102 protein-coding genes (2 of these 102 running past the window's edge) are annotated in these 115,343 nt (G+C 61.5%); 64 read left to right on the forward strand and 38 right to left on the reverse strand.

Translation table 11 applies throughout. The annotated features are described in order from the left end of the window. Positions 1-5, reverse strand: the start of a protein-coding gene (locus M1E02_RS11705) for a cupin domain-containing protein (protein ID WP_479374437.1). It extends 343 nt beyond the left edge of the window; 5 of the gene's 348 nt are visible here — the first part of the coding sequence; the start codon lies at positions 3-5; its stop codon lies beyond the left edge, outside the window. Positions 6-234: 229 nt separating this feature from the next. On the opposite strand from M1E02_RS11705, the gene M1E02_RS11710 reads away from it, so the two are divergent. The 10 genes from M1E02_RS11710 to M1E02_RS11755 all read left to right on the forward strand — a co-directional run bounded on the left by M1E02_RS11710 (position 235) and on the right by M1E02_RS11755 (position 10,161). Further along, positions 235-930, forward strand: a complete 696-nt coding sequence (locus tag M1E02_RS11710; RefSeq protein WP_479374438.1) for a haloacid dehalogenase type II — start codon at positions 235-237, stop codon at positions 928-930. Between the two features lie 17 nt (positions 931-947). Then, a complete protein-coding gene (locus M1E02_RS11715) occupies positions 948-1,433 on the forward strand; it encodes a RidA family protein (RefSeq protein ID WP_479374439.1) in 486 nt (161 codons plus the stop codon). 131 nt (positions 1,434-1,564) lie between these two features. After that, a complete protein-coding gene (locus M1E02_RS11720; protein ID WP_479374440.1) occupies positions 1,565-2,671 on the forward strand; it encodes an alanine racemase in 1,107 nt (368 codons plus the stop codon). Between the two features lie 37 nt (positions 2,672-2,708). Then, a complete protein-coding gene (locus tag M1E02_RS11725) occupies positions 2,709-3,443 on the forward strand; it encodes an SDR family NAD(P)-dependent oxidoreductase (RefSeq protein ID WP_479374441.1) in 735 nt (244 codons plus the stop codon). Positions 3,444-3,478: 35 nt separating this feature from the next. Next, complete coding sequence (locus M1E02_RS11730) at positions 3,479-4,885, forward strand: NAD(P)/FAD-dependent oxidoreductase (protein ID WP_479374442.1); 1,407 nt, start codon at positions 3,479-3,481, stop codon at positions 4,883-4,885. A 43-nt stretch (positions 4,886-4,928) separates the two neighbouring features. Beyond that, positions 4,929-5,855 (forward strand): ABC transporter substrate-binding protein, encoded by a 927-nt coding sequence (locus M1E02_RS11735; protein WP_479374443.1) that lies wholly within the window; start codon positions 4,929-4,931, stop codon positions 5,853-5,855. Positions 5,856-5,920: 65 nt separating this feature from the next. After that, positions 5,921-7,054 carry an FAD-dependent oxidoreductase gene (locus M1E02_RS11740; protein ID WP_479374444.1) on the forward strand — a complete coding sequence of 378 codons (1,134 nt, stop codon included), beginning with the start codon at positions 5,921-5,923 and terminating at the stop codon, positions 7,052-7,054. 45 nt (positions 7,055-7,099) lie between these two features. Further along, complete coding sequence (locus M1E02_RS11745; RefSeq protein ID WP_479374445.1) at positions 7,100-7,807, forward strand: GntR family transcriptional regulator; 708 nt, start codon at positions 7,100-7,102, stop codon at positions 7,805-7,807. Between the two features lie 43 nt (positions 7,808-7,850). Next, complete coding sequence (locus M1E02_RS11750; protein ID WP_479374446.1) at positions 7,851-8,516, forward strand: GntR family transcriptional regulator; 666 nt, start codon at positions 7,851-7,853, stop codon at positions 8,514-8,516. A 208-nt stretch (positions 8,517-8,724) separates the two neighbouring features. After that, entirely contained in the window at positions 8,725-10,161 is a 1,437-nt protein-coding gene (locus tag M1E02_RS11755) for an MFS transporter (RefSeq protein WP_479374447.1), read from the forward strand. Here M1E02_RS11755 and M1E02_RS11760 read toward each other — a convergent pair. Both M1E02_RS11760 and M1E02_RS11765 read right to left on the reverse strand, forming a co-directional pair. After that, entirely contained in the window at positions 10,059-10,412 is a 354-nt protein-coding gene (locus tag M1E02_RS11760) for a TraR/DksA family transcriptional regulator (RefSeq protein ID WP_479374448.1), read from the reverse strand. The two genes, M1E02_RS11755 and M1E02_RS11760, sit on opposite strands and share 103 nt — an antisense overlap. A gap of 39 nt (positions 10,413-10,451) precedes the next feature. Then, positions 10,452-11,132 (reverse strand): GTP cyclohydrolase II, encoded by a 681-nt coding sequence (locus M1E02_RS11765; protein ID WP_479374449.1) that lies wholly within the window; start codon positions 11,130-11,132, stop codon positions 10,452-10,454. Positions 11,133-11,307: 175 nt separating this feature from the next. On the opposite strand from M1E02_RS11765, the gene M1E02_RS11770 reads away from it, so the two are divergent. Genes M1E02_RS11770 through M1E02_RS11785 form a run of 4 tightly spaced genes read left to right on the forward strand, consistent with a single transcriptional unit; the run spans position 11,308 to position 14,423 of the window. Continuing rightward, complete coding sequence (locus M1E02_RS11770) at positions 11,308-11,799, forward strand: MarR family winged helix-turn-helix transcriptional regulator (protein ID WP_479374450.1); 492 nt, start codon at positions 11,308-11,310, stop codon at positions 11,797-11,799. A 48-nt stretch (positions 11,800-11,847) separates the two neighbouring features. Further along, positions 11,848-12,450, forward strand: a complete 603-nt coding sequence (locus M1E02_RS11775; RefSeq protein WP_479374451.1) for a helix-turn-helix domain-containing protein — start codon at positions 11,848-11,850, stop codon at positions 12,448-12,450. Beyond that, on the forward strand, positions 12,443-13,165 hold the full coding sequence (locus tag M1E02_RS11780; protein ID WP_479374452.1) for a B3/B4 domain-containing protein: 723 nt from the start codon (positions 12,443-12,445) through the stop codon (positions 13,163-13,165). The genes M1E02_RS11775 and M1E02_RS11780 overlap by 8 nt, the downstream gene beginning before the upstream one ends. A 31-nt stretch (positions 13,166-13,196) precedes the next feature. After that, the gene (locus tag M1E02_RS11785) at positions 13,197-14,423 is read left to right on the forward strand and encodes a trans-sulfuration enzyme family protein (RefSeq protein WP_479374453.1); all 1,227 of its coding nucleotides are present in this window, start codon (positions 13,197-13,199) and stop codon (positions 14,421-14,423) included. Here the strand turns inward: M1E02_RS11785 and M1E02_RS11790 are convergent. Beyond that, positions 14,420-15,637, reverse strand: coding sequence for an MFS transporter (locus M1E02_RS11790; protein ID WP_479374454.1), 1,218 nt, complete (start codon positions 15,635-15,637; stop codon positions 14,420-14,422). The genes M1E02_RS11785 and M1E02_RS11790 overlap by 4 nt on opposite strands. A 29-nt stretch (positions 15,638-15,666) precedes the next feature. Beyond that, positions 15,667-16,623, reverse strand: a complete 957-nt coding sequence (locus M1E02_RS11795) for a dihydrodipicolinate synthase family protein (protein ID WP_479374455.1) — start codon at positions 16,621-16,623, stop codon at positions 15,667-15,669. A gap of 57 nt (positions 16,624-16,680) precedes the next feature. On the opposite strand from M1E02_RS11795, the gene pdxR reads away from it, so the two are divergent. Beyond that, a complete protein-coding gene (gene pdxR / locus M1E02_RS11800) occupies positions 16,681-18,075 on the forward strand; it encodes a MocR-like pyridoxine biosynthesis transcription factor PdxR (RefSeq protein WP_479374456.1) in 1,395 nt (464 codons plus the stop codon). 48 nt (positions 18,076-18,123) lie between these two features. Here pdxR and M1E02_RS11805 read toward each other — a convergent pair whose 3' ends face one another. Then, positions 18,124-18,363 (reverse strand): hypothetical protein, encoded by a 240-nt coding sequence (locus M1E02_RS11805; protein WP_479374457.1) that lies wholly within the window; start codon positions 18,361-18,363, stop codon positions 18,124-18,126. A gap of 268 nt (positions 18,364-18,631) precedes the next feature. Here M1E02_RS11805 and M1E02_RS11810 point away from each other — a divergent pair, with 268 nt between their 5' ends. The 11 genes from M1E02_RS11810 to M1E02_RS11860 all read left to right on the forward strand — a co-directional run bounded on the left by M1E02_RS11810 (position 18,632) and on the right by M1E02_RS11860 (position 28,309). Further along, the gene (locus M1E02_RS11810; protein WP_479374458.1) at positions 18,632-19,306 is read left to right on the forward strand and encodes a haloacid dehalogenase type II; all 675 of its coding nucleotides are present in this window, start codon (positions 18,632-18,634) and stop codon (positions 19,304-19,306) included. A gap of 91 nt (positions 19,307-19,397) precedes the next feature. Then, positions 19,398-20,447 carry a phosphotransferase gene (locus tag M1E02_RS11815; RefSeq protein ID WP_479374459.1) on the forward strand — a complete coding sequence of 350 codons (1,050 nt, stop codon included), beginning with the start codon at positions 19,398-19,400 and terminating at the stop codon, positions 20,445-20,447. Positions 20,448-20,476: 29 nt separating this feature from the next. Next, positions 20,477-21,838 (forward strand): aspartate aminotransferase family protein, encoded by a 1,362-nt coding sequence (locus M1E02_RS11820; RefSeq protein ID WP_479374460.1) that lies wholly within the window; start codon positions 20,477-20,479, stop codon positions 21,836-21,838. Positions 21,839-21,918: 80 nt separating this feature from the next. Then, on the forward strand, positions 21,919-22,845 hold the full coding sequence (locus M1E02_RS11825) for an ABC transporter substrate-binding protein (RefSeq protein WP_479374461.1): 927 nt from the start codon (positions 21,919-21,921) through the stop codon (positions 22,843-22,845). Between the two features lie 116 nt (positions 22,846-22,961). Further along, a complete protein-coding gene (locus M1E02_RS11830) occupies positions 22,962-24,113 on the forward strand; it encodes an ROK family protein (RefSeq protein ID WP_479374462.1) in 1,152 nt (383 codons plus the stop codon). Positions 24,114-24,156: 43 nt separating this feature from the next. After that, entirely contained in the window at positions 24,157-24,963 is an 807-nt protein-coding gene (locus tag M1E02_RS11835) for a hypothetical protein (protein WP_479374463.1), read from the forward strand. Further along, entirely contained in the window at positions 24,960-25,346 is a 387-nt protein-coding gene (locus M1E02_RS11840) for a VOC family protein (RefSeq protein ID WP_479374464.1), read from the forward strand. Before M1E02_RS11835 ends, M1E02_RS11840 begins: the two co-directional genes overlap by 4 nt. An 81-nt stretch (positions 25,347-25,427) precedes the next feature. Next, positions 25,428-26,219, forward strand: a complete 792-nt coding sequence (locus tag M1E02_RS11845; protein ID WP_479374465.1) for a PIG-L deacetylase family protein — start codon at positions 25,428-25,430, stop codon at positions 26,217-26,219. Positions 26,220-26,290: 71 nt separating this feature from the next. Then, a complete protein-coding gene (locus M1E02_RS11850) occupies positions 26,291-26,962 on the forward strand; it encodes a FadR/GntR family transcriptional regulator (protein ID WP_479374466.1) in 672 nt (223 codons plus the stop codon). A gap of 44 nt (positions 26,963-27,006) precedes the next feature. Then, a complete protein-coding gene (locus M1E02_RS11855; protein ID WP_479374467.1) occupies positions 27,007-27,735 on the forward strand; it encodes a FadR/GntR family transcriptional regulator in 729 nt (242 codons plus the stop codon). Positions 27,736-27,991: 256 nt separating this feature from the next. Beyond that, positions 27,992-28,309, forward strand: coding sequence for a hypothetical protein (locus M1E02_RS11860; RefSeq protein WP_479374468.1), 318 nt, complete (start codon positions 27,992-27,994; stop codon positions 28,307-28,309). Here the strand turns inward: M1E02_RS11860 and M1E02_RS11865 are convergent. The 4 genes from M1E02_RS11865 to M1E02_RS11880 form a co-directional block, all read right to left on the reverse strand. Next, a complete protein-coding gene (locus M1E02_RS11865) occupies positions 28,306-30,642 on the reverse strand; it encodes a beta-glucosidase (protein WP_479374469.1) in 2,337 nt (778 codons plus the stop codon). The two genes, M1E02_RS11860 and M1E02_RS11865, sit on opposite strands and share 4 nt — an antisense overlap. Before the next feature lie 29 nt (positions 30,643-30,671). Next, positions 30,672-31,577 (reverse strand): carbohydrate ABC transporter permease, encoded by a 906-nt coding sequence (locus tag M1E02_RS11870; protein WP_479374470.1) that lies wholly within the window; start codon positions 31,575-31,577, stop codon positions 30,672-30,674. Next, positions 31,577-32,536, reverse strand: a complete 960-nt coding sequence (locus M1E02_RS11875; protein ID WP_479374471.1) for a carbohydrate ABC transporter permease — start codon at positions 32,534-32,536, stop codon at positions 31,577-31,579. Before M1E02_RS11875 ends, M1E02_RS11870 begins: the two co-directional genes overlap by 1 nt. Positions 32,537-32,603: 67 nt before the next feature. After that, the gene (locus tag M1E02_RS11880; protein WP_479374472.1) at positions 32,604-33,875 is read right to left on the reverse strand and encodes an ABC transporter substrate-binding protein; all 1,272 of its coding nucleotides are present in this window, start codon (positions 33,873-33,875) and stop codon (positions 32,604-32,606) included. A 204-nt stretch (positions 33,876-34,079) separates the two neighbouring features. On the opposite strand from M1E02_RS11880, the gene M1E02_RS11885 reads away from it, so the two are divergent. Together M1E02_RS11885 and M1E02_RS11890 are read left to right on the forward strand one after the other, a co-directional pair. After that, entirely contained in the window at positions 34,080-35,081 is a 1,002-nt protein-coding gene (locus tag M1E02_RS11885; RefSeq protein WP_479374473.1) for a LacI family DNA-binding transcriptional regulator, read from the forward strand. Positions 35,082-35,282: 201 nt separating this feature from the next. Further along, positions 35,283-37,586, forward strand: a complete 2,304-nt coding sequence (locus tag M1E02_RS11890) for a SulP family inorganic anion transporter (RefSeq protein WP_479374474.1) — start codon at positions 35,283-35,285, stop codon at positions 37,584-37,586. Between the two features lie 4 nt (positions 37,587-37,590). Here the strand turns inward: M1E02_RS11890 and M1E02_RS11895 are convergent, their stop codons facing one another. Further along, positions 37,591-38,604 carry a LacI family DNA-binding transcriptional regulator gene (locus tag M1E02_RS11895; protein WP_479374475.1) on the reverse strand — a complete coding sequence of 338 codons (1,014 nt, stop codon included), beginning with the start codon at positions 38,602-38,604 and terminating at the stop codon, positions 37,591-37,593. A 96-nt stretch (positions 38,605-38,700) separates the two neighbouring features. Here M1E02_RS11895 and M1E02_RS11900 point away from each other — a divergent pair, with 96 nt between their 5' ends. From M1E02_RS11900 to M1E02_RS11910, 3 genes are read left to right on the forward strand one after another with little or no spacing between them, the layout of a single operon-like run. Further along, entirely contained in the window at positions 38,701-39,684 is a 984-nt protein-coding gene (locus M1E02_RS11900; protein WP_479374476.1) for an ABC transporter permease, read from the forward strand. A 14-nt stretch (positions 39,685-39,698) separates the two neighbouring features. Next, a complete protein-coding gene (locus M1E02_RS11905) occupies positions 39,699-40,658 on the forward strand; it encodes a carbohydrate ABC transporter permease (RefSeq protein ID WP_479374477.1) in 960 nt (319 codons plus the stop codon). A gap of 58 nt (positions 40,659-40,716) precedes the next feature. Further along, positions 40,717-42,363 carry an extracellular solute-binding protein gene (locus M1E02_RS11910; RefSeq protein WP_479374478.1) on the forward strand — a complete coding sequence of 549 codons (1,647 nt, stop codon included), beginning with the start codon at positions 40,717-40,719 and terminating at the stop codon, positions 42,361-42,363. A 55-nt stretch (positions 42,364-42,418) separates the two neighbouring features. Here M1E02_RS11910 and M1E02_RS11915 read toward each other — a convergent pair whose 3' ends face one another. From M1E02_RS11915 to M1E02_RS11945, 7 genes are all read right to left on the reverse strand, one after another. Continuing rightward, complete coding sequence (locus M1E02_RS11915; RefSeq protein ID WP_479374479.1) at positions 42,419-45,148, reverse strand: hypothetical protein; 2,730 nt, start codon at positions 45,146-45,148, stop codon at positions 42,419-42,421. Continuing rightward, positions 45,145-46,542 carry an SWIM zinc finger family protein gene (locus M1E02_RS11920; RefSeq protein WP_479374480.1) on the reverse strand — a complete coding sequence of 466 codons (1,398 nt, stop codon included), beginning with the start codon at positions 46,540-46,542 and terminating at the stop codon, positions 45,145-45,147. Before M1E02_RS11920 ends, M1E02_RS11915 begins: the two co-directional genes overlap by 4 nt. A 154-nt stretch (positions 46,543-46,696) precedes the next feature. Next, on the reverse strand, positions 46,697-47,716 hold the full coding sequence (locus M1E02_RS11925; RefSeq protein WP_479374481.1) for an acetylxylan esterase: 1,020 nt from the start codon (positions 47,714-47,716) through the stop codon (positions 46,697-46,699). Positions 47,717-47,788: 72 nt separating this feature from the next. Continuing rightward, positions 47,789-49,390 (reverse strand): alpha-N-arabinofuranosidase, encoded by a 1,602-nt coding sequence (locus tag M1E02_RS11930; protein ID WP_479374482.1) that lies wholly within the window; start codon positions 49,388-49,390, stop codon positions 47,789-47,791. 36 nt (positions 49,391-49,426) lie between these two features. Next, on the reverse strand, positions 49,427-51,460 hold the full coding sequence (locus M1E02_RS11935) for an aldo/keto reductase (RefSeq protein ID WP_479374483.1): 2,034 nt from the start codon (positions 51,458-51,460) through the stop codon (positions 49,427-49,429). A 40-nt stretch (positions 51,461-51,500) separates the two neighbouring features. After that, positions 51,501-53,678 (reverse strand): alpha-xylosidase, encoded by a 2,178-nt coding sequence (gene yicI, locus M1E02_RS11940; protein WP_479374484.1) that lies wholly within the window; start codon positions 53,676-53,678, stop codon positions 51,501-51,503. 9 nt (positions 53,679-53,687) lie between these two features. Continuing rightward, a complete protein-coding gene (locus tag M1E02_RS11945) occupies positions 53,688-55,748 on the reverse strand; it encodes a beta-galactosidase (protein ID WP_479374485.1) in 2,061 nt (686 codons plus the stop codon). A gap of 155 nt (positions 55,749-55,903) precedes the next feature. On the opposite strand from M1E02_RS11945, the gene M1E02_RS11950 reads away from it, so the two are divergent. Then, complete coding sequence (locus tag M1E02_RS11950; RefSeq protein WP_479374486.1) at positions 55,904-56,905, forward strand: LacI family DNA-binding transcriptional regulator; 1,002 nt, start codon at positions 55,904-55,906, stop codon at positions 56,903-56,905. A gap of 26 nt (positions 56,906-56,931) precedes the next feature. On the opposite strand, the gene M1E02_RS11955 is transcribed toward M1E02_RS11950, so the two are convergent. Genes M1E02_RS11955 through M1E02_RS11965 form a run of 3 tightly spaced genes read right to left on the reverse strand, consistent with a single transcriptional unit; the run spans position 56,932 to position 60,575 of the window. Further along, positions 56,932-57,870: a carbohydrate ABC transporter permease gene (locus tag M1E02_RS11955; RefSeq protein ID WP_479374487.1), complete on the reverse strand. Its 939-nt coding sequence runs from the start codon at positions 57,868-57,870 to the stop codon at positions 56,932-56,934. Then, positions 57,867-58,889, reverse strand: a complete 1,023-nt coding sequence (locus M1E02_RS11960) for an ABC transporter permease (RefSeq protein WP_479374488.1) — start codon at positions 58,887-58,889, stop codon at positions 57,867-57,869. The genes M1E02_RS11955 and M1E02_RS11960 overlap by 4 nt, the downstream gene beginning before the upstream one ends. 9 nt (positions 58,890-58,898) lie before the next feature. After that, on the reverse strand, positions 58,899-60,575 hold the full coding sequence (locus tag M1E02_RS11965) for an extracellular solute-binding protein (RefSeq protein ID WP_479374489.1): 1,677 nt from the start codon (positions 60,573-60,575) through the stop codon (positions 58,899-58,901). 277 nt (positions 60,576-60,852) lie between these two features. Here M1E02_RS11965 and M1E02_RS11970 point away from each other — a divergent pair, with 277 nt between their 5' ends. After that, positions 60,853-63,657 (forward strand): glycoside hydrolase family 3 C-terminal domain-containing protein, encoded by a 2,805-nt coding sequence (locus tag M1E02_RS11970; protein WP_479374490.1) that lies wholly within the window; start codon positions 60,853-60,855, stop codon positions 63,655-63,657. 36 nt (positions 63,658-63,693) lie between these two features. Here the strand turns inward: M1E02_RS11970 and M1E02_RS11975 are convergent, their stop codons facing one another. Beyond that, a complete protein-coding gene (locus M1E02_RS11975; RefSeq protein WP_479374491.1) occupies positions 63,694-64,119 on the reverse strand; it encodes a hypothetical protein in 426 nt (141 codons plus the stop codon). Between the two features lie 301 nt (positions 64,120-64,420). After that, entirely contained in the window at positions 64,421-65,353 is a 933-nt protein-coding gene (locus M1E02_RS11980) for a LysR family transcriptional regulator (RefSeq protein WP_479374492.1), read from the reverse strand. Positions 65,354-65,514: 161 nt separating this feature from the next. Between M1E02_RS11980 and M1E02_RS11985 the strand changes: the two genes are divergently transcribed. Both M1E02_RS11985 and M1E02_RS11990 read left to right on the forward strand, forming a co-directional pair. Further along, the gene (locus tag M1E02_RS11985) at positions 65,515-66,816 is read left to right on the forward strand and encodes an aromatic ring-hydroxylating oxygenase subunit alpha (protein WP_479374493.1); all 1,302 of its coding nucleotides are present in this window, start codon (positions 65,515-65,517) and stop codon (positions 66,814-66,816) included. Then, on the forward strand, positions 66,813-68,228 hold the full coding sequence (locus M1E02_RS11990) for a ferredoxin reductase (protein WP_479374494.1): 1,416 nt from the start codon (positions 66,813-66,815) through the stop codon (positions 68,226-68,228). Before M1E02_RS11985 ends, M1E02_RS11990 begins: the two co-directional genes overlap by 4 nt. Positions 68,229-68,302: 74 nt before the next feature. On the opposite strand, the gene M1E02_RS11995 is transcribed toward M1E02_RS11990, so the two are convergent. Beyond that, positions 68,303-68,560: a hypothetical protein gene (locus tag M1E02_RS11995; RefSeq protein WP_479374495.1), complete on the reverse strand. Its 258-nt coding sequence runs from the start codon at positions 68,558-68,560 to the stop codon at positions 68,303-68,305. Between the two features lie 332 nt (positions 68,561-68,892). Between M1E02_RS11995 and M1E02_RS12000 the strand changes: the two genes are divergently transcribed. The 8 genes from M1E02_RS12000 to M1E02_RS12035 all read left to right on the forward strand — a co-directional run bounded on the left by M1E02_RS12000 (position 68,893) and on the right by M1E02_RS12035 (position 76,781). Continuing rightward, positions 68,893-69,333: a pyridoxamine 5'-phosphate oxidase family protein gene (locus M1E02_RS12000; RefSeq protein ID WP_479374496.1), complete on the forward strand. Its 441-nt coding sequence runs from the start codon at positions 68,893-68,895 to the stop codon at positions 69,331-69,333. Between the two features lie 355 nt (positions 69,334-69,688). Further along, positions 69,689-70,612, forward strand: a complete 924-nt coding sequence (locus M1E02_RS12005) for a carbohydrate ABC transporter permease (RefSeq protein WP_479374497.1) — start codon at positions 69,689-69,691, stop codon at positions 70,610-70,612. A 61-nt stretch (positions 70,613-70,673) separates the two neighbouring features. Continuing rightward, positions 70,674-71,528 (forward strand): carbohydrate ABC transporter permease, encoded by an 855-nt coding sequence (locus tag M1E02_RS12010; protein ID WP_479378141.1) that lies wholly within the window; start codon positions 70,674-70,676, stop codon positions 71,526-71,528. A 39-nt stretch (positions 71,529-71,567) separates the two neighbouring features. After that, positions 71,568-72,869 carry an ABC transporter substrate-binding protein gene (locus M1E02_RS12015; protein WP_479374498.1) on the forward strand — a complete coding sequence of 434 codons (1,302 nt, stop codon included), beginning with the start codon at positions 71,568-71,570 and terminating at the stop codon, positions 72,867-72,869. Between the two features lie 3 nt (positions 72,870-72,872). Continuing rightward, the gene (locus M1E02_RS12020; RefSeq protein WP_479374499.1) at positions 72,873-73,985 is read left to right on the forward strand and encodes a Gfo/Idh/MocA family protein; all 1,113 of its coding nucleotides are present in this window, start codon (positions 72,873-72,875) and stop codon (positions 73,983-73,985) included. Next, the gene (locus M1E02_RS12025; protein WP_479374500.1) at positions 73,982-74,923 is read left to right on the forward strand and encodes a DUF6807 domain-containing protein; all 942 of its coding nucleotides are present in this window, start codon (positions 73,982-73,984) and stop codon (positions 74,921-74,923) included. Before M1E02_RS12020 ends, M1E02_RS12025 begins: the two co-directional genes overlap by 4 nt. Next, positions 74,920-75,657: a cupin domain-containing protein gene (locus M1E02_RS12030; RefSeq protein ID WP_479374501.1), complete on the forward strand. Its 738-nt coding sequence runs from the start codon at positions 74,920-74,922 to the stop codon at positions 75,655-75,657. Before M1E02_RS12025 ends, M1E02_RS12030 begins: the two co-directional genes overlap by 4 nt. Positions 75,658-75,752: 95 nt before the next feature. After that, positions 75,753-76,781 carry a LacI family DNA-binding transcriptional regulator gene (locus M1E02_RS12035; RefSeq protein WP_479374502.1) on the forward strand — a complete coding sequence of 343 codons (1,029 nt, stop codon included), beginning with the start codon at positions 75,753-75,755 and terminating at the stop codon, positions 76,779-76,781. 216 nt (positions 76,782-76,997) lie between these two features. Here M1E02_RS12035 and M1E02_RS12040 read toward each other — a convergent pair whose 3' ends face one another. Together M1E02_RS12040 and M1E02_RS12045 are read right to left on the reverse strand one after the other, a co-directional pair. After that, positions 76,998-81,239, reverse strand: a complete 4,242-nt coding sequence (locus M1E02_RS12040) for a CBM96 family carbohydrate-binding protein (protein WP_479374503.1) — start codon at positions 81,237-81,239, stop codon at positions 76,998-77,000. 438 nt (positions 81,240-81,677) lie between these two features. Then, positions 81,678-82,715: a LacI family DNA-binding transcriptional regulator gene (locus M1E02_RS12045; protein WP_479374504.1), complete on the reverse strand. Its 1,038-nt coding sequence runs from the start codon at positions 82,713-82,715 to the stop codon at positions 81,678-81,680. A 136-nt stretch (positions 82,716-82,851) separates the two neighbouring features. Between M1E02_RS12045 and M1E02_RS12050 the strand changes: the two genes are divergently transcribed. Continuing rightward, on the forward strand, positions 82,852-83,880 hold the full coding sequence (locus tag M1E02_RS12050; protein WP_479374505.1) for a LacI family DNA-binding transcriptional regulator: 1,029 nt from the start codon (positions 82,852-82,854) through the stop codon (positions 83,878-83,880). A gap of 93 nt (positions 83,881-83,973) precedes the next feature. On the opposite strand, the gene M1E02_RS12055 is transcribed toward M1E02_RS12050, so the two are convergent. The 3 genes from M1E02_RS12055 to M1E02_RS12065 form a co-directional block, all read right to left on the reverse strand. Further along, on the reverse strand, positions 83,974-85,512 hold the full coding sequence (locus tag M1E02_RS12055; RefSeq protein ID WP_479374506.1) for an APC family permease: 1,539 nt from the start codon (positions 85,510-85,512) through the stop codon (positions 83,974-83,976). A gap of 251 nt (positions 85,513-85,763) precedes the next feature. Then, a complete protein-coding gene (locus M1E02_RS12060; protein ID WP_479374507.1) occupies positions 85,764-87,260 on the reverse strand; it encodes an aldehyde dehydrogenase family protein in 1,497 nt (498 codons plus the stop codon). Positions 87,261-87,301: 41 nt separating this feature from the next. Continuing rightward, positions 87,302-87,772, reverse strand: a complete 471-nt coding sequence (locus M1E02_RS12065; RefSeq protein ID WP_479374508.1) for a hypothetical protein — start codon at positions 87,770-87,772, stop codon at positions 87,302-87,304. A gap of 118 nt (positions 87,773-87,890) precedes the next feature. On the opposite strand from M1E02_RS12065, the gene M1E02_RS12070 reads away from it, so the two are divergent. Beyond that, positions 87,891-89,891 carry a primary-amine oxidase gene (locus M1E02_RS12070; protein ID WP_479374509.1) on the forward strand — a complete coding sequence of 667 codons (2,001 nt, stop codon included), beginning with the start codon at positions 87,891-87,893 and terminating at the stop codon, positions 89,889-89,891. Between the two features lie 95 nt (positions 89,892-89,986). After that, positions 89,987-90,616 (forward strand): TetR/AcrR family transcriptional regulator, encoded by a 630-nt coding sequence (locus tag M1E02_RS12075; RefSeq protein WP_479374510.1) that lies wholly within the window; start codon positions 89,987-89,989, stop codon positions 90,614-90,616. 103 nt (positions 90,617-90,719) lie between these two features. On the opposite strand, the gene M1E02_RS12080 is transcribed toward M1E02_RS12075, so the two are convergent. The 4 genes from M1E02_RS12080 to M1E02_RS12095 all read right to left on the reverse strand — a co-directional run bounded on the left by M1E02_RS12080 (position 90,720) and on the right by M1E02_RS12095 (position 94,352). Next, positions 90,720-91,997: a flavin-containing monooxygenase gene (locus tag M1E02_RS12080; RefSeq protein ID WP_479374511.1), complete on the reverse strand. Its 1,278-nt coding sequence runs from the start codon at positions 91,995-91,997 to the stop codon at positions 90,720-90,722. A 105-nt stretch (positions 91,998-92,102) separates the two neighbouring features. Next, positions 92,103-93,269, reverse strand: a complete 1,167-nt coding sequence (locus M1E02_RS12085; protein WP_479374512.1) for a M20 family metallopeptidase — start codon at positions 93,267-93,269, stop codon at positions 92,103-92,105. Then, the gene (locus M1E02_RS12090; protein ID WP_479374513.1) at positions 93,259-93,930 is read right to left on the reverse strand and encodes a DUF1028 domain-containing protein; all 672 of its coding nucleotides are present in this window, start codon (positions 93,928-93,930) and stop codon (positions 93,259-93,261) included. Before M1E02_RS12090 ends, M1E02_RS12085 begins: the two co-directional genes overlap by 11 nt. Continuing rightward, positions 93,927-94,352 (reverse strand): RidA family protein, encoded by a 426-nt coding sequence (locus tag M1E02_RS12095; RefSeq protein WP_479374514.1) that lies wholly within the window; start codon positions 94,350-94,352, stop codon positions 93,927-93,929. Before M1E02_RS12095 ends, M1E02_RS12090 begins: the two co-directional genes overlap by 4 nt. A gap of 144 nt (positions 94,353-94,496) precedes the next feature. On the opposite strand from M1E02_RS12095, the gene M1E02_RS12100 reads away from it, so the two are divergent. From M1E02_RS12100 to M1E02_RS12120, 5 genes are all read left to right on the forward strand, one after another. Beyond that, positions 94,497-95,417, forward strand: a complete 921-nt coding sequence (locus M1E02_RS12100) for a LysR substrate-binding domain-containing protein (protein WP_479374515.1) — start codon at positions 94,497-94,499, stop codon at positions 95,415-95,417. A 361-nt stretch (positions 95,418-95,778) separates the two neighbouring features. After that, positions 95,779-96,522, forward strand: a complete 744-nt coding sequence (locus tag M1E02_RS12105; protein ID WP_479374516.1) for an NAD(P)-dependent oxidoreductase — start codon at positions 95,779-95,781, stop codon at positions 96,520-96,522. A gap of 105 nt (positions 96,523-96,627) precedes the next feature. Further along, positions 96,628-97,125: a MarR family winged helix-turn-helix transcriptional regulator gene (locus M1E02_RS12110; protein WP_479374517.1), complete on the forward strand. Its 498-nt coding sequence runs from the start codon at positions 96,628-96,630 to the stop codon at positions 97,123-97,125. 156 nt (positions 97,126-97,281) lie between these two features. Continuing rightward, entirely contained in the window at positions 97,282-97,647 is a 366-nt protein-coding gene (locus tag M1E02_RS12115; protein WP_479374518.1) for a DoxX family protein, read from the forward strand. A 109-nt stretch (positions 97,648-97,756) separates the two neighbouring features. Beyond that, a complete protein-coding gene (locus tag M1E02_RS12120) occupies positions 97,757-98,806 on the forward strand; it encodes an LLM class flavin-dependent oxidoreductase (protein WP_479374519.1) in 1,050 nt (349 codons plus the stop codon). 44 nt (positions 98,807-98,850) lie between these two features. Here the strand turns inward: M1E02_RS12120 and M1E02_RS12125 are convergent, their stop codons facing one another. Then, positions 98,851-99,870, reverse strand: a complete 1,020-nt coding sequence (locus M1E02_RS12125) for a LacI family DNA-binding transcriptional regulator (RefSeq protein WP_479374520.1) — start codon at positions 99,868-99,870, stop codon at positions 98,851-98,853. A 235-nt stretch (positions 99,871-100,105) separates the two neighbouring features. Between M1E02_RS12125 and M1E02_RS12130 the strand changes: the two genes are divergently transcribed. The 7 genes from M1E02_RS12130 to M1E02_RS12160 all read left to right on the forward strand — a co-directional run bounded on the left by M1E02_RS12130 (position 100,106) and on the right by M1E02_RS12160 (position 107,340). After that, positions 100,106-101,179 carry an ABC transporter substrate-binding protein gene (locus tag M1E02_RS12130; RefSeq protein WP_479374521.1) on the forward strand — a complete coding sequence of 358 codons (1,074 nt, stop codon included), beginning with the start codon at positions 100,106-100,108 and terminating at the stop codon, positions 101,177-101,179. Next, a complete protein-coding gene (locus M1E02_RS12135) occupies positions 101,176-102,039 on the forward strand; it encodes an ABC transporter permease (RefSeq protein WP_479374522.1) in 864 nt (287 codons plus the stop codon). Before M1E02_RS12130 ends, M1E02_RS12135 begins: the two co-directional genes overlap by 4 nt. Next, entirely contained in the window at positions 102,036-102,848 is an 813-nt protein-coding gene (locus tag M1E02_RS12140; RefSeq protein ID WP_479374523.1) for an ABC transporter ATP-binding protein, read from the forward strand. The genes M1E02_RS12135 and M1E02_RS12140 overlap by 4 nt, the downstream gene beginning before the upstream one ends. Beyond that, positions 102,845-103,657, forward strand: a complete 813-nt coding sequence (locus M1E02_RS12145) for an ABC transporter permease (RefSeq protein ID WP_479374524.1) — start codon at positions 102,845-102,847, stop codon at positions 103,655-103,657. The genes M1E02_RS12140 and M1E02_RS12145 overlap by 4 nt, the downstream gene beginning before the upstream one ends. Further along, positions 103,657-104,712, forward strand: coding sequence for an amidohydrolase family protein (locus M1E02_RS12150; RefSeq protein WP_479374525.1), 1,056 nt, complete (start codon positions 103,657-103,659; stop codon positions 104,710-104,712). The genes M1E02_RS12145 and M1E02_RS12150 overlap by 1 nt, the downstream gene beginning before the upstream one ends. Positions 104,713-105,411: 699 nt before the next feature. Further along, the gene (locus M1E02_RS12155) at positions 105,412-106,554 is read left to right on the forward strand and encodes a MalY/PatB family protein (protein WP_479374526.1); all 1,143 of its coding nucleotides are present in this window, start codon (positions 105,412-105,414) and stop codon (positions 106,552-106,554) included. A 33-nt stretch (positions 106,555-106,587) separates the two neighbouring features. After that, positions 106,588-107,340, forward strand: coding sequence for a helix-turn-helix transcriptional regulator (locus M1E02_RS12160; RefSeq protein ID WP_479374527.1), 753 nt, complete (start codon positions 106,588-106,590; stop codon positions 107,338-107,340). A gap of 197 nt (positions 107,341-107,537) precedes the next feature. On the opposite strand, the gene M1E02_RS12165 is transcribed toward M1E02_RS12160, so the two are convergent. After that, positions 107,538-108,056 carry a hypothetical protein gene (locus M1E02_RS12165; RefSeq protein ID WP_479374528.1) on the reverse strand — a complete coding sequence of 173 codons (519 nt, stop codon included), beginning with the start codon at positions 108,054-108,056 and terminating at the stop codon, positions 107,538-107,540. 97 nt (positions 108,057-108,153) lie between these two features. Between M1E02_RS12165 and M1E02_RS12170 the strand changes: the two genes are divergently transcribed. Then, positions 108,154-109,053, forward strand: coding sequence for a hypothetical protein (locus M1E02_RS12170; RefSeq protein WP_479374529.1), 900 nt, complete (start codon positions 108,154-108,156; stop codon positions 109,051-109,053). Here the strand turns inward: M1E02_RS12170 and M1E02_RS12175 are convergent. Further along, on the reverse strand, positions 109,013-109,831 hold the full coding sequence (locus tag M1E02_RS12175; RefSeq protein ID WP_479374530.1) for a hypothetical protein: 819 nt from the start codon (positions 109,829-109,831) through the stop codon (positions 109,013-109,015). The two genes, M1E02_RS12170 and M1E02_RS12175, sit on opposite strands and share 41 nt — an antisense overlap. A 1,023-nt stretch (positions 109,832-110,854) precedes the next feature. On the opposite strand from M1E02_RS12175, the gene M1E02_RS12180 reads away from it, so the two are divergent. The 4 genes from M1E02_RS12180 to M1E02_RS12195 all read left to right on the forward strand — a co-directional run bounded on the left by M1E02_RS12180 (position 110,855) and on the right by M1E02_RS12195 (position 113,616). Then, complete coding sequence (locus M1E02_RS12180) at positions 110,855-111,850, forward strand: trypsin-like serine peptidase (RefSeq protein ID WP_479374531.1); 996 nt, start codon at positions 110,855-110,857, stop codon at positions 111,848-111,850. 730 nt (positions 111,851-112,580) lie between these two features. Then, entirely contained in the window at positions 112,581-112,889 is a 309-nt protein-coding gene (locus M1E02_RS12185; protein WP_479378142.1) for a hypothetical protein, read from the forward strand. Further along, positions 112,883-113,140, forward strand: a complete 258-nt coding sequence (locus tag M1E02_RS12190) for a hypothetical protein (protein ID WP_479374532.1) — start codon at positions 112,883-112,885, stop codon at positions 113,138-113,140. Before M1E02_RS12185 ends, M1E02_RS12190 begins: the two co-directional genes overlap by 7 nt. A 17-nt stretch (positions 113,141-113,157) precedes the next feature. Then, complete coding sequence (locus M1E02_RS12195) at positions 113,158-113,616, forward strand: hypothetical protein (RefSeq protein ID WP_479374533.1); 459 nt, start codon at positions 113,158-113,160, stop codon at positions 113,614-113,616. Positions 113,617-113,714: 98 nt separating this feature from the next. Here the strand turns inward: M1E02_RS12195 and M1E02_RS12200 are convergent, their stop codons facing one another. Next, positions 113,715-114,311: an N-acetyltransferase family protein gene (locus tag M1E02_RS12200; RefSeq protein WP_479374534.1), complete on the reverse strand. Its 597-nt coding sequence runs from the start codon at positions 114,309-114,311 to the stop codon at positions 113,715-113,717. Between the two features lie 317 nt (positions 114,312-114,628). Further along, complete coding sequence (locus tag M1E02_RS12205; protein ID WP_479374535.1) at positions 114,629-115,255, reverse strand: TetR/AcrR family transcriptional regulator; 627 nt, start codon at positions 115,253-115,255, stop codon at positions 114,629-114,631. Positions 115,256-115,284: 29 nt separating this feature from the next. Here M1E02_RS12205 and M1E02_RS12210 point away from each other — a divergent pair, with 29 nt between their 5' ends. Continuing rightward, positions 115,285-115,343: the beginning of a dihydrofolate reductase family protein gene (locus tag M1E02_RS12210; RefSeq protein ID WP_479374536.1), read on the forward strand. Its footprint extends 580 nt past the window's final position; the window shows 59 of its 639 coding nt (coding positions 1-59); the start codon lies at positions 115,285-115,287; its stop codon lies beyond the right edge, outside the window.

The following is a 115,343-nucleotide window of genomic DNA, read 5'->3' on the forward strand; positions in this document are numbered from 1 at the left end:
CGCATGGTTTTCCTTCCAGTGGTTGTGAATTGTTGACAATCCTACCCTATTGGATCAGTACGCGTCTATCCCATTTCTGGCGATGAGGGTCTCAAGCCTGTGGGTTTTACCCACAGGACCCCTCAAGGCCACAAATCGTTGACACCTCTCAACATCAGGCGTATTGTCGACAATCGACGCACCACCCTAAAAGTCTCGTCGACAATCGACGACCATCTTCACCGAAGGAAACTAATGGCATTTGAATTCGAGACCAAGCCCAAATTCGTTACGTTCGACATGAACGGAACGCTGATCAAGTTCGCTATCAGCGATGCCCTGCGCGAGGTCTTGGGCGACCGGCTGCCGGCCGAGCTTGCCGATGAGTACCTGCAGGCCTGCAAGGCATACCGCATTGACGAGTGCATGGGCGAATACAAGCCGTTCCGCCAGATCGTCGCCAACTCCATGGAACGCGCCTCAAACAGGCTCGGCATTGAGTACCGTGAAGCTGATGCCCAGGCCGTCTACGAGACTGTGACCACCTGGGGCCCGTACCCGGGTGTCACCGAGGCACTGAACCGCCTGGCCGAGGAAATCCCGCTGGTCATCATCACCAACAGCGACACCGCTGACGCTGCGCTCCTCGCAGCGAACCTCAAGGCCCCCTTCGCACACATCATCAGCGCCGAGGAGATGGGCATGTACAAGCCGCGGCTCGGTGCGTTTGAGTACATGTTCGACAAGCTCAGCGTGACACCGGATGAGATCGTCCACGTCTCCGCAAGCCCGATGTACGACCTCCGCAGCGCCGCCATCCTGGGCATCAAGAACAAGGTGTACGTGGACCGCGGCTTCGAGCAGGACGAGCACTGGCTCGGCTACGAGCGGATCACCGACATCGCCGAACTCCCCGTCCTCTTCGGCCTGCCGCGTCCCGCTGCCTCCTAAGGGAGATCCGGTTACAGATGAGTCTGCCACTATCTCAAACCGTAAAGGGCGCTTCGGCTTTGGACCGGCTCGGGGCCCTCGGCCTGGAGCTACCGGTCCTTGCTGATAACGCGTACTACGTGGACCACCGGGCGGTGGATTCCAGCATCCATATCTCGGGCCAGCTGCCGTTCAAGGATGGCGTGCTGCTGGGTCAAGGGACTGTGGGCCGGGACGTGGACCTGGAGTCTGCGCGGGAGCTCGCCCGCCATTGCGCGCTCAATTGCCTCGCTGCCGCTGTGCAGGCGGTGGGCGACCTGGACCGGGTTCGCATCGTGCAGATGCTGGTCTTCGTGGCCAGCACTCCGGACTTCGGACTGCAGTCGCGGGTGGCCAACGCAGCGAGTGAACTGCTCATCGAGGTGTTGGGCGAGAACGGACGGCATGCACGCACCGCGATCGGTGTCGCCGGGCTGCCGCTGAACACGCCGGTAGAGATCCAGATGATCTGCACGGCAGTTTAGTAACAGGCACGACGGCGGCAACGTGCGGCGATGTTGTTCGGGACCCGCTGCAGCGGGTCCCGAACAATCAGCATCCGAGGAAGCCAGCACCGCGGTCCTCGATTCATAAACAGAATTACAAGGAGTACAGCGTGAACCGCATTCAATCAGCACTCGAGGCTCTCCTCGAGCGGATCGACACCCCCTCACCGATCGTGCTGGCCGACGTGATGCAGGAGAACATCGACCGCATGCAGGCCTTCGGCGACGCCCAGAACCTCGACGTCAGGCCACACGTCAAGACGCACAAGTGCGTCGAAATCGGCCGGCGCCAGATCAAGGCCGGGGCGGTCGGAATCACCGCAGGCAACGTCGGTGAGGCCGATGTCTTCGCCGCCGCCGGGTTCGAGGACATCTTCATCGCCTACCCGGTCTGGACAGCCGGAACGAAAGGGCCACGCATCCGCAAACTCGCCGAAACCACCCGGCTGCGGGTCGGCGCCGACAACGTCGCGGCAATCAATGCCCTCGCCGACGCGATGGAGGACGAACCTGGACTGCTGCAGGTGGTCATTGAGGTTGACTGCGGTGCCCGTCGTTCCGGCGCTGCTCCCGAGGCCGCAGGTGACCTCGCCCTGGCCGCACGCAATCGCGGCCTGGTTCCAGTGGGTGTGTTCACCTATCCGGGCCACGGCAGCGCCGGTCCGGACGCCCGCAAGCGCGCCGCTGAGGACCAGGATGCCGCGCTAATTACTGCCGTGCGCAGCCTCACCGCAGCCGGGATCACCCCCGAGGTGGTCAGCGCCGGTTCCACACCCACCGTGGAATTCGCCACCAACAGCGTCATCACCGAAATCCGTCCCGGCGAGTACGTGTTCAACGACCTCAACAACACCAGGCTCGGGGCCTGCACCGAGGACCAGATCGCACTGTTCGTCGCCGGCACCGTGGTCAGCGACTGGGTCCCGGATCAGGTCATCCTCGACATCGGCACCAAAGCCCTCGGCCGGGAAGGCAACCCCGAGATCGGCTACGGCAGCATTGCCGGCACGAACGCCGTCCTGTCCAAGCTCAACGAATACCACGGCTTCCTCCCCTTGCCCGGCAGAGACTTCCGCCCCGGCATCGGGACAGTGCTTCCAGTGGTGCCCAACCACGTCTGCCCCATCGTCGTGAACTTCGAGGAATACATCGTCACCGACAGCACCGGCACAACGCTGGAACGGTGGCCGGTCGACGCCCGCGGATTCCTCAACTGACCACCCCGAACTAAACACCACGAAGGAAATGTCTGACATGAGACTTGATAAGACCACCGCCCTGGTCACCGGCGCCAACAGCGGAATCGGGGATGCAGTTTGTTCCCAATTCCGCAACGAAGGCGCCCGCCTGCTGCTGACCGGCCGCAGGGAGCAGCTGGACAACGCGCAGCCCAAGGATGTGTATGTCCCCGGAGACCTCAATGACGAGGCATTCGTCGAAAGCCTCGCACGTCAGGCCGCCGAATCCTTCGGGACCGTGGACGTCGTCGTCCTTAACCACGGCCTGCAGGTCAGCGGCCCGCTCACTGAGATGGCGTACGAGGACGCGAAGAACGTCCTCCACAGCAACCTGCTGAGCTCGTTCCTGGTGATGAAGCACTTCGCGCCGCTGATGCCCGCTACGGGAGGCTCGTTCGTCCTCGTCAGTTCCCGGTTGGGCATGGTCGGCAAGCCAGATGAAGTTCTGTACTCCGCGGCCAAGGGCGGCCTGATCATGTTGGCGAAGGGCGCCGCAATCGAATGGGCCTCACGCAACATCCGTGTGAACGTCGTCGCACCGGGTCTGACCGCGACCCCGATCATCGAAGCATCGTTCCAGCGCAGGGAGGACCCCGAGGCCTACCGCGCCCAGCGCGAGGGCCAGATCCCGCTCCAGCGCCTGGCCACCCCCGAAGAAATCGCCGACGCCATCCTCTTCATGGCATCCAAGGAATCGTCCTACATCACCGGAGCGGTCCTGCCCGTCGACGGCGGATACACCGCCGCCTGAACACCACAACCGCTCCCACACTCAAAGGACAAGTCATGACAAACCTCGCAGCAACACCCCGAAACGGAGAACTCGGCTTTTGGATGGCCGGGCTCGCCGACAGCAGGCCAACCTACCCCCGCTTCACCGGTCAGGATTCCGTAGACCTGGCAATTGTCGGTGGCGGCTACACCGGTCTGTGGGCTGCGTACTTCGCCAAGAAACTCGAACCCTCACTGAAGGTCGCGGTATTCGAGGCAGAACAGATCGGCTACGGGGCCTCCGGACGAAACGGCGGCTGGCTCTCAGCAATGCCCCCAGGAAACCGGGCCACCTTCGCTCGCGCCTCGGGCGGCGGGATCGACGCAAGCCGGGCGTTGCAGCAGGAGTTTGTCGCCGGCGTTGATGCCGTCCTGGATATTCTCAAGGCAGAGGGCATCGACGCCGATCAGAACAAGGGCGGCGCGCTCGTAGCTGCCCACACCAGGGCGGGGTTGGGCCGGCTGGTAGCCAGGCGTGACGCCGACTGGAAGTACGGGCTGAGCGAAGACGATGTCTACCTGCTGGACCGGGAGGAGTTCCAGAGCAAGATCAACGTCTCCACTGTCCACGGCGGGCTCTTCTACAAGCATTGCGCGCGGATGAATCCGGCGAAACTTGTCTACGGTCTCGCTGAGACCCTGACCTCCATGGGGGTGAGCATCTACGAAGGCAGCCGGGTAGGGAGCGTCGAGAACAAGACCCTCACTGTGAACAACGGGCGGGTGACCGCGGCCAAAACGTTCATCTGCACCGAAGGGTATTCCGGAGAACTGCTTGGCAGCAGGTCCCTGATACCGATCAATTCCTCAATGATCGTCACCAAGCCGCTCTCGGAGGAGGCCTGGCAGCAGATTGGCTGGGACGGGCTGCAGTGCCTCAGCGACTCCGCGCACACCTTCATCTACTCGCAGCGGACAGCGGACGGCCGTATCACCATGGGCGGCCGGGGCATGCCCTACCGCTTTGGCTCCGGCACAGGAGGTGATGGTTCAACACCACAGTCCACGATTGACCTGATCTCTACCAAGCTCCGCTCCTTCTTCCCTGGTATCCAATTCGAAGTGGACCATGCCTGGTCCGGAGTCCTCGGCGTTACCCGTGACTGGAACGGCGGTGTGCACTGGGACAAGGCATCCGCAATCGGATCATCCACCGGCTACGCAGGACACGGCGTCACCGCGGCCTACGTCGGCGGCAGAACCCTCGCGGAACTGGCCTTCGAAAAGGAATCAGAAAGGACCGCTCTCCCGTGGGTCGGCTACCGAGCACGTAAATGGGAACCCGAACCCATCCGCTGGCTCGGCGTCCACGGCATGTACCGGCTCTTCGGCCTTGCCGATCAATGGGAAGAACGCCGGGACTCCACCAAAACCTCACTCCTGGCAAAATTCGGCAGCAGACTCGCCGGACTGCACGAATAACCATCGCACCACCCTTCACCCCCAACCCCTTAGAAGGAACACCATGAAGACCACAAACAAGATCCAGACGGCGGCCGCGGGGCTTGCTGTCCTGCTGGCCCTGACTGCCTGTGGCGGCGCGGCCACCGGGACTCCGGCCACGGACCTGTCCAAGACCCAGAACACCCGTGACATCTCAGAAGGCGTCCAGCCCGACGCCGCCGCTGTCACACTGCTGCCCGAGTCCTTCAAAACCAAAGGCGAAATCACCGTCGCAATGGACCTCAGCTCCCCGCCCATGACCTTCCTCGCCGAAGACAACCAAACCCCCATCGGCCTCAACCCCGACCTCGCCCGCCTCGTCGCCAAAAAACTCGGCCTGAAACTAAAGTTCGAAAACACCGCCTTCGACACCATCATTCCCGGCATCGACGGCGGCCGCTACGACTTCACAGCCACCACCATGTCCGCCACCGAAGAACGCCTCAAGGTCCTGGACATGATCAACTACCTCAAAGGCGGCTCCGCCGTAGCAGTAGCCAAGGACAACCCCCTCAAACTCACCAACGAGACCCTCTGCGGCAAGAACATCGGCGTCACCAAAGGCTCCACCCAGCAACTCAAGCACCTGCCCAACGTCTCCAAATGGACCTGCGAGGAAAAGGGCCAGCCCGCCATCAACGGCATCACACTGCCCAACGTCCAGGAAGCCCTCACCCAACTCGACTCCAAGCGCATCGACGGCGTCTTCTACGACGCCAGCGCCCTGGCCTGGGCCAACGAACAACAGCCCAACCACTTCCACATCCTCGAACCCAGGATGGACACCCGCACCAACACCAACGTCGCCATGGGCCTCAAAAAAGGATCACCCCTGACCCCGGCCCTGCAAAAAGCCATCCAGTCCGTCCTCGAAACCCCCAAATACAAGAAAGCCCTCGAGTACTGGGGCCTCAGCGAATCAGCCATCACCGAAGCAACGATCCGCTAACAGCCGCCCATTCACTAAACAACTACCGAAAGAAGCAAACCCGACATGGAACAGGTGCTCTAAACATGGACGGAAAACTGGCAGTCATCGGACTGGGCAGCATCGGAAGCATGGCACTCTGGCAGGCCTCCCGCCTGTCCGACTCCGTCGTCGGGTTCGAAGCCCAGGTACCCGCTCACGGCCGTAGCGCCGTGGGCGGGGACACCCGGCTCTTTCGCATGATCTACCGTGGACTGCCTGACCTCTACCCCATCCTGGAGCGTTCGCGGGATCTTTGGGCTGAACTGGAAGCAGAAACAGGACAGGACATCCTGATCCGCTGCGGCGGCCTGTCCATAGGGGTCAAAGACGGCCCCTACCTCTCGGCCCTGCTGGAAACCACAACGGCCAACGGCGCGGAACACGAAGTGCTCAGCCGCCAGGAGATGGCCGAACGCTACCCGCAGCACAACCTCGGCCCTGACGACATCGCCGTCTACGATCCGAACGCAGGGGTCCTGCGCACCGACCGCGCAGTCATCGCTGCCGTCGCTGCTGCGGAGGCCAACGGCGCAACGATCCACACCAACACCCCGATCGACAGCATCACCGAAACCGCGGACGGCGTCGTCATCACCTCGGGTGATAAGTCCTGGACCTTCGAGAAGGTCATCGTCTCCTCCGGTGGCTGGTCCCAGCGCCTCATGCCTGATTATCTAAAGGCGCACACGGAAACGCGCAGGGTCATCCTGACCTGGTTCGTTGCCCGGGACGAAGCCGAGTTCGGCCCGGAAAGGTTCCCTACTTTCAGCCGGATCTCCGGGGACCGCGCAATGTACGGGGCACCCGCCGTCGACGGGGTCACAGTCAAAGCCACCTTGGACGGCCGCGGCAGCCCAACCCCTCTAGCTGACGCAGTACCGAGGGAACTGACCTCCGCAGAAATCACGGAGACCACAGAAACGATCTCCGAATTCCTGCCTGGTCTTAACCCGACGATCGTCCGCTCCGATGCCTTCCCGGAGCTCTACACCGAGGACCGGAACCCGCTGCTGGGCTGGTTCAGCGAGTCAAGCAGAATTTACGGCGCCACAGGTTTCTCCGGCGGAGGGTTCAAAAATGCCACCGGCTACGGCCACATTGCCGCCTACGAAGCCCTTGGCAAGGGGACCGTCGATGGTCTGGATTTCGTCAGGCCCGAACGCTTCAAAACGAGCTAGACCAACCTGCAGCCACAACGAGCTGCACTATGAAGAAAGCGTGAGATGAGTGGGATGTCAGTGGTGGCACCAGAAGAACTGTTTGCCCTGGAGGAAAAGCCCACAGCACAGCTGATCGCTGATCATCTGCGTGAACAAATCGTCCAGGGATCCATCCGCTCCGGGCAACAGATCAATGAATACGTCCTGGCGAGCCAGCTGAACATGTCCAGAAGCCCGGTCAGGGAAGCAGTACAGCGCTTGTGCCAGGAAGGGATCCTCGTCTATCGGCGCAATCACGGAGTGTTCGTCTCCCAAATTGAGAGGCATGACCTGAGAGAGATCTACAAGGTTCGTGAGTCCGTCGAATCCGCTGCGGCCGGCAGGCTGTTGGATGGCAGCCCCCGGCACATCAAAGCCACCCGTGACGCACTCCAGGAGATTGTGGGTGAGATGGCCAGGCAGGTGACCACTTCCCACCAGCCGACAATGGCACGCCTTGAGCTCCAGTTCCACTCTGCCCTCGTTGCCGGCGCGGGGAATTCCCGTTTCATCCGTATCTACAAGACTCTGGCGGCAGAATCCAGAATGTGCAGCCTCGACCTGGATTGCTCTCATGCACGAATGGAGGTGTTGTTGGACGAACACCAGAACATCGTGGATCTACTCAAGGCACGCGACAGGGAAGGTCTCCTCAAGGCCATCAGGCGGCATATGCAGACAGCCATCGATGAACTTGCCCCAACTCAGCAGCCTGGAGAGCCTAACCCTTAGGTTGAGGCCAAAGCGGTATAATCGACAATCGACAAGAGGGGGAATGATGGACGGCAAGTTCAAGTGGCAGGAACAGCGGACGACCACGCCGGACGGCGTGTACCGCGTGCTGCGTACAGCCATCCTGGACGGAAGTGTGCCTCCGGGGGAACAGCTGCGCGAGACACACATTGCGGCCGATCTCGGAATCAGTCGATCCCCGCTGCGTGAGGCGCTAACCAAGCTGGAGGAGGAAGGGCTGGTCGTGAAGATCCCCTTCCGGGGATCTTTCGTTGTAGAGGTGAGTGCCCGCGACGTCGCCGAGATCGCAGCAATCCGTTTACTCGTGGAGCCTTACGCTGCCGAACTCTCGGCTCCAACTTTGCGCGGCGCTGAACAGCTTCGGCTGAAGCAAACCATCGAGGAACTTTACCGCGCCACGGACACGCACGATATCCCGGCCAGCGTTGACGCTCACCTCCGCTTCCACAGGCTTTTCTACGAATTCTCGGGAAACTCAGCCCTGCAGGCTCTTTGGAACGGTTGGGAAAACAAGCTGCGTCTCTACTTTGCCGTCGATCACCCTACTTACAGCGATCTCCATGAAATCGCCGTTGAACACGAGAGGCTGGCTGCGCTTGCCTTGGACGGCGATTTCGATGCCTTCCGCCAGGAGATGGGCGGCCAGTTCCGCAACGCGCTCAGCGCTGAAAGTCCACAGCAAACGTAGCCTGGCGTCCGGCGTCGAGAGCGCTCGGCTTCTTCGTAAACTCCACAGGGGTGTCTTCCATCTGGAAGGCACCCCTTGTCATATACCGCCATATCGCCGTTATTGCGAATCATTCTTGATAAGCTTGGAGCACACCCCACCCCCTGCACTAAGGATCCGTCATGTTCTCCGCCCTCCCAGCAGGCAGCAACAGATGAGGCCGACGGCGGTGCGAAAGTTGCGCCTCAAACGCACCCGGCGCCCTGTAAGAGTTGAGCCTGCGCCGCAGCTACTGCTGGCCAGCCCGCTTATCTTCAACATCGGCTTCTTTGCTGTTGTTCCGTTTCTCGCGGTCGCTATGCGGAACGACTTCGGCATGGGCGCGATGGCCATTGGAATCGTCCTGGGTGCGCGCACGTTCGCCCAGCAGGGCATGTTCCTTTTCGGCGGGGTGATCGCGGACCGGTGGGGAGCGCGGCAGTCGATGATCGCCGGCTGCCTGGTGCGGATTACCGGATTCCTGACGCTGGCCTGGGCCTCAGACTTCCCGTTGTTTTTGATCGGTGCCGTGGTTACGGGCATTGGCGGGGCCCTGTTTACACCCGCCCTTCAAAGCCTCGTGGCGGCTGCCTCCCAGGGCGGCGCGACTCGGAAGGCGGAAGCCGGGGAAGGTGGAACAAAAGAGGACACCGCTCGCAACAGCAAGGGCAAGCAGCACAACAGATCATCGCTTTTTGCCTTGGTGGTGGTATTCGGGGAGATAGGCACGGTTGTGGGCCCACTGCTTGGATCCCTGCTGCTCCATACCGGCTTTGATACCGCCCTCCTGGCAGGGTCCGCCGTCTTCGCGGTCATGGCGCTGGTCTTTTGGCTGTTCATCCCCAAACCCCAAATCCAGGAACCCAAAACCTCAACCGCATTGGCCGGCCATCCACAGACGTCCGGCCTGTGGTCCTGCCTCAGGGAGAAAAGGTTCATCGGATTCGCTGCGTTTTACAGTGTCAATCTCCTGGCGGCCAACCAACTCTACTTCGGCCTTCCCGTAGAACTGGAACGCAGCGGCGCCGGTGTCCAGGCCCTGGCGATCGTCTTTGCCTACGCGTCAGTCCTGACGATCACTCTTCAATGGCCCGTTGCGCGGCTGATGCGCAAAGCCGGACCCAAAACAGCGCTCCCCCTCGGCTTTGCCCTCCAGTCCACGGGCTTCGCTTCCGTCGCTGCGTTGGCGATCATCCCACCGCCAGCCGATTTGCCGATGCTGCCCGCCCTCGTGCTGGTGACAGGCCTCGCCCTCGGCAACATGTGCGTGACGCCCATAGCGATGGGACTGGTACTCGAGTTTTCCGCCGGACGTCCCACCGGGGCCTACTACGGGCTGCTCGCCAGCGCGGGAGGGCTCGCCGTCGTCATCGGAAACACCGCTCTGGCCCCACTGTACGAACTCGCCTACACGCCCTCAATCACGGCAGCCGCTCCGTGGCTCCTTCTGTCCCTGCTCGGAGCGATAACGGCAACGTTCATCCGCAAATTCGTTCCCAAATTGCCCTCCCCCGCCGCAATGACTCAGGACCTTCCGGATGCATGCCCGATGCAGAACGGCGTCCAAGGCCTGGCTTCAAGACGGCCCTCCGGAATGTCAGCACCACACACTGCACAGAGTCCATAACTGCCATCAGCAATCCGGGCAAGAGCTGCCTCGATCTGCTCCAATCCGGTCCGGCTTTGCTCCAAGAGTGCAGTGGCCTGGGAGAGCTCGAAAGCGATGGTGCTGCCTTCGGGATCATGCTCGTCGTCGACATTGGAGTTCTGCCGGGCGGCATTCACCGAACCGATGTCCCGGCGGAGTGCCTTTAGGAGGGCATGTTTTTGGTCCCGTTCTTCCTCGAGAAGGGCCCGGAAACGTGCCACATCGACCATGCCCGCAGGCTACCCCGTGCTTGTTCCAGGCTCAAGGGTTCAGGCGGAGCCAGAAAGATCGATCGTGTGGGCGGTATGGTCCCGCTTTGCGGCCAGGTACCGGTGGTTGGCCTCGGAAAGGTGCACTCCAGTTGGAACCTGTTCCGCCACGTCGATCCCGAGGGCTACCAACTGTGCCACCTTGTCCGGGTTGTTGGTCAGTAAGCGGACTGTACCTGCGCCGAGGGCGGTCAGGATTTGGGCTGCCGCGGTGTAGTCCCGTTCATCTTCACCGTGGCCGAGGGCCAGGTTGGCTTCATAAGTATCCAGGCCTGCATCCTGCAACGCATAGGCGTCCAGTTTGGAGTACAAGCCTATGCCGCGGCCTTCCTGGCGGAGATAGAGAAGGAACCCGCCGACGGCTGAGATCTGTTCCACAGCTTCGCGAAGCTGTGGTCCGCAGTCACAGCGCTCGGATCCGAAGACGTCACCCGTCAGACACTCGCTGTGCAGCCGGACGAGCGGCGCTTGCTCTCGCGGCAGATCGTGCAGCAATGCCTGCTCCCACTCGCCCAGGGCAAGCAGCAGGTGCTCCTTACCGTCCACCAATCCATGGAAGGTCAGTACCTCCGCTTCCGCAGAGGAGCCGTCGGGAAAGCGCAGTGGGACACTGACCTGACTCCGGACCGTCGCCGCGCAAAGAGTTGCGCCAGTGCCGCGTGCTTCGATGTTCTCAGTCATCTCGGATCCTAATCTGGAACAGGAACAGCCGCCCTGACATCGGTAAGAAAGGTCAGGACCGGAAGTCGGGTTTACTTCAAGGTTGAAGCAACCATACTTTTATTCAGTTCACAATGCAAGTGATTTCTCGGAAATTAAGGTTCAAGCGTGAACCTTCTTCAGCTATGCTGGAGCCGTGAATACTTCTGATGACCCCCGCTGGCTGGACAGCGAGGAGCGGCAGACCTGGCTCGCTCTTATTGGTGTGATGATGCGGGTACCGCCGCTCCTCGATGTCCAACTGCAGCGCGATGCCGGGGTCGGCCATTTTGAGTACATGGTTCTCGCCGGACTCTCGGAGGCTCCAGATCGGACCCTGAAGATGAGTGACCTGGCCGGATTCGCTGAATCCGGACTCCCCCGCCTCTCACAGGTTATTGCCCGACTTGAAAAGCGCGGCTGGGTGCGCCGCTCCCCCGACCCCACCGACGGCCGCGCCACCCTGGCCACCCTCACCGAGGACGGCTGGGAGATGATTCAGAATTCCGCCCCCAACCATGTAGAGGCTGTCCGGCGCCTTGTGCTTGATCCCCTCACCAAAAAGCAGTCGCGACAGCTGGGTGAGATCTGCCAACGCATCATGCGGGGTATTGACCCGGACGACCGATGCCTCCGAGGCGACAACTGACACGACCATCATATTGAAGATGCACTATTAGTGCACTATGCTGCATTTATGAATGAAAGCATAGCCTCTCTGGCGTCTGCCATCGGCGCGCGGGTCAAACAGGAACGTCAGGCCCGCCGCTGGACCCTTGATCAGTTGGCCGAAGCCGCCGGGGTCAGCCGCCGCATGATCATCAATGTGGAACAGGCAACAATGAACCCCAGCGTGGGCACGTTGCTGCGAATCAGCGATGCCCTCGGAGTGGGCCTCCCTGATCTGGTGCAGTCCCCCGAACCCAAGGCCGTCAAGGTGATCCGCAAAGGTGAGGGGGCGGTTCTTTGGAGCAGCGAATCCGGCGGCCGCGGCGTGCTGGTGGCCGGGACAGAACCTCCCGAAGTTGTGGAACTTTGGGATTGGATCCTCGGACCGGGCGACAAGCACGCCAGCGAAGCCCACACCCCCGGCACCAAAGAGCTCCTGCAGGTTCAGGAAGGAACTGTTGAGGTGAGCGTCGCGGACCAAACGGTCGCCCTCGACGTCGGCGATTCCATAACCTTCCCCGGGGACGCGGCCCACTCATACGCCAACAACAGCACTGAACCGGCGAGGTTCTCGCTCGCAGTCTTCGAGCGTGGCGTGGGTTCACCGCATCGGGAGGCCGGAAATGCGTAACGCCGAAGCCCTCCGGGAAATCCTCGCGGCAGCGCACGTGGAGCCCGCCGTATTCGGGCTTCGGCCCGACTACCGTGCCCTGTTGATCGCCGTCGACGGACTCGTGCCAGGACCCAGCGACGACGCCAGCAATGCCTTATTGGAGCAGGCAGAAGAAGCGGCCAAAGCGGCACTCGCCGAGCAGAAAGTGGAACACCTCCCGCACGTTGCTGCATGGCGGGCGGCGTACCAAGCCTTTGGCGCGAAGCCAAACCGAACCCGCAACAGCCTTGAAGCGCTGGTCCGCCGCGCTGACGCCGGGCTCCCCCGGGTGAACAGGCTCACGGACCTCTACAACGCTGTCTCGGTGCTGCACCAGGTTCCTCTCGGCGGCGAAGACCTCGCACACTACATCGGGGCGCCTCGGCTTATCCGCGCAACGGGTCAGGAACCGTTCGACACCGTGGCAAGCGGATCGCCACTGATTGAATACCCCGATCAAGGTGAGGTGGTCTGGTGTGATGACGACGGCGTGACCTGCCGCCGCTGGAACTGGCGCCAAGGCCGGCGCACTCAACTCCGGGACGAGACCACCACAGCCCTGTTCATCCTCGACGCTCTCGAGCCATTGACCACCGAAGCCCTCCTCGCCGCGGGTGAAGACCTGACAAAACACATCGTCCGTCTTGGTCCCGACGTCGTCACCGCCCAGCGCCTCGTTGGGGCCGCTCAGTGAAGCACACGACTTTCCAAAGGAAACCACAGCAATGAAGCGAACCCCTGACAAGCACAACCCGGCCTCCGTCCATGACTCCACCTGGGCAGTCCACGGAGGAAACAGCATCGACAAGGGCACAGGCGCGCTCCGCACCCCCTTGACCATGGCAAATTCCTACGTTTTGCCCGATGACCCGTCGGATATGGACTGGTCAAGTGTTGACGAAGGACTGGTCTACACGCGAAACGCCGGCGCCAACCAGGTGGCTCTTGAGACCAAGCTCGCCGCCATGGAGGGCGCTGAGGCTGCCGCCACCTTCGCAACCGGTGTGGCCGCACTGCACGGGGTCTTCTTCACCCTGCTGAAATCCGGCGATCACGTTGTGGTCTCCAACGTGACGTACGAAGCGGTGTACCGCCTGTTTGGCGAACTTCTTCCGGAAAAATACGGCATCCAGGCGACGTTCGTGGACGCCGATGATCTCGAGGCAGTTCGGGCTGCAGTGCGCCCCAACACAAAACTGATCCATGCCGAAACCATTGCAAACCCGACAACCAAGGTGGCCAACGTCGCAGCGCTGGCAGGCATCGCCAAAAACGCCGGCGTACTGCTGACCATCGACGCTACGTTCACGCCGGCACCCTTCTACCGCGCTCTTGACGACGGGGCCGATCTTGTCATCCACTCGCTGACCAAATACATCAACGGCCACGGCGACGCTATGGGCGGCGTGGTGATCGGACGACGCGAACTGGTCCAGCACATACGGCACGACGCCATTGTCGACGCCGGTGGCGTGATTTCCCCGTTCAACGCATGGATGATCATGCGCGGCTCCGTCACCTTGCCGCTGCGCCTCAAGCAGCAGTTCTCAAGCGCTGAAGAGGTGGCAGCTTTTCTTGAATCCGACGCCCGGATTGCCTACGTTCTCTACCCCGGCTTGGCCTCCCACCCACAGCACGAACTCGCCGGCAAACAGTTCGGTGGCCGCGGATACGGCGGTGTGCTTGCGTTCGCCGTCGAAGGGGACTCAAAAACCCAAAACCGCTTCGTGAAGAACCTGCAGGTCATCACCTCCGCTGTGTCCCTTGGACACGATGAAACGCTCATCGTGCACGTGGGCCCGGATGCCCGCGGAGGATCGGAAAATTACCCGGCCTCTTTCCACAAGTACGGTCACCTGCGTCTTTCGATCGGCCTCGAGGACCCGGAAGACATCATTGACGACATCCTGAGTGCCCTGGACAAAACGCTCGGGGAAAAAATAGGGCTCTAAGCCCGATTCCTGTAGCGGTCAAGGACCGAAACGGTTACCGCCACAATGATGAGTCCGGATCCCAGGAACAAGGGAAGCTGGGCAGAAGATGCGACCACTGCCCCTGCCACAGCAGTGCCGGCCGAGCCGGCCGTAATCTTCAAGGCACCCACCCAGACAAATACCTGACCCCGCGCCTCAGCAGGTGCGTACTCACTGCGGGCTGCCAAGGTTGCGGCGAAGAAGCAGGAGTTGAGCAGCCCGGCGAAAGCGTAGGCAACGATGGCCGCAGGGAATACTCCGGCGAGAGCTGCCCCGCAAAGAGCAGCACCCACGGCAGCACCGAGCCAGGTCATCAGCGGGTCCGCATCGGCTCTCATGGGCCGGATCATGACGCCCGCGGATCCGATCAGTCCGCCCAGACCATACGCAGCCGTCAATATCCCGGCTGCAGCCGGTTCAACACGGAGCTCCCCCGTGGAGGCGACGGCGGTGATGGGCAGCGCTGCGACAGACAGGGCGACGACGACAGTCAGGTAGAGCGTGCGGCGCAAGGGACCGCTTCCCACCATCATCAGCAGTGTCCGGCCCGGCCGGGGAACGTCCGAGGGAGCAGCTGCAGGTGGTGAATAAGGCAGGAGTCTGACTAGGGCGGCCGCGACAACTGTCGAGCCGGCAAGGATCAGTGCCGCCATGGCAGGATCTGCCCATGCGGAGACAGCCGCCACGAGCGCGGGGCCGATGGTGCCGCCGATACCGTACGTGGCAACGTCCCACCCTTGGGCCCTGCGCTGGCTGGTTCTGTCACTGCCTGCGATGGCCGCCAGCCGGCTACTGATGCCACCCGTTAAGAGAGGACCGACCAGCCCGGAGGCCAGGAGCAGTAAGCCCGGCACGATGGGCGGCGTCAACGGATACAGCAGGACGGCAGCAGCCAGGGTCAGGCCATGCGCAATGCAGGCCAAGGCGATCACCGTTCGACCATCACGGGCAGTGTCCAGACGCCTCGCAATGAGGGGGCCAAAGAGGTGCGGGGCGGTAATGCACGCAGCAAGGATTCCGGCCAACCACCCGGGCGCTCCGCTGGTGGTCACAAGAAGGACGACGGCGACGACGGCACCGCCGTCTGCACTGCGGGCCAGCGTGGCCGCAAGAACGTAACGTGCAAGACCTCCAGGAACCGTGGACTTTCCCAAATCCATGTCGGTCCGGTCTTTTCGGCCAATAAGGCTCACGGTGCCCTCCTCCACATCACGGTCACCGGTTATACCTCCAGCCCGCTTGTACGGATGGCCTGCACAACCTTTTCCCGGCCCTCGCCGTCCAGCCCACGCAACGGGAGCGGCAGCGCTGATGATGGCACCAGCCCCAGCTCTTCAGCCAAGGCCGCAGTGACCCGGAGGCTGCCGTAGGTTCGGAACAACTGCCACACCGGCTCAAGCGCTGCCGACGCTTTCAGAGCCAGATCGCGGCGGCCTGCCAGTGCGTGGTCCCCGATGGCCTTGGCCTGCTGCGGAAGCACCCCTGCAATTACCGAATACCAAACGTTGCAACCGGCCAGAAGCGCCTCGGCCGCTACCCAGTCCCCACTGATCCCCACGGATGTCTCCGGCGGCAGCCCGGAGCGCAACTTGCCGACCCGGAAAGGAACTTCTTCGGCGGCAGGTGGTGGGATCTTTATCGCCGCTATTCCCGGGATCCTGGCGATACGGGCGTGAAGATCGTCAGAGAAGGTGAACCCCGTTGTACCAGGGTTGTCATAGACCACGACCGGAAGGGCTGATTCAGCCGCAACTTCCTCATACAGGCCAAATACTTCTGCCTCGGTGAGTCGCTGGTAGGAGACGGGAGCCAGCAGCAAGGCAAACGCGCCTGCAGTCTGCGCATCCCCTGCCAACGCGAGCACGTCCCGGGTACGGATTGCACCTATACCGGCAAGGACAGGAATGCCGTCAGCGGCATCCACGCACGCCTCCAGGACGGCCCGCCGTTCATCACGGGACAGGTAGGCATAGTTCCCGGTCGAACCAAGGACACCCAGGGAGTCCACTCCGGCCTGGGCTGCGCGGGAAACCAGCATGGCAACGGCATTGAGGTCGACATCTTCGCCCTTCATGGGCGTGAGGGGGAATGCACTGAGGCCGTTGAACACGGAGTCCTTCTTTCGTGTGGCTGTGCAGGCAGAGGCCAGAGCGCAGCGTGGGGTAGTTACGGATTTCATGCTGCCAAAGGCCTTGGTCCTACACTAGGTCCAAGAATCACTATCTTTGGAGGTCCAATGAGTGAAGCCGAAATCCCCATCGAACTGGACAGGGACAGCACCCTTTCGTTGGCCGCACAACTGGCAGGCCAGCTGCGGACAGCCATCCTCACCGGACTCCTCCAGCCCGAACACACCCTTCCTGCCACCCGCAGGATGGCCTCAGATTTGGGCATTTCACGTGGTGTGGTGGTCCGGGCTTTCGAGCAACTGTCCGGGGAAGGGTTCCTCGAGAGCAGCGGAGCGGGCGGGACCAGGGTGGTTGTGCGCCCGGACATACAGCGCCCTCCCAAAAAGGAACAGCAGCCCGACAGCAGCCCGGACACGGCTGACGTGATAGATCTGACTCCCGGGCGGCCATCCGGGTCACCGTTCAGGAATCGCGAATGGCGCAACGCCTGGAAATTGGCATTATCCGAACAAGGAAACACGCACCTGCCGCCCGCACTTGGCACCTTGGCACTCAGGAAAGCTGTCGCAGGACATCTGGGGGTATCGCGCGGACTCGCCGTCGAACCTGACGATGTCATCATCACGGCCGGAACCAGTGACGCGCTGCACCTGATTGTGTCCATGCTTCGCACCCGAGGAGACCGGCCCCGCGTCCTGCTTGAGGATCCCGGCTACCCCAGAGCCCGTCGCGTCATGGGAGCCGCCGGCGCCCAGCTGCTGACCGTACCGGTGGACGAGGACGGCCTGCGGGCTTCACAACTGGCCGCACTAAAGGAAATTCCGGACGCGGTTCTCATCACGCCCAGCCACCAGTATCCGCTGGGGGGCAGAATGGCCGTCCAGGATCGGCTGGGGCTCCTGAACTGGGCCGACCAACACAATGTGCTCGTTCTCGAGGATGACTACGACAGCGAGTTCCGCCACAACAGAATGCCCCTTCCTGCCATTGCATCGCTGCCAACAACTGCTGAGGTGGTACTCCTGGGCACGTTCTCAAAGAACCTGAGCCCATGGTTGCGTTGCGGCTATCTGGTGGTTCGCGGCGAAGCGGGCCGGGAGCTCAAAGCCCTACGCGAGGCCATGGATACGCCGGTGGCAGGAGTGCTGCAATCAGCTCTGGCGAACTACATCCAAGAAGGCGGGCTTTCACGCCACATCACACGTGCCCGCCGCGAGTACTCGCACCGCCGTGCCCTGCTCATTGAGCGCCTCGGCCAACGCAAAAACCTGGAGCTCGGCGCCCTTGACGGAGGGCTCCATGCCGTCATCCGTTTCCCGGAACCCCAAGCTGCAGTTGTGGCTGCGAAAGCTCTGGAGCAGGGAATCCGGGTGGTGCCCCTGGCTGACTACTACGCAGAACGGCCACCAATGAACGGCCTTGTCATAGGGTACGGTGCCGTCACCGACCTCCAGCTGTCCCAAGCACTCAATGTCCTGTGCAGCCTTCTCGACGCGAGTTGAAGGAAACGCACCGGATGCAACTCGGCCGAAGCTGGGAACTTCTGCGTCCTAGGACGTTAGGTGGAGTGCGGGTTCGAGTCCCATTCCCCGGGTTCCGCCAGCCGCCTCTGTGAATGCCCACGAGGCAGGGGTGCCACTCACCGCGGGCATTACCTCTCCCCTGATGATGAACCTCGCTTCAGTCGAATCACCGACGGCGGACCACCATCCAGTCTTCGGGCAGTGGTGACCAGTGCGTGATGGCTCGTCGAGTACGAGAGTCGAAGCGGCCGGGCGACGTTTCTTCATGACATTCCTTCATTGAGAGGGCCGAAATACACCGGCCTCGGTTGGTAATGCACATCCTTCATATTAGCCGATTGTCAACAATCAACGATAGGCCTGCGTGGCGATTCTTTTGCATCAAGTCCTGCAGGCCTGCAGAGCGGGAAGATTTTTGTTGACAACTGACATTTTCTTATTTAGATTCAGAGTGAATCAAATGATCCTCGGCCCCTGTGGAAGCAGGAGGCCTGACGACGACCGATACTCTCCAAACTCAATGAACGGACGATAAATGCCAGACATGAATTCCCGGACGAAGTACATCTCCTTCGATATCTACGGGACGTTGATCAACTGGAATACTGATTCCACTACCCTCCGGCTTCTCGCAGGCCGTCTGCCTGAAGAGCAGTGGCCCGCTTTCAAGAAGGTTTTCCGCGGGTACCGGTTCGACGAGGTCTGCGGCGACTACAAGCCCTACGAGCAGATCCTTCAGGATTCCTTTGACCGGGTATGCAAGTTTTTTGGCATCGGCCCGACCCCTGGCGCGGGCGCAGAGTTCACTGACGCCGTACGCAACTTTGGTGCTCACGATGACGTGCCCGCTCCGCTGAAGCTCATGGGCGACAACTACAAGCTCGTGGCCCTCTCCAACGCCGACGACAGCTTCCTGGAGATCAGCATTCCCAAGCTCGGCGCAGACTTCCACGCCGTGTTGACTGCTGAGCAGGCCCAGGCCTACAAGCCGCGTTACCAGGCCTTCGAGTACATGCTCGACACCCTGAACGCCAAGCCGGAGGACTTCCTGCACATCGCCTCGCACACCCGCTACGACATGCACCCGATGCACGACATGGGCTTCCGTAACCTCTGGGTGCTGGACCGTGGCTATGACCCGATTACCGGGGGCTACGACTACAACGCCGTTAAGTCCCTGGACGAGATCAACAAGCACCTCGGTCTCTAACTTTTCCTTCGACAATTGAAAGTGTGAGATGAGTCCCTCTTCTGACCCCGCCGGTGTTCATACCGTCCCGGCCCAAGCTATAAGGGACGGCGTGAGTACGGACGCCAAATTTATCGACGCCGTCGCATCAGAGAGCGGTCTCCTGGTGAAGCATACTCAGCTCGCTGAGTCCGCTGTCTTGGAGCTCCTTAAACAGTCCTACGGCCTGAAGGGGGCGCTTGTCCGCATACCCACCGAGAAGGATGAGACTTTCCGCCTCCAAAATGGACAAGATAGCTATCTGGTAAAGGTGTCACCACCGGATGAAGACCCGGTGATCGTCCACCTTCAGACCTCCTGCATGGAGTATCTGGAACGGATTGCCCCTGAACTTCCGGTCCAGCGCCTAATCAGGAGCCGTGATGGAGACCCACAAGCCCTCATCCCGACGTCTGTTGGACCCTTTGACCGGGTACTTCGGGTGATGCGCTTCATGCCTGGAGATTTGCTGGCTAATCATGCGGCATCAGCTGGTCAACTGAAATTGGTGGGTTCAAGCCTTGCCCGTTTGGGCCTTGCTTTGCAGGACTTCGATCATCCCCGTGCCGACCGTATGCTCCTGTGGGACCTCAAGCACTTTCACCGGATGCGCCCGCTTCTTGACTACTTTGATGATGAGCAAAAAAGCTGCCTGGCCGAAGACATCTTCGATCAGTTCGACGAGAAAGTGGTTCCGCTTCTGGACACCCTTACGTCTCAGGTTGTCCACGGGGATTTCAGTCCGTTCAATGTCATTGTCAACCCTGACAGGCACGAGTACGTGACCGGGATCATCGACTTTGGCGACGTTGTGCGAACCCCCGTGATCTTCGACATCAGCGTCACCATGGCCAACCTCCTGGGAACAAACCCGGCCAACCCATGGGAACTGGCACTTCCCGTCGTGGATGGCTACCGGAGCATTCGTCCGTTGCCGGACCATGAGCTGGAGGCCCTTATAGTCTCAGCCCAGGCCCGGCTCCTCCTGCGGGCACTAATAACACAGTGGCGCGCAAACCAACTGCCTCAAAGGCGCGATTATCTGCTCTCCCACTCAAAGCCGGACTGGGACAGGCTCGCCGCAGCAGCCGCTGCCCCTGCACCAAAATTCTTCACACCGTGAACCAGACTCACTAGCCATCAAGGAAAACCATGAGCAATACTCCCCCAACCATCCGCAAGCCTTCCAGGGCTATGATCAATGGCTTTGATCCCAACCGCCTAGATGAGCTTCCGGATCAGATGCAGAAGAACATTCGACGCCGGGACCACAGCCTCGGACCCGGTTACCGGCTCTTCTACGACACCCCCATCGAAATCGTCCGCGGCAAGGGCGTCACATTGTTTGACCGCGACGGAAACGACTACCTCGACGTATACAACAACGTCCCCTCGGTCGGTCACGCCCACCCGAAGGTCGTCGCCGCCGTCCACGAACAGATGCAGATGCTGAACACCAACACCCGCTATGTCCAGGAATCCATCCTCGACTACTCCGAACAGCTCCTCTCCACGTTCCCCGCCGAACTTGGCCACGTCATGTTCACCTGCACCGGGTCCGAAGCCAACGATCTCGCCATGCGCGTGGCAAAATATGCCACCGGAAATCAGGGCATCATCGTCACCTCCGGCGCCTACCACGGCCTGACAACCGAAGTAGCATCCTTCTCCCCGTCACTAGGCGCTGGTGTGCCCCTGGGCGCGAACGTACGGGTCATCGACGCCCCCGACGCTCTCCGAAACTCATCCGATCAAGAATCCCTGGAAGACCACCTCCGGAACCAGGTTGGCGCCGCCATAGCCGACCTTCACCGCCACGGCATCGGACTGGCAGCCTTCATCGCCGACAGCATCTTCTCCTCAGACGGCATATTCGCGGGCCCGGCAGGATTCCTCCGCCCCATCATCGAAGAAGTACACGCCGCCGGGGGCCTCTACATCGCCGATGAAGTCCAACCAGGCTTCGGCCGCACCGGAGCCGAATGGTGGGGCTTCCAACGCCACGGAATCGTCCCCGACATCGTCACCATCGGTAAACCCATGGGTAACGGCATTCCAGTCGCCGCCGCCATCTTCAAACCGGAACTGCTTGTCGAATTCGGCAAAAATATCCGCTACTTCAACACCTTCGGCGGAAACTCGGTAGCCATCGCCGCCGGCCAAGCCGTCCTGGACGTCATCCGCGAGGAATCACTCATTGAAAACGCCCACAAAGTCGGCGAAAAAATCATCAGCGGCCTAAAAGACCTCACCCAAGCCCTGGACCAGGTCGCAGAAGTCCGCGGAAGCGGCTTCTTCATCGGCGTCGACCTCGTCACCGACCGAACCACCGTCACACCCAACGGCGACGCCGCCGCCAGCATCGTGAACGCCCTCCGGGACGAAAGGATCCTCATCTCCGCCTGCGGCGCCCAAGGCAACGTCCTGAAACTCCGCCCCCCAATGCCCTTCTCCAGCACCGACGCCGACCGCCTCCTCGAAGGAATGGGCCGCGCCTTCAAGGCACTCCGCTAACCCAAACAGGGCCCGGGGAGTCTCACTAAACAACTCATTCAGCGGATCACTTCAGCTGACACCATTTGAAGGGAAGAACCATGAAAACCATCAACAAAGCCCAGACGGCGGCCGCGGGGCTTGCTGTCCTGCTGGCCCTGACTGCCTGTGGCGGCGCGGCCACCGGGACTCCGGCCACGGACCTGTCCAAGACCCAGAACACCCGTGACATCTCAGAAGGCGTCCAGCCCGACGCCGCCGCTGTCGCACTGCTGCCCGAGTCCTTCAAAACCAAAGGCGAAATCACCGTCGCAATGGACCTCAGCTCCCCGCCCATGACCTTCCTCGCCGAAGACAACCAAACCCCCATCGGCCTCAACCCCGACCTCGCCCGCCTCGTCGCCAAAAAACTCGGCCTGAAACTAAAGTTCGAAAACACCGCCTTCGACACCATCATTCCCGGCATCGACGGCGGCCGCTACGACTTCACAGCCACCACCATGTCCGCCACCGAAGAACGCCTCAAGGTCCTGGACATGATCAACTACCTCAAAGGCGGCTCCGCCGTAGCAGTAGCCAAGGACAACCCCCTCAAACTCACCAACGAGACCCTCTGCGGCAAGAACATCGGCGTCACCAAAGGCTCCACCCAGCAACTCAAGCACCTCCCCAACGTCTCCAAATGGACCTGCGAAGAAAAGGGCCAACCCGCCATCAACGGCATCACACTGCCCAACGTCCAAGAAGCCCTCACCCAACTCGACTCCAAGCGCATCGACGGCGTCTTCTACGACGCCAGCGCCCTGGCCTGGGCCAACGAACAACAGCCCAACCACTTCCACATCCTCGAACCCAGGATGGACACCCGCACCAACACCAACGTCGCCATGGGCCTCAAAAAAGGATCACCCCTGACCCCCGCCCTGCAAAAAGCCATCCAGTCCGTCCTCGAAACCCCCGAATACAAGAAAGCCCTCGAATACTGGGGCCTCAGCGAATCAGCCATCACCGAAGCCGCAATCCGCTAACAGCCGCCCGTCCCGGCACCTTGCCGCGTTGCCGGGGCGGGCTACCCCTTTGGCCGGACACCTCGCACGGAATCGCTGTGCCAGTGGCCGGCCTGAAAACTGATTAAGGTTGGGCTATGAGTAGCAACCCCACGACACGTGACTTCAATAAAGCTTCGATCCTTGCCGCCGTCCTTTCAGAGGCGCCTTTGACACGAAGCAGATTGACCGAGTTGACGCGTTTAAGCCAGCCGACTGTGTCGCGGAAGGTGGATGAGCTTCTTTTTGACGGTTTTGTCGTTGAACAGGGAATGGATGCAGTTGTGCGCCGCGGTCGGCGCTCCACTTATCTGGATGTACCCGGCACAGCTGGCCACGTTGTCGGAATCTCCTTCGGGGCGCAAACCACGTGCGTCTTGGTAACGGACCTGAGGGGTCGTGAGGTTAGACACACAATTATTCCCAGCCCTGAAGGTGGAGACGTTGAGACCACCGCAGATCGGCTCGTGAACTTGATTGTGGAGACAACTGATTCCGCAGAGGGTCCATTACGCCAGATCGTTGCCGCGCTGCCCGGCCGTGTCGCGAATGGCACTAGGTTGTCGGCGACAGCAGAATCTACGAAAACGTTCACAGGTTCTCTTCTCCAGAAGATCATTGAAGACCAGCTGAAGGCTCCCGTGATCCTTGAGAGCGATGCCAGCGCATCCCTCCGGGTAATCCTGAGGGATGATGCGAGCATAGGGAATGCTGCTTTGTTCATGCTTAGTACGGTGCTGAGCTTCGCTGGTTGTACTGATCATGAAATCACCCAGGGACGGACCCCAGCTTTTGGTGATCTGGGTGGTGTTCTTTTCTCAGGCGTTGGCAACGAGACTCTCGATGGGCTGTTGAGCTCAAAGGGTCTCCTCCGATTCGCCAAGGCGCGGGGACTGGACTTGGAGGACATTGAAGAGCTCTGGTCCGAGCCGCAGGAAGTCGCGTCACGCACGGAAGTGGTGGACGCCTTCACGACAGCGATCGTCACCGCTGTCGGTGCAGTTGCAGTTACGCTGGACCCCGAGTCCGTGTATTTTGTGGGGCGCTTGAGCCCCCTCGTGGACGAGGTCCTACCCGAGGCGCGCAGGCGGCTGGCGCAAAACCTCCCCATCGTCCCGGAGATCAGGGTCGTGTACCAAGTCATCGGCCTATCGGTGGCCTGGGGAGCGGCGTATGCCGGACTCGCCCTGGCCCAGTCCCGGCTCCGGGAACTGATGTTCGAGACCCGCGGCGTAGACGAAAGCCTGTAGACCTCTGCCCGACGGATTCGGGCCGCGATAAACTGGATTGATCATGACCGGTGCCCAGTTCCGTCTTCTGGCGTGGTTCGTCATCCTAGCCACCCTCCTCTCGGCATGCGTTCCCGCGGTCAAGCTCGACGAGGCTGCCACCGATCGTCCGAGCCAGACCGCCTCGGCACCGGCGGCCGCCGTTGATAATGTCCCGCCACCTTCCCCCACCCCGCCGCCGGTTCCCACCCCGCCGCCCGTCCCCCAGCCGTTCGCCCTCAACCTCTATCAGGAGGGCGACTACGTGCCGCAGTACACCTTTGAGTGGTGCGTGGCGGCGAGCATCCAGATGATGCACAACCTCATCGACGACACAGGGGCCAGCACCTGGGCCGACAGCGTTCAGCAGGGCGAGCTGTGGGAGATGGCCAGGGCGCGGTCGTCAAATTCGTTCAACGGTGCCAACCCATTAGGTTGGGCGCAGGTTCTGAATGAAGTAGGGATGGGGCCGTACACAGTCGTCAGCATCGCTGACTACCAGGAAGCGCTGCTGACCGCTGCGCGCGCCGTCGTGGAGACGGACAGGCCGGTCGGACTGGTCCTGTGGCGTGGTCGACACGTGTCCGTGATGAGCGGCTTCGAGTCACTCGGCGATCCGGGCCAGTTCCCGGAGTTCTCCGTCACTGGCATCCGGGTCCAGGATCCGCTCTACCCGTACGGCGGCGATCCGTGGGGACCCTCCCCTGCGCCCAACTCACTGCTGAGCCCCGAGCAGCTGGCGACGCAATTCGTGGTCCGCGAGCCCCGACGCTGGAGCAGCAATCTACCCACCGGCTACATGCTGGTGCTGCCAGTCGGGCAGTCGTCATGACGGTCAGTTTCAACCACACCATCGTTTATGCGACGGACAAGCGCAGGTCGGCGGAGTTCCTGGCCAACGTGCTCGGTCTCCCGACGCCCCAAGCGATGTGGTCCTTTCTGACAGTACCCCTCGAGCATGGCGTGGCCCTCGATTTCGCGACGGCGGACCGGCCCATCTCCCCGCAGCACTACGCCTTCCTGGTCACCGAGGAGGACTTCGACGGAATCTTCGCCAGGATTCAGGCCCAGGGCATCCCCTACTGGGCGGACCCGGCACGGTCCCGTCCAGAGCAGATCAACCATAACGACGGCGGACGGGGGGTCTACTTCGTGGACCCCGACGGTCATTTCCTCGAAGCGATCACTCGTCCGTACGGATCGGGCGCCGCATAGATTCCCTGCCTCCCTTCGTTCCTCAAACCGCCATCGCCGATGGACTGTTGTTCCGGGTCATAGGGGTTTAGCCTCTCTCGTATGGATGAACCACATTCACTGGCGGTTGTGGTTGCGCATCCTGACGATGATGCCTACGGTTGCGCAGGCTCAATTGCCTTGCACGAGAACGACCCGGGTTTCCGGTTCTGCCTGGTTCTTGCCACTGACGGTGGGGCCGGGCAGATTGCCGAGGGCGTCCCGACTACACCACAGGAATTGGGTGCATGGCGGCGGAGGGAAAGCGTCAATGCCTGGCGGGCCCACGGCACAATCCCGGACCGTCACGAATGGTTGGATTACTCGGACGGCCATCTGGCGGAAGTCCCGTTTGACGAGCTCGTCGGGAGGATTCTGTCCATCCTCCTCCAGGAACGCCCGCAAGTAGTTGTCACTTTTGGTCCCGATGGGATCACCGGACACCGGGACCATATCGCCGTCGGCAGGGCCACGGATGAAGCCTTTACGCAGGCGCGACGGGTGCCGGGCCCAGGTCTGAAGCGACTCGTCCATGGGGCGTTGCGGGCGTCAACCTTCGAACGTTGGAACCAGACGCGACAACAACAGGGCATGGAGCCTTGGGACCCTGCTCGCGAGTATCACCTGCGCCCGGTGCCTGACGAATGGATCGACATTGACGTGGACACGAGCGAGGTAGCGGACCGGATAGTGGCAGGACTGTTGGAGCACAAGTCCCAGCGCCATGTCATCGTCGATCCCGGGGTGAACGAGCGACGGTGGGCCAGAATCGTATCCAGGGAATCCTCAGTTATAGCCTGGCCCGTCAGGCCGCCAGACAGCCCGTTGTTGACAGACTTGTTTGAAGGGCTGTGAGCGGTCGTCCCGCTGGATACGCTGCGAGTGGACCACATCAGACGTCGGATGAATCCGGCTAAGATGTTCCCATGGCTGTGACTGATGAGGCGATCGACAAAATCAAGGAAATGCTGCTGCGGGGCGAGCTTAAAGCCGGCGACCGTCTGCCACCGGAGAAGGAACTCAGTGACCGCCTCGGTTTGTCGCGCAGTTCCCTCCGGGAAGCGGTCAAGGCCCTCGAACTCATTCGCGTTCTGGATGTCCGGCGTGGTGACGGTACCTACGTCACCAGCCTTGATGCCAAGCTTCTGAATGAGGCTGTGGCTTTCGTCGTTGAACTCCATCAGGACAAATCCATCCTGGAGCTCTTCGAGGTCCGACGTATCCTTGAGCCCGCCACTGCCTTCATCGCTGCCAGCAAGATGAGCGACGCCGAACTGCTGGAGCTTCGCGCCACGATGGACGGCATTGACGAGCATACGGACGTGAAGGAACTTGTGGCCCATGACCTCGAGTTTCATCGCATGATCAGCAGGGCAGCCGGCAATGCGTATCTGGAGAGCCTGCTGGACGCCCTCTCCGGCAGCACGGTGCGCGCCCGCATTTGGCGCGGACTGACGCAGGACGGTGCCGTGGCGCATACCCTTGCAGAACACAAGGCAATCGCCGACGCCTTGGCACGCGGGGATGCCGAACTGGTCCGTGCCCTTGTCACGGTCCACATCAGCGGTGTCGAGAGTTGGCTGAGACAGGCACTGTAAGGTGCCACTCGTAAGGTCGCAGCCGCTGCTCCTAGAATGAATGTATGTCTTCCGAAACGCGGGCCGGGGTTCCCTCGATCTCCCAAACCGATGTTGTTGTCCAAGGCATCAAAGAGATGATCACCAGCGGGAAGCTGGGCCCGGGCTCGCGGCTTCCAATTGAGAAGGACTTAGCCGCCGCTCTGACCGTCTCGCGTGGCTCCTTGCGCGAAGGGGTCCGGGCACTGGCAAACATGGGTATTTTGGAAACGCGACAAGGCGACGGGACCTACGTGACCTCGCTCTCGGCGGACAGGCTGCTGGCACCCATGGAGTTCATGATCGACCTTCAGGATGCAGCTGGGGTGGCTCATGTCCAAAACGTCCGCCGGATTCTTGAATCGGAGGCCGCGGCGCTGGCAGCTTCGCGGATGAGCGAGTCTGACTTGGACGCGGCTGAGGCCATTCTGGATACTGCCGGCCACTTGATCGCTGCAGGCAGCGAACCTGACCACGAGGCCATCCTTGAGTCGGACCTTGAATTCCACCGTCTGATCGCCAAAGCCTCTGGAAATCCGGCGCTCGAAGCCCTCATTGAGGCCATGGCCAGCCGCACTGTCAGAGGGCGGCTCTGGAGGGCCATCGCAGTGCAGGGAGCCGTGGATCGCACTCATGCCGAGCACTTGGCCATTTTGGCAGCCCTCCGGGCAGGCAGCACAGAGGGTGCACGGATTCGGATGGCCAACCATCTGTTGGGAGTGCAGGAATTCCTGGAGGCTCAGGCGCAGCTATAGCCTGGTTTCCCCGAAAGGGTATACAGCCCGGGCCAGCACGGGTATTTTCGATGCAGGTCCCTGCGCGCAAGCATTTTTCCGCAGCGGAACCACTCCCGGCGTTGTGCACCGCCCGGAGGTAGCTGCTGTAGCCTCACGGCGGCCGATCGTGCACCGCGAGGAAAGAGCCCCATATGGCCACCTCCCATTTTCAGCAATTCCTTCACCACGCTAACTCCCCTGCCCCCGCCACAGATGTCCCGCTGGGGGCCTGATCATGTCCCTCGGATCGCCCGGCTTCCGCAGTGACGGCGCCGGCCAGCCGCCCCGCGTGCTGCCAGTGATGTGCTTCAACTGCGGCACCGACCGCCGTCTAAGCATCACATCGGTTGTTCATTTACCGGATCATCCTGCCGATGTGGTCCTGGTTTCCTACACCTGCAGCCGATGCGGACGCTTCGACGAACACCTTGCGGGACTTGCCGACGTGTCCATGGTCCTGTCCAGCACCGATCAAACAGGGGAAGTACTGATTTTCGGCGGCCACTACATGCACTGTGGACAACCAATGAAAAAAGCCAGCTTGGGTAGCTAGCTGATCGAGGCGCCGATTGACCACGGAGTGCGCAGTGCGCGCTCCGTCAGCAGTCGCCGCTCGCCGACAATGGTCACCTCCGCCGTCACGGCGGCCGCGGTGGCCGACGGGCCTGCGATCAGCCGCAGCGGACCGGGGTCTACTCCGAGCGCCCCGTCTTCGCCCGTCACCGCGAGTCGGGCAGCGTCTAAGTAAAAGGTAACCGTCCGCGATTCGCCGGACCCGAGCGGGACCCGGGCGTACCCGATGAGTTGTACGGCCGGGCGGACCACCGGCGCTGAGGGGAAGGCCGCGTAGAGCTGGACCACCTCAACGGTGCTGGCGCCGTGGTTGCTGATTGTCACGGCCACGTCCATCGAGCCCTCAGTGCCGAGGTCCGCGGCAGCCGTGATTGTTTCGTAGACGATCGTGCCCCGAGTGAGCCCGAATCCGAACGGGTACATCGGTGCATTGTCCAAAGCCGTTATCCCGGGATTCGAGAGCCCTAGCGCCGGTTGTAAGTACGTCCTCGAGGCGGAGGGATAGCGCGGGATCTGCACGGGCAAGCGCCCTGTTGGCGGCACGCGCCCGGAGAGCACTCCCGCAACTGCCGCGGCGCCGTCGGCTCCTGGGAAAAACGCCTGAACGATTACGCGCGCCTGCTCGTAGGCGCCCAGGGCATACGGGCGGCCAGACAACACGACCAGGATGGTCGGCACACCCGTGTCGAGGACGGCGGTGACGAGCGCGTCTTGTCCCCCAGGCAACCGAAGGTCCGGGGCGTCACAGCCTTCACCTGAGGTACCGTCACCAAACAGCCCGGCAATGTCGCCGACCACCACCACCGCCACGTCGCTCTTACGGGCGAGGTCAACGGCTGCGGCGACGGACGAGGCGGAGGCAGCGGAAGCGGCGGTGGCGCCGGCGTCAGCGGAGTGGATTTCCGCTCCGGCCTCGAACCCCACGCGGTCCGCTCCGAACTCTTCGCGGATAGCGGTTAACACGGTCGGAATCTTGATCCCGAGGTCGTGCCCCGGGTGTTTTGAAAGCACATGGTTGGGGAACGCGTAGCATCCGACCAGGCTGCGAAATTGATCCGCGGCCGGGCCGAGGACCGCGATTCTCCCCGAATGGAGAAGCGCCAGCGCATCCTCATCGCGCAGCAGCACTACCGACTCCTCCGCAATGCGCGACGAGATCTCTCGATTGCGGCTGCTGTCCAGATCGACGCTTTCGGCATTCACCGGAACAAGCGGCCCATCATCGAACAGTCCCACCTCAAACTTGTGCCGGAGGTGGCGCTGCACAGAGCGGTCCAGGTCACTCTCCTCCACGATGCCCGCACGGATCAAACGGGGCAACTCACCGTATCCCGCTGTCTGCGGAAGTTCGACGTCGACTCCTGCCTGCAGTGCCAGCCGGCCCGCATCAGCGGTATCGACCGCTACCTGATGCATCGCGGAAAGGAACGGCACGGCCCAATAATCGGCGACGACGGTGCCCTCGAAACCCCATCGCTCGCGCAGCAACGTCGTCAGCAGGTGGCGGTTCGAACTGCTGGGCACCCCGTCGATATCTGTATAGGACGTCATGACACTGCGGGCGCCTCCGTGCCTCAATGCGGCCTCAAATGGGGGCAGGACTGTGTCTGCCAGCTCCCGCGCACCCATGCTGACGGGCCCGTGGTTGCGGGCATCCCGGGATGCCGCATACCCGGCGAAGTGCTTTAACGTCGAGATGATCCCCGTGCTCTCCAGCCCCGCGACATACGCGGTGCCGAGCTGCGAAACGAGGTAGGGGTCTTCGCCGAGGGTCTCTTCAACGCGGCCCCAGCGGTAGTCCTTTACAACATCGACGACGGGGGCGAGTCCCTGGTGGATGCCGAGTGCGCGCATGTCTGAGCCGATCGCTTCCGCCATCTCGCGGACAAGTTCCTCGTTGAACGTCGCCGCCCAGGCAAGTGGCGTGGGGAACGCGGTGGCGCCGTAGGCCGCAAGTCCGGTGAGGCACTCCTCGTGCACGATGGCCGGGATCCCAAGCCGGTTTGAGGCGACGACGCGCTCCTGCAGCTCGCGCAGGCGGCGCACTCCCTCGGCGACGGTAACGGGTTCCGTGCCGAACACACGAGTGAGCTGGCCGAGCCCACCCTCGAAAGGATCGGTGGCGGCCCTGGGCCTATCGTCCAGTTTTGGCGCGAAGTCGTCAGCCGAGTCGGTCAGCCAGACGGATCCGAGTTGAGCCGCTTTCTCTTCAAGGGTGAGCTCTGCCGTGAGCAGGCGGGCGCGTTCCCCAGGAGGGAGCGACTGGTCCCGCCAGTCCTTGCCCGGGGTGCCGGTTGGACTGGTCTTGGACATTGTGGGCGATGTGAAAGTCTGGTGCAGCATCAGCCCTTGAACGCCCCGTCCATGATTCCCGACACCATGCGCCGGCCGACGAAAAAGAACACGACCAGCAACGGCAGGGTAGCCAGGAACGATCCGCCCATGGCCAGAGCCACGTCGATGGTGCGGTTGGCCTGGAGTTGCTTGAGTGCGATCTGCACAGTGAACAGCTCCGGGGATTTCAGGACGATGAAGGGCCACATGAAGTCGTTCCATACCGAGGTGAACGTGATCAGGCCGAGCACGAATGCCGCCGGACGCACCACCGGGAATGCGATCCCCCAGAACAGTTGCCAGGAGTTGGCACCGTCGAGGCGGGCGGACTGGATGAGCTCGTCGCTGACGGTGGTGGCCATATGTTGACGCATCCAGAAAATGCCGAAAGCGCTGGCCAGTCCAGGCACGATAATTGCTTGGAGCGTGTCCACCCAGCCAAGCCCGGACACGATCAGATACTGCGGAATCACACTGAGCTGCGCAGGTACGGTCATCGTGAGCAGGACAATGAGGAACAGCAGATTCCGGCCGGGGAACTGCAACTTGGCGAATGCGAAGCCCGCCATTGCACACATGATCGCGGATACGACGGCGATCGTGAGCGAGACGAATACGCTGTTGACCAGCGAGGCGAAGAACGGGACAGTGTCGAACACCTTCCCGGCGATGTCGAAGAACTGCGTGCCCGGATACAGCCGCGGCGGGACCGAGGTCACGGCGGTGGCCCCCGCCGACGCGATGACGAACATGTAGTACAGCGGGAACACCGACACCACAACGGATAGCGTCAGGAACAGGTACACGGGCCAGCCGATTCCACCGGCCGTGGCGCGGCGCTTGGGAACACGGACCGGCTTTGGTCCGCCTTTGGCCGGCGCCTCAGGGATAACCTGATCGATCACATCAGCCATCAGCTGGCCTTTCTCGTACGTGTGGACAGGAAGAAGTTGAGGAGCGATACGAGAACAACGATCACGAAGAGGACGACGCCGATCGCGGACCCGTAACCGAACTTGAACAGGCCGAAGCCCTGTTCATAGAGAAAAAGGGCCAGCGTCTGGCACTGTCTGCCGGCGCCGCAAGTGAGGCCCGACTCGGGAGATACGAGAAGCGGCTCAGTGAAGATTTGAAGTCCGCCGATGGTGGACATGATGACCGTGAAGACGATGATGGGGCGCAGCGACGGGATGGTCAGGTGCCAGAACTGTTGCCAGCTCGATGCGCCGTCAACGGAGGCCGCCTCGAACATTTCCCGGGGCATCGACTGAAGCCCGGCCAGGTAGAGCAGCGTGTTGTAGCCGAACCAGCGCCACATGACCATTGCCGAGATGAGGATCCAGGAGCCGTAGTTGGTGGCGAGGAAGTTCACCGACGGGAGCCCGAACAGCCCTAGGACCCAGTTGATAAGGCCGAAGTTCCTGTCAAAGATCTGCGCGAATACGATCGCCGTCGCTGCGACCGAGGTGATGTACGGAACCAGCAGAGCCATGCGAAAGAAGTTTGCCCACCGCAGACGAGCGTGGTTGAGCAGGTGCGCGAGAAAGAGCGCGAGGATCAGCTGCGGGATGGTCGAAATCAGGAAGATCCCGAACGTGTTGAGGAGCGCATTCCAGAATCGTCCGTCGGCGAAGAGCTGCTCAAAGTTCGCGAGGCCGACGAAGGTCTGCTTGCCAATGGGATTCCAGTCGAACAGCGAGACGTAGAAGGTGAAGACGAGTGGAAAAAGTCCGAAGACGATAAAGATGATGAAGAACGGCGCAACGTATGCGTAGGGAGCGATCCGCTCGGAGAGCGAGTTGCGGATCCGCGTGGCTTTCTGAACCCGGGTTTTGCGCTGTTTGTGCGGGTGAGTGGCTGTCGCGGTTGACACGGTGGTACCTCCGTCGAAAGGGCGGCCCGGCGCTGTCCCCGCCGGGCCGCTCGGGTGGGTGGGACGGTCAGCCGCCGATTGCCTGCTTGGCCGTGTCGAGGGCGGTCGTCCAGGCCTTATCCGAGGTGACGCCTCCGGTTTCCAGCTGGACGAGGGTATTAAGGAGAGCGCCGTTGATTGGAGTCGTGTCAGGGCCGTTGTAGAACGACGGGAACTGCTGCACAGACGTGGCCATTACCTTGCCGATCTTGGAGTCACCGAAGAACGGGTCCGTGTAGTCGAGGACCGCTTGGCTTTCGACGGCGGAGGCCGCGGCAGGGAAGGTGCCAGACTGCGCGAAGTGGTCCGCCTGCCCCTCGGCCGACATCATTGTTTTGATGTACTGCCAGGCTGCCTCGGGGTGCTCGGCGCGCGCCGGGATGGCAATGACGCTGCCACCCCAGTTGCCTCCAATGCCTGGAACGCTGGCGATGCGCCACTTCCCGGCTGTGTCGGGGGCGTCTGTCTTGATGCCCGAGAGAATCCACGACGGTGCGATGGTTACGGCGAAGGCACCGTTCGCGCGGCCTGGAGCCCAGCCCGAGGACCATGCAGCGATACCCGCGCTGATGCCGGCGTCATGGGTTTTCACAGCGAGGTCGAATGCGTTTTTCACCTGAGGGTTCGTGTCGTAGACGAGGTCGCCTTCGGGTGAGTAGTACTTCTCGCTGACCTGGTTGACGGTCGAGAAGAAGACGCTGGTTTCGATGTTGTCCACGAACGGCTTTCCGGTGGCCGCCGTGTACTTTTCACCCATTGCGATGAAAGAGGGCCAGTCCTTCCACATGGCAGCGACCTCATCAGGCTCTGTCGGCAGACCGGCCTGCTCGAAGAGGTCGGCCCGGTAAGCGAAGCCCAGTCCTCCCACGTCCGTCGGAATGCCGATAACCGAGCCGTCCGTCGCCGTCGCCGCATCAGCCGCCCAGCCGAGGTAGTCATCGGCGACGTCGTCACCGCCGAGCGTGCGGAGGTCGAGGAAGTTGGAGCTGTTCTCGACGAACTTGGGCAAGTCATCATTCTGGATCATGACCAGGTCGGGGACCTTCCCCCCTGCCAACGCCGCCGTGAGGGCGGTCGCGGTCTCGGTGGTGCTGCCCACCTCGGTCAGCTTGACCTTCGCCTCGGGCATTTTCTTGATGTAATCGTTGACGCTGTCCTTCGCATTGATCCCGGTGAAGGACCAGAAGGAGACCTCGGCGTTCGGACCCGCCGATGTGCCACTCCCGCCGGACGCGCATCCGGTCAAAGCGACGGCAAGTGCTGCTGCTGTGGCGACTATCGCCGTCAAGCCTTTTTTCACGACAATTCCTCTTCTTTGGGGATTGCAAGGGATCCCGGAGCTTCAGCTTCCGGCTGAGAGAACGATCTCTGGGCATCAGAGTAGCTGGCTCATGGAGGTCAGGCAAGACTTGATCATCAACCTTTTTCTATTGGGAGGGATCGATCTCTATACTGGGAGACAAGAAAGTCCCGCCATGTCGAAAAATCCCCAGAAGGACGCACAATGCCAAGACCCACGCTGGTGGACGTTGCACGAATTGCCGGCGTTTCCCGCGCAACCGCTGCTCGCGTGCTCGCTGGCGAGACGAAGGTTGACGTCAAGATGTCGGCTGCAGTGGAGCGCGCCGCCAAGGAGCTGGGCTATGAGACCAACAGCGCTGCTCGTGTGCTGCGTGGCGGACGGGCGGGGGCCATTGCGCTCATCGTCGCCTTTAACGAGCTGGACAGCCTGACGGGTACGTTCTTCACTTCCGTGCTCAAGGGTGCCGGGAAGGGCCTTTACGCCGGCGAGGTCCAACCCGTCCTGTTGCCGGCGGACAACGATGACGGAGACCGCATTCCGCGGTTTCTGCGCTCAGGCGCCGTAGACGGTGCCATCATCATCCTTCAGCACGAGATCACACATCTCGCGCAGGCGCTGGTGGACTCCCCCGTGCCGATCGCCTGGGTTGGGCGCCCCCGCGTCGAGCTCGCTCCAGATGCGATCGTCATCGACTCTGATAACTATGGAGGCGGAAGGCTCGCTGCGCGGGCACTGGCCGACGCCGGTCGCCGTCGGCTTGGCATTATCGCCGGGCCAGCCGATATGGAGCCGGCACGTGAGCGCATCAGGGGTTGGCGCGATGAGCTCACCGAGCTCGGCATCGACCACGGCCCGATGGTGCATGGCGACTTCACCCTTGTGAGCGGTTCAGCCGCGATGGCGCGCCTCCTCAAGCGCTACCCGGACCTCGATGGCGTCTTCGCCTCTTCCGACCTGATGGCGAGCGGAGCCATCCGGGTCCTCCAGGCCGCGGGCAGACGAGTCCCGTCCGACGTCGCCGTGATCGGCTTCGACGACGTCGCCATCGCAACCACCATGGATCCAACACTCACAACAGTCCGGCAGCCGCTGGAGGATATGGGGCGCGTCGCCGCAGAGACCATCCTCGCAGTCCTGCAAAGGCGCGACGTCGACAGGCAGCCCCTTCTCACTACCACCCTCGTCCAGCGGGAGTCGGCATGAACAAGGACAGTCCTCCATTACCTTCCATCTGGGTGGCCGGACGAGATCGTCTAACGCACAGCACCCCTTAAAGGTTCCTATTGGTCCCCACATGACGGCCCTTGCTCACAAATCTTGTCATACGTGTCACATCTTCTTGTCACTCCCCGTGACAGGTTTTCTAGGCTGGAGGAGTCATCATTCGCGAGCCAAGGAAACCCAATGCCACATTCATCAGATTCCGCAGCCGTCCCCAACGACGCCCACAGTCCGCCCGGAAAAAAGGCAACCACACAAGGTAAGGCCAGCCTTCTCAGCAATCTCGGGGCCGACCTCCCCGCATCCCTTGTAGTCTTCCTCGTCGCCCTCCCTCTCTCGCTCGGTATTGCCGCTGCTTCCGGAGCACCGATCATGGCGGGCCTCATCGCAGCAGCCGTCGGAGGACTCGTCGCGGGCAGCCTGGGTGGCTCCCCGCTGCAGGTAAGCGGCCCGGCAGCGGGCCTCACCGTCGTCGTTGCCGGTCTGGTTAACGAGTTCGGCTGGCAGGTGACATGCGCGATCACCGCTGGTGCGGGCGTCGTGCAGCTGTTGCTGGGCATCAGCCGGGTTGGGCGGGCCGCACTCGCAGTATCGCCCGTGGTGGTCAAGGCCATGCTCGCCGGCATTGGCATCACGATCATCCTGCAGCAGATGCACGTGCTGCTCGGCGGCCAGGCTGCTGGTTCCGCCGTCGAAAACCTGACAGGCCTGCCAGCAGCCATCATCAACGTGGAGCTGCATTCTGCACTGCTCGGTTTGGCGGTTGTCGGCGTCCTCCTCGCTTGGAAGTACCTGCCGGCCGCCGTGCGCAGGATCCCCGGACCTCTGGCTGCCGTCGTCGTGGTCACTGTTCTGTCCGTGGCAGTGGCGCCCAACGTCGAGCGCATCAGCTTCAATGGCTCGCTGTTCGACGCAGTTGCCTTGCCCAGCTTGCCTGACGGCAACTGGCGTGCCGCGGCCATGGCAGTCATTACCGTGGCCCTGATCGCGAGCATCGAATCACTGCTGTCCGCAGTTGCCGTGGACAAGATGCATGCCGGCGCGCGCACCAACCTTAACCGAGAGCTTGTGGGCCAAGGTTCCGCCAACGTGGTTTCCGGCATGCTCGGCGGCCTCCCGGTTACCGGTGTGATTGTCCGCAGCGCCACCAACGTCGAAGCCGGCGCCAAGAGCCGGGTATCAGCCATCCTGCACGGCGTCTGGGTCCTCGTGTTCTCTGCCCTGTTCGCCGGTCTCATCCAGCTCATTCCGCTGTCAGTGCTGGCGGGCCTGTTGCTGGTCATCGGTGCGAAGCTCATCAAGGTCGCCGATATCAAAACAAGCCTTCGCACCGGTGACCTTCTCGTCTACGTGGTCACCCTGGCTTGCGTCGTCGTACTCAATCTGCTCGAAGGCGTCATCATCGGACTGGCACTCGCAGCTCTCTGCGTGCTGTGGCGCGTGCTCCGGGCCCAGATCCATGCACACACACCCTCAGGTGACTCCCAGCCGTGGCGTGTCACCATCGCAGGGTCCTGCAGCTTCTTCGCACTGCCGCGCCTGAATCGCGTGCTTCATTCCGTGCCCGCAAGCGAGGACGTCGTAGTGGAGCTCAATGCCGACTACCTTGACCATGCCTTCCGCGAGGCCCTGGTTGCCTGGCAGACGCAGCACCGGAATACCGGAGCCTCCGTAACCCTCGAGGAGCACGGCACCACCGCTTTCAGCGATGCCGCGGACAACACCCCCCAGCGGCAGGACCCACGGGAGTTCCCTCTGCCGCCACGGACTTCCTGGCAGCCGAAACGCCCGGGCGCCGCTCATCAGGACGGTCACGACGACGGCGCGCCCCTGCCGCTGCGCTCAATCCTCCTGGGAATCGATAAGTACCATCGGCGGCACGCGGACAAGGTGCGCCCGCTGGTGCAGGACCTCACTGAAGGTCAAAACCCGGACACACTGTTCGTGGCCTGCGTGGACTCGAGGGTCAATCCGAACCTCATCACCAGCAGCGGCCCCGGAGACCTTTTGACCCTCCGGAATATCGGGAACGTTGTGTGCAGTGATGGACGGGATGCCTCGATTGATTCGGCGCTGTCATTTGCTGTCAAAGGCTTGTCCGTTGACTCGATCGTAGTCTGCGGGCACTCCAACTGCGGCGCAATGAAGGCAGTTGTTGCTGATGCGGAGGGTGCCTCCAATGCCGCTTTGGGTGCCGGGTTTGATGCTTGGCTGGAGCACGCACGGCCGAGCTATCGTGAGCTCCTTGACGGTCACCCCGTGGCGGTGGCTGCTGCGGCGGAGGGTTACAGCCGCCTCGACCAGCTCAGCATGGTGAACGTCGCGGTCCAGCTCCGGAAGCTGGAAGTGCACCCCGTAACCGGTCCCGCCATGGCATCGGGTGACGTGCAGGCCACGGGTCTGTTCTATGACATCCCTACGGCCCGCGTAATCTTGGTGACTCCTGAGGGCATCGAGCAACTGGATCCAAGCATGACGCTTCGCTAGGCCCCTACCTGAGGTGCCAGTTCCCGGTTGACGCTCGGGCAACGACCACTGGCACGGGCGATGAGACACGGACCACCTCGGGTTCTTTGCCCGCTATGCGATCGGACAATACCGCGACGGCTGCACGCCCGAGTTCGTAAAGGGGCGTGGAGACGCAGCTGAGCGCCGGCGCGGCATAGGCGGCCGGCCAAGAGTCGTGGATCGCGACGACGGCGACGCCCTGCGGCACACCGACTCCCAGCCTGGCGGCTTCCGCCAGTGCGCCCAAGCCTGCGTTGACGTTGGCAACCACTACTGCGTCCGGCGGTTCATCGGAGCTCAGAAGCTGCCCCATTGCTTCCCGGCCGTTCTCAGGGTTGTATCCCAGCCGCGTGATCCACTGTTCCCGCAGGGGCAATCCGGACGCCGCGAGTGCCACGCGGAAGCCCGCTTCGCGGCGGCGGGCACTGGACGATGCCTCGATTCCGCCGATCAGCGCAATGCGCTTCCGTCCGCGCTCCACCAGATGATCGACGGCGGCGTTCGCGGCCGCCGCGTCGTCGATAAGTACCGCGCTCGCGCCTGCAAGCTCGTCGTGGACGATGACTACGGGCGCTGCAGCCCTGGCCAGCGATAGCAGGTCCTGGGGGTCAGTACCGTCGCGGGGCTGGAGGATCACACCGTCAACGCGACCCTCGGCCAAGAGGCGGTCGGCGAGGGCCAGGCCCGTCGCAGTGTCGTCGCCGCGGCCCAGGAGTACCGTCAGCCCCCGCGCCGCTGCCTCAGCGTCCGCACCTCGTGTGAGCTCTGCGAACAGCGCGTTGGTAACATCCGGGACAATCAGCGCGATGACGTCGGTCCGTGAGCGGCGAAGGGATCTCCCGGCGTGATTGGGCCGGTAAGCGAGCTCGTCGGCCGCTTCGCGGACCCGCAGGCGCGTGGCCTCACTCAACCTCGCGGCGGGATCACCCGAAAGCGCACGAGATGCGACCGACACGGAGACGCCTGCACGTCCTGCAACATCACTCAAGCTCACCACGAGTCCCAATATAAACGATCTTGCGTGAACAAACGATTGCGCTATAGTTGGCCAGAAGAAGTGGGATAACGATATCCTCACGCAAGGGAGCGATTGATGTCGACGAAGATGACAGCCGTGCTCGATCGGAGCGGGGTGGCCCCCCCGGGCACGAACGAGGCCAGCAAGGCGAGCCGAGGCCGCCGACGTTTACGCAGTGTGCGTCGGCATTGGCAGCTCTATTTGCTGCTCATCCTCCCGGTGGCGCACTTCGTGATCTTCAGCTACGTCCCGATGGCAAACAACGTGATTGCGTTCAAGGACTACAACGTCGTCGCCGGAATATGGGGCAGCCCCTGGGTTGGGTTCGAGCACTTCGAGCGGTTCTTCGCCAACCCTGTCGCTTGGGACCTTATCCGCAACACGCTGATGCTGAGCTTGTACGGCTTCCTCGCCGGATTTCCCATCCCGGTCATCCTGGCCTTAGCCCTCAACGAAGTGCGGCTGCGCTTCTTCAAGCGGACTGTCCAACTGGTCACCTATGCGCCTTACTTTCTCTCGACGGTGATCGTCGTCTCGATGCTTATCCTGATCTTCTCGCCGAGGATCGGGTTCATGGCCGATTTCCTCGGCTTCTTCGGCCAGTCCACCAATCTCCTAGCCAACCCCGACTCCTTCCGGCATGTCTACGTCTGGAGCGACATCTGGCAGACCGCCGGCTACTCGGCGATTATCTTCATGGCCGCCCTGGCAGGAATCGACACGAGCCTCTATGAGGCTGCCCGCCTCGACGGAGCAAACCGCCTGCAGAAGATCTGGCACATCGATCTGCCGGGGATCGCACCGACGATCGTGGTGGTGATGATCCTGAGTGTCGGCGGCATCATGGCCATCGGCTTCGAGAAAGCGTTCCTGCTCCAGAACCCGCTGAATCTCACCCAATCGGAGATTATTGCGACCTACACCTACAAGATCGGCCTACTCAGCGCCGATTTCAGCCTCGCGACGGCGATCGGGCTATTCAACTCCGTCATCAACCTCATCCTGCTCCTCGCCGTCAATACCGCCTCCAAGCGCGTGACCGGCAACGGACTGTGGTGAAAGGAGAGCATCCAATGACCTTCCGGACCATGACCAGGCCCGACTTCGGAGCCGAACCAGAAACAAAGCGCAGGAAGTCCCGCCGCCCTGCCACCCCGATCCGTGACACCGGTGTAGACCGGGTTTTCATGGCAGGCGTCTACATCCTCCTGACGACTTTTCTGCTCATCGTCCTCGTCCCCCTGATCAACATTCTTGCCAGCTCTTTCTCAAGTCCCGCGGCGGTGTCGAGCGGACAGGTGTTCCTGTGGCCGGTCGACTTCACGCTTCGCGGATACGAAGCTGTGCTGAGCAACTCCACCATCGTCACCGGTTTCCGAAACTCGATTCTCTATGTCGTGGCCGGGACCCTGATCAGCCTCGCCTTGACTGTCATGATCGCCTACCCGCTCTCACGCTCAGGTTTGGTAGGCGGGCGGGCATTGATCGGCGGCGTCCTGTTCACGATGGTCTTCAGCGGGGGGCTGATCCCGACCTACATGGTGGTGAGGTCGTTCGGGATGCTGGATACCCCGTGGGCAATGATCATCCCAGGAGCCATCGGGGCCTGGCAGGTGCTGATCGCGATGACCTTCTTCCGCTCGTCGATTCCAGCGGAGCTGTACGAGGCAGCCCAGCTCGACGGCGCCGGTGATCTGCGGTTCCTGTGGTCAGTGGTGCTGCCTCTGTCGAAACCGCTGCTGGCGGTTATCGCCCTGATGTACGGCATCGGGCAGTGGAACCAGTACTTCAGCGCACTGATCTACCTCCGAAACGAGGACCTCTATCCACTGCAGCTGGTGCTGCGGAACATTCTGGTCCTCAACAACAACGCCGGAGGGAGCAACCTCGCGGACCAGCTGGAGGCCCAGCAGTTGGCCGATCTTATGAAGTTCTCGCTCATCGTCGTCTCCACCGTGCCTGTCATGCTCGTCTACCCGTTTGTGGCGCGGCACTTCACCAAGGGCGTGATGATCGGCTCGGTCAAGGGCTGATCCGTGCGCTCACTATTTCCCCTCACCTCAGCTCAACCTCAATGAAAGGCAGTCAAAGATGACCAGCAGATTCGCCCGGGCGGCGGTCGGAGCGGCAGTGGCCGTATCGGCCGTTGCGCTCTCAGCATGTACGGCGGGACCGGCTACCACTCCAGATGAAGTGATCACCATCTTCGCCCCCCAAGGCAAGGACGGGGACCTGGATGACAACGCGTTCACGAAAGTGCTCGAAGAGAAGTTCGACGTCGACCTCCAGTTCGAGACGACCACCTACGACGGAGCCGGCGCCGCCGAGAAACGCCAGGTTTCACTCGCGAGCGGCGACTACCCCGACGCCTACATGCTGGTTCCTTGGGTGGACCAGTTCACCAACGAGGAGCTGGTGAAGCTCGGCAAGCAGGGTGTGCTCCTGCCGCTCGATAAGCTGATCGGCGAAGACACCCCCAACATCACCGCCGCATTCGCGAAAGAACCCGACTTTAAGAAGATGGCAACATCCACGGACGGGACTATCTGGGGGCTTCCGGTGTGGAACGACTGCTTCCACTGCTCCTATCCTGCCAAGCTGTGGATGAATTCCGCCTGGCTGCAGAAAGTTGACCTTAAGCAGCCCACCACGCCTGAAGAACTGCGCACCGTGCTGGAGGCGTTCAAGAGCAAGGACCCCAACGGAAACGGCAAGCCAGACGAGATCCCCCTCTCCGGGATGGTCGGCAGCTCAGTCCTCCCGTACCTGATGAACCCCTTCGTCTACACGGCGACCCCGTCCGGGAACACGGCCGGGGCCAACCCGACCTCACTCGGGGCCGTCGACGGCAAGGTTGTCCTGCAGCCCACCCGCGACGAATGGCGGGCAGGGATATCCTATGTAACCTCCCTGTATAAGGACGGCTTGATTGACGAGGCCGCCTTCACCCAGAACGGCGAGGCCCTCAACGGCAAGGGCAACAGCGCTGACGGCGTAGTCCTTGGGTCGGTGACCACGATGCACCCTGGCTTCGTCAGAGCCGATAACACGGACGGCCGCTATACACAGTACGACGCAGTCCCGCCGCTGACGGGACCGAACGGCGACGGCACTTTCTTTGGTGGTGGCGCCCCCAGCGCAAGCGGCGCGTCCTTCGTTATCACCAATCGCTCGAGTGAGGCAAAGCAGCAGAAGCTCATGCAGATCATGGATTTCATCTTTTCCTATGAGGGTCACATGCAGGGCGAGTACGGTGTCGAGGGCGTCAATTGGGTCAAGCCCGAAGCGGGCGACGTGGCCCTGGAAGATACCCTCCAGCCGCTGTTCAAAACCCTCAGGCCGCCCAAGGGCGAAGGTGTGAACAATTCCTGGGGCGCCATCGCGCAGTTCTTCAGTGATGCGGAATTCCGGGAGCGGCAGGTCTACTCCACGAAGCTCTACGAGCCCGCAGGCTATGAGCGCCGCCTGTTCGAGGCCACCAAGCTCTACGAGGGCCACGAGTCTGACGAGGCGTTTCCGTACTGGGACGTCACGTTGACCGGCGATACCGCGAGGGAGCTGGGGACGATCCAGACCAACGTGGAGAGCTTCATCGGGCGGGCGGGCGCGGAGTTCGTCACCGGCGTCCGAGATATAAACAACGATCAGCACTGGGCCGAGTTCCAGAAAAACCTCACCGATCTTGGCGCCGAGCGCTACACCGAGATTTACCAGGAAGCTTGGAAGACGTCCAAGTAGTCTCACCCCCGAATCAACGCATGCGGGCCGTCCACGAGTGGGCGGCCCGTCTGCGTCACTCCACAGGGAGCCCCATCCGCAACGCGAGCTGCTTCGCTTCGAGGGAGGTCTTGGTGGCCGACTTTGAGGCAGCCAGTGCAACCACTGCAGCGGAGAACTCTGCCGGAATGCCCGCTGCGGTCCTATGTTCAGAGGGAATGAAGTCCCAGAGTTCCGAACAGGTGGCCAGGACATCCAGTGTTCCTGGCGGAATCTTTTGCTGGCCTGAGCACGCCACCACCATGCTTGTGAGTGATGGCCAAACACAATCCAGATGGCCTTCGTATGCCACCAGCGTCAGGCTCCGCACCAGCCTGGCGAGCGAATGAGCGCCAGTCTCGACGCACTCCCGGGCCGCCGCGGCCAGGTGTTCCCCTGAAAGTTGGCGCCTGGCGGCCAGCTCCAGCAGCGTTTCGACAGCGCGGTTCCGGCCGTCTTCATGGCGGGAAGAGAGCGCGGCTATGAACCAGCTGTGAGTCAATTGCCCGAGTTTCCCGGCCGTTGCCCCTGCCAGGCCTCCTTCCCCAAAAGAGACCAGGCCGCCATGTACTGAACCCCGATCCAACCATATGGCGCCGAGGTCCGGCCAGAACGGCACAACTGCCGAAGCACCGTGCCCAAGCCAACTGATAAGGTACCCGCGCCCTGCCCGCGTCCAAATGTCTGCTGAAAGCAGCTCAGGTGGGATCGACGGAAACCGGTCCAAGGACACAGGCAGGGTCAGTGGAGCGTCCACAGGCGGGGGCTTAAAACCTCCACCATGGACCCACTCGAGAAGAATTCGGCCGGCCAGCCGCTCCGGTACATCTGAGCCGTCCAGCGGCAGGACGTTCAGCTCAGGCACATCGGCTGACAGTTCCGCATCCAAGGGTCCCAGCCGCAGGAGTGCTTGGAACAGGTCAGCTTCCCCGTAGGCCCAGCCTTCCCGTTCAAAAAGGCGCAGCAGTGACACAAGCCTGCCCAGTTCCAGCCGGAAGTTGTCGAAGCTTGGTGTGGCCAGGGAATACGGCACTGTCCCTGCCTGGACGGCCAGCTCGCTTTGGCGAAACGTGTGGATAGCGGCCAAAGGACTGTAAGCCCGAAAAGGGTCGTCCCAATCGATGGGACGGGACAGCGATGTCCGGAGCAATCCGACCAAATTCCGGTGAGCGCTCAGGTTGTGCTCTCCTGCCGCCCAGGCGGCCAGCACAACGTTAGGGCTTGACCAAGCCCAGCTCTCCAAGCTCGGTGGCGGTGGGGCTGTCTCGGCGGGAATTGGCTGATAGCCAAGACGATAGTTTCTCCGGTACCACTCGCGCACGTTTCCAGGAACCTGGTAGACGGTACGCAGGAAGCGATCCAGATACTGCTCTTCTGCGATGGTATGTTCCCGCTGTCCGCTCCAATGAGGCAGCGCCTTCCTGGGATCGGCTTCCAATGCCACATACCGGGGGATTTCCGGAGGTTGCCTTACCCCGGTTCCCCATAGTGAGGCTGAAGCAGCTGAAGGGTTTGAGCTTCCGGCAAGAGGAATGTCCAGCATCGATTCCGCGATGGACCGGATCTTAAGGTCCGTCGATGCCGCCGCCGCCTCCCAGCAGGCGGTCAGGACGGAGGCGTCATATGTCTCCGCCGTCGCCACGGATTTTAGTCGTTGGACCAAAAGTTCCTGCGGCTTTTTCTCGGTCCTGCCGAACACTGCGCCGCTAAGGGCCTGAAGGTCGGCGCCGTCCAGAGGTGCTTGAAGCAGAAGCTCGAAAGCCGGGAAGGAAAGGAATCCGGCGGCTGCGGCGACGGTTGAAAGCAGGAGCGGGATGTTGGCTGCCACGTGCTCAGGACTGGGCGGACAGGACTTCAGGATCTCCGCCAGCACTCTCTGGCTCGGGAGTCCGTCGTCCCGTGCGAGGGCGGTGCGGAGCTTGCCAAAGACGTCGTCCCTGCTGAACGTTCCCCTGTCGAGGGAGCCGCGGACTGCGGCACCAACGGTCCACTCCTCCCGGGCGCCCTTTTTGGTCAGAGGAGCCAAAGCGTCCGGCACGTCAAAGCACCGCAGGAAGGTTTCCGGGGCGGTCACGTCCTGGTCCCACAACTCCAGCAACGATTTCTGCATCTTCGGAAAGAGAACCGCGCTTCCGTCGGGGCCGATGCGGAACTCCACTCCGGACCACCCGGAGTACACGAACCCCGCCGCTACCTCATCGTTCCAGACCTCGTGGGTCATGCCAGCCACGAGCTCCCGATAGTAAAACGCCCAAAGCCGCGGATAGGCGTCGAAAACCGCTGGGTCCATACCAAAATGCAGAATGAGCGGCAGGCAGTGGCGGATGACGCTGACGGAGGTGTCTTGTCCGGCTTTTGCGTTCCTGTTGATCGCCGCGCTGACGAACCTCCGGCACCACTCCTCCCCTTTTGCGACAAGAACGTCCAGTATCGTCAAGGTCTGGGTGGTCCTGTTTGACGCCATCCCTGGCCATGGCAGCGCCTTGGCGGCGATGCCAGGTGGGTCAATGGCGAGGATGACCAAGGCGCGTACGTAGTGGCGGATCAGCATCTCGTCGCTGGTGACACCGGCACTGTACAACCGCCAGTCCAGGTCTCTGGTCAGGATGGTCCGGCCGCCCTTGGCTAGCCATTTCGTCGCCTCGGCGAGCTCATCCGGCGGGGGCGCTCTCATGTAGTCGAGAAGGGCTCCCCGGTCCTCCGCTGCAACGAACCGGCGCACCTCCTGCACCAGCCGCGGGTCGCCCCGGTCCTCAGGCTTGATCATCCCTTCATATTTTCGTCATCACGGGCGTCACGCTCCAGTAGCTGCACTGCGAGGGCATGCTTGCACGGGCCCCTGGCACCGCCATATTCATACCACCAGGCACAGGTGCACTGGTGGCTTTCATCCCTCGCCGTGACCCGGTACATAAAAGTTCCACCCCCGGCAGGAACATCCCAGCCGTCCTCTATCCGGGATACCCCTCCCCGGGCCACGATGCCGCGCGCTGCCTGCAACCGAGGATTGTCCTTGACGATCCGCTCCTGATCCAGCGGCAGCTCCCGGTGGAAGTAGGCATCTTCCAGTAAATCGAAACCCACCTTCCCGGATGCCCCTAACCAGGCCAGCCCCTGCCTCACTTGCTGGGCCGGTAGGCCGGTCCGTGCGCCGAGCGCCTCAACCGAAATGACCGCCTGCCATTCAAGGAAGTCCAGAACGGTCATTCCGGCGTCCTTCACGTCGAGGGCGGCAAGCGCTGACAGTATCCCTCCTTCGCCCGAGAAGCCCCTGCCGGCCGCAGGCGAAAGCAGCAGTGTGAAGTCGGCCCCCGGTAGTCTGAAAGCCCAGGCGCTGGCTCCATTCTCGTGCCGGAAGATGTCCAGCCGGGTAGCAAATCTGGCCACCCGTCTGGCCCCCGCGAGCCGCCCGGTGCCCGCCAGCGTGACTGTTGAGGCCTTCGGCGTAGCCACCTCACGCAATCCCCGGACCGATGGCAGCAGGAAGACCGTGCGCCCGGGCTGGGCGGACGGGAGTGAACCCAGGAACTGGCTGATCAGGGAGCCGGACAGGGTTGCCAGATGCGTCATTCCGGCAGCGATCCCCGGTGTCTCAGCGAAACCACGGATCCACCGGTCCGGAAGCTCCACTTTCCGCTCCACATGGCTTTCCGCAGGGGTGGAGACCACCAACTGCTCCCGGCCGACTTGTAGATGGAGCAGTTCGTTTCTGTGCAGGTTGGCGAGCGCGGAGCGCAAAGGGGCGTTGATGTCTACGTTGGTGGTCCCGAAACCGATCTCGCCGCCGTCGAGACCGCTGCCCAGCAGGTCCAGCCGCGCATGGACCCCGTTACATGCCGAAAAGGACTCACAGCGCAGGCGGTCTCCGCTTGCAGTCATGACTGGATCCAACACGTCGCTGAGCCGGAACGCGGCATCGTAGTAGCGTGAGGCCGCCACGTCCGCGACAGCCAACAAGGCGCAGGAAACTACCTCGGGCCTCGCAGCAAATCCCTGGAAGAAGCTCGGGTTCTCCACGAGTCCCAAGGGTGTGGCGCCTAAAGCGGACTCAAGCACGAGTTGCTTGCCGTCGCCTGATTCCTCCAGCAGGGATTGTCCCCGGTAACCGCTCACAGATGGTCCTGAGCCGCCGTGTTTCCGGCTGCCATACTTGGTTGCCACCGTGTCGGTTCCATCGTGTGTCCCCCAGCTCAAATCAGTGAATGTGGGAAACACTACGCGTACTGCAACCACACTGAATAGAGCGCAGAACCCTAAAACGGGCTCTGGATTGGCAATTTAGAAAAATGTATAAAGCGTTAAGGCAAAAATCTGGTCAGCCCAGGACCTTCCGCAGGAATTGCAGCTGCCTGATCCAGTGATGTTCCTGACCGCCCTCATGGTTGTTGAACCGGTAGATCTCGATCTCCTTCGCCGCCCCGGTGCCCGCCGACGCAGCAGTGCCCGAGCCATACGCGTTAAAGCTGGCAAACACGGTGGACGGGGGGCAGATATCGTCCATCTGGGCTACTGAGTAGAGTGCCGGAGCCGTGGCCGCCCGGGCGAGGTTTACACCATCGAAGTAGTTGAGCACGGCGAGCATGGGTTCGTACCGGTCCCGGTGCCGGCCCAGGAAAGCCGCGATCTCCGGGTAGGGGCCGCGCGGCGTGATGTCGATGGCGCGTGGAAAGTCCTGCAGGAAGGGGACGTCCGCCAGTGCGGCGATGACGCCGTCGAGCCTTCCGGCAGCCAGCCCGGCAACGGCCACCACAAGGCCGCCGCCCTGGCTGCCTCCGGCCAGGATCACCCTCGATGGGTCCACCTCCGGATGGGATTGGACCGCTTCCACCGCGCGGAAGGCGTCCACGTAGACGCGACGATAGTAGTAGTCCTCTCGCCTGCCCGCTCCCCTGGTCATCAGCCCGGCGTACGCCACCTCCCCGGCGCTCGGGTGCGGGTCGGCTGTCTCCCCCAGCGTTCCGCCGTAGCCCTGGCCGCGCGTATCCATAATGAAGTGCGCGTAGCCCGCCTGTGCCCATCTGGTGTCCTGGTTGACCAGGCCGCGCCCTCCTGAATAGCCCTCATAGTTCACGACGACGGGGAGCCGGGTTCCGGGCGGACGGTTCGCCGGGAGGTGGAGCCAGCCTTTGATGGGGGAACCGCCGTAGCCGGCGAACGTCACGTCGAAAGTGTCGATGATGGAAAGGTAGTTCTCCGCAGGCGCAAAGACGGCACTGAGGGGAAACGTTCGCGCCTCCTCAAGGGTCTCATCCCAGAAGGCGTCGAAGTCATCCGGGGGCGTCACTGTTGAGGTGTACGCGCGGAGCTCCTCGAGGGGAAGGTCAGAAAGAGGCATGGTGCTGTCCGGTCCTGTCGGGGTTTCTTGAGGGTGGTTGGGTTGATGGGGCACCTGGGGAGGTGTGACTGCTCAGCAGCTGAGGCAGGGTTTGCTGCCGGTGGTGGGAGGGGTGATCGCTGCGGCGGCAGCGGCGGCGGCCTCCCGGGCCTGCCCGGCCAGCGTTCCGCGAATGGTCGCGAAGGAGTGCGCCGGCAGGCGAACCACCAGTTGGTCGTCGCGCTCTTTCACGGCGAGAGGACGGGGCTCTACGGCGTAGGGGTGCGCGGGAGCGTTGAACGCTGCGACGCTGTTACCGCCGAGCACCAGTGCCTCCACCTGCTCCAACCGGCCGCCGCGCAGGTCCAGGACCACTTCTCTCTCGCCCTCCAGCTCCAGATTGGCCACGGAGATGAGCACCTGACCGTCCTTGGTGCTGGCGGATGCTGTGAAGGTGGGGAGCCGGTCCCCGTCCAGCTCATGCGAAGTGTCAAAGTCCAGGTGCGTGTGCAGCACCGCGGCGTCCTGGTGCCCTGCGTTCATGGCGAAGACGTGGAAGGTGGGGGTCTTGACCAGGGCGCCGCTCTCCGGATCGGTGAGCAGCATGGCCTGCAGGACGTTGACAGTTTGGGCGATGTTCGCCATGACCAGGCGGTCCGCGTGCCGGTGAAAGGAGTCGAAGTGGATTGCAGCAACCAGGGCGTCACGGACGGTGTTCTGCTGGTACAGGAAGCCGGGATTGGTGTCAGCCTCAACGTCCCACCAGGTGCCCCATTCATCCAGGACCAGGCCCACCGCCTTGTGCGGGTCATAGACATCCATCATGGTGGAGTGCATGGACAGGAGGGTCTCGATGTGCTGGGCGGACTTGATGGTCTTCCAGTACTCATCCTGGCTGAACGCGGTTGCCGAACCCTTGGCATCCCAGTGACCGGACATCGTGTAGTGGTGCAGGGAGATGCCTTGGTAAGGCGAACTCCTGCGGCTGGAGCTGCCCTTGTCAGGCAAAGCCTCCATGAGGGCTTTGGTCCAGGCTACGTCCTCGTCACCGGCGCCGGCAGCGATCCGGTATACATCGTTGCCGTTATGGTTCCGCACATAGGTGCTGTATTGGCGGGCCAGATCGGCATAGGCATCGGCACGCATATGACCGCCGCACCCCCAGGGCTCGTTGCCGATGCCGAAGAAGGGAACCTTCCAAGGCTCGTCCTGGCCATTAGCCCGGCGTAGAGCGGCCATGGGGGAATCGTCCGCACGGGTGAGGTACTCCATCCATTCGCTCATCTCCTGGACGGTGCCGGAACCTACATTGCCGTTGACGTAGGCATCCGCGCCGAGCATTTCGCAGAGGTCCATGAACTCATGGGTACCGAAGGAGTTGTCCTCCACAACATCGCCCCAGTGGGAATTGACCATACGCGGACGCTGCTCACGAGGGCCGACGCCGTCACGCCAGTGGTACTCATCGGCGAAGCAGCCGCCCGGCCAGCGCAGATTGGGGATGCGCAGCTCGCGCAGAGCTTCCACAACGTCATTGCGGATGCCCCGGGTGTTGGGGATCCCGCTCTCCTCCCCCACCCAGAAACCGCCGTAAATACAACGCCCCAGATGTTCGGCGAAATGACCGTAGACGTGGCGGCTGATGGTGGGACCTGCAATGTCCAGATTGACGATAAGGCGGGGCGAAAATGCCATGTTCAAGATACTCCAAAGTTTTTAAGTAGATTCCAGCTAGTTTGATTCCGGGCGCTCTTCTGGCCCGCTGCGTAAATCCAGCCACGATGTCTGTTGCTCATTCAGTTCGATGCCAAGACCCGTCATGGTGCCGCGGTACTCTGCGATTGATCGTGGCCCAACCAATGCAAAGGTTGGGAATTTCTGGGCCAGCACGTAGGCCAATGCCACAGCCGTAGCCGGCACACCGAATTCTGTTGCCAACTGTTCAGCACGGCGCTTCCGTTCAAAATTCGCATCGCCGTAAAAACAACGCACGAGATCGCGGTCACTGAGCTTGTCGGGGTTCGCGCGGGCGAAAAATCCGCGGGCCTGTGAAGACCATGGCAGCAGCGCTACGTTACGTTCTGTGAGCCAACGTTTGGACTCCGGATCGGTGGCAGTCCGGCATCCGACCCAGGGGACATCGTAGGCCTCCGCCAAGCCGAAGTAATTGCTCAGTACCGTGAAGGGCCGCCTGCCATTGGCCGCCGCCCAGGCATTGGCTTCATCAAACCTCTCCAATGTCCAGTTCGAACCGCCAAAGGCCGTTATCCGCCCTGCGCGTGCGTGCTCATCCAGTACATCAACAAACTCACCAACCGGAATGTCAGGATTGTCCCGGTGCAGGAGGTAAACGTCGGCATAGTCGAGTCCCTGCCGGTCCAAGGATTCCAGCAGTTGCCGGGATAGGGAATCAGGATCGCAGTGCGGGGTGTGGGCTCCTTTCACAATGACCACCGCATCCTCGCGAACCCCGCGGTTAGCGAGCCATTTTCCGAACCGCTTCTCGTGTTCGCCGTCATTGCCGTACATCCACGCCGTATCGAACGCGTTACCGCCGGCCTGCCAGAACGCGTCAAAAAGTGACGAAGCGTGCGCCAGGTTGGGCTGGTTGTCGCAGCCCATAACAAGTCTGGAGACGGGCTTATCCCACCCTGGAATCTGCGAATAGCGCATGGCTGTCTCCGGCCTGACCCCCAACGGCAGGCCGGAAACGGTAGGGATGTTGGCATCTTCGGCCTCGAACGGGAACCGCACACCGACCTGTTCCCGCCAGCGCTCCAGCACAGCCGAGGTTCCCAACGTGTCTTCAAGGGACATCTCAAGGGACTCTTGGCCGCTTGCAACAGCTTTTGCGAGCGCATCGGCCTCCAGTGCGTAGGACCGGTTGGCCGGGTTGTCCGAAGCGAACGTGAACTTCTGCGGCTGCTCCCCCACGCGCCGGAGTACCAGCTCCTGCCGGTCATTAATTGTCCACGGATCAGAGAGGAACAGGGTGCCTTCGGAACCGGTAACGGTGACCTCTTCAGGGTCCTGGATGCGAATCCCCGCACGCAGTGTTGCCGTGAGGTTTGAGGGAAAGGTCAAGTGGGCAACGGCCCACTCATCAACCCGTGTGCTGCCGACATATCCGGCCGCCCGCAAATCGATGGGTTCGGCGAAGGGCTGCCCGGAAGCTGCGCCTGCCACGGCGCGTGCCATGGTCACAGGATAGCCACCGACGTCGAGTATGCCTCCACCGGCAAGGTTCGCTTCGAACAACCGGCCCTTCTTCTCAGGCACCTCAAAGCAGAAGCTGGCGTCGACGTGCTGCACGTGACCGATGGCTCCGTTGCGGATGAGCTCGAGGAGCTTCACTGTCTGCGGGTGGAACCGGTACATGTAGGCCTCGATGAGGATGACGCCTGCCGTGCGGGCGGCATCGACAACAGCCATAACGCTTCCATGATTCGGCGCGAGGGGTTTCTCGCACAGCACATGCTTGCCTGCGCGCACGGCGGCCAGAACGAGCTTGGCGTGGCTGGTGTTCACGGTTGACACGTAGACGGCGTCAACGTCCGGGCTCGACAACACCTCTTCGTACGTGGCGGTGATTGCCTGCGGGACGCCGGCTTCCACTGCGAATTCCTTCGCACGGTTCCGGTCGGAACTGCCGATCGCTACGAGCTCCCCCGTCTGACTGGACGGAAGTTGCATTGCGAATTTCCTGGCAATGTGTCCCGGGCCGAGGATCCCCCACCTGATGGTCTCCCTGGCTAACTCCTTCATGACAGATTCCTTTGCGCTGTGAGTTTCATGGACAAACTGCTTACTGATGTTCGACGGCGACTGCCCGCCCGTCCTCCACGGTCACCTCAAACCGGGCAAAGCCGCCGTCGGCCTTCGGAACGGTGACGGTCCTGCTATGGCCGTCGACTGCGGCGAAGGCCTTGAACTCCAACGCGTTGACCCAGTCATATTCCGGCCTGTCACTGACAGTTCCGAGCGGAAGGACTGCGCCCTGGCGGACGTACACGGCGGCCTCCAGCACTGAGAACGCCTTGTTGTGCCAGCGCTGTCCGGACAGCTGCTCGCCGCTTTCCAGATGCGTCCAGGTGCCCTCCGGCAGGTAGAAGTCCACCGAGCCGCCGCCCATGACGGGCGCCACCAGCAACTCGGACCCAAGCATGTACTGCCGGTCAAGGTGGGTGCACGCGGGATCCTCCGGGAACTCCAGAAACATGGGCCGCATCAGCGGAGTCCCCGTCTGGTGGGCGTCCTCGGCTGCCGATAGCAGGTACGGCATCAGCCGCATCTTGAGCTCGGTGAAGTGGCGCAGCACGTCGCTCGATTCGTCGTCCACCAGCCATGGCACGCGGTAGGAGCCTGAACCGTGCAGCCGTGAATGGGATGACAACAGACCGAAGGCGATCCAGCGCTTGAAGAGCTCCGGGTCAGGTGTTCCTTCGAACCCGCCAATGTCGTGGCTCCAGAAGGCGAATCCCGAGGACGCGAGGGACAGGCCGCCGCGGAGGGATTCGGACATCGCGGAGAAGGTGGACTCGCAGTCCCCGCCCCAGTGGACGGGGAACTGCTGTCCGCCGGCGGTAGCCGAGCGGGCGAACAGAACTGCCTGGCCGTCACCCAACTCCTTGGTGAGCAGGTCAAAAACCGCCCGGTTGTAGAGCTGCGCATAGTAGTTGTGCATCCGCTGGGGATCGGAGCCGTCGTGCCATGCCACGTCGGTGGGAATGCGCTCGCCGAAGTCTGTTTTAAAGGAATCCACGCCCTGATCCAGCAGGGTGCGCAGCTTGTCTTGGTACCAGGTGACGGCGTCCGGATTGGTGAAATCCACCAGGCCCATGCCGGCCTGCCACATGTCCCACTGCCAGACCGAGCCGTCCGCCCTCTGCACGAGATAGCCCCGCTCCGCTCCTTCACGGAACAGGTGCGAGCGCTGCGCTATATAGGGGTTGATCCACACGCACACCTTGAGCCCCCGCTCGTGTAGCCGCCGGAGCATGCCCTCGGGATCGGGAAAGGTGGCAGGGTCCCAGATGAAGTCGCTCCAGTGGAAGGCACGCATCCAGTGGCAGTCGAAGTGGAAGACGGACAGCGGAAGCTTGCGCTCGGCCATGCCGTCAATGAAGGACATCACCGTCTTCTCGTCATAGTCCGTGGTGAAGGAGGTGGAAAGCCACAGCCCGTAGGACCAAGCAGGCACCTTGGCGGGCCTGCCCGTCAGCTCGGTGTAACGGCGCAGAATCTCCTTGGGGGACGGTCCGTGGATCACAAAATACTGGAGCTTCTGCCCTTCAACGCTGAACTGCGTCCGGGAAACCACTTCGGAGCCTATTTCGAAGGACACCCGCTCCGGGTGGTTCACGAAAATGCCGTAGCCCGCGTTGGTGATGAAGAACGGCACGTTCTTGTAGGCGAGCTCGCTGGATGTGCCGCCGTCCTCATTCCAGATGTCGATCGACTGTCCGTTCTTGACCAGCGGCCCGAACCGCTCGCCCAGGCCGTAGACATTGGTGCCAACACCGAGGGTCAGCTGTTCGTGGACAAAATGCTTCCCGTCCTGGTCTGTGATCACGCCGATGCTGCGGGGTACCGAGCTGGTGAGCAGCCGGCCGTCACCCAGGAAGTCAACGTTCCAGTCGCCCGCTGTGTTGACGCGCGCGGTGAGGCCGCCGGAGGTGAAGGTGGACGCGCCGTCGTCGTTCCCGATGCTGATGTCAGCTGCTCCTTCCTTCAGCTCGAAGTGTGGCCCATTGTCCACGCCGCCCTGGAAGTGTTCAATGGTCACGCCAATGACATCCGGGAGTGGTGATTCGAATGTGATGGTCAGCTGGGGGCAGTTCAAGGCATCGCCACGGTCCGCGATCCTCTTGGTGGGCGCATAGACCGTCAGCTTGTCCTGCGAAGCTTCCACATCCGACACGTCCCGCGGATGTAGCGCGGACAGGCCCTTACGGTAGAGCCAGTAGCCGTCCGTGAATTTCATGCTGTTCCTCTATTTCCCTAGTTCTTTGAGTACAAGCGCCCCGAAAGGCGGCAAGGTCAGGTGCTGGCCGTGCTCGGCCCCGGTGAGCAGGTCCACGGAGGTCCAGCCGAGCCGGACCGCCTGCGGCAGGTTCGAATGGTTAAGCAGGAACAGGTGGCCGCCGCGGCTGGCCGCTTCCACCGATTCCGGAAGCGGTGCCGTCAGCGGGGAGGCGATGCGAGCTGAGTCCAGGGCCGCAGCAAGAACCAGGTCCAGGGCCTCGGCGGGAAGGTCTGCGCCGACGTACCAGGCACTCCCCTCGCCTTTGCGGTTACGTACGACGGCGGGCTTGCCTTTCAGGCGTCCCTCGCCAAAGCGCGCCACGGCCTCCGCTCTTTCCTCCCTGAGCGCCAGATCCTCCGCCCAGATACTGGCGTGCCAGGAGGCCTCAGCCTGTTCTCCGGGTACCGCGCTGCAAAACTCAACACCCAAGGGGGACACGAGCGGCAGCCACTCTTCACCGTCCACGCCAAGAAGTTCCGCCAACACTCCCGGGAAGCGTCCGGGAACGAGATGTCCATTTTGGTCCGCCACAGCACTGAACGGGCCCACCACCAGTTGCCCTCCGGACTCCACAAATGTGCCAAGGGCTTCGGCGTTCTGCTGCCCGAGTATGAACAGGCTCGGCGCCAGGACCAGCTCGAACCTGCCCAGGTCCGCAGAAGGGTGGACCACTTCAACGGCGAGCCCCCTGCGGAGAAGCGGCGCGTAGTAGGCCTGGATCTGCTGCAATACTTCCAGCCTGCTGGTGGGAGTGTCCGGTGATTCAGCGGCCCACCAGCTGTCCCAGTCAAACAGGACGGCGATCTTCGCCTTGCACGGGGTGCCGGCCAGCTGCCGCAAGGATTGCAGGTCATGGCCGAGGTCCGCCACTTCACGGAACACCCGCGTGTGTTCACCGGCCAGGGGCACCACGCCGGAGTGGAAGCGTTCAGCGCCGAAGCTGGATTGGCGGAACTGGAAGTAGCAGACGCCGTCGGCACCGCGCGCTATGGCAGACAACGCATCCACCCGCAGTTCCCCCGGTTCTTTGGCCACGTTGTGTTGACGCCAGTTCACCGCCGAGGTCGCGGATTCGATAAGCAGCCACGGTTCGCCACTGGAGAGGCCCCGGCACAGGTCGTGGGTCAGCGAGCCCAGCCGGTGGGACTTTGGATCCGCCGGGTCGGTGTACCAGTCGTTGGCCACCACATCGGTTTCCTTGGCGAAGGAGAAGTAGTCAGCGCCGCGGAAGAACCCCATCAGGTTTGTAGTGATTGGGCTGGTGGGATCGTAGCGGCGGATGATGTCGCGTTCCGCACTGTAGAGGGACAGTAGTTGGTCGGACGTGAATCGCTGGAAATCCAGGGTTTGGCTGGGATTGACCAGGTAAGGCGCGCGCCGCGGCGGCATGATCTCATCCCAGCTGCCATACCGCTGGCTCCAGAAGGTGGTGCCCCAGGCTCGGTTCAGCTCCTCCATCGATCCGTAACGCCGCATCAGCCAGGCGCGGAATGCAAGCGCGCTTTCGTCGTCGTAACTGATCTGCCCCAACTCGTTGCCCACGTGCCACATGGCAACTGCCGGGTGGTCCGCATACCTTTCGGCCAACGATTCCGTGATGGCAGCCGCGGCCCGGCGGTATCTGGCGGACGACGGGCTGAACTGGTTGCGGGAGCCGTACCAGAGGGTGCGTCCGTCCGCGTCCACCGGAAGCGTTGTGGGGTAATCGTGACCCAGCCAGGGCGGCGGCGATGCTGTGGGGGTGGCCAGGCACACCCGGATGCCGCCGTCGTGCAAGAGATCCAGGACGTTGTCCAGCCAGCCGAAGTTACGGGCTCCTTCCGAGGGTTCGAGCGTTGCCCAGCTGAACACCCCTACCGTGGCAAGGTTTATGCCCGCCTGCTGCATCAGCCGGATATCCTCCGGCCAGCTTTCCGCCGGCCATTGCTCGGGGTTGTAGTCAGCGCCGTGGATGAGTCCCAGCGTCGCAGTCAGGGAGTCCAGTCCGCGCTTAGGAGTGGAAGTGGAAGAAAGGCCAAAGTTGATCATGGTATCGAATCGCTTCAATCAGGGTTGGACAGTTGTGGGTGCTCTGGACCGGAGTTGTTGGGACGAGCCTGTCGAATTCAATCGAAAGAGTTCATCGTTCCACTCAGTCTTTGTGCCTATGATGGTGTTCCACGCGCAGAGGAAGGAAGTGGTCCATGGCCACCATGAATGACGTCGCCAGGGCTGCCGGGGTATCCACCAGCACCGTGTCCTACGTGCTGAGCGGCAAACGGACCATCTCCGAGGAAACGCGGGAACAGGTCCTCGCCGCCATCAAGGAGCTGGACTATAGCCCCCACTCCGGCGCGAGGTCCCTTGCCTCCAGCAGGTCCAACGTGCTTGGCCTGATGGTCCCCCTGCGGGCGGACGTAAACGTCAGCGTGATCATGCAGTTCGTGGCGGGCGTTGTGACTACTGCCCGGGACTACAACCAGGACGTTCTGCTGCTGACCCAGGACGACGCCGACGGTATCCACCGGGTGACTTCCCAGTCCATCGTGGACGGGCTGCTCATGATGGATATCGAAGCGCGCGATACCCGGATCCCTCAGCTTGCGAAGCTCCGGAAGCCAGCTGTCCTGATCGGCTTCCCGGACGATCCGCAGGGCTTGAGCTGCGTGGATTTCGATTTTGCAGCCGCGTCCCGCACTGCCGTGCGACACCTGACCGAACTCGGCCACGGGAGCATTGGCTTCATCGGCTCCCCGCAGGCCTCCCTGGAGCGTCACGCCACCTACGCCGACCGTGCCCGCAAAGGCTTTGAGGATGCTTGCCAGGCTGCCGGCATCACCGCTGTCCTGAGGGCCTGCGAACCCACGTCCGTTGCCCTGGCCGTCGCCCTGGACGCCATCCTCTCGGCTCCGGAGCCGGCTACAGCCCTGGTGGTCCACAATGAAGGACTGCTCCCCTTGCTGCGGGAAGCCCTCGCCCTGCGCGGACTGCAGATCCCGAAGGACATCTCGGTTGTTGCCATCGCTCCCGAAGACGCGGCCATGGCCTCCGCGCAGCCGTGGACGGCGGTTTCCATACCGGCCCATGACATTGGACGTGCCGCCGTCGAAATGGTCATGGACCGGCTCAACTCGGACAAGCCCGTGGAGATCCGGCTCATTGTGCCCGCCCTGGTACAGCGCGAAACTTCCGCAGTCCGCGGCTAGGACGGTCTGGCCGCTGCTGTTCAAGGTCACCCCTTCACTGCACCGATCATGACTCCCTTGGTGAAGTGCTTTTGCACGAGGGGGTACACCAGGAGGATGGGTACAACCGCCACCACGATCACTGCCATCTGCAGGGCCAGGGACGGTGCTGCCCCCTGCCCCACGGCAATCTGGCCCGGAATCATCACGCCCTGCAGGACATACGAGCGCAGCACCACCTGGAGCGGGTTCATGGCGCTGTCGTTGATATACAGAACCGCATTGAAGAACGCGTTCCAATAGCCCACCCCGTAGAAGAGGGCAATAACGGCTGTCACTGCCTTGGACATGGGGAGCACAATCTGGGTCAGGATCCGCCATTCGCTGGCCCCGTCGATCCGTGCGCTGTCCAGGATCCCGCGGTCGATCCCCATAAAGAAGCCGCGAAGGATGATGATGTTGAACACCGATATGGCACTGGGCAGGATCAAAGCCCAGTAAGTGTTGATCAGGCCCAGGCCGGAGACCAGGAGGAAGGCCGGAATCATGCCGGCGCTGAAGAACATGGTCAGCAGCAGGGTGAACAGGAGCGGCGTATGGGCGAAGGAGCCCGGCCGTGACAATCCGTACGCGCACAGCACCGAGACCACCATACTGAGTACGGTCCCCACGGCGGTGACGCCCACGCTCACCAGCACTGCCCTGGTGACCACGCCGCCGTTCATGATCTGCTGGTAGGCGTCCAGGCTGATTTCGCCGGGCACAATGACCATTCCGCCGGCCGCCGTAATGGTGGCTTGGGATGAAAGGCTGGTGAGGACGATTGAGTACAACGGCCCCAGCACTGCAAGGACAACCAGGGTGAGTACGGCGGCCTTGCCAATCTTCGCCGCCGGTCCCGGCTCCTCCTCCCACGCTGGCCTGGACGACTTCTTGCGGCGCTGGACCTCTGCACCTTTTGCTGCCGGTTTGGTGATTGTGCTCATGACTTTGAGTACACCCCGCTCTCTCCGAATTTGTGGGCCAGTTTGTTCGCACCCAGAATGAGTGCAAGCGATACCACGCCCTTGATCAGGCCGGCCGCCGCGGCATAGCCCCAATCGCCGTTACGAATGCCCGTGTAGTAGACAAAGGTGTCCAGGACCTCGGAGGCTTGGGCGCCCACGGCGTCGCGTTGCAGGATCAGCTGTTCGAAGCCCACGGACAAGGCGTCACCCAGGCGAAGTATCAGCAACAGGATGACAACGCTGCGCAGCCCGGGCAGCGTCACGTGCCACATCCGGCGCCAGCGGTTCGCACCGTCGACGGCCGCTGCCTCGTACTGTTCCTGATCGATAGCGCTGAGAGCGGCCAGGAAAACGATGATTCCCCAGCCGGCGTCCTTCCAGATTGCCTGCGAGGTAATCAGGAACAGGAAAGTGTCCGGATTGGTCATGATATCCACGGCCTGCCAGCCCTGGGCCCGGAGGCTCTGACTCAGGAGGCCTGCCCCGCCGAGCACCTGCTGGAAGACAGAGACCACCAGCACCCAGGAAAAGAAGTGCGGCAGGTAGACGATGGCCTGGATGGTGGAACGCAGTGCCGGGGACAGCAAGGAGTTGAGCAGCACCGCCAGCACTATGGGGATGGGGAAGAAGAAGACCAGCTGGAAGGCCGTAATCACCAGAGTGTTCGTCACTGCGAGCCAGAAGCCCTGATCCGCCAGGACGCGGCTGAAGTTGTCGAGCCCGACAAAGGGGCTGTCAGGGATGCCCACAAAGGGTGAGTAGTCCTGGAACGCCACAATGTTGCCGAGCATCGGGATATAGGCGAAGACCAGCAGCAGCGCGATGGCTGGCAAGGTCATCAGCACCAGGGATTTGTCCCGCCGCAGCCTTGTCCGCAGTCCCGCTCTCTTGCGGATTGTGGTGATGCCCTCTTGGCGCGCCCTGTCGGGGCGGCCCGGGCGATAGCCGTCCGGTGCTGGAACCGCTGAAGCGGTCAAGGTGGATTCAGAGGTAGCCATGGGGGCCTCCTAAGCCTTCAGGAATCCTGCGTAGAACTCACGCAGTTCGTCTCCGCCGTTCTTCTTCCAGGTGGCGATGGCCCCGTCAAGCTCCGAAAGGCTCTTGCGTCCGCGGAGAATGTCCTTGGAGAGGTCATCGAATGGCTTCCCCAGGGACCCGAACTTGCTGGGCTCCTGGATCTGCAGGCCGTAGAAGAGGGGGTCAACCACGTAGGGGGCCTGGCGGATTTCCCAGTCCGTCTTGGTCTTGACGAAGCCGGGGTACTGGACATGGTTGTTCACCGTGCTGTTGTTCACCAGGAACGCGTACGTGCTGGTGACTTCCTCCTTGCCCTTGGCCGTGGCCTGCGGAGCGTTCTGTGCGTCGCGGGTGTAGTGGATGCCTTCAACGCCGTTGTTGATCAGCATGTTCTCCTCCGTGCCGAAGGGCGCGGCCGCAAAGTTGGCCAGGGCCAGCATTTCCTCAACCTTCGAAGGATCATCGGTCTTCTTGATGAAACTGAAGATGGCGGCGGGTGAACCGCGGAACAGTGTGGGCTTGCCGCCATCGGCGGCAAAGAAGTCCATGGGCTGCGTCTGGAACTTCGGGTTGCTGGGCAGGTTCCGACCCAGGGCTTCATGCCAGCCACCCACCCCGCCGGAGGTCATCAGCGACGCGCCCGAGTCATAGCGCTGCGCCGACTTCTGGGTGTTACCGGCCACGGCGTCGGGGTGGACAGCGCCTGAAGCGTAGAGTTTTGCCCCCCATTCCAGGGCAGCCCGGTATTCGTCAGACTCGAACCTGCTCTGGAGCTTGCCGTCCACCAGTTTCCAGTTGTCCACGCCATGCATCAACTGCGCGCCCGTCCACACATCTTCAGAACCCCAGCGGTTCTTGGCCGGATCCGTAATTTCCTTGGCTATTGCGATGTATTCATCGGCGGACTTTGGCTGTTCCAGGCCCATTTCCTCGAAAAGGTCCTTACGGTAGAAGAAGGCGTTAGTGACTTGGTCGGATGGGTACGGCAGCCCGTAGAGCCCGCCCTCGAAACAGCTGTACTTCCAGGCAGCGGTGGGGAGATTTGCGAGGTTGGGGTATTTCTTGATCTTGTCGCCGGCAAGGTACTCGGAAAGGTCCGTGAAGAGGCCCTTGACTGCCTGGCCGAACCGCGGCGGGATGTTCCAGGACGGGATGACTATCCAGTCCGGCACGTCCTTCGGTGAGGCCAGTACTGTCTGGACTTTGTCTGCGTAGGTATTTCCGTCACTGACCTGGAAGTTCAGCTTTGCGCCCAGCCGTTCGTTGACGGCCTGGTAGTAGCTGTTATCCGCCTGCGGGATTGCCCACCAGGCCGGGGTCATGACTGTATAGCTTCCGCCTTTACCCGGAACGCCCTGGACCGACTTGACCAAGGTTGAGGGGATGCTGGTGAAGCCGGGCGAGGTGCCATTCACACTCGGGATGTCCGGCTTGACAATGTCGAGCGGGATGTAGCTGGGAATGAGCTTGGACGTGGCATCGGCCATCCCTGCGGACGTGGTGGCCTGCGGGGCCCCGCCACCGCTGCTGCATGAGGTGAGAGCAGGGAGAGCGGCAAAGGCCACCGCTCCCCCCACGAGGCTAAGGAAGGACCGGCGCCCGACTCCCGTCTGGCCGAGGTCTTTCAGGGACGCACGGCGTTCCGGTGAGGCATTGTTTCCAAGCATTTTTTGCACTCCTTTGTGTGGACATCTGTTGGCCTGACCCGGGCCTGATTGCCGGGCCGGCAGCTGCCCTGCGCAGCTTTGCGACGGGGCAACTTGGCCTGGGATTTTTCCAAGATTGGTCAGAGAAACCATCGAAGCGTTTCGATTGTCAAAAGCCTAGATCATGGCAAATGAGACCGCAAGGCTTTCTTGTATTGCAGCTCACAGGCGGAAATGCCAGAATGTTTGCCAGTCACTGATTACGCAAGCGTTTAAACAAAAGTGCCAAGGACGGCCAATGATGCCCATTACAACTGACACCACCACCGCTGCCACTCTTGAGGCCATGCTGGCTCGCCTCACACTTGAGCAGAAGATCGCAATGCTCCATCAGCATGCCCCCGCCGTCGAAGCCCTCGGACTGGCTCGGTTCCACACCGGCTCTGAGGCTGCCCACGGCGTGGCCGGACTCGGACCGGCCACCGTTTTTCCACAGCCCGTGGGCCTGGCCGCGAGCTGGGACGCTGATCTGATCCATCGGGTAGGCGCCGCCGTCGGCTTGGAAGTCAGGGGCAAGAAGGCGGAGGATCCAGGCGTGAGCATGAACGTTTGGGCGCCGGTGGTAAACCCTCTTCGCCACCCGCTCTGGGGGCGCAACGAGGAAGGCTTCTCCGAGGACCCGCACCTGACGGCCTTCCTTGCCTCCGCGTACTGCGCGGGATTGAAGGGCGGCCATGAACGTTTCTGGCTGACCGTGCCCACGCTGAAACACTTCCTGGCGTACAACAACGAGACTGACCGCAACGTCACAAGCAGCCAGCTGCGGCAGCGCGTGCTTCATGAGTACGAACTGCCCGCCTTTCGCGGACCGATCGAAGACGGTGTGGCGGGCGCGGCGATGCTTTCCTATAACCTGGTCAACGGCCGCCCGGCCCACGTTTCGGACCTCGTTGCAAGCGAGCTGCGGCGATGGCGGAACGGGGAGGACATCACCATAGTCACCGACGCCGGCGCGCCCTCCTCGCTTTACACCGCCGAGAAGTATTTCGACGACGGCCCGTCGGCCTACGCGGCTGCCCTCCACGCCGGAGTGGACAGTTTTACCGAGGACAGCGACAACCCGGAGCCGTCCCTCAGGCATCTCCACGATGCCCTGGAGCGCGGGCTGATCAATGAAGCGCTCATCGACCGTTCGGTCCTCCGGCTGCTCACCTTGCGGGAGCGGACCGGCGAATTCGAGCCGAACGGCGGCCCGTATGGCTCTGTCGGCTCCGACATGGTGGGAGACCGGGCGCATGTGGAACTGGCAAGGGAAGCAGCGCGGAAGTCCGTGGTGCTGCTACGGAACGCAGCTGGTCCTGGCACAGAGGCGGCCGGCCCGCTCCTTCCGCTGGGGGCAGAGCCAGGGAAGATCGCGGTGATCGGCGCCCTCGGTTCTACAGTCCTGAGCGACTGGTACAGCGGCACCCTGCAGGACGAGGTCAGCATTGTCGATGGCCTGTTCAGGCGGTACGGCAGCGTGGTGGCGGAGCCGGGCGTGGATGCGGTGTCCCTCCGGTGTGTCCGTACGGGCACGTACCTCGGTGCCGGCGGCCCCGAGACCACGCTTACTGCCGGCGCCTCGGCCCCCGGCCCGGCGGAAACATTCCTGCTCAAGGACTGGGGCGGCGGCGAAAGCACGCTGCAGTTCCCCGCTACTGACAAGTTTGTGGCGGCCACCGGCTACTACCTGACCGCATCCGCTGACCGGGTGGGTGGCTGGGTGGTCCAGGAGACGTTCCGCCTCCAACCCAGCGTGGACGGATCCGTGGCCATCCAACACATCGGCACCGGGAAGTGGCTACGGATTGAGGCGCACACGGGAAGTGCCGCCTTGTCCGCCGGGACCGAAGAAACGGCGGACCGCTTTACCGTGCGGACAGTACGCTCCGGCCAGCAGGCCGCGCGTGAGGCAGCCGCCGCAGCCGATGTCGCCGTCGTGGTTGTGGGAAACGATCCCCATCTGGGAGGCAGGGAGACGATCGACCGGACCACGCTGGCGCTTCCCCAGGAGGAGCAGGAGCTCATCCGGCTGGTGCGTGAAGCCAATTCCCGGACGGTCGTGGTGATCGTCTCCTCTTACCCGTACTCCCTGGGCGCCCTGGCCGACACGCCCGCGATTGTGTGGACCTCGCACGCAGGCCAGGAGCTGGGCAACGGGCTGGCTGATGTCCTCAGTGGAGATGCCGAGCCGAGCGGACGCCTGCCGCAGACCTGGTGGGCACGGGACGAGGATCTTCCGGACATCCTGGACTACGACCTCATCGCATCCCGCGCAACCTACCTCTACAGCGACGCAGAGCCGCTGTTCCCGCTGGGGCACGGCCTGGGCTACAGCCCGGTTAGCTACGATTCTGCTGTTCTGGCGGGTGACGGTCTGGATGTAATCCTGCATAACAAAGGAGACCGCCCCGCTCACGAATTGGTGCAGGTCTATGCGGCCTGTCCTGGCCACCGCTTCGATTTCCCGAGACGGCTGCTCGTGGCGCACCGGCGGGTTCAACTCGAACCCGGCGAACACCGCACCGTACGGATACCCGTACCCATGGACCGGCTGGCCACTTACAGCGTCACAGCTTGCCGGATGCTGGTGGAACCCGGCAGGTACCAGCTGATGGTGGGTCCTTCGGCAAATGACCTTCCAGTGGGCGTGGAGCTGACGGTCGACGGCGAAGGCAGCGGCCCGCGCGCCCGGGGAGCTTGGATCCGGGCCGAACTGTTCGATGACTGCTCCAACCTTGCGCTGGTGCCGGAGAGTCCGGTGGCAGGCACCGCCGTCGCACCGGCATCCCCAGCGGAGAGTGCGACGGCGGTCTACCGCGGCTGGGAGGGCTCAGCCCCTCAGGGGGCCTCGTTCCGGCTCTCGGCCACGGGGCCCTGCACGATTGCTGTCCAGCTTCCTGGCTGGGGCGGGACCTGGCGAGACTGTGCCTCCGCATCCATACAGCCAGGGTTCAACGGCGAACTTTGCCTGGAGATGGCAGGCCGCAGCGGGGATTTCGAGGCGCTTCGGATTGTCCTGGAGGGACCGGTGAAGCTGAGCGCACTGCAGCTGGACGACTAGATCCAGGGGCCCTAGTCCGGCGTCCGACTGATGGAGTCAGACATGCTGTTCACCCCCCCAGGCGGTGCTGAGCCGCTCGTATTCATCGGCGGTGACCGGGAGCACGACGCCGTGGCAGGGATCCGGCGGCAGCCGGAAGTCCTCGGACGGCGTCCACTGCCCGCCCGTCAGGTTTGTGGTTTCGAAAGGAACGTACCGGCGTTCCTTGGTGAACTCGTCGATCCAGAGGAACCACTTTTGCTCGGTATTTGACTTGTAGACCAGCGGGCCCTCGCCCTGGCTGATCGGGCCAAGGCCGATGCCCTCCGCCAGCGGCTTCCAGTCGGCAGCGGCAGGGACGGGGACGTTTCCGAGAAGATAGTTTTGCCCAGCAGCAACCCGCTGGACCGGCTGCGCTCGTCCTTGAGGAAACGGTAGTACAGACCCTCGTCGTCTATCACTGTTGTGTCGATCGTGGACCATCTCCTGTCGACCACACGATACCCCCGCATAGTCACAGCTGGAACTATCGGACTGGATCACTCTTTCTGTCGTAAGAAGGAAACGGCGGGGCAAATCTCTACTGATGGCATCATTGCCTTCGGCCGCCCATCAGCCATCGACCTCGCCTCTCCGGGGGGCTTCGATGGGCTGATACTTTCGGCCGACGTCGGCATCAGTGGCCGTCCAACACCTTCCGCAAGGATTGCGACGGCCGAAGGAGCATCATAGCCAACAAGCTGCTGCCGGCTTTGCCCGTTCCCATGGTGGTGGTCCATGAGATTCAGAGATCGTCTTCGGGACGGGCGGCGAGGATCCGATTGGCGCTGAGCTGCAGAATGCCGAGCGACTCCTGGATCAGTGGCGAGGCGATGCTGCCCCTGCGCACCGCAGCCACAATACGCCGCGCGGGCTTCCCCTTGCCGGTAATGCGTAGCCGAACCACGTTCTCGGCACCACGCAGGGGCGCCAGTCGCGGCAGCAGACCCACCCCCAGCCCTGCACCAACGAAGGCGATCTGGGTTTCCCATTCAACGGCCTCATGGGCAACCCGCGGCGTCACCCCGACTGCCGTGAACGCCGCAGTGAAAAGGGAATGGTAGGTGGAACCGGCGGCCTCAGTGATCCAAGGTTCCGACGCCAACTCTTCGAGCGTCACCGTTTCCCGCGAAGCCAACCGATGGTCAGAAGGAATGATCACGTCGAGTGGATCGTCGAGCAGAACGGTCTGCTCGAAGCGTGAATCGTCCTCAACGTGTGTGTCGGACTGCATGGCGACAATTACCGCGAGGTCGATCCGCTCGGCTACCAGCAAGTCGAAGCAGCGGGCCGGGTTGGCCTCGAGTACCTGCACCTCCAGCAGGGGGCGTGTTGAGCGCAGGGTGGCGGCCAGTGGCGCCAGCAACTGGGCGGCCGCCGTGGAGAATCCGCCAAGACCAAAACGGGACTGCACCTGGTCGCCAGCCTCCATGGCTGCAGCGCGCAGGCTCTCCCATTCGGCAATGAGGGTGTCCGAGCCCTCCACGAGAAAGCGGCCCGTGGTGGTCAGCCGCACACCCCGGCCGTCCTTCGTCAGCAGCTGCATTCCAAGCACGCGCTGGAGCTCCCTCAACTGCGCTGAGACGGCGGAGGCAGAATAACCTGTGAGCTCCGCGGTTGCGCCTATGGTGCCACATCGGGCAAAAACCCGAAGTGTGATGAGCCTTGGATCGATCATGCACCTATTGTGCACGGTTATCATCTAAATGTTGCGCTTTTGTTGCAGTTCAATCGTCCCTAATCTCATGAGTACAAGGTTTTTCTACAACTCCGCTTGCATCCACGCCGCCGTGGTCGCCACGGATCGCTCACTGACCCACGCCTCCCGGGAGGAAACACATGCCTGCTCCAGTCTTGCCCCTCAATTCACGCGGAAAACTCGCTTCATCATTGCCTGCCGAGCAGCTGGTGGAAATCAACGAGTTGTTTGATTTCCGGCGCGTCGGATACTCCCTCGATGCCCCCTTCTACACCGACCCGACGATTTTCAACATCGACATGCAGGCCATTTTTGGCCAGCACTGGATCTTTGCCGGCAGCATCGCCGAACTCCCGGAGCCGGGCGACTACATCACCGTCGACTACGGGCCCTACTCCCTGATCGTGCTGCGCAACGACGATGGCGGCGTGAACGTCCTCCACAACGTATGCCGTCACCGCGGCGCCCGCGTCCTGACCGAGCCCGCGGGATCAACGGGAAACCTGGTCTGCGGCTATCACTCCTGGACCTACTCCCCCGAGGGCAATCTGATCCACGCCTCGGCGCCTGGGGAAACTAAGTTCGACAAGGGCTGCTTCGGCCTCAAGCGCGCCCACAGCCGAGTGGTCGCCGGACTCATCTTCGTCTGTATTGCGGACGAACCGCCCGCGGATTTCGACGAAACCTCTAAAATTTTCGAGCCTTACCTCGCACCCCACGATCTGTCGAAGACGAAAATCGCCTACCAGCAGAACATCGTCGAGGAGGGCAACTGGAAGCTCGTCATGGAGAATAACCGTGAGTGCTACCACTGTGACGGCCACCCGGAGCTCGCCTGCTCCCTCTTCCCCACCTGGGGCCTGACGGAGGGCCTGATCCCGGCCCACCTTGAAGAAGTGTGGGACCGCAACAAGGAAGCACAGTCCTCGCTCGAGGAGCGATGCCGCCGCTATGGCCTTCCCTATGAGGTGGTGGAGGAGCTCGACACGCGCATCGCGGGTATCCGCATCTCACGGGAATCCCTTGATGGCGACGGCGAATCGTTCTCGCCCGATGGGCGCAGGCTCTCCAAGAAGCTGCTCGGCGACTTGCGGGACTTCCGCCTTGGCCGCTGCTCGATGCACCTCCAGCCCAACAGCTGGTTCCATTTCCAAGCGGACCACGTCATTACCTTCGCCGTCTTCCCCGTTAACGAGCACCAGACGCTGGTACGCACCACCTGGCTGGTGGCGGACGACGCCGAGGAAGGCGTCGATTACGACCTGGAGAAACTCACCTACACCTGGAAGCAAACAAATCTGCAGGACAAGGCGTTTGTGGAGCTGTGCCAGAGGGGCGCCGGCAGCCCCGCCTACGAGCCCGGCCCGTACATGAAGAGTGAATACCAGGTGGAGGCCTTCATCAACTGGTACGTGCAGCGTGTCCAGGAGCACCTGGCATGACGGAACTCCTCACTGAGACGGTAGACCAAGAACCTCATCGAATCCGCGGTCTTGAGATGCCCTGGAACAGGGTTATGGGCAGCACCGAGGGACCAGCTACTGCCGCCCGTGCCCTGGGTCCCTGGCATCCGCAGGAGTTCATGGCCGAATGCGTCGAGATTGTTCCCGAAGTGGGCGGCATGATGACCTTCGTGTTCCGTCGCTCCGACGGTGCGCCCCTGGCGTTCCGTGCTGGCCAGTACGTCAATGTTGCCTTCCCCGTGAATGGCGAGGACCAGGATCCGGCGGACCGCAGCTACTCGCTGTCCAGCGCACCCACCAAGCCGTGGACCTTCGACATCACGGTCAAACGCGATCCCACGGGTCTAGTCTCGCCGTGGGTGCACGAGAACATCAAACCCGGCACCGTCCTTGAGATGCTCGGACCGGTGGGCGCATTCCACCTTCCCGATGCAGACCGGCGGGCACGGTACCTCCTGCTGGCCGCCGGAGCAGGTATCACCCCCATCATGTCCATGGTGCGGACCATTCACTCCCTGCCCGGACAGGCCGATGTGGTGGTGCTTTACCACGGAGCTGCGGCCGAAGGCTTTGCCTTTAACAAGGAGCTCGCCTACATCGCCTCCGTGGACTCGCGCATCAAGGTCTTCTACTCCCTGGGTGACCGCGGCAAACCCGAGGACTGGGAAGGGCTCAGTGGAAGGCTGACGGCCGCCATGCTCGACCACGTGGCCCCCGATGCCAACGGCCGCCAGGTCTATGCCTGCGGCCCCGAGGGCTACCTGAACACCGCTACCGAGCTCCTGGGGAAGGTGGGCGTCGACGACACGTCCATCCACATGGAGTTCTTCACGGGAGATCGCCAGACCATCCTTGAATACCAGGCGGAGCTCGCGCTGGCGGCCGACATTGCTGAGGAAATCGCGGAGGAAATCGCGGATTCCGCCGAGGACTACTACGAGAGCCAGCCCACGGCGTTCGGGCTCTACGAGCCAGGGTATGACGCCGAGGGAACCCTGAAGGCCACGGGCCTGCCGCTGGAAACAGCCAATCCGGACGTATCCGATCCGGGAGCATCCGATGCTGGTTCGGACGTTGAGCGGGAGGCTGTTACTCCCGACGCCTCGAGCTTCGACACTGTCGGGACTGGAAGCCTCACCCTTTCCTTCATGCGCACCGGCATCAATGTGCGCGTGGATCCTGCCGAACACATCCTCGGGGTGGCGCAGCGTGCGGGCGTCAGGATTGGCGCGAACTGCAAGGAAGGCATGTGCGGCTCCTGCAAGGTCGTCAAGCTTTCCGGGGAGGTCGAGATGAACCACCAGGGCGGGATCCGGGCACGGGAAATCGATGCAGGCAAGTTCCTGCCCTGCTGCTCCACGGCGCTGACTGATTTGGTGATCGATGCCTAGCCGCTTCCGGCTGCGCTAGATCGGGTCATGCGTTCTCTGAAGGACCCCTTTGCGGGTCTCCGGACCGGGCGCATTCATATTGCTAATGCTTCCCGGATCCCGAATCGTCTCGCTACAAGTATGCGAATGGCCCAGACCAAGGGCTGATCTTCGAGCTCAACGCCCTCGCCCCGGTAATACACGCCCGTTTCATCGCCCACTGCATCGACGTCAAAAAGCCTAAGGATCTCGCTCACGCGAAACTGATACTCGGTGGCGGTCTTTTGGCGAGACGCACGAACAGGAATTGTGATGAGTCTGCGTGCAACCTCAGCCGCGGTGGATTCAGTCATGGGCACATCGAGCTCGGATTTTCAATAGTTCCCCCTGAGTGTCCCGGCGGGATTTCGGTGCAACCGCCGCCGCTGTTCGTGCACTCTTGCATGACTCTCGCTATTGCACAAGGGAAATGCCGGCACGGCGGGGCTGGCGCCGCCCCGCCGTCGTGCTGGCGACCGGGCTACGCCACGGCCCCTTCCCTGACGTTGCACCCTGGCCCTTGCAGTACCTCTATCGCGGATGCCCCTCCAGGGTGCAGCTGAAGGCGCTCTCAGCGGCCCGGGGCGAAAACAAACATCGTTTCAGGCACTTCTGACTGCTCCGTCAGGTAGGTATGCTCTGGCACATGGACAGCTCTGAGGAAGTGCCGGACACCCAGATACTGACCCTTCATGAATGTTGGAAGCAGCTTTATTCATCCTCCCTTGGACGACTGGCGGTGGTTACCGCATCCGGGCCAGAGGTTTTTCCCGTGAACTATTTACCCGAGGACGGAACACTGATATTCCGCACAGGACCCGGGACCAAGTTGGACGCGGTGCTAGAGGGGGGATCTGTGGCGCTCGAAGCTGACGGTCTTAACTCCTACGGAACCATCGCCTGGAGCGTCGTTGTGAAAGGACGCCCTGAGGTTGTTCCGGAGGATCAGCCGGCAGCCGATGCCAAGTTGTTTCCTTGGGAACCGGGACTCAAGGAACATTTGATCCGAATCACACCCACGGAAGTAAGCGGCCGTCGTTTTGTTGTCAGTTCGCCCAAACGATGGTGGTCCCCCCGGGAGCCGTGAGCCAACCTGTCTGAACACACGTCACTGTGTTGAAGAAAAGAAACAATCGCTTCCGATCGCGTCCCCTCGGCCCTCCCCTGCACTGACATCGAAGACTCAATTGAAAAAGTGATCGATAACCCTTGACGTTTAGTGATCGATAACGAATAGTGGTGTTACCGATCACTCCCGCAGGATAGATCACCAAATTCTATGCCTGTCCCTTCAAGCAGCCCGAGCTCAGGCCATCCTTCCGCTGTCTGATCTGCATGTTCGTCCCCGCAGCGTTAAGCCGGGGATCCAGTTAGGAAATTATGAAACTTTCACTATGCCCCGGAGATGCCGGGAACCGGGACGCGCCTGCGCAGGCCGGACCATGAGCGCACTGTCAGAGCTGGGCAAGCTCAAAGGCCAGGGCTCCACAAAGGAAGGCCGGGACACCAAGGCGGCCCTGGTCTTCCTGGCCCCGTGGCTGGTTGGATTGGTGGGCATCACCCTTGGTCCCATGCTCATCTCGCTCTACCTGTCCTTCACTGACTACAACCTCCTTCAGGAGCCCACTTTCATCGGCTTCGACAACTTCATCAGGATGTTTGCAGACGCGCGGTTGTTGAACTCGCTGAGGGTCACATTCATATACGTACTGGTGGGCGTCCCCCTGCAGCTCGCCGTTGCCCTCCTCATTGCAATGGTGCTGGACCGGGGCATTCGGGGTTTGCCGTTCTACCGTTCCGTGTTCTACCTGCCATCCCTGCTTGGTGGCTCTGTTGCGGTGGCCATCCTGTGGAAGCAGATATTCGGCACCACCGGCCTCGTGAACCAGTTCTTGGCCCTTCTGGGCATAGAGGGTCCGGGTTGGATCTCGGACCCGAGCACAGCACTGAGCACCATCATTCTGCTGCACATCTGGACCTTCGGCAGCCCCATGATTATCTTCCTGGCAGGCCTGCGCCAGATCCCCCACATGTACTACGAAGCCGCGCAGGTGGACGGTGCCAGCAAAGTGGTTCAGTTCTTCCGGATTACGCTGCCCCTGCTGAGCCCAATCATCTTCTTCAACCTGGTGCTCCAGATCGTTGGCGCCTTCCAGTCATTCACCCAGGCCTTCATTGTCTCGGGTGGCACCGGCGGACCGTCAGACTCCACCATGTTCTTCACCCTGTACCTGTACCAGAAGGGCTTTGGTCAGTTCGACATGGGTTATGCCTCCGCCATGGCCTGGGTTCTCCTGCTGATCATTGGCATCCTCACCGCCATCAACTTCTACGCCTCAAAGTTCTGGGTGTTCTATGACGACTGAAATCCACCCCCAACGCACCGCTTCCTCCGCGGCGAAGCAGGGCACTGCCCCCCTCCCGGCGATGCCGTCACGGCCAAAAAGTCCTGCTGCGGCAAGGTACCGCCCGCTCCTGAAGCATCTGCTCCTGATCATCTCCGCGATGCTCATGATCTATCCGCTGCTCTGGATGATTGCTTCCTCCCTTCGCCCCAATGACCTCATCTTCCGGGAACCAGGCCTGTGGCTGACCACGTTCGAGGCAGGCAATTACGCTGACGGGTGGAACGCCTTGGCGCAGCCGTTCTCCACCTACCTGTTCAACTCAGCGGCCGTGGTCCTTGGCTGCATCATTGGCAATCTGGTGTCCTGCTCGATGGCGGCATATGCCTTCGCCCGGCTGAACTTCAAAGGCAAGAAATGGCTCTTCGGAGCCATGCTCTTGACCATCATGCTGCCGTTCCATGTGGTGATCGTGCCGCAGTACATACTGTTCTCGCAGATCGGATGGGTCAACACCTTCTGGCCCATCATCGTGCCCAAACTTCTTGCAACCGACGCTTTCTTCGTCTTCCTCATGGTCCAGTTCATCCGCGGCATTCCCAAGGACCTTGACGAGGCAGCGCGGATCGACGGTGCCGGCCACGCCAGAATCTTCCTCCAGGTGATGCTGCCTCTGATGGTTCCGGCGCTGGCCACCACCACAATCTTCACCTTTATCTGGACCTGGAACGACTTCTTCAGCCAGCTGATCTACCTGACGGACCCGGACATGTTTACCGTCCCCGTGGCGCTGCGGGCATTCATCGATGCGACCGCCTCGACCTCCTGGGGATCCATGTTCGCCATGTCCATCGTGTCCCTGCTCCCCGTTTTCATTGCCTTTTTGCTCGGCCAGAAGTTCCTGGTCAAGGGCATCGCCACCACCGGTATCAAATAAGCACCCACTGTCGATGTCGACAAGAACGAAAGGCCATTCATGAACAACCAACCATCCCGCCGGAATGTACTGCAACTGTCTGTTGGCATAGCTGCGTCCGCGCTGATGCTCAGCGGCTGCGGCACGGCCGGCACCCCCGCTGCGGAAGAAACCGGACCTGTGACAATCCGCTTTACCTGGTGGGGCGGGGACGCACGCCAGAAGCTGACCCAGCAGGTTATCGACGCCTTCCATGCCGAAAACCCGAACATCACGGTCGTTGGGGAATATTCCGATTGGAGTGGCTACTGGGATAAGCTCGCCACCCAGGTGGCGGCCAACGATGCACCGGACATCATCCAGATGGATGAAAAGTATGTCCGCGAATACGGTGACCGGGGAGCCCTGCTGGACATTCACAAACTCAGCGGCCTGGATACGTCAGGCATCGCGGAGGACACTCTCAAGAGCGGTGAAGTGGATGGCAAACTCGTGGGTCTGGTGACAGGCGTGGCCAACTATTGCATCGCTGCCAACCCCGCAGTTCTGGAAAAGGCAGGGGTTGCCATGCCGGACGACAAGACGTGGACATGGGAAGAATACAAGAAGCTCGGTCAGGAGATCAGCGGGAGCGGAACGGGAGCCACCGGCGTCGGCGTTTTTTACCAGGACCATGATCTGTATGTCTGGGCGCGGCAACAGGGCGATCGCCTTTATGATGACTCCGGGAAAGTGGTCATCAAGCCCGGGACCCTTGTCTCGTTCTGGTCCAACCTCCTGGACCTTTCCAAGTCCGGGGCAGCGGGCAAACCCTCGGCCATCATCGAAAACGCCACAGCCTCGATCAATCAGAACGCCATGGCCAAGAACCAGATGGGCTTCTCCGGCGTCTTCCAGACCCAGCTGACCGCTTACGAGTCCGCCAGCGGCCAACAGCTGAAGTTGCTCAGGCTTCCTGGCGAGTCGCAGGCCAAGGAACGGGGGGCTTACTACAAGGCCTCCATGTTCTGGTCCGTATCGTCGCGCACCAAACACCAGCAGGCAGCGGCGAAGTTCCTTAACTTCCTGACAACCAGCCAAACCGCCGGTGACATCATGCTTACTGAGCGGGGAATCCCAGCCAACACCAAGACCCGCGAGGCCATCACCCCTAAGTTGAAGGCGTCCGATAAAGCAGCGATTGACTTCACCAATGCAATTGCGGAAGAGGTACGGCCCGCTCCGCCCATCACGCCGGCTGGCGGTAGTGGCATCCAGGATCTCCTGGCCCGGTACACCTCCGACGTTCTCTTTGAGCGCACCACCCCGGAAAAGGCCGCCCAACCGTTCATCGACGAACTCTCGTCTTCACTGCGGAAGTAGCCCATGACTGACCTAAACCACCCCAATACAATCCGAGTGGGCATCGTCGGCACCGGAGGGATAGCCAATGCCCATGCCGATGCACTGCGGCAGCAGCCAGGTGTGGAACTCGCCGCCGCTATCGACCTCGACCTATCACGTGCGGAGGCCTTCGCAGCCAAGTGGGGCGTTGCCCGCACCGCGGCGAACCTGACGGAGGCGGTTGAGGGCGGCGGGCTGGATCTCGTAGCCATCTGCACGCCTCCGTCCAGCCACTTTCCCCTGGCCCTCGAGGCGCTCAGGCACGGCATGCACGCCGTGATCGAGAAGCCCCCGGCGCTATCGCTGAGCCAGATGCGCGAGTTGGAGGCAGCTGAAGCTGTATCCGCCGGCACTCTCAGCTGCGTATTCCAGCACCGCTTCGGCTCGGGTGCCCGGAAGCTGCGTTCCCTTCAGTCGTCCGGAGTCCTCGGCAAGCCGCTCGTTGGCACCTGCAACACCCTGTGGTTCCGGGATCAGGCGTACTTCGACGTCCCGTGGCGAGGTCTCTGGGACGTTGAAGGCGGCGGGCCGACCATGGGCCACGGCATCCACCAGTTCGACCTGCTGCTGCACTTGTGGGGTCCGTGGGCCGAGGTGACGGCCTTTGCAGGAAAGCTGGCCCGCCGGACTGATACTGAGGATGCTTCGGCCGCGGTAGTCCGCTTTGAATCCGGAGCAATCGCCACCATCATCAACTCGGTGATTTCGCCGCGGGAAACCTCGTACATGCGGCTGGACTTCGAAAACGCCACTATCGAACTCGAGCATCTCTACGGTTACGCCGGCCACAACTGGACAGTGACGCCGGCACCCGGCCAGGACGCCGTCGTCGACCTCTGGGCCCAGGGTGAGGAGTACGCAAGCGGGCACCCGGCCCAGTACGGGGACATCGTCCGCAGCCTGCAGGGAGGCGAGGCTGTTCCGGTTTCCATCAGCGACGCCTACGCCACAATGGAACTGGCCGCCGCGATTTACGCATCAAGCGTCAGCGGAACAACCATCGCCCGCGGCCAGATCGACGAATCGAGCCCCTTCTTCACCCGCATGGACGGTCACCTGGAACCCTGGAAACAAGAAGAGGAACTCAACGCATGAACACGCCACCAGCTCTTACCTGGCGCGATGACAACCAGTCCCTGACGGTTTCGCTCGGGGCCCTGGACATCGCCACGTACACCTACGACGCCACCGACGAACAGCGCGAATCACCGCGGCCGTACTTCCATCCGCTGCGCACCACAGCCGGGGAAACCGTCAGCGCCTACCGGCCCTGGGACCACGTGTGGCATAAGGGCCTCGCCTGGTCCCTGCCGCACTTTGGTGAGGACAACTTCTGGGGCGGCCCCAGCTACCGCCGGGGCGAAGACTACAAATGGCTCCCGAACAACGGAAGCATGCGGCACGAACGCGTCATCGAGGCCGGGCTCGACGGCGGTGCGTTCCGTTTCGCGCACGCGCTGAGCTGGTGGACGCAGTCAGGCAAACACGTAGCCGATGAAACCCGTAGCCTCCGGATCATCCCCGGTTCCGACGGTAACGTCTGGATGCTGGTCTTCGAAACGGTCATGACCAACGTCTCCGGCCGCGACATCCAGATCGGTTCCCCCACCACCGAAGGCCGTGACAATGCCGGCTACGGTGGCCTGTTCTGGCGTGGACCCCGCGAGTTCGCCGGTGGCCGGATTGTGGGACCTGGTGGAGCCACCGGCGAAGTGCTGCGCGGCACCCGGGCGCCATGGCTCGCCTTTATTGGCCAGCACGACGACAGCTGCCGCCACTCGACCATTCTGATCGCGGACGACAGCGGCAATGCCCAGCACCCGCCGGAGTGGTTCGCACGGTCCGAGCCCTTCGCATGCTTCGGTCCTGCACCATTCTTCAGCGAAGAAGTCCCCTTCACCGCCGGTGAAACCATGACCAACCGCTACGCCTTGGTGATAGCTGACGGCGACTCAGATCAGGAGCGGCTGGAGCGTTTGGCAGCTTCGGGCGTGGATGCGCTCCGGCACCAGACAGTGGAGGCAAGCGCATGATGAACCAAAAACTCAACGCGCTGTTTCCTGGTGCCGTGGGGCTCAGCCGGCTTGGGGTGTATGACTGGGAAGCCGATGACGGTGTCTGCGGTGGATCTCCCCACATGCACACGGCCTCCACCGAGGCGTATCTGGTACTGGCAGGTACGGGGCGGGTCGAGACCATCCGGTCCTCGGGTTACGAGTCCTATGACCTCGCTCCAAATGATCTTCTATGGTTCAGCCCGGGAACCATCCACCGGCTTGTGAACCAGGACAGCTTGGAAATCCTGGTGATCATGCAAAACGCAGGACTACCCGAGGCCGGCGACGCTGTGCTTACTTTCGAAGCTGACATTCTTGCCAGCCCGGAACATTATGCGAAAGCTGCAACCTTGACTGCGGACGCGCAGCTGGGGGCGTCACAGAGCGGCGCGCGGAACAGACGTGATTCAGCCCTTGCCGGATACCAGCGGCTAAAAGAGGCAGCTATTGCAGGGCAGCGGGATGCTATTGAGCAGTTCCACAGTGACGCGGTCAGGCTGGTCCAGTCCCGCGTCCCCGGGTGGAAAACTATTTGGGAAGAAACAATTGCGCCGGAAGCCGCGCGAACCGGGGCATGGTTGACGGAGGTGTCCGAGGGACGCTTTGGTCATTTAGCCGACGCCACTATCGTCCGGGCGGAGGCTGGGGCACAGGACATATTTGGCATGTGCGGGATGCTCCAAAAATGGGACACCGGCAAGCTGGTCTGATCCGGCCTCCAGCACCCCGGTCGCGGGCGGGAGTAGGCTAAAGCCCTGTCCCTTCCCGCAACCGGGGAACCAAATATCTGAAGGGATGCAAGGAGATGGTGCAGGAAGCAATCGACCGCGGCAAGTCAAAGGCCCCCACGATTTACGACGTGGCAGGGTTAGCCGGGGTCTCGCACCAAACCGTCTCCCGGTATTTAAAGGACAAAACGACGCTCAAGCCCGCCACTTTGGAGCGAGTTGAAAAAGCCCTCTCAGACCTGAACTACACGCCGAACCTCGCGGCGAGGTCCCTGCGGTCACGGGCGCTGTATCGCGTGGTGGTTGTGGTTCCCGAAGCCTCCCTGTACTTCCCCATAAGAATGCTCAACGGAGCTGCCAGCGCAGCGCATGCAGCCGGGTACCGGGTGGACGTGGTGGCGATGGAGGGAACGGTCGAAGCGCGCGCTCAGCAACTCCGCACCCTGATGTCGGGAGAAGACATCGCAGGGATCCTGTCCTTTGTCCCACTGCCGAAGTCCGCGGCTGCCTTTCCCACGGCCACCGTCCCCCTGGTAGTTGCAGGCGAATACCAGAACAAGATGCGTGCTCGGGGCAGCCTCGCGGACGGCACGGCGGCCGGGAAAATTGTCCGACACCTGGCGGCGCTTGGTCACCGCAACTTTTTCCATGTCGCCGGACCCGCTTCCTATCAATCTGCCCGCAACCGGAAAGCTGTTTACGAAGAGGCCATTGCCGAGCTGGGGTTGAGATCCCTGGGCTCCGCGGCCGGCGACTGGTCTCCCGCTTCCGGATACGCGGCCGGTCGAAAGATCATTGAGCTTAAGGAAGTCACAGCCGTTTTTGCCGCCAATGACCAGATGGCTCTGGGAGTCATCCGGGCCCTGCATGAGGCCGGCATTGCGGTACCGGATGATATAAGCGTATTTGGCTGGGATGATATGGCCGAGTCGGCATTCGTCATCCCATCCCTTTCAACAGTCCATATGGACCTGGAACTCCTTGGGGCGCGGAGCCTCAGAGAATTGATCACTCTCATCCGGGGCGGTCAGACCGCACCGGAAGCCCTGACGCTGGATCCCATGGAGCTCGTCGTGCGCGAATCGACAGGACCGGTACGCCGCTAAGATCCGTCAGCGTTTTGACGACGCTTGGACGGTCGCGTTCCGGGCGCCTTGGCCATATGCCCACGAACTCCAGCGAATCTGACCAGGATCCAGGAACCCAGGAATCCAGGGCGATAGCACCCCGAACGCCGGAGTCCTTATGTCGGATCCGGCGTCCGGACCGCAATCAGCCTGCGGCCTGTGGCTTATGCGGTTGGTTGCCACCCTTGACGCTTCCTACATAGCGCGCAGGACCTGGGAGACTATGGGTGCATAGAACTCCTCGATGGCCGGGAAGTTCGGGTGGGTGCCTGTTGGCCTCAAAACCCCATCCACCGTCCATGAGCCGGTGGTCTCTGCCGTCCCCGGCAGCCCTGTCACCTGCAGTGAGTCGAAAGAGTACTTGACGCGCTTTTGCACGTCCGTGGTGTCGGGTCCGCTGGCGTAGAGGTCTGCAACAGCAACGCCCCATTTCGCACAAATCTCCAGTTCAAGCTTCCGCAGGGCCTCTTGGGTGGCGACGTCACGGGCACCGAGTTTGTGGGCTGCAGTGTAGACGATGGCCGCGTTCGGGTATTTTGCCTTCATCTTTGCGATCAGATTCTCAAACGCGCCCGCGAAAGTATTGGTGTCAAGCTGCGCGTTGAAACCTGTGCTGACTGCACCCAGCTTATTCATTGTTTGCGGGTAGGCATCGTTGGTTCCGCCGTCGAAGACGATGTAGTCCGGTTCCTCGGTAGGGGCATTGGCCAACTGATCGACGATCGTGTTCGCAGTGGGCAGCACCGATGCACCATTCACTGCCTTCTTCACCAGGGTGAGGCCTTCCTGCTTCGCCACGAAGTCAATGAAGCTCCCCTTCCTGTAAAGGTGGCCATCGACAATGCTGTCGCCGAAAGCGTAGAGCTTCTTCCCCGCAAGGATCGCCTCCGGGGCGTCACCACTTGCCTTCACGAGGAAATTATCGATCCGCTGGGCATTGCTGTTCTCCTTGTATGCGCTGGTGGCGACCATCCGTTCAAGTCCGGTTGCCAGGGTGGAAATGTTGACGTTCTGGACCAGAACGGTGCTGCCGTCCAGTATCTGGTAACTGACTTTCTTGTTCTTGAAGTCTGCCTGGAACCTCACGTTGTATGTTTTAGTCAGGTCAAGCGGCAAGGCGCTCCAAGACGGTTCAACAACCGCCTTGGCGTTGCTCGAATCGGAATCCGGGGACGTCGTCGAGTAACGCAGTTGATTGTCCCCCGTGCTCTTCACCGAACCCATGACAGCAAAAACGAGCCGGCCATATGGGTCACGGAATTCAATTCCCCCCTTGGCGTTCCTATCGCCCAAGTACTTCCAGTCAAAGGCCACGTCCACAAGAGACTGACCGGCGATGCCCGGTCCAAACGATTTGATTGCGGTGGCCTCGTTAGCCAAGCTGTTGTTGACCTTGAGAACGCCTTCGGAAACTACCGCGTCCCTATTGAAGCCGAAGGCGGGCGCACCAGCGTCCGTACCGAACTGCTCGTTGACGAGTTCTGAGCGCGGAGCAGCGGGGAACTTGGGACCGCCAACCAGTCGAAAAAAGTCGAAACCGAGGGTTCCAGGACTAGTGACCTCGTACGTGAGCTCGTTAACCCCCTCACGAAGGGCAGCAGTTTCGTCCGGGTCAGTCTCAAGGAAGCTGGCCGCCGTTGCCCTCATGTTAATCGGAGAGGAATAGGGAACGCCGTTTACTTTAAGCTGGACGGTAGCCCTGTCCCCTCCTGTGCGGAAACCGGTCCGGATCCTGGTTTCGGGTGCTTCCGCAGCATTGACACGGAAGGTGACCGTGGCTCCAACAGGAAGTTGAGCCATCCCCGCCGCCCCCAGCTTCACCCAGGCTCCACCTGACGCTCCGTCATTCCAAACTTCACGGGCTGTTCCAGGATCAACCGAATAGTTGGAGATGGACTCTGTCTCAATGAAGCGTTCGGCGGGCAGCGGAACGGCATACTTGGTGACTACGCGCACCACACCAAAAGCAGGCACGGTGACAATTGCGTCCGCACCGCTCGTCGTCACGGTAGCACTGGCTGCCTTTACCCACGTGTTGTCCGTTATGTCGTTCGTGAAATCGTCGTATGAGCCGATCTCCGCGGACGCAAGGTGATTGGCCATGCCGCTGAGCTTGAAAGTGGTGGGTTGGGCTCCTGCGTTGGCGAATGCGAACTCCGTCGCACTGCGCTCTATGGCCACGCCAGCCGTCTCGGCGTTCCATGTGCCGATTGTCAGGGGCTGGGAGCGGAAGGTCACATCCATCGACCGCAGTTTTGTGGTCACATCGCGTCCAGTGCCAGCGCTTTGCCGCTCGTTCAGGTAAACGAGCTTCGAGCCCGCGAGTCCGTTTGGTTTCTTGGTTGCAACATCATGGCCGATCTTCCGCAGCATGTTATTGACACCAGTCAGGTAGTCGATTTTGAGCCGGTTTGCTGCAGACGTGTCGCTTCCGGCTGAGTCGGCGAAGGGCCCGTTGTAGGTGCAGTCACCTACGCCTGACCCGGGGGCAGGCGAGTTGAAGATGCCGTGTTCGTCGGCGCCGCAAAGTTCGTAGATGTTGTAGTAACCGCCTCCTGACAGGGTTGATAGAAGCCCGTATGGGACGGCGTATTGTCCGCTTTCGGCACCGATTTCCATGATCATGGGCAGGTTGCTGCCGTACGAGTAATCGACTCCATTCCACACACGGGAGTGTCCAAAGTCGTACTGTAAGGCGCGGGAGGCACCGTAGGGGTCGATGCCGACGAAGTCCAGGTAGGACGTTCCACCGCGCTCCCGGACCTTTTGGTTGTACTCCACGGCGCTGTAGCCGCGGACCGCATCGTTCGCGCGTGTCCAGACGGGATAGTCGGATTCCTTAACAACCCTGCTGAGCTCGTTGTAGTAATTCCACAGAACGTGGCGGTTGAATTCCTTAAAGGTGTCGGCGCCGTTGTTAGCTGTGGACTCGGACGTGAAGCCCTGGAAGTCCTTCCATGCCTTCAGCGCGACGTCGCTCTGACTGACACTCATCGAGGTATTGTTGATGCTTCCGCTGCCCTCCATGCTGAGTGTCATCGATTCGTTGGAGACCTGCACACCGATAGTGGTGTGTTTGCCGCCGTTCTCGGCCGCGTCCCACCGGGCAACGTGATCCATGACCTTTGCAAGCGCCGCGGTCTCAAGCTGGGCGAGTTTCGGGTCTGCCTTGTCCAGCAGGAAGTCGTAGATGCCGTACATTTTGGCGGTGTCAGCGGTCCGTTTCTTGAAAAGGGGAGCTCCAACCGGATGGTTGACATCGCAAGCATTGAGCTTTGCCTTCTTGAGGTCGGTCATGGCTGCCCTGAGTGCCGGCTCGCTCGTACACGATGGCGTGGTCATGGTCTTCTCGACATTCCGGAAGACATAGTAGGGAATGCGATTGTCCATTGAGTTTGAGGTGGTGTCCCCGCCAAACCAGATGATTTCAAACTTCAGGTTGTTGTTCGACGCGTTCCGCATAGCCTCGTCGATGTAGTTCCAGTCGAAATTTCGATCGTCGGCGCTGGAGAGCACAAGCTGCGGAGCATGAGTGCTTTGTAAGCCGTCGATGGAAACAGGAACATGGGATTCCACGCCGACGGGGGTTGAAGACTGCAGGAGGAGGCTGATTGTCCTGTCGCCTCCATTTTGGTACTGAGCTTTTACGAAGTCCGTGACATCGAAATCGTAGTAGTTAGCCTTTTTAATCCGGTCCCAGGACGGGGTGACTGCAAGCGGTGTCTGGTCAGTTCCACCAATTTTCAGGTTCTGTCCGTCATAAGCGGTGATACCGACGGAATTCCACGTCACGGTGGAGTCGTCCCAGTTATCGCCATTCAGTCCATAGACCTTCAGATCGTGGCTCCGGCCCAGGTCTTTGCCGTTCCCCAGGGGGTTTTCCTCGTTGTTGACGAAAATGCGCACCTTGGATGCGGTCAAATCGTAGACGTAGTCGCTGGGGATGGTGAATTTCAGCAGCGAAAGTGACTGGTTGCCTTCATTCGCCGCGTCGTAGGCACTTTTGATGGTCCCGCCAGTGAAAGCCTGGTTCGGGCTACCTTTTAGGACGTAGGCAGCTTCAGAGGCCGCCAGGGACTTGTCGGGCTGTACCGACAACCACGGGACCTGGACGTTGATTGTTGTGAACCCCATGTCCTTGGCCGACTTGTAGAGGGATCTGGTCTTTTCGCTGTTGTAGGCGTATTCATCGCCGAATACGTTCTGGTTCTTGTCGACTCGAAGCTGCACCCCATTGAAGAAGTAGGGTTGGCCGCCGACCTCAAGCGCTTCGTCCCGTTCATATTTCTTTATCGCCACCTGCGATACGACAGGGCTGCCATCCTCCCCTTCGAGGGCCGCAGCCGATGGAAAGTTTCCACCACCCGCCAGCATTCCCGTGGTAGCCACTGTAAATCCTGTCAATGCCGCAAGCCAGCGTTTATGTTGACCGCTCATTTGTGCTCCTTTGCACCTATCTGATTTGGCCCCCAGGAATGTGCTGAAGGCTTTGGTACTTTCGGGCCCCTTCCGCCTACTGCAGTGTGACGTTCAGTTCCCCGCAGGTCTGGTTAAGGACAGTAGGAGGGCGGCCTCTTGCGAGCTTTTGAATGCTTGCCAGTTGCCGCAATGGGACAACGGTTTCCAAAGTATATGGGCGACCTTGCAGTTCGGCAACGGGCTCGGGATGTAGGGCTTGATTTCCCATCCCTTCGCAGTATCCGTGCGGTCAAGACATGAGAAAATGACGTCACACAGCAGAATTTGCTGACAGGTTTATTGGACGTGTTTATACTGGTCGCCGCAGTTGGGACTACGCTTTCCGCCAACTGTCGGTATCGGAACAAGGTGCCGCTGAGGCCTTGGGCGCCCAACTCAGTCCAAGAAGATGTGTTCTTACTTCTGAGCTGGAGTGCTTTCCCTGATGATTAGCCGATGAGGTGTGTGGTGCAGCTGCCGACTCTCTGATGCCTGCAGGCCGAGGCTCACCGCAGCAGCACCGGCCTCGGCCAGGCCAAGATCGACGGTTGTTAGCTGGGGCGTCACGTCCTCGGCTCCCACAACATTGTCAAAGCCCGCCACACCGATCCTTTTGCCAGGGTCGATGCCGGAGTCCCGGAGCGCGCTCATGGCCCCGATTGCCATAAGATCCGTTGCTGCCACGAGAACATCTGCGTCTCCCAAGCCGCGATGGGCAAGACGGCGGACAATTGCGTAGGCGCCGTCCCTGCTGGGGCTGCAGCGATGAATGTCGTTGTCATCTATGTCGATGTCACGCTTCCGCGCTGCTTCAATAAAACCTGTATGCCATTCATCCGAATTGCCAGGACCTGCTGGTGGGCCAAGCAGGACCGGATGGCGGTATCCGCTACTGGCAAGGGCGTTGGCCAGGTCGCTGGCACCCTTGCGATATGCGAGGACGACAGTGTCAAACGGTAGATCGTCTTGACCAATGACCACGACGCGGCCACCCTTGGCCTGGTAGAGCTGCAGCTCCTCTACGAGCTGTTCTCGTGAGGCGCTCGTCCCCCTTCTGCCTCCGGCGAGGATGATCATCTGAGGACTTAATCCGCGTAGCGCTTGAACAACCGTCGCACCATCAGTCGCTGAGTGTCCGCTTCCTGCGATTGTCACGATCAATCCTGCCGCAGCCGCGCTTTCAATGGCCCCTTGGGCGATTGTGGAGTAGTACGGATCCTGAATGTCGGAGACCACCACTGCGACTGTCCTGGTCGTGCCTTTGGCGGTTGCCTGCGCTGTTAGATTTGGCCGATATCCCAATCGCCGGACGGCTTCCAGAACCCTTTCGCGTGCTTCTGCCCGTACTGTTCGAGGCCCTCCGCTAAGCGACCGGGAAGCGGTAGCGAGTGATACTCCGGCCTCCCGCGCAACGTCGCGGAGGCTGATGCTTGCCTTTTCAGGTGTGCGGGGCATCGGTCCTCTTTTTATGCCTGTCGTCATTCCCTTTGTGGAAACAAGTGTGGCATGCTGACCGACGCTTTCCGTCCGCTGTGGAAGGATCAGACTACTGCTTGGGAAATTCCTGGCAGCTCATGGAAGGTGGCGTCACGTGAGTGGACCCGGAGGCGATGTCACCTTGTTGGAGGTGGCACGCGTTGCCGGCGTTTCTCCGTCCACTGCTTCGCGGGTGCTTAATGGCGGGGGCAAGAGGGTAAGTGACGACCTCGATAAGCGTGTCAAAGCGGTGGCTGATGCCTTGGGGTACGTGCCGAACTTGTCTGCACGAGCACTCAGGGGGCGCCGAACGGCTGTCATTCTGATGGCCAATGATCCCCGGACGGCCTCAGTGGCAGCGATTGCAGCTGGAATGGAGGAAGCCGGCCGTGAGGCCGGTGTGGTCGTTACCGTCTCCGCGACAGGACCTGACCCCGCGGCCCGTCTTGCCGCCGTCAGGACATTGCGGGCGTTGAATCCAAGAGCCTTTGTGCTTGCGGCCAGCAGTCTTCACGGGCCGGGTGTCGTGAGGGAAATCCAGGACGAATTCGAGGACTTCCGCGGCGCAGGTGGTGGAATTGTTCTGGTTGGCGACAGCGACATGCCGTATCCGGCTGTGCGGTTCAACGACTTTGAGAGTGCGCGGGTCATGGGCGCTTTTATGGGTGGACTCGGTCGCCGTCGGGTTGCAGTACTTTCTGCGGACCACCCTGCCTTCACTATCCGAACAGAAGGATTTCTGGCAGGCCTTGGATCTCACGGCATTGGGAGCAGCGAGGTCCGCGTGGTTGAATGCGAGCTCACCCGGGCTGGTGGCCGGGACGCAGCTTTGCAGCTTGCCGAAGCGGAGTCCGTGCCCGATCTGGTTCTGGCAGGAAATGACGTCCTCGCCATCGGAGCACTGCACGGCTTTCGGTCAGCAGGCCTGAACGTTCCCTTGGACGTGGCCCTGTCCGGAGTGGACGACATCCCGCTCGCCCAAGACGTCCTCCCCGCGCTGACAACAGTGGCCTTCCCTTTCAGGGAAGCTGGACGTCACGCACTCTATCTCGCCTTGGAGTCCTCAGCTGAGGCCCCGGCAGATGTCCAGCTCAGGGGCTCTCTGGTGGTTCGAGACAGCGCGACACCTTCTGTCCTGCCATGATGACGGGCACCCTGCAGGCTGCACATCAGACAATGCAGGTCCCCAGCTGTCTTCTCAGGGAACCTGCATTGTCTGGGGAATGTACCGGCGGGATCAGCTTCGGGGAAGGAGCGCCCCGGCGTCGTGGGAGCCCGAATCGGGAAGGGCCTCACTGCTGGTGACTACAGCGTCCCGGACCTTCTTACCCCGGGCATAGCCAACGAATCCCAGGGCCAGGATGCACCCCAGCGTACCCAGGGCGAAGGCTTCGAAGGTGAATTGAGAGACGCCCCAGGTGGCTTCGAAGTCGTACTCAAGGCCAAAGAGGACATCCAGTGTTCCAGGGAAGATAGCCACCCACGAGCCGATGAGGATCCACACGAAGCAAATGACACCCATGCCCCGGAAACCGGCGTCTGAGACCGGAACCTTGAAGGGACGCTCGGCTTCCGGAAACTTGGTGCGCAGCTTGACGGCGGCAGGGATTGCGAGAAGGTAGCTGAGCAGGAAAGTGGAGATGGCAATGCTGAGAACAATGCCGAAAAGTGCACTGCTGGTACCGCTTACCTGCATTGCCGCCAGCATGAACAGCGTAGCCACTACTCCCGAAAGCGTGTTGACACGGATCGGAGTACCCAGCTTGGGGTGGAAGCGGCCAAAGTACCCTCCGAAGAACGAGCCGTCTGCTGCGGCCATTGCCTGCATGCGGTCGCTGATGATCATCCAGGCTGCACCCTGGGAAACCAGGACGAAGCAAAAGACGACGGCCGAAATGGCCAGCATTACTTCAGCAGCCGGGCCAAAGACTGCATAGACGGTGGCCACGGCGCCGAAAAGGCCTCCAATGCCGGTGATCTGGTCCAGCGGCACTACCAACAGGATGGCCAGGATCGGGAGGAGGTAACTCGCCGCGGCAATCATGGAGGAGCGGGCTATGGAAATCGGAACGTCTTTGGCCGGGTTTTTCATCTCTCCGGCAGCGCTGTTGCCGGACTCAAACCCAAGGAACGAGAACAGCAGCAACGGAGTGACGCCGAGGAAGCCCGCCAGAGTGGGCGAGAAGAAGCCGAGGTCCAGACCGTTAAAACCGTGTTGCAGCCCGTAAACCAGGGTGACGATGATGAAGAAGGTCAGGAACAGGACTTTGAGGATGGCCCCGAGGGAGGGCAGCCATTTACCGTGCTTCAAGCTCACGATGGCGGAGGTCACCGTAATCCAGATGAACAAAATCTTGAATATGTAGTCCCCGACGCTTCCGGCTTCCACGTGACCCACATACTCGGACCACGTCTCTACTGCCACAAATGCCATGGCACCTCCCACCCACACGGGCTGCGTCACCCACGTCAACAGGGACGCGATGGCGGCAACCACCCGCCCGAAAGCCATCTTGGTCCAGACGTACACGCCACCTTCTTCGGTGAACGCCCCGCCCGTCTCTGCGAAAATCAGCCCGTACGGGACCATGAAAGTAATGGCCAGGATGAGGGTCCATGTGAAAGTTTCCCCGCCGAAACCGGAGACCTGGCCGAGGACCTCCACGGAGATGACGGCCGCTACCACCAGCAACAGGATGTCCATGCGGCCCAGGGATTTTTGCAGATGCTTGCTTTGCTCTTGGGCAAGGCGTGTTGAAGCTATTGGCTGATCCATGATCGGGTCCTTTACTGCTTGCTTAAGTTTGCGACTGCTTGAGTGGGATTGGTAGGGCGCCCTTATGCTTTCTGGCTTTCAGGCATGCCTTGTACCGGCGAAGGTTCCCAAGGGAGGGGGTCATCCCGCTCAGGCCTTGACGAAGTGCGTATGTGCCCCCAGCTGCTCTAAAACCACGTTAACCCGTGACCTGCATCACGTAAACTATTGAATAGCGATGAAGAGCATCTGATCTTTAGATGCCACTTCTTTCACCCGAACTGGATCCACGTGGTCTTCGGGGCGGTGTAGTTCTCGAAAGCGTGCAGCGACAAGTCCCGGCCGAACCCGGACTGCTTAAAGCCGCCGAACGGGGTGGTGTTACTGAGGGCATCGACCGTGTTCACGGATACAGTTCCGGCCATCAGATCCCCTGCAACGCGGTGGGCTCGCGACAGGTCCGACGTCCAGACGGACGCTGCCAACCCGTAGTCTGTGGCGTTAGCCAGCGACACGGCCTCTTGTTCGGTGTCGAACGCGTGCAGAACGGCCACGGGCCCGAAGATTTCGTCACGGTGTACGTCGTGGTCTGACGGGAGACCGCCCAGCAAGGTTGGCGTCAGGTAGGCGTCGGAGCCGCGGATCTCACGCCGCTCCCCGCCGAATAGCACCTCGCCTTCGGCCCTGCCTCGCTGGATCCAGCCTTCGACGTCGTCGGTGTGGGCTCGGCTGATGAGCGCACCGTTACCCTCGAGACCCGCCAGCGGGTCCTGCGGCCCATAAGCGCCTGCCGCGTCGGCGAGCAATGCAGCGAACTCGTCGTGGACTTCCCGTTGAACCAGGATCCTTGAGTTCGCAGAACACACCTGACCTTGGTTATAGAAGGCCCCGAAAGCTGCTTTGGCTGCCGCCGTTGCGAGGTCGGCTGTATCGGCAAATACGATGTTGGAGCTCTTACCGCCCGCCTCAAGGCTGAGTCTCTTCAGGTTGCTGCGCCCTGAAGCCTCAAGCAGCGTACGAGAGACAGCCGTGGAGCCCGTGAACGCCAAGGCGTCGACGTCCATGTGGTGTGCCAGTGCTGCACCCACCTCCCTGCCCGTGCCAGTAACAATATTCAGGACGCCAGCCGGCAAGCCTGCTTCAACAGCCAATTCAGCCAGTCGCAGAACACTTAGGGATGTCTGCTCGGCCGGTTTGAGCACCATGGTGTTTCCCGCCGCGAGAGCGGGCGCCAGCTTCCAGACGGCGATCTCAAGTGGAAAGTTCCACGGCACAATGGCTGCGACCACTCCAAGAGGCTCTTGGGTCACCATTGCTGTTGCCCCTGGAGGAACGGCGGGGAGTTCCCCGCTTTGCTTGTCCGCCGCTTCCGCATACCACCGCAGGGTGGAGATAGCGCCGGGAACATCCACGGTGGTGGTTTGAAGAATGGGTTTGCCGCTGTCGAGTGTTTCCAGGAGCGCCAACTCATCGGCATGGAGTTCCATGAGCGCGGCCAGCGCCAACAGCACTCCCTTGCGTCGTTCTGCTCCCATCCGGGACCAGGAAGGGAAGGCGCGACGTGCCGCGGCAACAGCATTGTCTACGTCGGCGGAACCGCACAATGCCAGCTCTGTCAGGACACGGCCATCGATGGGGCTGGTTGTGGGGCGGGAAACCTGCGCCGCCGCGGTGGCCCGGCTTCCGTCGACGAATGCGCGGCCGTCGATCGCCAAGGCGTTTGCCTGGCCCTGCCAGTTGAGGGCGAGCGAAGTGGGAATGGCGTTCATGATGGCTCCTTGGGATATTGGGTCAGTTGGAAACACGTGATTTAGTGTCGGAAGGCTTCGTCAGCGGTTGGATCCGGGCCTCTCGACGCCCTGACTCGCGATAGACGGAGGGCAGCTGAAGCACCAATAAGGCACAGGAGCTCGACTGCAATCAGGGTGAGCATGGCTCCCTCGTGGCCTGGAAGTGCCGCAATCCCGCTGCCTGTGGCTTGGCTGTGATGGCTTCCAGAGCCCGGCAGAGTCAGCAGGACCAGATGGATCAGGATCATGGCAGCATTCATCGCGAACAGGTGTCCGGCAGCGCGTCCGGCACAGAGCCGCCCCGCCACGATCGGAGCAAGGCTGGCCATGCAAACTGCACCCATGGCAGCCATCCACCAGGCCATAACCCCAGCCGGGCCGGTAGCCGCGACGATGATATGCGCGGCCCCACCGGCCGCCGAGGCGGTGGTGACAATGCCGCCCGGAGCGTCCCATGAGCGCCCCGGGCGCATGCGTGTTCGCTGGTACATAGTCCTCCTGGTTGTCCGCCGGCACCACTTGGGGGACTTTACGGCGGGTTGTGAGATGGGTAACATGAAAGCGTTGGTTGAACAGTTGTACCATCAAAATCCGACTTCAGGAAGTGCCATGACCCTACAGACGACTCCCCTTGCCACCCTGGCGCAGCACCCCCTTGAGCAGCTTTCGGCTGAAGAAATCGCCCACGCCCGTCGAATCCTGGCCGATGCCGGGCTCGTATCTGAGAGCACGCGTTTCGCCTACGTCGGCCTGGTTGAACCACCAAAAGCTGCGTTCCACGGGGACGCCGCCGGCGACGCCGTCCGCGTGCTCCGGGCCATGCTTTGGGACGCAACCCGGTCCCGGTCCCTGGATGTCCGTCTTTCCCTGACCACCGGAACCGTCCTCAATCAGCGCGAACTTAATCCGTCCGTCGACGGTCAGCTTCCCGTCCTGCTGGAGGAATTCGGGATCATCGAGGACATTCTCGCGCAGGATCCGCAGTGGCTGGCCGCGCTGGGAGCCCGCGGACTGACCCCGGAGCGGGTACGTGTCGCGCCGCTGTCAGCAGGCGTGTTCGAGTACGGAAATGAAGAAGGAAAGCGGCTGCTGCGCGGCCTTGGGTTTCGCCAGGATCACCCAGCCGACCACCCATGGGCGCACCCCATCGACGGCCTGGTGGCCTTCGTAGACGTGGAAAACCGCCGTGTGAACCACCTGATTGACGATGGCCCCGTTCCGGTCCCGGAGGTCAACGGCAACTACACCGACCCCGCGATACAAGGAAAGCTCCGCACCGACCTGAAGCCTATCGAGATCACCCAGCCGGAAGGCCCCAGCTTCACTCTGGAGGGCAACCACCTCTCCTGGGCCGGCTGGGACCTGCGCGTAGGATTCGACGCCCGCGAAGGATTAGTACTCCACCAAATCCACCACACGCACAGGGGACGGAGGCGCCCGATTGTCCACCGCGCGTCGATCTCCGAAATGGTGGTCCCATACGGCGACCCCTCCCCCTACAGGAGCTGGCAGAACTACTTTGATTCGGGCGAATATCTGGTAGGCAGGGACGCGAACTCGCTTAAACTCGGCTGTGACTGCCTGGGCGACATTACCTACATGTCTCCCGTGGTTGCCGACGATTTTGGCAATCCACGCACCATCGACAACGGCATTTGCATCCACGAGGAAGATGCAGGAATCCTGTGGAAGCACAAGGATGAATGGGCCGGTTCCAACGAGGTCCGCCGCAACCGCCGCCTGGTGGTTTCCTTCTTCACCACCGTGGGCAACTACGACTATGGCTTCTACTGGTACCTCTACCTTGACGGCACCATCGAGTTCGAGGCAAAGGCCACGGGCATTGTGTTTACCGCCGCACTCCCCGAAAAGGAGTACGCGTACGCCTCGGAAATCGCCCCTGGCCTAGGTGCTCCGTACCATCAGCACCTCTTCAGCGCCCGGCTGGACATGATGGTTGACGGCGCTTCCAACCGCGTGGAAGAACTGGACCTTGTGCGCCTGCCCAAAGGACCCGGAAACCCACACGGAAATGCCTTCACCCAGAAACGGACACTGCTGGCCCGCGAGCTGGAAGCTGTGCGGAATGCTGATGGCGCCAAGGGGCGTGTCTGGCACATCAGCAACCCTGATTCACTGAACCGCCTCGGCCACCCCGTGGGATATACGCTCTACCCCGAAGGCAATCCCACGTTGGCGATGGCGGATGATTCTTCCATTGCCTCGCGGGCGGCCTTCGCCCGGCACCACCTGTGGGTCACCCGGCATGCCGAGGAGGAGCTCTACGCGGCTGGTGACTTCGTCAACCAGCACCCCGGAGGTGCCGGTCTTCCCACATATAGTGCCCAGGACCGCGATATCGACGGCCAGGACCTGGTGGTGTGGCATTCCTTCGGGTTGACCCACTTCCCCCGACCAGAGGATTGGCCGATCATGCCCGTGGACACCACCGGCTTCACTTTGAAACCGCACGGATTCTTCGACGAGAACCCCACACTCAACGTGCCGTCCTCCGCCGTCGGCCATTGCGCTACCGGAAGCCAAGGTGCGCACACTGACGTTGGAGGCACCGCCGTCGGGGATTCCGGGGCTGGCACCTGCCGGCACTGACTCACGTCACACCGCGGGAGGGCGCACGCGCTCCCGCGGTGGTACTGTGCACACGGTCCCGGTCATAAACACCGTCCACAGAACGAAGGAGCAGCATGCCCCGCTTGGTAGACCACCAGGAACGGCGCCGTTCCATCATCGAAACCACGTGGCGGCTGATCGCGGGGAAGGGCATCGAGAACGCGAGCATGCGTGACATAGCCCGGGAATGCGGTTATGCGGCACCCGGCGTGCTGGCCTATTACTTCCCCAATAAGGACGCCCTGCTGCTGGCCTCCTATGAACTGATCTGCGAGCGCACCAACGAACGGATCGCCGCCGGCACGAAGGGGCGCCGCGGGCTTTCGGCACTTCGCCATCTCTGCCTGGAAATCATCCCTGCCGAGCCCCTCACTGTGGTGGAAGCCCGCGTTGCCGTGTCCTTCTGGCAGCGCGCACAAACGGAAGATGCCCTGCGGGCAGTAGGCCGGGGTGCCCTGATGCACTGGCGGGGCTTAGTCATGGGCTTCCTGGCCGAAGCAGAACACGACGGCGAATGCGCCCCGTTAGCCGATCCGGACGCCGTTGCCGATGAGCTACTGAGCGTCATGATGGGCCTGCACGTAACCTCAATGCTGGATCCGGATGGCATCACCGGTTCCCGGCAACGCCAACTTGTGGAGCGTGCATTGGCGCGGCTCGCCCAGGACACACAGCTGCCCGCCCCGGCTGCGATCCAATCCTGAACCTGGCTTTGGGCTAACGACTGAGGACCATGCCTTCGTGGCATGGTCCTCAGTTTCACGCGTCCTTTGTGTTGGACGCCGGATCCGTGTGTGCGCCTCGACGTCAGACTGCGCCGCTGGGCACCAGCGCGGCCTGCTCGTTGTGAGCGAGGTAGCTCCGCTGAATTGAAATCTGGTCAGCAACATACTTAGCGTCGTGCCAGACCCCCCAGATAAAGCTCGATCCCCGGCGCGACTGCCAGGGCAGTCCAAGGAAGTAGAGTCCGGGCTCTGAAGAAACCCCACGTTGATGCTGCGGCCTGCCATTCTCGTCGAAGGCGTCGACCTGCAGCCAGCCATAGTCCTGGACGAAGCCGGTTGCCCAGACGATCGAAGTGACTCCGGCTGTGGCGAGGTCGAGTTCGCGGAGTGGGTTGGTGAGACTCTCGGGATCGGCGCGCAGGGTGCGGGCCTCTGGTTCCTCGGGGAGGTCGAGACCGTTCTGCTCTACGTAGGCGTCCGCTTGATCAAGCAGTTGCAGATAGTGAGCGTCTCCGTTTGCAATATTCAAGCGAAGGTCCTGGGCAAAGCGCACGGTTCCGTTGTGGAAAGCCTCAGTCCTGCCGACTAGCGTAATGCCGTCCTCCGCGAGGCCACGGAAGTCTACGGTGTGGCCGCCGTCCGCTCCGCTGACTGCGATTGTTACATGCTCAGCTCCGCGTGGAGGAGTGGCAGCATCCCACATGCCGAGTACTCCGAGCCACCAGCAAAAGTCCCTTCCGCGATAGCTGCGCGGGGGGCGGTCATGCGGTCCTACCGAGAGGTAGACCTTGCGGCCCGATCGCTGAATCTCGGCTGCGATCTGTACACCCGAGGATCCCGCGCCGACGACGAGGACGGACCCGCCAGGCAGTTGGCTTGGGTTGCGGTAGGAGCTTGAGTGCATTTGTACAAGCCCGGCGGCGTCGGGAACGACGGCCGGGATAACGGGCTTCTGGAACGGGCCGGTGGCGGCCACGACGTAGCGTACGTTGAAGTCCCCGTCCGTTGTCTTCACTTCGAAGCCGGGCGCGCCAACGATTCTCCGAACGGACGTCACCTCGACACCACAACGGACCGGCGCACCGATGTTCTTCGCATAGGCGACGAAGTAATCTGCCACCTGTTCCTTGCCGGCGAAGGCGCCGGACTCGTGCCCTGTGAACTCCAGGCCCGGGAAGCGGTCGTGCCAGACCGGCCCGTTCGCAACCAAAGAGTCCCACCGCATTGAGCGCCAACGCTCGGCGATGCGGTCCCGTTCCAGGACGATATGCGTGATGCCGCGTTCACTTAGGTGCTCACTCATCGCGATGCCGGCTTGACCGGCGCCAACGATGAGGACCTCAACCTCTTGGCTTGACATGTAACTCTCCTATTCTTGGGCAAGTTGCCACTTCTCACTCGGGCGAACTGCAACTGCAGGGTGACCAAATTCGGTCAATCGAATCGAAAATCTGGATGGGCCTGGCTATTCGGACAGGAAGTCCAATGCGGTCAGGGCCAGGGCGGCAGCTCCGTCATGGATCGCCCGGTTCGCGGCTGCGCCAATACAGTGCACAGCAAACTCCGGCTGGTGGTTTGCTGCAGGGAAGCAGCCCAGTCCGATGTAGGGATGAATGGCCGGAACCACCTGGGAGACGTTGCCCATGTCGGTGGAGGCCCGGTTCATGGTGGCGTGCTCGGCAGGCGCGTCAAAGTTTCTCCCAAGGGACTTTGCATGCCTGATATAGAGCTCCAGCGCCCGAGCGTCTGTTCGGAATTCCGAATAGGGTTCCGATTCCGGCGTGACGGACAGCTCACAACCGGACGCCAGGGCCCCGGCTTCAAAGCAGCGTTGGACGCGCTCTTCCAGGCTATCCAGCTGGGCGAGTGACTCAGCACGGACGTACCAGCGTCCCTCTGTCCTTTCCGGAATGGCATTCGGAGCTTCACCACCACGGGTTTGGATGCCGTGCACGCGAGTACCGGCGGGCAATTGCTGGCGAAGAAGACCCAAGGCGACCTGGGCGACAATGAAAGCATCATTGGCATTGATGCCCTGGTCCGGGTAAGCGGCCGCGTGCGCCGACTTGCCCCGGTACTCCACGTGAGTGTGAGCCACCGCGAAGGGGCGTGCCTCGGCGGAGTCGACCGGACTGGGGTGCGCCATCATGGCAAGGTCAAGGCCGTGGAAGGCGCCCTTCTTGAGCAGCTCGATCTTCCCTCCCCCGCCTTCTTCGGCCGGGGTTCCATACAGTTCCACCGTCAGGTCCCGTTCAGTGGCGAACTCTGCCAGTGCGACTGCTGTGCCGCACGAGATGGCAGTGATGATGTTGTGGCCGCAGGCGTGCCCCAGACCCGGCAAAGAGTCATACTCGGCCATCACGCCGATACGACGGGTGCCTTTTCCGAAGACCGCCCGTACGGCGGTGGGGAACCCCAGATACCCTTTTTCGACGTCGAATCCGTGCTGCTCCAGGTAGCTGGCTGTCCACCCGGCGGCGCGGTGTTCCTGCCAGCCGAGCTCCGGATTGGCGTGGAGCGTCTCGGAGAGCCGTTCCAGGTCCGCTTGCTGTCCCGCTACGGCCTCCAGCACCCGGGTGCGTTGGTCGGGTTGCACCGCAGGGTTCAGGGTGGCTGCCTGTTCAGCGTTCATCGCCCGGCACCCCATAGCTGATCGAAGCTGCCGGATGGAGTCCGCGGACCACGTAGTCCAGGCGCTGGGGAAGCCACACTCCCAGCAGACGCTCAAGCTCTGCAATGGGGTCTTCGTTCCAGTCCACGCGAAGGTCTGTATCCCTCCAGCCGTGGCCCGAGACGACAGAGATGCCCGCAGACATCACGGGACCGGCTTCGCCGCCGGTGGATTCAGCAGCCTTCAGCGCAGCCAGCAGCCGCTCTTCCAGCTCGCCGGAGGCAGCTTCGAAGCCATCACACAGGGACTGGGCGACGTCGGGGCTCGCCAACATGTTGCCGGCCGCCACGCAGTTCTTGCCCCGTCCCTCGCCGAAAACGCCAAGCGTGTGTGCGCCGCTAAAGACAGCTGAGGCTCCCTTGGAATCCAAGACCACCAGCTGGCGGTAGTCCACACCGGGAGCCTGCCGGACAACCGCGTCCAGAGCCTCCTGCGCGGAGTCGCCGGCTTGCAGACGGTCCAACAGGGCGCCACCAAGCCGGGGATCCGTAATGTTTTGCGAGCTCACGGCACCAACGCCGTCGCGCAGGTGGGCACAGCGTGCCGCGACGGCTGGCGACGATGAGGTTACCGCAATCCCATATCGGCCCTGCCCGTCCGTTCCTGCGATGCTGAACGTCACGCCGGGACCTCTGAAGTTGAGAGCACAGCGGTAGCATCGATCTCTACCAGCCACTCGGGCCGTGCCAGCGCCTGGACAACAATTCCGGTGGAAACCGGGAAGACACCCTTGAGCCAGCGACCCATAACCCGATAAACCGTCTCGCGGTAGCGCGGATCAACGATGTACACCGTGACCTTGACGATGTCTTCGAGGCTGCTGCCGGCCTCCTTCAGGAGCATGTCAATGTTGGCCATGGCCTTTTCCGTCTGGACTTCGACGTCGCCAATACCTATCGATTCCCGGGTATCAAGGTCCTGTCCGATCTGCCCCCGAAGATAGACCACCCCATTGGCCACCACCGCCTGGCAGAGGTCGTTGTCCAGGTTCTGCTCCGGGTAGGTGTCTTTTGTGTTGAATGTACGGATGCGCTGGTGCTTCACTTCGCCGCTACCTTTCCTCTTGCTGGCTGATTCGACAGGTCAAAATGTCACTCATTTCAGCTTCCGCCCATTGACTAAATCTGTCTAACAGTCCTTTCAGAACATCTACATCTGCAAATCAGATAATTGGCGTACTCTGGTGGAATGGATGTCACACTCACGCAACTGCGCTATTTCGTGGAAGCAGCCACTCAGCTGTCGATGACGCGCGCTGCGGCGCGACTCAACGTTGCACAATCCGCCGTATCAGCGGCCATCGCACAGCTTGAGCACCACGTGGGTACACAGTTCTTCATTCGGCAGCGCTCCAAGGGACTGCTGCTGACCCCTGCCGGAGAGCTGTTCGTGCGCGATGCACAGGCCATTTTGGCCCAAGTGGAGGAAAGCCTTGACCATGCGCGGGGCGAACAGCAGAGCATCAAGGGCCGCGTCCGCATGGCCTGCTTCAGCACCCTCGCACCGTTCCTGCTGCCCGGCGTTCTTAGCAGGCTTCGGGAGGAACACCCTGGCCTGGACGTAGAGGTACTCGAGATGGATATATCAGGGTGCATCAGTGCCTTGATCAATGGCCAGGCGGACCTGGCGTTGTGTTACGACCTGGATCTGCCGGACGTGATTGCTGGTTCAGTGGTGCATACGGCGAGACCCTACCTGGCGCTTCCACCCCATCATGAGCTTGCCAAGGCGGACCGTGTGCCGTTGTCCGCCCTCAGGAATGAGTCATTCGTGCTGCTGGACCTGCCCCACACCCGTGACCTCATGCTTTCCATTGCCCGGCTAAGCGGCGGCGAGCCGGACGTCAGATTCCGTTCAGCCAGCTACGAGACGGTGCGTACCTTTGTAGCCCGCGGCCTTGGCTACTCCATCCTTCACCAGCGGCCTCAACACAAACTGACGTACGACGGGGGGCAAATAGCAACCGTGGAGATCCAGGACGACGTACCCGAGCTTAAGACAGTACTGGCCCATTTGCAGTCACAGCGCCCCACTGCACGGGTGCGGGCGGTCGCACAGGCGGTCCGCCACCAAATCGTCGCTGCCAAGAGCACAGCCTCGGTAAATTAGCGCTGGACGGGTTGCAGCAAAGAGGGCCTTCGGCCCATGCGTGGCTCGCCTTCTAACCCCTCCCCAAATACGGCATCCCCGCAGCCCTGACCACAAGAGCGCAGATGCTGGCCGGGGCCGGCATCTCTGCCATCAGCAGCACCGCGCGTGCGGCGTCCTCCATTGGAAACGTCGGTTGAACCTTGCGGCTCCCGTCCGCCCGAACCACCCCGAAGCGACGCCGATCTGTTCGATGAGTTCTGTGCGGCGTTGCCGATATCAACCTGCCCCACACGTAATACCGCCGCTCTATGCCAATGTAATTGACGCGTCAATTACATTGGCATAGAGTCTTCTCATCGACGAATACAACGCAGATGAGTTGAGGGCGCAAACCCAGAACCGCCGCCCAACGCTCGGACGCTCGGACGCTGTCGAGGAAACCAACGAAACCCACCTCAGGAAGCAGGACCATATGTCCACCGTCATCGTTTTTGGCGCTACCGGTTACGCCGGCGGCAATATAGCCACCGAACTCGTCACTCGCGGCCATGAGGTGCAGGGCGTTGCCCGGCACCTTCCGGAGTCCGCGCCCGGAGGAGTGACTTTCGTCGCCGGCTCCCTGCACGATGCCGAGTTCGTCAGCGCTGCGGTCGACGACGTCGACGTGATCGTCGTAGCCCTGCCGGCGAGCGCCACCGAGCATGGCGCACCGCGTCTGGTGGACTCCATTCCTGCTGTGATCGAGGCAGCAATCTCGGCTGGAGCGCGGCTGGGCGTCGTCGGCGGCGCCGGCTCGCTTCACGTGGAGGAAGGCGGACCGCAGGTTATGGACCTCGACATGTTCCCGGCGGAGTTCCGCCCGGAAGCCGCTAACCACCGAGAGGTTCTCCGAACCCTTCGTCAAGCCCCGGCCGATCTCGACTGGTTCTACCTCAGCCCTGCGGGTGGCTTCGGCTCGTGGGCGCCGGGCAAACGTACAGGCAATTTCCGCCTTGGAGGTGACGTGCTGCTCGCCGATGACCAGGGCCAGTCAAACATCTCCGGCGCCGATTACGCGATCGCGTTCGTGGACGAGATCGAGCAGCCAAGCTACTCGCGCCAGCGGTTCTCCGTCGCTTACTAAGCGCCGCCCCTCCGACGAACCCCCGCCTCAAGGGCCTACAGCACGCAAAGCGCACACTTCCGCTGAGAAGCTGTCCTAGAGTGGTTCAGTCAGAAGGAGAACAGCATGGACGAGATGACGACGCCCGCCAGGAGCAAGCGGTCACCGACTCACGGTGAATTGGCTGTATGGCGGGACTACATCGAGACCTCTGAAGCTGTGAAGCGGGCACTTGCAGCGAACTTCCAGGCCACATCGGGCATTTCCCCGGGCGACTACGGTGTCATGCTCGCCCTCAGCGAGGCACCGGACCGGCTGCTTCGCTCGTCGGAACTGGCGGACGTCATCGGTTGGGAGCGCAGCAGGCTCTCGCACCATCTTCGCCGCATGGAGGATCGTCAACTGATCGTGCGTTACAAAGTTGACGGTGACAGCCGCGGGGCAGCCGTCAGACTTACCGACGCCGGTGCTGACTTCTTCCGTAAGTCCTCCACCTCACACCTGCGACTGGTGCGGGAGGTCTTCATCGACGCCTTCACCCCTGAACAACTCGACGCCATGCAGGTCGCGGTACAGGCGCTTCGAACGCACCTTCAAAACCGCCCACCCAAGGCCGCCGGCTAACGCATCCCGGCAACCCATAGCGATCCGGGAGGACCTCTGCCCCGCCCAGGCGGCCGCAGATCCTCCCTGCCCATCATGCTTCAACTTTGAGGTAGCCATCTTCGCTGCCGCATCTTCATACAAACTCTCTCTTCTACTCTTCAGAACAGGACTCCCATGCTCATTGCGCTCTGGATCATCGTCATCCTCCTCACCCTCGCCATCCTCGGCGCCGGCATCCTAAAGCTCGTCCGCCCCCGAACAGCCCTCGTTGACGGCGGCATGCCCTGGGCTGCGGACTTCTCCCCCAGCACCATCAAGGCGATCGCACTGGTCGAAATCATCGGCGCACTCGGTCTGATCCTGCCGCTTACTACCGGCATCGCCACCATCCTCACGCCCATCGCAGCTCTGGGCCTCTCGATCGTGATGTTAGGTGCAGTCGTCGTGCACAAGCGCCGTCATGAAACCGTCATCCCACCCGCTATCCTCACTGCACTGTCCATCGCCGCAGGCGTCCTCGGCTTCGCTACCCTCAGCTAGACCGCACCCGAGTGGTCCATACACAACCCTCGCCGCCATCGGCCCACCCTGAGTAATCACACCGGACACATGCCGCCGAAGAATTACCATCCTGGATCAGGAGAGAACCATGCCGTACCCCATCGAGCTAGGGTTGGACACGTTCGGTGACGTCACGGAGACCACCGACGGGACCCTCGTCAGCCACGCCCAGACGATCCGCGATGTCATCGACCAGGCGGTGCTTGCCGATCGGGTCGGCCTCGACTTCTTCGGCCTCGGTGAACACCATCGCATCGAGTTTGCGGTTAGCTCTCCTGAGGTTGTTCTGGCTGCAATCGCGGCCCGCACCGGGAACATCCGGCTGGGCTCTGCCGTCACCGTGCTCAGCAGCGATGACCCGGTCCGCGTCTATCAGCGCTTCGCCTCCCTCGACGCCCTCAGTGGTGGCCGCGCCGAGGTGGTCCTCGGCCGCGGATCCTTCACCGAGTCATTTCCTCTGTTCGGCTACGACCTCGCCGACTATGAGGTCCTGTTCGAGGAAAAGATCGAACTCTTCGCCAAACTCCTTAAGGATGCACCCGTCACCTGGTCCGGCACCATGCGCGGCAGCCTCAAGGAGCAATGGGTCTACCCTCGCCCGGAATCGGGCACAATGAGGACCTGGGTCGGTGTCGGAGGCTCACCACAGTCCGTGGTCCGGGCAGCCCATTACGGCCTGCCGTTGATGCTCGCCATTATCGGGGGCGAGCCGGCACGCTTTGAGCCTTACGCGGACTTGTACCGTCGGGCGTTGAACGACTTTGGCAAGCCGCAGCAGCCGATCGCGATCCACTCCTCCGGATTCGTTGCCGAGTCAGAAGAGGAAGCCCTCGAGATCGTCTACCCCCACCACATGGCGTTCATGGAGAAAGCCGGCCGTGAGCGGGGATGGCCTCCCTTCTCCCGGGCTCAGTATCTCCAAGGCGCGGGACCCGAAGGCGCTCTCTACATCGGCTCACCGGAAACCGTGGCCCGGAAAATCGTCCGTAACCTCCAACTCCTCGGAGCAACACGCTTCGACATGCGCTACAGCATGGGCCGGCTCGGGCACACAGACCTCATGAACAGCATCGAGCTCTACGGCACCCAGGTAGCCCCCCGCGTACGCGAACTCATGAACGAGACAGCCCGGACCTGACCAGCCCCTGGCACAGCCAGTTATCTTGCTCAGGGCCGGAAGTGTTACGCGTGGATCGTTGCGACGGAGTCTCTGGAGACCAAAGCGGGGGACGTCATCCGAAGCTCGAATTTCCTGGGAGGTGCCAGGAGCAGGTCCAGCGCATTCTTTGCCATGTCCGGAAAGGAAACTCGTACGCTGGTGAGCGGCACAGCCATGTGTGCCGCAATTGGAGTGTCGTTGTACCCGACTACCGAAAGGTCGCTTGGTACGTTGATTCCGGTGCGCTGGGCAACAGCAACAAGCCCAACGGCCAGACTGTCGTTGGCGGTGAATACTGCGGTGGGTGGCTTGGCGAGAGACAAGAGGCGTTGGGCTACCTGCCCACCGGCTTCCATACTGAAATTGGATTCGAAGACGAGCTCCGGTGCGACATCGACTCCCGCTTCAGCCATCGCCTCCCTGAAGCCGAGCTCCCTCTGCTGGGAGCTGGACGCGTATGAAGGTCCTCCCACGAATGCGATCCGCGTATGGCCCCTCTCCAGTAGGTGGGCCGTGGCAGCCTGGCCACCGGCCCGATCATCCACAACTGCAGCCGAAGATCTTCCATCGGTGCGTAGCGCCAGGGAATAGGCCACGCCAAGATCCTGCAGCTCTGTAAGGAGTGGGTCAGCGCCGTCCGTGCGCGCTGTCGTCAGAATCATGCCATCGATTCGTTGCGCCAACAATGCACGTCCACGCTCCAGTGCTACCCGTGGATCGTCACCGGTCGTGATAACTTCCGCATGCAGTGAGCGTGAGTTGCATTCCTCGACAATCGCCTCGTACAGCATCGCCATAACCGTGTCTGTAAGCCGTGGGACTACTACGCCAACGATTCCGCTTCGCTGCAGGCGGAGGTTTGCTGCCCAGCTATTAGGAACGTACCCCATACGCTGTGCTACTTTACGAACCCGTTCAGCACCCGGGCCACCGGATGGTGATCGACGGTCCAGTGCCCGTGACGCTGCCGAGCGGCTTACGCCGGCCAGAGCGGCAATGTCGGACAGGGTCAACTGCTGTCCATCGCGTGGCGAGGCGACCATATAGCTCCCTGGAAGTAGTAGTAGAACTTCCAGCATAACCGGGATCGATCCCGCTATTCGTTGAAGTCAGCTCAAAAAGCCCAACTCGCAAGAAGCTTCAAGTCCCGCGCGAGAGAGAAGGTCGACGGAAGTGCCTTCCGATAAGCCCCGACTTGGCTTACAAGACAAGTGATTGACCAAGCGGGATCGATCCCGCTACAGTGACGTAAGCCACTTCCGACGAAGGAGATTGACGATGAAGTCACCAAGAACAGGCACTATGACGACCTTTCCGGCAAGGTACGGAACAGCAGCCCTTGGCACAGAAAGGTCCAATTGGGATCGATCCCGACGAAGCAGCATCAAAGCATTGGCTATGGGAGGTGCGTTGGGCCTGGCCGTAAGTCTTGGCGCATGCGCCGCGCCGGGCAGCTCCTCAGGGGCCAGCGCCCCAAGCAAGTCCTTCACGGTGGCTCTGGTCGAACCGGACCTGACGACTGTGCCGATCATGGCCGCGCTGGATACAGTTAGGGCCGCAGGCTACGACGTAAAGATCGACGAACTCGCAGAACCCGAACTGGCCATCGAAGGTCTCGCGAAGGGTGACTACGCCATCTCGGCCGAGGCCACCAGTCCGGCGCTGATAGCGATCCAACAAGGCGCACCGATCAAAATCATTGCCGATGTCATCGGCAACCAGTGGGCCCTTTACGCCAAACCCGGAATCAGCACGTGCGACAACCTCAGCGGTAAGCCGGTCGGAATTTTCAGCGAAGGCGCCGTGGCAACCGCCATGGTCCGGTCCTGGGTAGAAAAAGAGTGCAAGTCCGGCGAACCGGACTACCTTGTCATTGGCAGTTCCGATGTACGTGCCCAGGCACTGCTCAACGGTCAGATCGACGCCACAGCGCTGGAGATTTCCGACGTCGTTACTCTGGAAAAGACTGCAGGCGCAGACTTCTCCCCTGTTGTGAACTTCGGTGAAAAGCTCCCCGCCATCCATCCGCAGACGGTTTACGCAAATTCCGATTTTCTGAGCAACAACCGAGAAGCAGCGCAAGCTTTCGTGACCGCGCTTATAGATGAGCACAAGAAAATCAACGCTGATCCGGAGTATCTCGTAGGCCTTGCCGAAAAGCATTTGGGCGAAGAAGCAAGCCCGGTTCTCTCTGCAATTGCCGCCCGCTACGTTGAGGCCGGTCTTTTCGATGCCGCCGCCCTTACCCAGGAAAATGTGCAAGGCACTATCGACTTCTTTGTCGATGCCGGAGTGATCAAGGGACTCGACGCTTCCAAGGCCGCAGACTTGAGCTTCCTAGGGTCGCGATGACCCAGCGGGCTGCCCTGCTCAGCGCTCAGACGCAGACGACTCCGGCTCCAATGCGGCATCACACGGCACACCGGCCAGCCTGGATCAGAGCTCTCGATTCGAACCTCGCGTATCAGATCGGAACGTTTCTCGTGTTTGCCCTTGCCTGGCAGATCTACGGCACCTATTGGGGCGGGCTCCTGGTCCCCACATTCACCGAGACCGTCGTTGCCTTCGTCGAACTGCTGGGCTCCGGTGAATTCTGGGAAGCCATGTTCATCAGCAACCAGGCACTGTTCATCGGCTTCGCTCTCTCCATCATCATCGGCGTTCCTGTGGGTGTGCTGTTGGGACGGTTCCGCACCCTGGAGCGGTACTCGGACGTCTACTTGAACATCCTGCTGGTAACCCCCATGGCTGCGATCATTCCACTGCTAATCATGTCGGTCGGCTTCGGCCTGTTATCCCGCGTCATCCTCGTGACCATCTTCGCTATCGTCATGGTGATCGTCAACGTCCGGGCGGGAGTCCGCCAAGTTGACCCTTCGCTGATTCAGATGGCCAGATCCTTTGGAGCCAGCGAACGGGGCATCTGGTTCCGTGTCCTGATTCCGGGGGCACTTCCATCCATCATGACGGGCCTCCGGCTCGGGCTTGGCCGTGCGGTTACCGGCATGGTCATTGTCGAACTTCTGATGGTCTCGCTGGCCCTCGGAGGGCTCATCCTCGAGTTCCGCGGCATGTTTAACGGTCCCGGCCTCTACGCCACCATCGTCGCAATCCTTATTGAAGCTCTATTGCTCATCTCCCTTGCACACTGGCTTGAGCGCAAGGCCGCCCCGTGGGGGCCAAATAACCAGAAAGGAAAGGGATCACGATGATTGAGATCACCGGACTCGGAAAAACCTTTACGGGCCAGGACGGCTCCTCCGTCCGCGCTCTGGACAACGTCAACCTCTCCGTACGGGACAACGAATTCCTCACCGTTCTCGGCCCCAGCGGTTGTGGCAAGACCACAATGCTGAAAATGCTCGCAGGCCTCACGCCCTGGGACGAAGGCCAGATCTCTATCGCAGGCAACCCCGTTCGTGGCCCAGGTCCGGATCGCAGCATGGTATTCCAAAACTTTGCGCTCCTCCCCTGGTCGACGGTGCTGGAGAACGTCGCATTCGGCCTGCGGCTCCGGGGAGTATCCAAGATTGAGCGTGAAGAGCGTGCCCGGGAGCTGATTTCCATGGTCGGCCTCGAGGGCTTCGAGACCAAGCGTCCAGGAGAACTGTCGGGTGGCATGCAGCAGCGAGTCGGACTGGCCCGGGCCCTGGCTGTCGAACCCAAGGTTCTTCTCATGGACGAGCCCTTCGGCGCTGTGGACGAACAAACCCGGCGGCTGCTGCAGGAAGAACTCCTCAGCATCTGGGAACGGACCAAACTAACCGTCGTCTTCATTACCCACTCCATGGAAGAGGCAGTGCTCCTCGGGGACCGGGTGGTTCTGATGAGCGCGCGCCCCGGACAGATCTCGGAAATCGTCCCCGTACCCCTGGAACGTCCCCGCTCCAGCGACGTCGGTGGACTGGAACGCTCGAAGGAATACGTTGAAATCACCGCCTACCTGTGGGAAAGGCTGCGTGAGATGCATGACGAGCACCGCACCAGGAACCCCGCGTTACTCCACGGGGCAGGCCGATGACAGCCATTACAACAGGATCCGGCCCTATCAGCAGCCTGTCCAGGCGCTTGCTGAATGCCCGGGCCTCGGCCTCGCTGATCTCCCTGGCCGTGGCAGCTGTCTTCTGGGAAGTCGTAGGTCAAGCGGTCAAGGTACCGTTCTTCCCTCCGCTTACCGCGGTACTGGCAGAACTGTGGTCGATGATCAGCCGGGGGGAGATTTTCGGCAACCTCGCCACAAGCCTCGCTAATCTTGTCCTCGGCTTCGGACTCTCCCTCTTCGCGGGCATTGTGGTCGGAACCGCTATGGGCCGCTACCGTCGTGCTAACGCAGCGCTGGGAATCTATGTCTACGCGCTGCTGACCGCGCCGTCCCTCGTGTTCGCGCCCATATTCTTCTCGATCCTAGGGGCAGGGCAGGGATCGATTGTCGCCGTGATCTTTATGTACTCGGCATTCATCATGATCATCAACACCGCCTCTGCAGTGGAAAACGTCAACCCCTCCCTGGTCGAGATGGGCCGGTCCTACGGGGCCAGCGAATGGCAGATCGTCACCAGGATCATCCTTCCCGCCGCGGCTCCCATGATCTTCGCGGGTATACGCCTCGGAATGGGACGTGCTGTCACCGGCATGATCAATGGTGAAATGTTCATTGCTGTCGTTGGGCTCGGTCGCATGGTGACCGTCGCGGGCAAGAGCTTTGACGGGGCAGCCGTCCTAGCGATCCTCATCGTCATAATCACCGTCGCCCTGGTCGCCATAGCCCTGGTCCAATTTGTCGACCGGCGTATCACCAGTTGGGTCCCCAACACTACAAAGGAATCCTGATGAAAATCGATGCCTTCAGCCACATCCTCCCGCGACGCTACTTCGATGAGATGTGCCGGCACGTCACCGATCCCGGCGCCCTCAAGCGCTGGCTGGATCTCCCGGCGCTTCACGACCTTGACGCACGTCTCAAGATGATGGAGGAGTTCGGCGGGGACTATCAACAAATCCTTACCCTTTCATCTCCTCCCATCGAGCTTCTTCTCGGCCCGGACGACTCCTGGCGGCTCGCCCGCCTGGCCAACGAGACTATGAAGGAGATCGTGGATGACCACCCCGGCAGGTTCCCGGCCTTCGTGGCCTCCCTGCCCATGAACTCGACGGAGGCATCTCTCCAAGAAATTGACTACGCAATTGACCAACTGGGAGCCAAAGGAATCCAGGTCTTTACCAACGTCAACGGCAAACCACTCGACCATCCGGACTTCGCCCCGATCTTCGCCGAGATGGCCCGGCGGGATCTGCCGATCTGGATGCACCCAACCCGAAACGCCAAGAGCACCGACTACCGAACAGAGGACTCCTCAAAGTTCGAAATCTGGTGGGCACTCGGGTGGCCCTATGAGACCAGCGCGGCCATGGCGAGAATGGTGTTCTCCGGACTGTTTGACCGTCACCCGGGGCTGAACATCATCACCCACCATATGGGTGCCATGATCCCCTACATGGAAGGACGCATCAGGCTTGGGTGGGCCGACCAATTCGGCAGTCGCACAGATGACCCCGAATACTCACGGCTGGTTCACACGCTCAAACGCGAACCGATCGAGTACTTCAAGGACTTCTACGCCGACACTGCATTGTCCGGATCTGCGATCGGAACCCGCTGCGGACTCGAATTCTTCGGTGCCGAACGCGTGGTCTTCGCTAGCGACTGCCCTTTTGATCCCGAAGGCGGACCCCTGTACATCCGCGAAATGATTCGGGTCATCAAGGAACTCGATATCACCGGCAAGGACCGGGAAAAGATCTTCGCCGGCAACATTGCCCGCCTCACCGGGCTGGGCTCCGGGGAACAGCTGGTGCTCACCGACCACAGCCACGCCCACGGCTAACGCGGTGTTTTACCGGAAAGAGCGGCCGTGAGCTGGGAAAGAACCGGGACTGCCGGCACACCGGCATCCCGGGTCTCCCTCGGAACGGTGGGCGACGACGGGGTCCCGGCTCCCATATCCGTCGTTCAGTTCCTGCCCCCCGACCTATCGGAGCGACTCAAATGCCAGTTGAAAGTGCTGGAATCCGCGGCGGGAAATAACCACATTTTGTTGACCGGCTTTGAATGGGGTGAGAGGATCAGGCCGAAAGTATAAAGTAGGCTTTTGAGATGAAGTCTATCTAGCACATGTAAACGAAATGTGTAATAGTCGGAAGAGGGTCCACTTGTTTTCTAACTATATGTTGAATACTTCGAAGTGGATTTACGCTGCTTACCTCCTGTGCCGCGTCCCTCTCTCCAAGTCTGGAAGGTTACTAATGAGTGAGTCCGCTGCGTCAACGCCGCTCTATGAACATGCGGTCCGGGTTAGGGATCTACTCTTTGTCTCCAGCGGACTCGCTGTCGGAGATGGTGGGAAGGGTATCCACCGGATCGGAGGGTACGTCCCAGCAGGAGAAGGATTCGCGGATGCACGCGCCGCGATTGAAATGACTGTCCGATGCTAAGGGCAGGCGAGCAGACTCAACCCCGCAGCCTCACGACAATCGGGAACCCTCTTGAAGAGCTCTCCCTCGAAGATCTCCGCCAGCGCACGAGCATGAAATGGCGCACTCATCCCTCTGACGTGCTGCCTCTGTGGGTTGCTGAGATGGATGTCCGGCTCGCGCCGCCCGTTTCGGCAGTGCTGCACGAGGCCATCGATGCCGGAGATACCGGATACCCGGCGGGGACGGAGTTCGCGGAGGCGTTGAGCGCGTTCGCTTCCCGGCGCTGGGGCTGGGACGGGCTGGCAGTCGAGCGCACCGCCATCGTGCCCGACGTGATGATGGGCGTCGTCGAAATCCTGCGGCTGATCACGGATCCAGGAGACGCGGTTGTCGTCAATTCCCCGGTCTATGCGCCTTTTTACGCCTTCATCACCCATGATTCACGCAGGATCATCGAAGCACCGCTGGGACAAGATCTCCGGATCGACCTCGGCACCCTCGAGGAAGCTTTCAAGCACGCCCGGTCGCAGAAACGCAATGCCGCCTACCTGATCAGCAATCCACATAACCCGACCGGGGTGGTCCACAGCCCTGAAGAGCTCGCAGCTATCGCGGCCCTCGCCCGTAACTACGGGGTCCGGGTAGTCTCGGACGAGATCCACGCCCCGCTCGTCCTTCCAGGAACAAAATTCACGCCGTACCTCAGCGTGCCCGGGACCGAAAACGCGTTTGCGCTCACCTCCGCTTCGAAGGCCTGGAACCTCGCCGGCCTCAAGGCAGCACTGGCAATCGCCGGACCAGATGCGGCCGATGATCTGGACCGCATGCCCGAAGAGGTCAGCCACGGACCGAGCCACCTGGGAATCATCGCCCAGACAGCCGCGTTCCGTGATGGTGAAGAATGGCTGGATGCTCTCCTCCGAGGCCTCGACGCGAACAGGACTCTCCTCGGAAAGCTTCTCGCCGAACATCTTCCCGGTGTGGGGTACACCCCTCCCGAGGGGACATACCTGGCTTGGCTGGATTGCAGCCATCTTGCCCTCGGTTCGCCAGGCGGCGCCGAAGGCCTCGCCACCGTTGCCGACCTTGCCGGGCCGGCCAAGATGTTCCTCGACAAGGCGAGGGTCGCTCTGAGCTCCGGCCACGTCTTCGGCACGGGCGGGGCGGGACATGTCCGCCTCAACTTTGCCACTTCCCAGGCCAATCTCACCGAGGCGATCACCCGGATGGGCCGAGCCGCCCACGCCGATTGAACCAGGCTTCAACTACACGGAAGGACAGCAGCCATGACCCAGATTGGTTCGGTCGAATCAACAGCCCCATCCCCGGACGCGCTGCACCGCATGGACGCCGAGTCCATCAATCTGGTCCTGGAGCTCCTGGTGGCACCCCTTCAGGCCGCGGTGCCCCAGCCTACCGAGGTCGTCTTGCACGACCTGCAGCGAATCCCGAACACTGTCCGTGCTATCGCCGGAGACGTCACCCGCCGTCAGATCGGTGACCCGCCTACCGACAAATTGCTCGAACGCCTGGCAGCCGGTAACTTCTCGCATGAGATCGGCTACCGCTCGCAACTGCCTGACGGGAGAATCCTCCAGAGCACGACGATCATTTACATCGACAGGGAAGGCCGTGCCGCTGCAGCCCTGTGTCTGAACGCTGACGTGTCGGCCTGGGTCACGCTCCGCTCGGCCTTGGACCGCTTCGTTCTCGGCCACGACGGGGGCTCCATAGTGGCTGCGCCTGCCGGAAACAGAGCGACGCCGGTCGGCCCCCAAGGGAGCGAGTACTTCCCGCACAGCGTGGAGGAACTTAGCTCCAAGCTCGTCGAGGCGGCGATCTTCGCTATTGGGGTCCCGGTTGAGCAAATGCGCAAGGAACACAAAGTGCAGGTGGTGGCGGAGCTCGAACGTCGTGGATTCTTCCTCGTAAAGCAGGCTGCCGAGACTGCGGCAATCGCGCTCGGGGTGACCCGGTTCACCATTTACAACTATCTCAACGAGCTCGGCGGAGTGGTCGAAGAGACAGCCGTGCCCTAGCCGTTTAGGGAACGGATTGGTGCGGAGTTCAGGGTCGAGTCGCCGTCCTGATGTACGGTCAGCGGCAAGGCGCGCCAGCTACGGGGTGGGATCTTGAGGAAGCATCGACGTCTGACAGGTTCAGACGACACTGAATATTCTCCTTGAGCCCGCTGTCCATCATCAGATCCGGGCCAGCTTCGGCCTTCCACGCGGGTTCACCATGGTCGGTGTTTTCCGAGAATCAAGCCTGCCAATGATGCCAGGCCGAAGACACAGCACAGCACACCCACAAAACCGGCGATACCGTCACTTATCGGCCCGATGGTGAGAAAGACGCCGAGACTCAGAATGGCTACTCCGCCACCGACGTGCAACACGCGGTTAGCCCTCGCTTTCGACCCGTACCTCGAAACTCCATGCTTCCTTCTGACTCCCCTACTGTTCCCTGGCGGAAGCTCAGTCGGGAGTGGTCCCTCGACGACGCTCCCGGATTCGTCGACCCATTGGCCTGTTCCTACTTCCGGGCAGTCGGCGTGCACGCTTTCGTCGACTGCGGCGAAGTCCCCCGGGTGGCCCCGGTACATCATCTTCGAAAGGTCCACGCCGAAGTCCATGCGACCATCTGACCAGTAGGCGTCGTAGCGGACCAGGCGGAGCGGCCGATGCAGCCATCTTGAGGGTCTGATGAAAGCCCTCGCTCGAACGGCAACAGGCTGGGATAAGGTTTCGGGCATGGACTGATAGTTACACATTGAGTAGGACCAGACGAGATTCTGGCTGCAGTGGCTTCGGGTCCACTCGCCTACCCTTGTATCCATGGGGGTATCTGGCGTGCTGAAGAAAATTGACCAGTGGGACATACGGATTTTTTATGCCGGGATGATCGCCCTAATGATTGCGATGTTCCTGTGGCTGTTCCACAGTTGGCTGATTGAGGCGTCGCTCTTTTTCGCGTGGTCGGTGGTCTACGCAGTTCTCGTGTACCGGGTCGTCTCAGAGTCCGTGCGTGCGTTCACGGCGATGCTCTGGACGTTCCTCCTGAACCTCTGGACGTTGAGCTCGATCCAGGATGCCCTGGGTATCCCCGCGGCGGGACCGTGGTTCATCGGGTTTATCGTCGGCGGAATTGCCGGCGGGTACATGTGGTCCGGCCCCCGTGCCGGGACTGAATTCAAACAGCCGAAACGCAAGCCCCAAGCTGACGGCAGTTTCTCCGGAGGGTGGCGCATGGCGGTGATCAATGGAGTCTGTGCGCTTGTCCTGCTTGGAATAGGTATAGCCCAGCTGGTGCTCGTGTCACTGACGGTGTTCGGTGTTGCCGTTCTGGCCGGTGCTGTCGTTGCAGGCTGGGCTCTGTTCCGGTTCCCGCCGCCGCTGCAATTCAGAAACAGCCTCATCATCCTGGGCCTGCCCGTTGGCTTCTTTGCGTTGATATTCGTCGGCGGCGCCACAGACCAGATGGCTCTTCCGCATGCGTTGGTGTACGGCGTTCTCGCCGGCATCCTGATCGGCGGGCGGTACTGGAGCGGGCCCCGGCAGGGCCAGCCCCGTCCACCATTCAACGGCCCAGGCCGCCGGCGACGGAGACGGAGACGGCGGACCAAGCAGAAGCACGAGAAACCAGCCGTAGGAGCGTCTCCTAATGGATCCTTCTCCGACGTCGGGCCCGCCGAGTCGCATCAAACCATCACTAATCTGGCTGTGGCCCTGCGTCGGGGGCGGTCAGGCTGAGCGTGAGCTCCATGCCGCCGAGGAAGAGTGCCAGAACCGATGTGCCAAGCCCAGCAACCAGAAGCAGGCCGGGGTGGGCGAGTCCCACCACGACGCGACGGAGTTGGGGCGAATGCCGCAGGAAGCTCTTGGGCAGCCGCGAATTTTGCGGGTTCTGGCGCCACCCGCGGAGACGGCGCAGGAACCAGGCACAGCGCACAATAAGCGCCATCCACAACACCGAGACAACCACGGGGACCGCAGCCAGGAGCAGGTTGAACCCCAAGGACGTCACCGCACTCTCCGAGTTCCCGGCCAGTGCCTGCACTGTTGTGGAAATCGAGGCGCTGGCCACCACGGACATGCCCCACACCATAAATGCTGCCGTCAGCGCGAGGAACCGGACAAAGAAGTGCGCAAGCACCGATTCCTTCTGGGGCTTGAGGTACCGGCGCGGGGTCGCATGGAGCACAGCCACAGTGCACGCCATTGTGGGCAGGGCAGCCATGGCCACAAACACATACCAGGTCCAGCCGGCCAGGTCCACAAATTCGTCGGCGACGATCAACAACGCCCAGAAACCCGTCCACGTCCAGCCTGCATGCAGCGGATTCCGGACCAGCCAGGCGGGCAGCCGCTGAGACAGCGGGAGAATCGCCCCGATAGAGGGCCGGGAAGCAGGATTCCGGACCGTGCCGTTAGCGGGCTCAAGAGACGCAGGATCGACGCCGACCGGGCTGTCCGGCAGGGCCCCTGGCTTGGCGTCCGGCGGGTTTTGTTCCCCTCGAGACATGCTCATGGGGTCACTGTAGCAATGCGGGTGACAGGCCCGCCGTCGACCGTCCCCCAGGGAAGGAACGCATAGCCCCAAATACTGAGAAGGGCTCTCTCCTTTGACGAAACGTCCATTATGCACGTATCCGCAGATCAGGCAAGCATGACGCTAATCACGACCTCTTTTACCTCAAGACCTGATTCGCCCGTGGATCCCTTGTCACTGTAGCTTTCCTGCATCTAATGCTTGTTTCCATGGTTTAGGGTTGCGGTGAATGATGCCGTTCTCGGTTCCAAGGTCCTCAGGGTCGATCAACTGTCATCGGCCGTGACTCCGAGGAGCCTCCGGAAGTGTTTGATCGCACCGCCAAGCCGGTCCGGGCGGTGCATATGTGAAGGTGACCGGGGCGTTGCCCACTGGGTTCCTCGGCAACAGCGGGTTTGTGTACTAAGCGCTGCTTCCAAACTTCTTCCTGCTCCTTGGTTCTCAGCCCGTGGCTTGCCTGGAGTGCCTCAGTCCAGGCATTGAAGTGGGCATCATGTCTCGAGGATTTGCTCATTCCCCACCGAACCACAAGCACTAGCACCACGGAGCCCAGCAATAAGTAGGCCCATCTGCTTGGCCTTAAGAGGCAGCCCTGTCGTAATGTCCTTTTTTCTGGTTCCCCACATGAGCGGGAGTCTATCGGTCATCCGTTCCCCCTCTCACCGCCTTCCTTGCGGGCGCCTACTCCAGACTCATGAATACCCGCACATGCCAGTTCAAGTCCAATGGAATGGGCCTTGCTAGTTATGTAGGAATGGCATATTCCGCAGTTGAAATGACTCGTGTGCCGTCGGGGCCCCATATTCAGCCTATTTAATTGACAATTTCCCCGACCGCTGGTGTTCTTAGCGACGGGGGAATTGCCCTCTGCGGGAGAATCTGAAATAAATGGGGGACAGTGTGAATCACAAGCACAATTCTTTAAGGGCCGTACGCCGTCGCGTTGGGGAAGCAATTCGCAGTAGAAACGCGATCTGGAAGACAACGTGCCTGACGGTAACAGTGGCCACACTTGCCACAGTCACACTCCTCGCTCCTCCGGCTCAGGCGGCCCCGCCTACTCCCAAGAGTGATACCGTCTTTCTCGTCAACAATCACGGCGACAAGGTCGAAGTTCCGGCCAGTCCCCTTACGGATACAAAGGTCAGGCCGTCAAAGAACGGGTCAGGTAATCTAGCTGATCTGGAGGGCGGTATTCAGGTCAGCTCCTTGGACCTCACGAAGCCCAGGATCGACCTGACGCAGCCGAAGAAGGACAAGGCCCGAAGCAGCAGCTCGGATGACAAGTCTCATGATGACTCCATGGTGTCACCCATGGTGATAATAGGGGGCGTCGATAACCGTACGAAGGTTTCCAACGTATATGCCGCACCGTACTCCCAGACGGCACTAATTCTCTTCACTAATGGAGGAAAAGACTACATGTGTTCCGGAGGCTTGGTAGGCAACCGGACTCTTGTCACTGCCGGGCACTGCCTGTTTGCCACTGAGGGTGTACAGGAATGGTCGACTGAGGTTGCCGTTCTTTTTTCGGTAGAGGGAACCACTTACAACATCGGTTGCTATCCGAGTAGTCTGAATTCTTCTACGCAGTGGCTTGGTAACCAGTCGCAGGCTTACGACTGGGGGGTCATCCAACTTGCCTGTAATGCTGGAGACGTGATTGGGCATTATGGTTACCGTGATTCTGGCAACGGTTCCGTAGCCAACACCTGGAATATCACCGGCTACCCGGGCGACAAGGTAACGTCAAGTGGGTACTACATGTACACGCATGCCGGGACCCTCAATTACCACAACACTCTCCAGTTCTCCTACACCATCGACACCACGGGTGGCCAGAGCGGCGCACCTATTTGGCGCTTGGAATCAGGGACGGCCTGTGGAAACTGTGTTATAGGTGTGCATTCCGCAGGGAGTTCGGGAGCACAGCTGAATTTCGGAACCAGGCTGACAGCGGCATTCAAGGCATCAGTTGATGGGCTTGTGGCGCAGTAGGCCCTTTTGCCCAAGCTAAGGGAGACAAGCGAGTGCCGGTATCGACGAGTATATTTTTGAGGGCTGTCAGCTTTCTTGCAGGTACCGTTCTCATTGTCTCCCTTAGCTCCTGCCAAGCTGAACCCGAGTTGAATCAGATAACCGTTGTGGTCAGCGACGTGGCCGGTTCTCCAATCGGAGGATGCCTCGTTTCATTCAGCGGGGACTACGCTTTCCACGAGGTTGGCAGATTTACCGATCATAAAGGGGAAGCAATAGGACATGCTCCGGTCGGTCGTTACACGGTAACCGCAACTTGTGATCCCGGAGGTTCTGGCAGCCAAGAGTTTGAAATTCAGAACGGCCCAGTGAAAGTGGAAGTGGTTGTGAGCTAGCCAGTGTTTACCTCCTCCATATCGGGCTTCGGCGAAGGTTCCGAGTGGGGAGCCGCCGGTTCCGGTGGCTGCTGCCGCTTGGCTTCTTTCAGGGACTGGGCCGCCTGTGCAAGGTGCTGCGCGCGACACGGGCTGCAGTATCCACAAGATATGTGAGTTGAATATACGTCTTTCATGACTAAGCGAGAGATGAGAGAGCCCACCTTCATGGTTCTCTCTGTTCTGGCTCAAGGCCCCCAGCATGGATACGCGCTCATCAACGAAACCAAAAAGCTCTCCGGCGGGCGCGTTATTCTGCAGCCAGGCACACCTTGTACTCATCCCTGGACAGGCTCAAGGAAGAAGGCCTAGTCCGTGTGGTCCGTGAAGAAGTAGTGGACAGCAGGATGCGCCGGTACTACGAGCTGACCGATACAGGAGCGAATGAGCTTACCGCTGAAGTGCAGCGGCTGGAGGCTAACGTGAAGCTGGCTCGGACCAGCCTGCGTCTTCGCCCGGCTGGCGATTTGGTATGCGCGGACAACGGAGTCCCCTGGAGGCGCAGTACAGGCGGCTCTGCTCGCGTACCCGCCCGTTTGGTGCAGACACAATGGCGACGAAATCGTAGGAGTACTACTGGAGAGAGCCGAAACCGAGCACCACAGCTACCGCTGACGAGTTGCTGAACCTTATCGGTTCCGGATTGGCTACTTGCTGTGAACCGATCCTGGGCTGGCTGCCGACGACCGGGCGCGACAGAATTGCTTGCCTTTCCCTGACTATCGCTTCCGCACTGGCCGCGATGATGCTGATGCTGGGCGAGCTCGGCCGATGGTTCCGCTACAACAGCTACTCCCCCGGCTCAGGACTCTTCGGGCCCTTCACCAGAATTCTCCTGGCACTGGCCATCGTGCCGCTGCGGCGATACCCCTCCTGACAGCAGTAACCGGAGGCATGGTTCACGTCGGCCGGGTTGTCTCAGTGGTTTTCATCTTTGCAAGCATCTTCGGCCTGACCGGCGACCCCACGCACACAACCCAACTGCGTGACACCCTCGTCTACGGTGCACCCATGGCTGCACTAACCCCCGGATTCAGCAGCTACCTACAAGCCGGTGGCGCCCAAAAGTGGTTCTACCCTGGGGGCATCGGCATCGGCATCGGCATCGGCATCGGAGCGAATTTCTTGGCTTTCGCGGTTGGCTGTCTCCTGGTGGCAGGGTTGCTGGCCTTTGGAGTGGCCGGCAAATGGAGGCCACTTGCGGTGCTGATTGCACTGGCCTCACTATCCCTTCCTATCCGCGCCCTCTTCTTTATGCCCAACGAGATGTGGGTGGCCCTAGCGACAGCAAATGTGACGGCGGCAGCCTTCATTGCGTGGCAGGTCAGGCAGAAACAAACCGGAAGAAACTAAGCACCACAGAGTGTCGGGCCGACCTTCCCTTTCCTTAGAACTCCGACATGCGATGGGCTCAATCTGCGTCGGGCGTCCTATTGGCTGAGGGAGTCGGGCTATGGCCAAGGTAGTTCGCGCATGAGGATATGGAGATCCACTGATCCGCCCAGAATTGGGACGTGGCCGACGTCTTGAAAACCCCAGCGCTGATACATTGAGCGTGCGGTTTGGGCCTGTCCATAGACTCCCAGGACGGCGTGCGTTTCCGGTCGATGCTGGAGCTGCCGGAGCAAACACTCCTTGCCGATCCCCTTTCCCCTTTGGGAAACGTCAACCGCTAATTCATGGACAACTACGATCCGCTCGGGCTCGGCAACGGGAAGCCCGTGAGCCCCGGTGTCTGCCCCGATGGCGGACAGAAGAGCCTGCCAGGCACCGTCCGTATCGAGTCGATGAGCCAAGGACATGCCAACCACTCTGCCTTCATGGTTTGCTGTGACTAGCCGTCCGCCGATGTCGGCCAACTGAGCTCGCCCCCATTGCCTGATTTCGGCCAGGTCCATAGGGGATTCGGAATAGGGCGGCGCGGAGAACGTCGACACAAAGAGTTCAACTACCCCAGCCCACACATCGTCCGGCGCTGTTCCCTCGTACGGCACATATTGAGGACTTCCTGTGGCCGTTGCGCTCCAGGCGCCCTTGCTAAAGGTCATGACCCCAAGGTACTAGCGATATCCACCGCCCCCGGGTTGAACGGACTGCAGGACTACACGACCAAAGCCTCTTACCGCACTCCCGTACGTCCCATTTTCCTTGGAAGTGGGAAGTGGGACGTCCCATGTCGGCCCAAGGGATAGGCAGCAGCCCGGCGCAGAATCTCATCCTCCTGCTCCAACAGGCGGTTTTCGCTCGCCAGGTCACGGAGTCAACAAAACCGGAGGCAGTCCCATCTGCAGTAGTTTTAGCGCTGTCCGCACATCAATCCGCAGCCCGATCCGTTGGAAGAGTTTGAGTCCAGCTTGCCGTGCGCTCATCCGGCGCGGCGGTAGCGGGCGACGATCGTCCGAGCGGCCTCGTCGACTGTGTAGAGCGTCTCCTCATCAGTGAGCGACCAGTTGCCGTGGACGAGGCGGGGCCAAAACACGACAGTGGCGATCATGCCGAGGAATTGCGCGGCTGCTACGTCGAGGTCGTTCACGTTGGCGGTTCCCTCAGCGTTCGCCGCCTGGAAGAACTTCCTGAGCGCCCTGAGTACGGGCAACGTGCCGAAATCGAAAGTCCGCTGGCGCAGCTCTGGGAACCTCGCGGATTCCGCGATCACCGCCCGGATCAGGTCCGCCATACGGGGCTGGGACAACAGCTCCGCGTACGCCATGCCAAGACTGACCAAACCTGCATGGAAGTCTCCGGACGGTGGCTCCAACGGCTCGGATTCCGGCGTGTCACCCGCCGCGAGCACCGTTGCCTCGAAGAGTTCCGCCTTCGTCGGGAACTGTTTGAACAGCGTCGCTTTCGAGACGCCGGCGCCGTCGGCGACTCCAGCCAATGAAGTCCGATCGTAGCCGAGTTCGAGGAAGAGGACGGTGGCAGTCTCGAGGATCGCCGCACGATTCTTGGCAGCGACGTGTCGATGGTATGCAGAGAGTTCGCGTGGCATGCACTCAGTATGACGCAAAGGTGAGTTGATTGACTCACGACAGGTTGATCGATACTCTGCATGGAGGTGAGTCGATCGACTCACCTCC

The organism is Arthrobacter sp. Z5-13 (genome assembly GCF_056499105.1).

Bases quoted from the DNA above. Each gene is read 5' to 3' on its own strand.
- M1E02_RS11710 (WP_479374438.1), top strand. From the start codon at position 235: ATGGCATTTGAATTCGAGACCAAGCCCAAATTCGTTACGTTCGACATG.
- M1E02_RS11715 (WP_479374439.1), top strand. From the start codon at position 948: ATGAGTCTGCCACTATCTCAAACCGTAAAGGGCGCTTCGGCTTTGGAC.
- M1E02_RS11725 (WP_479374441.1), top strand. From the start codon at position 2,709: ATGAGACTTGATAAGACCACCGCCCTGGTCACCGGCGCCAACAGCGGA.
- M1E02_RS11730 (WP_479374442.1), top strand. From the start codon at position 3,479: ATGACAAACCTCGCAGCAACACCCCGAAACGGAGAACTCGGCTTTTGG.
- M1E02_RS11735 (WP_479374443.1), top strand. From the start codon at position 4,929: ATGAAGACCACAAACAAGATCCAGACGGCGGCCGCGGGGCTTGCTGTC.
- M1E02_RS11740 (WP_479374444.1), top strand. From the start codon at position 5,921: ATGGACGGAAAACTGGCAGTCATCGGACTGGGCAGCATCGGAAGCATG.
- M1E02_RS11745 (WP_479374445.1), top strand. From the start codon at position 7,100: ATGAGTGGGATGTCAGTGGTGGCACCAGAAGAACTGTTTGCCCTGGAG.
- M1E02_RS11750 (WP_479374446.1), top strand. From the start codon at position 7,851: ATGATGGACGGCAAGTTCAAGTGGCAGGAACAGCGGACGACCACGCCG.
- M1E02_RS11760 (WP_479374448.1), bottom strand. From the start codon at position 10,412: ATGGTCGATGTGGCACGTTTCCGGGCCCTTCTCGAGGAAGAACGGGAC.
- M1E02_RS11765 (WP_479374449.1), bottom strand. From the start codon at position 11,132: ATGACTGAGAACATCGAAGCACGCGGCACTGGCGCAACTCTTTGCGCG.
- M1E02_RS11775 (WP_479374451.1), top strand. From the start codon at position 11,848: ATGAATGAAAGCATAGCCTCTCTGGCGTCTGCCATCGGCGCGCGGGTC.
- M1E02_RS11780 (WP_479374452.1), top strand. From the start codon at position 12,443: ATGCGTAACGCCGAAGCCCTCCGGGAAATCCTCGCGGCAGCGCACGTG.
- M1E02_RS11785 (WP_479374453.1), top strand. From the start codon at position 13,197: ATGAAGCGAACCCCTGACAAGCACAACCCGGCCTCCGTCCATGACTCC.
- M1E02_RS11795 (WP_479374455.1), bottom strand. From the start codon at position 16,623: ATGAAATCCGTAACTACCCCACGCTGCGCTCTGGCCTCTGCCTGCACA.
- pdxR (WP_479374456.1), top strand. From the start codon at position 16,681: ATGAGTGAAGCCGAAATCCCCATCGAACTGGACAGGGACAGCACCCTT.
- M1E02_RS11805 (WP_479374457.1), bottom strand. From the start codon at position 18,363: ATGAAGAAACGTCGCCCGGCCGCTTCGACTCTCGTACTCGACGAGCCA.
- M1E02_RS11810 (WP_479374458.1), top strand. From the start codon at position 18,632: ATGCCAGACATGAATTCCCGGACGAAGTACATCTCCTTCGATATCTAC.
- M1E02_RS11820 (WP_479374460.1), top strand. From the start codon at position 20,477: ATGAGCAATACTCCCCCAACCATCCGCAAGCCTTCCAGGGCTATGATC.
- M1E02_RS11825 (WP_479374461.1), top strand. From the start codon at position 21,919: ATGAAAACCATCAACAAAGCCCAGACGGCGGCCGCGGGGCTTGCTGTC.
- M1E02_RS11830 (WP_479374462.1), top strand. From the start codon at position 22,962: ATGAGTAGCAACCCCACGACACGTGACTTCAATAAAGCTTCGATCCTT.
- M1E02_RS11835 (WP_479374463.1), top strand. From the start codon at position 24,157: ATGACCGGTGCCCAGTTCCGTCTTCTGGCGTGGTTCGTCATCCTAGCC.
- M1E02_RS11840 (WP_479374464.1), top strand. From the start codon at position 24,960: ATGACGGTCAGTTTCAACCACACCATCGTTTATGCGACGGACAAGCGC.
- M1E02_RS11845 (WP_479374465.1), top strand. From the start codon at position 25,428: ATGGATGAACCACATTCACTGGCGGTTGTGGTTGCGCATCCTGACGAT.
- M1E02_RS11850 (WP_479374466.1), top strand. From the start codon at position 26,291: ATGGCTGTGACTGATGAGGCGATCGACAAAATCAAGGAAATGCTGCTG.
- M1E02_RS11855 (WP_479374467.1), top strand. From the start codon at position 27,007: ATGTCTTCCGAAACGCGGGCCGGGGTTCCCTCGATCTCCCAAACCGAT.
- M1E02_RS11860 (WP_479374468.1), top strand. From the start codon at position 27,992: ATGTCCCTCGGATCGCCCGGCTTCCGCAGTGACGGCGCCGGCCAGCCG.
- M1E02_RS11865 (WP_479374469.1), bottom strand. From the start codon at position 30,642: ATGTCCAAGACCAGTCCAACCGGCACCCCGGGCAAGGACTGGCGGGAC.
- M1E02_RS11870 (WP_479374470.1), bottom strand. From the start codon at position 31,577: ATGGCTGATGTGATCGATCAGGTTATCCCTGAGGCGCCGGCCAAAGGC.
- M1E02_RS11885 (WP_479374473.1), top strand. From the start codon at position 34,080: ATGCCAAGACCCACGCTGGTGGACGTTGCACGAATTGCCGGCGTTTCC.
- M1E02_RS11890 (WP_479374474.1), top strand. From the start codon at position 35,283: ATGCCACATTCATCAGATTCCGCAGCCGTCCCCAACGACGCCCACAGT.
- M1E02_RS11900 (WP_479374476.1), top strand. From the start codon at position 38,701: ATGTCGACGAAGATGACAGCCGTGCTCGATCGGAGCGGGGTGGCCCCC.
- M1E02_RS11905 (WP_479374477.1), top strand. From the start codon at position 39,699: ATGACCTTCCGGACCATGACCAGGCCCGACTTCGGAGCCGAACCAGAA.
- M1E02_RS11910 (WP_479374478.1), top strand. From the start codon at position 40,717: ATGACCAGCAGATTCGCCCGGGCGGCGGTCGGAGCGGCAGTGGCCGTA.
- M1E02_RS11915 (WP_479374479.1), bottom strand. From the start codon at position 45,148: ATGATCAAGCCTGAGGACCGGGGCGACCCGCGGCTGGTGCAGGAGGTG.
- M1E02_RS11925 (WP_479374481.1), bottom strand. From the start codon at position 47,716: ATGCCTCTTTCTGACCTTCCCCTCGAGGAGCTCCGCGCGTACACCTCA.
- M1E02_RS11930 (WP_479374482.1), bottom strand. From the start codon at position 49,390: ATGGCATTTTCGCCCCGCCTTATCGTCAATCTGGACATTGCAGGTCCC.
- M1E02_RS11935 (WP_479374483.1), bottom strand. From the start codon at position 51,460: ATGAAGGAGTTAGCCAGGGAGACCATCAGGTGGGGGATCCTCGGCCCG.
- yicI (WP_479374484.1), bottom strand. From the start codon at position 53,678: ATGAAATTCACGGACGGCTACTGGCTCTACCGTAAGGGCCTGTCCGCG.
- M1E02_RS11945 (WP_479374485.1), bottom strand. From the start codon at position 55,748: ATGATCAACTTTGGCCTTTCTTCCACTTCCACTCCTAAGCGCGGACTG.
- M1E02_RS11950 (WP_479374486.1), top strand. From the start codon at position 55,904: ATGGCCACCATGAATGACGTCGCCAGGGCTGCCGGGGTATCCACCAGC.
- M1E02_RS11955 (WP_479374487.1), bottom strand. From the start codon at position 57,870: ATGAGCACAATCACCAAACCGGCAGCAAAAGGTGCAGAGGTCCAGCGC.
- M1E02_RS11960 (WP_479374488.1), bottom strand. From the start codon at position 58,889: ATGGCTACCTCTGAATCCACCTTGACCGCTTCAGCGGTTCCAGCACCG.
- M1E02_RS11965 (WP_479374489.1), bottom strand. From the start codon at position 60,575: ATGCTTGGAAACAATGCCTCACCGGAACGCCGTGCGTCCCTGAAAGAC.
- M1E02_RS11970 (WP_479374490.1), top strand. From the start codon at position 60,853: ATGATGCCCATTACAACTGACACCACCACCGCTGCCACTCTTGAGGCC.
- M1E02_RS11975 (WP_479374491.1), bottom strand. From the start codon at position 64,119: ATGGTCCACGATCGACACAACAGTGATAGACGACGAGGGTCTGTACTA.
- M1E02_RS11980 (WP_479374492.1), bottom strand. From the start codon at position 65,353: ATGATCGATCCAAGGCTCATCACACTTCGGGTTTTTGCCCGATGTGGC.
- M1E02_RS11985 (WP_479374493.1), top strand. From the start codon at position 65,515: ATGCCTGCTCCAGTCTTGCCCCTCAATTCACGCGGAAAACTCGCTTCA.
- M1E02_RS11990 (WP_479374494.1), top strand. From the start codon at position 66,813: ATGACGGAACTCCTCACTGAGACGGTAGACCAAGAACCTCATCGAATC.
- M1E02_RS11995 (WP_479374495.1), bottom strand. From the start codon at position 68,560: ATGACTGAATCCACCGCGGCTGAGGTTGCACGCAGACTCATCACAATT.
- M1E02_RS12000 (WP_479374496.1), top strand. From the start codon at position 68,893: ATGGACAGCTCTGAGGAAGTGCCGGACACCCAGATACTGACCCTTCAT.
- M1E02_RS12005 (WP_479374497.1), top strand. From the start codon at position 69,689: ATGAGCGCACTGTCAGAGCTGGGCAAGCTCAAAGGCCAGGGCTCCACA.
- M1E02_RS12010 (WP_479378141.1), top strand. From the start codon at position 70,674: ATGCCGTCACGGCCAAAAAGTCCTGCTGCGGCAAGGTACCGCCCGCTC.
- M1E02_RS12015 (WP_479374498.1), top strand. From the start codon at position 71,568: ATGAACAACCAACCATCCCGCCGGAATGTACTGCAACTGTCTGTTGGC.
- M1E02_RS12020 (WP_479374499.1), top strand. From the start codon at position 72,873: ATGACTGACCTAAACCACCCCAATACAATCCGAGTGGGCATCGTCGGC.
- M1E02_RS12025 (WP_479374500.1), top strand. From the start codon at position 73,982: ATGAACACGCCACCAGCTCTTACCTGGCGCGATGACAACCAGTCCCTG.
- M1E02_RS12030 (WP_479374501.1), top strand. From the start codon at position 74,920: ATGATGAACCAAAAACTCAACGCGCTGTTTCCTGGTGCCGTGGGGCTC.
- M1E02_RS12035 (WP_479374502.1), top strand. From the start codon at position 75,753: ATGGTGCAGGAAGCAATCGACCGCGGCAAGTCAAAGGCCCCCACGATT.
- M1E02_RS12040 (WP_479374503.1), bottom strand. From the start codon at position 81,239: ATGAGCGGTCAACATAAACGCTGGCTTGCGGCATTGACAGGATTTACA.
- M1E02_RS12045 (WP_479374504.1), bottom strand. From the start codon at position 82,715: ATGCCCCGCACACCTGAAAAGGCAAGCATCAGCCTCCGCGACGTTGCG.
- M1E02_RS12055 (WP_479374506.1), bottom strand. From the start codon at position 85,512: ATGGATCAGCCAATAGCTTCAACACGCCTTGCCCAAGAGCAAAGCAAG.
- M1E02_RS12060 (WP_479374507.1), bottom strand. From the start codon at position 87,260: ATGAACGCCATTCCCACTTCGCTCGCCCTCAACTGGCAGGGCCAGGCA.
- M1E02_RS12065 (WP_479374508.1), bottom strand. From the start codon at position 87,772: ATGTACCAGCGAACACGCATGCGCCCGGGGCGCTCATGGGACGCTCCG.
- M1E02_RS12070 (WP_479374509.1), top strand. From the start codon at position 87,891: ATGACCCTACAGACGACTCCCCTTGCCACCCTGGCGCAGCACCCCCTT.
- M1E02_RS12075 (WP_479374510.1), top strand. From the start codon at position 89,987: ATGCCCCGCTTGGTAGACCACCAGGAACGGCGCCGTTCCATCATCGAA.
- M1E02_RS12080 (WP_479374511.1), bottom strand. From the start codon at position 91,997: ATGTCAAGCCAAGAGGTTGAGGTCCTCATCGTTGGCGCCGGTCAAGCC.
- M1E02_RS12085 (WP_479374512.1), bottom strand. From the start codon at position 93,269: ATGAACGCTGAACAGGCAGCCACCCTGAACCCTGCGGTGCAACCCGAC.
- M1E02_RS12100 (WP_479374515.1), top strand. From the start codon at position 94,497: ATGGATGTCACACTCACGCAACTGCGCTATTTCGTGGAAGCAGCCACT.
- M1E02_RS12110 (WP_479374517.1), top strand. From the start codon at position 96,628: ATGGACGAGATGACGACGCCCGCCAGGAGCAAGCGGTCACCGACTCAC.
- M1E02_RS12115 (WP_479374518.1), top strand. From the start codon at position 97,282: ATGCTCATTGCGCTCTGGATCATCGTCATCCTCCTCACCCTCGCCATC.
- M1E02_RS12120 (WP_479374519.1), top strand. From the start codon at position 97,757: ATGCCGTACCCCATCGAGCTAGGGTTGGACACGTTCGGTGACGTCACG.
- M1E02_RS12125 (WP_479374520.1), bottom strand. From the start codon at position 99,870: ATGGTCGCCTCGCCACGCGATGGACAGCAGTTGACCCTGTCCGACATT.
- M1E02_RS12130 (WP_479374521.1), top strand. From the start codon at position 100,106: ATGAAGTCACCAAGAACAGGCACTATGACGACCTTTCCGGCAAGGTAC.
- M1E02_RS12135 (WP_479374522.1), top strand. From the start codon at position 101,176: ATGACCCAGCGGGCTGCCCTGCTCAGCGCTCAGACGCAGACGACTCCG.
- M1E02_RS12140 (WP_479374523.1), top strand. From the start codon at position 102,036: ATGATTGAGATCACCGGACTCGGAAAAACCTTTACGGGCCAGGACGGC.
- M1E02_RS12145 (WP_479374524.1), top strand. From the start codon at position 102,845: ATGACAGCCATTACAACAGGATCCGGCCCTATCAGCAGCCTGTCCAGG.
- M1E02_RS12150 (WP_479374525.1), top strand. From the start codon at position 103,657: ATGAAAATCGATGCCTTCAGCCACATCCTCCCGCGACGCTACTTCGAT.
- M1E02_RS12155 (WP_479374526.1), top strand. From the start codon at position 105,412: ATGAAATGGCGCACTCATCCCTCTGACGTGCTGCCTCTGTGGGTTGCT.
- M1E02_RS12160 (WP_479374527.1), top strand. From the start codon at position 106,588: ATGACCCAGATTGGTTCGGTCGAATCAACAGCCCCATCCCCGGACGCG.
- M1E02_RS12165 (WP_479374528.1), bottom strand. From the start codon at position 108,056: ATGCCCGAAACCTTATCCCAGCCTGTTGCCGTTCGAGCGAGGGCTTTC.
- M1E02_RS12175 (WP_479374530.1), bottom strand. From the start codon at position 109,831: ATGAGCATGTCTCGAGGGGAACAAAACCCGCCGGACGCCAAGCCAGGG.
- M1E02_RS12195 (WP_479374533.1), top strand. From the start codon at position 113,158: ATGGTTCACGTCGGCCGGGTTGTCTCAGTGGTTTTCATCTTTGCAAGC.
- M1E02_RS12200 (WP_479374534.1), bottom strand. From the start codon at position 114,311: ATGACCTTTAGCAAGGGCGCCTGGAGCGCAACGGCCACAGGAAGTCCT.
- M1E02_RS12205 (WP_479374535.1), bottom strand. From the start codon at position 115,255: ATGCCACGCGAACTCTCTGCATACCATCGACACGTCGCTGCCAAGAAT.